The organism is Bacillus sp. SDLI1, assembly GCF_001553895.1.
GTDB classification, from domain to species: domain Bacteria; phylum Bacillota; class Bacilli; order Bacillales; family Bacillaceae; genus Bacillus; species Bacillus siamensis.
This window is the reverse complement of the sequence record NZ_CP013950.1, coordinates 284,849-400,191: the sequence shown is the minus strand read 5'-3', so window position 1 is coordinate 400,191 and position 115,343 is coordinate 284,849. Positions and strand designations below refer to the sequence as shown.

Sequence of the window (115,343 nt, the reverse complement as noted above, 5' to 3'; positions counted from 1 at the left end):
AAGATCTGCTGTTTGCAACACTTGATCCCATGACGAGAAAGATGGCGCTTCCAAGCGGTTACAGCGTCCTTTTGTCTGATACGGTCGGCTTTATTCAGGATTTGCCGACAACGCTGATTGCCGCTTTCCGTTCAACGCTTGAGGAAGTGAAGGAAGCTGACTTGATCATTCATGTCATTGATTCTTCCAATGAAGATTATGCCGGGCATGAACAGACTGTTCTCGGACTGTTAAAAGAGCTTGAAGCAGATGATATTCCGGTGTTAACCGCTTATAACAAAAGAGATGAAACACTTCCTGACTTCATTCCGACAGCAGGGGAAGGCCACATCATGATCAGCGCCAGAATTTTCGGGGATGAAGCGAAATTGAAAGCGGAAATCGAAGCTTATTTACGCCGTGAGCTGATGACGCCGTATGAAGTTCATGTACCCGCCGCTGAAGGCAAATTGATGTCACGCATTAAATCAGAGACTATGATCGACAGTCTTTATTTTAATGAAGAAAATGAACGCTACGAAGTCTCGGGTTATGTGCAAGAAGAACAAAGCATACTTGGAGAACTGAAGAAATTCATGTAAGGAAGGTATACACAACATGTTTGAGACACTGACACACGGCACTCTATTGCAAAAAACCGCCGAAGAAACAGAAGCGGAAATCGCCGCCGTTCATAAAAGAATAGAAGAAATCAGTGAACGGAATGAATGGAGAGTCCTGCAAAGCTACAGAAAGCATAAAGTAAGCGATACGCATTTTACACCTTCAACCGGATACGGTTATGATGACATCGGCCGGGATACTCTGGAAGAGATCTATGCTGATGTGTTCGGAGGAGAGGCGGGGCTCGTGAGACCGCAAATCATTTCGGGGACGCACGCGATCTCAATCGCGCTGTTCGGTGTGCTGAGACCCGGAGACGAATTGCTTTATATCACAGGCAAGCCTTACGACACACTCGAAGAAATCGTCGGGGTGAGAGGCGGGGAGAATTCAGGCTCGCTTAAAGAATTTCAAATCGGGTATCATGCTGTCGATTTAACCACAGAAGGCAAAGTGGACTTCGAAGCGGTCCGTGCTGCAATCCGTCCGAATACAAAAGTGATCGGTATTCAGCGTTCAAAAGGATATGCGAACCGCCCGTCTTTCAGGATAAATGAGATTGAAGAGATGATTCGTTTCGTAAAAGAAATCAAAGAAGATGTCATTGTTTTTGTGGACAATTGCTACGGAGAATTTGCGGAAGAGCGGGAACCCTGTCACGTCGGAGCGGATCTTATGGCCGGCTCCCTGATTAAAAACCCGGGCGGCGGCCTTGCCAAAACGGGGGGATACCTTGTGGGGAAAGCCAAGTGGATTGAAGCCTGCTCTTACCGGATGACCTCACCGGGAATCGGAAGTGAAGCCGGCGCATCGCTTTATTCACTGCAGGAAATGTATCAAGGTTTCTTTCTCGCTCCGCACGTAGTGGCGCAAAGCTTGAAGGGAGCGGTATTTACCGCCCGCTTTCTTGAAAAGCTGGGATTTTCGTCAAACCCTGCATGGAATGCGCCGAGAACGGATCTGATCCAATCTGTTGAGTTTCAGGACCCTGATAAGATGATTGCTTTTTGCCAGGCGATACAATACGCTTCTCCGATTAATGCGCATGTGACGCCTTATCCGAGCTACATGCCGGGATATGAAGACGATGTCATTATGGCAGCGGGCACTTTCGTACAGGGGGCGAGCATTGAATTATCGGCAGATGGCCCTATCAGACCGCCTTACGTCGCGTATGTCCAAGGAGGATTAACCTATGCGCACGTAAAAAATGCGATTTGCAGCGCAGTTAATGCTCTAATGGAAAAAGGGCTGATCTAAGCCGTTTGCAATTTTCAAAGAATTTGATGTTAAGATTCCTTACATTGTATTGACACAAAATATAACATCACCTATAATGAGACTAAGATAAGAAAAGGAGGAAATTGAGATGAGTGATAACATTCGCCGCTCAATGCCTTTATTTCCAATAGGAATTGTCATGCAGTTAACAGAACTTTCTGCCCGGCAAATTCGATATTATGAGGAAAATGGACTGATATTTCCAGCGAGAAGCGAAGGAAATAGACGATTATTTTCATTCCATGATGTAGATAAACTGTTAGAAATCAAAAATTTGATTGAACAAGGCGTCAATATGGCGGGGATCAAACAAATTCTGGATAAGGCATCTGCCGAACCGGAGGAAAAATCCGAAAAAACTGCCAAACCGATGAAGCACAATCTGTCTGACGACGAACTCAGAAAGCTTCTGAAAAACGAACTGATGCAGGCAGGCCGATTCCAGCGGGGGAATACCTTCCGCCAAGGTGATATGTCCCGATTCTTTCATTAATCCGTTAGCAACTGTTTTGCTATATACATTTACCTTTTAGAGGAGGAGTTTTACGAAATGGCAAAGTACACAAGAGAAGACATCGTAAAATTAGTAAATGAGGAAAACGTAAAGTACATCCGCCTTCAGTTTACAGATATTCTCGGAACGATTAAAAACGTGGAAATTCCTGTGAGCCAGCTTGAAAAAGCACTTGATAATAAATGCATGTTTGACGGTTCTTCCATCGAAGGTTTTGTCCGCATCGAAGAATCTGATATGTACTTATATCCTGATCTGAACACATTTGTTATCTTCCCGTGGACAGCTGAAAAAGGTAAAGTAGCACGCTTCATCTGTGATATCTACAATCCGGACGGCACCCCGTTCGAAGGTGACCCGCGTAACAACCTCAAACGGATTCTGAATGAAATGAAAGAACTCGGTTTCAGCGATTTCAATCTTGGACCTGAGCCTGAATTCTTCCTGTTTAAATTAGATGAAAAAGGCGAACCGACACTCGAATTGAACGATAAAGGCGGATACTTCGACCTGGCTCCGACTGACTTGGGAGAAAACTGCCGCCGCGATATCGTGCTTGAGCTGGAAGAAATGGGCTTTGAAATCGAAGCATCTCACCATGAAGTGGCTCCCGGCCAGCACGAAATCGATTTTAAATATGCCGGTGCCATCCGTTCTTGTGACGACATCCAAACTTTCAAACTTGTCGTCAAAACGATCGCCCGCAAACACGGTCTGCATGCGACATTTATGCCAAAACCGCTGTTCGGCGTAAACGGTTCCGGTATGCACTGTAATCTATCACTCTTCAAAGATGGCGTTAACGCATTCTTTGATAAAGACGCTGATCTTCAGCTGAGTGAAACAGCAAAACACTTCATTGCCGGTATCGTAAAACACGCGACAAGCTTTACAGCTGTCACAAACCCGACAGTGAACTCTTACAAACGCCTTGTTCCGGGCTATGAAGCACCTTGCTACGTGGCATGGAGCGCGCAAAACAGAAGTCCGCTGATCCGTATTCCGGCTTCCCGCGGCATCAGCACGCGTGTTGAAGTCCGCAGCGTAGACCCGGCGGCAAACCCGTATTTGGCATTAAGCGTATTGCTTGCAGCAGGCCTTGACGGAATCAAAAATAAACTTGAAGCGCCGGCTCCGATTGACCGCAACATCTACGTCATGAGCAAAGAAGAGCGCATGGAAAGCGGAATCGTGGACCTTCCGGCGACACTTGCGGAAGCTCTCGACGAATTCAAATCAAACGAAGTCATGGTTGCAGCTCTCGGTGAGCATCTGTTCGAACACTTCATCGAAGCAAAAGAAATCGAATGGGATATGTTCCGCACACAGGTTCATCCGTGGGAGCGCGAACAATACATGTCTCAGTATTAATCTCTCAATCCCTTGGCACTATTGGTGTCAGGGGATTTTTTGGTTTGTTAACAAATTTAATAATTTAATATAAATCATATACCACCCACAAAATACCCACAAAAAATCAATAAAAAATTACTCCATAATTGTGGAGATATAATCCTCGTACTTATTCATTGAATCTCTGTCAATTTTTATGTGGTGAGTTCGACAAGCTATCATTTTGGATCGAGTTATATAGAAATGATTCAGGGGATTCCGCTGAACCGGAATGCTTGGCATTCTGGCAACGGCACAAACGAAACCGGGGATCGTAAGTCTATCTCTGTAGAAATATGCTACCCAAGGCAGGCGGGAGCACTATACCGGGCAGAAGAGGCGTTGACAATCAAGCTTGTCGCTCAGTTGCTTAAAGAGCGGGGCCGGGGCGTCAACAGGATTAGAGAGCACCAGGATTGGATCGGAAAATATTGCTCGCACCGCATTTTATCTGAGGCTCGTTGTAATGGAGTGAAGGCGGACCAGTGCAAGAGAATTAAAACGTCTTGGGGGTAAAAAAGCACCCAAACCATCAAAAACAGAAACCAAGACAGTCGGGGCGACGTACACCGTGAAGAAAGGGGATGCCCTTTCTGTCATTGCACAGAAAACAGGAGTAAGCATGGCAACCCTGCAAAGCTTGAACGGTATCAAGGACCCGAACTTTATCAAAGCCGGTCAAGTATTAAAGTTGACTGGCTCGGCCAGCTCGCCGTTCAGCGGAAAGAAATCATCTTACACGCTGCCGTCAGGCGTTTTAAAAGTGACAAGCCCCTTAAGGCCGTAAAACAGATTCAAACAGCGTTGGCGGCTCTCTATTACTATCCAGACAAAAGAGCAAAGAACAACGGAATAGATGGCTATTACGGACCGAAAACAGCAAATGCTGTTAAACGAACAGCCCTTCGAGATACGAGATTGACAAGCACAATAATAATATTGGACCGTTTGAGAACAGAAAAGATCATGTAATCTTTAAGAATATCCTTACTTTTGAAGTAAATGAGTACTCAACGAATACAAGCAATAATCAAAGTGCTAAAACCACTTAACACGTATAGTCCCAAAACAGCAAATGCGGTCAAACGGTTCCAATCTATATACGGGTTAACTGCTGACGGAATTTACGGACCAAAAACGAAAGTAAAACTGGAAATATTAATGAAATAACAAAAAGCCCTTCTCAAAAGGCAAAAGGGAAGGGCTTTGTCTATATAGACTTTTTGTTTCTATTCTTCGTAGAGCTTATCTACCAATTCCGTAAACGAATTACATATATGACTCAGAGCACCCTCTGGATTTTCAAAAGCAATTTCATGATCCCAAAAAACAAGAGGGGGATTACTATGATTCTTTCTAAAATCGAAACAGATCTCATTACCAAACACATCATCCGCAATAGGAATTACTTTATCTGGCATTCTGCCGTCTCGATAACGATTAGAAACGTTAATTATGTATGACTCACTATCCTCATGGAAACTATGTAAGTATCCGAAAGCAATCCCTTTTCTTCCTTCAAAATCAAAAGTCTCAGGAGTTGGGGTAGCGCCAGAATAGCTTTTGACATATTCTAAATAATCTTTTGGAAACTTTACTTGTAGCGTATTTTCAACTTCTTGAATTTCTTCGTTACTGATAGGATGTTCACCGAAATCCCATTCAACCATGTTATAACTCTCCTTTATCTGTATTCGGAACCTCCGCCCCAGATATTTCTTCCACCAGTGTGCCCTGTCTTACCATGTATATCTGAATCAACTAGCTGCATTATACCTTCATTTTGATGATGATGCCACGTAAACCCTTTTGGTTTTTTCCCTTTTATAATTTGCTTCAACTGCATTTTTGTAAAGTGATTTCTCAACTGGGGATTTTTGTTGATTTCTTGCAACAGGAGTTCGGTTGCTTTTTTAAACTGTACAGTATCTTTTTCAAGATATAATGACTTATCAATTTTCACTTCTGCAACGGGATCAAATATTGGAAAACCATCTTTATCATAAGGTATACCTGTTATAGGATGCACATCATTTTTTAAATGACCATTTTTTAAGTTAGTTGTTACTGTATTTCCAAAGGCATCTTTATGTGTGAACGGCGCGGCCTGTGTCAGCATATCTTGCTTTTTTTGAATTTCTTTCTTTAAAAGCGGGGTGTTTTTTACATTATGGGTGTTTTCAATATCTTTCGCTATTCCAACAAGAGCAGGTTCGTTTTTATTTTTCAATAAAGAATTGATATAGTCTGTTCCGTTTTTTATTCCTGTGTGTACATGGCTTGCAGCGCCAGGCTCCAATACTTTTCCTACCTTGGAGATGCTTGTTTTTGCGAGTTTGCTTGACACGTTAACCGTCGAGCCCACACCTTTCAGGCCGACAAAGCTGCCCACCGCATAGGAGACGTAGTGCGCTCTAGAGTACGTATCACCATTCACCATTTGATCATTCCACGAATCGGCTAGGTTTGTCCATATGATTTTTGCGTAAGACGGAGTATTCAATACAGTAGAAATCGTTTTAACAACCTTTTGTTCATCAGAGAGCTGATAAAAGTCCCAAGCGCCGACAGCGAGATCTTTCAGCCCTAACACAGTATCTTTCCCAACATCATAAAGGCCGACTGCAACCCCTTTGAAACCGTCTGTGAGTTCTTGCGTGTTTTGAATTTGAGTAAAGTATCGCTGCTGTTCTTTTGTCAGGTTTTCATAACCAATCGTTTTGGCCATTGAGTAGAACTCAGCAGCATTCGCATAGTCGAAATTGTTCAGTCTTTCTTTCAGTTTTTCAATCTCTCGATCTTTCGCTTCTTCCTTTTTAATCGTCAAATAAGCATCCGAATGTCTTGCAATCTCGCCTTTTTTCTTATGGATGTCGCTTTCACGGTACGCCTTGGCGTTGTAGTGAAGGGGAGTGGCGTTTTTCCCTTTGCCTGTGGCGTTTTGAAGCTGTTGAAAGTCAGCTTGGATGAACTGTTCGTTTGCTTCGGTTTCTGCGTATTCTTTCGTTAGATCGTGATCAAGTCTGCCGAGTTTATGTATCGTTTCGTTTCTCTTTTTGTCGGCTGATTGGAGCTTGTGATCCACGCTTTCGGTGGAAAAGAGATCAAGCGAGATGATGTCTTCGATCTCTCCGAGGATGGAGCGCATGTCTTTTTTCTGTTCTTCCATAATCGCCTTTGATTTATTCAAGGCGTGTGTGAGCTCGTGCTCCAGAAAAGATTCCTCCACATGCGAATTGGAAAGTCCGGCATCTTCGACTTTGCCGGGAAGGCTTGTGAGAAATGCGATTTTCATATCGATCAGATCAAGCCAGCTGTCTGTGACGCCGGCGTGGTCATGGAAAAAGGCTTTGATGTTGTCGGCGCCCCGGCCTGAGAAATCATTGTCACCAAGATCAGCCATACCTTGAAACGCTTTTTTCAGGTTGACCATCTGATCGCGCAGTTTTTTGTATTCACCCGCGCGCTGTTTGGCAGCGGCCAGCAGGGTGGTTGCTTCAAAGATTTTCATAATCATATCCTTTCTATATTAAATTCCTGTATTGAAATGTCACCCTAGAAGAAAGAGAAAATTTTAAAACTATTACAGTTTTTTGTGAAGGTAACGCTTATGGATTACCTGCTAACCACTATAAAGTTATAAAAGCTGCGACTTAGGCTGACGGCACTATACCTTCCCATGGCAATCCACTTCCAGAATTTATCTCCTCAAAATCAAGCTTTAACTCTTTGAGTTTGTTAATCAAACGGTCGCTTGGAGATGGATCGCATATAATGACTTTTGTCCCTTTTTTAAGCATCTTTAAGATAGTGTCTATTTCTAACCGATCGACCTCACAATATGAACAACCTATTATTATAAAATGAGATACTTCTTTAGCTTTTTTTTCAGTCACTGCAAACCCTTCCCTTACCCAATCTAAATGAAGGTGATTGCTGATAGATGAAGGAGGGATCAAATCTGCCTGTATTCTTGGCTCCATCCATTCATCTTGCTTGACTATATGGAGTCTCCCACAATCGTTTAGCGAAATTGGCGTAGTCCAAATATTGGATCCTGAAATCTTTTGTGGGTTCACATCAAAGTCAATTGAGCCGTGAGGTTTAAAAATAGGTACGCGTTTTTTATTTTCAATAGTCCCAATACGGTAATATTTCACATTGGATTCATTGAGTACTCTTTCTAGTAACAAGTCATAATTAAATGATATTGCAAAAGATAAATCAAATTTATTTTTCTTGAACCAATTAAACCATTTCCATTCATTTAAACTTATAGAGTTAATACTTAACTGAAATTTAGAATATATTGTTGCAAGAAATCTTCTCAGCTGACACTCGGCACCAGTATCATTTTCATACTTAATTCTATAATCTTTAATAGCACCATAATGGTTTGCTGCTTGAAAATTATCAATCAGCTCACTTTTAACAGTTGGCAAATGTTCTATGAAGTCATTATAATTAATTTTTTCAGAATCGAAGCATGTTAGTGGGTTTGAAGAGTTCAATTTATTTGCCCTAGCGAAATCAACTGTAAAGCCATTCCCGATTAAAAGTCCAAATTTCCCCATAGTGATCCTCCGCATTTTTCCTACAGTATAACACAAGTTACATATTTTGGAGGGGTTTAAGGCGGTTTAAACCTTGATATCTGATGCTCATTCTTTTGAGTATATATTTATGTTTGTGATGGTAGTAACCATGTTATCCACAAACATGTTATTGACCAAAATCATGACCAAAATTTGACCAAAAAAAATTGATAATTATAGAGATTCTATTTCTGATGGGAAATAATAAAGCACTGAAAAATCCTTTGTTTTCAAGGATTTTCAGTGCTGTATATTATTTATTTAAATTGAGAATTATGTTCCGCACACAGGTTCATCCGTGGGAGCGCGAACAATACATGTCTCAGTATTAATCCCTCAATCCCTTGGCACTATTGGTGTCAGGGGATTTTTTGGTTTTGGTCATAAGGGATAGTTGAAGGGTTGGTGGTCAACTTGACCACGTTTTGATCACGCAAAATATTAAAAAAATTAAGACAAAAGAGAGTTCATATATTCTTCATAACCATCAACTGACGAATTTTCAAGTTTCTCTGAGATATGGGAGTCCACCTCGGAAGTGATGGTTATATTTTTATGTCTAAATATTTCCTGTGAAAATTTCATTGTTGTCCCAGATTCAAAAAGAAGAACAGCGTGACAAACTGTAAAATACAGACGGGTTACAGTGTTTTTCCCTTAATAAAAAGACCAGGGTGTTGGTATCACCCCGGCTCTGTAATAAAAGCAGCCCATCAAAGGGCTTGCTCGATGTGGTTTCATGATAGACCTAACCCTTCATGTTCTGAGGCTCAAGGGAGGTCTGTTTTTTCTTATATACGTCAACAGGGCGATTATAAACGGCTCGAATAATCATTTATATTTAATGAGGATATTAGATGATTTCTTTCATGTTTCATTTTCAATAGGAAGGAGCAGGTAATTCATCGATTTTTATACGAAGTAAACTATAAGGTTTCTGTCGTAAGTCTTTTCCATAATGAAATCTAGCCTGCCGATGTAATTGGTTCACGATGACGTATAAGTATTCATCCGGACCAATCGAAAAAGTATCCGGCCATAAAATTCTAGGATCATGTGCGATGGTTTGCATTGTGCCATTCGGCAGTATTTTTCGAATACTATTGTTCTCGTAATCTCCGGCATAAACGGCTCCTTTTGCATCTGTAATCATTCCATCAGACGCACCTTTTTCTCCCCAATACGCCACATGATAAAGTAAATCCATGTCTGGTATATTTCTATCTCTCAGGGCTTCTGTTGAGATCGAGAACAAATGGCGGCTGGTCAGTGGACAAAAAAATAATACCTTTCCGTCAGGAGAAATCGCAATACCGTCGGATGCCAGCCTAAATGGAGAAGTTGAACCATCCCTGTTACGGTTCATCAAAATTTTGCCTTCTACTTTCGGTATAAAATAGGAATCCGGTGAAGTTGGATTTGCTCCATTTAACCGTCTGCATGCATTTCCGGTTTCCAAATCAACGACGATAATCGCTCCTGGTCCTTTGGAAGAAGAATCCGTTATATAGGCATAACCTGCAGTTCCAACACGAAAATCAAATCGGACATCATTCAGATAAGTTGTTGGCAGGACAACATCTTCTGTAAAGGTATACACTCTTCTGATTGTATTGGTTTTTAAATCAACAGCGACTAATTTTGCCCCGCCTTTAATTGGTTCAGAAAAATTGGGCGCCGCTGTATCTAGTACCCAAAGCGTTCCCCTTCCATCAGCAACTACACTTTGGACACTGATGAAAGTGATTTTGATAGTCTCGGGGTTAACCAAATTGGTTTGTAAATCAGGATAAGGCTGCAATTTATCCCCAACTATTTCCGCCACCGTAAATTTAACATCGTCTCCCCATTTTGGAAAACAAATGAAAATACGACCAGTTTCCGAAACCGTAACACCGGTAGGCATAGCTCCATAAAATGCATAAACCAGTTCTAAATCACCGAAATACTTTTCAAAAGGCAGCATAGGTTTCATCATATCCTCCTCAGCCAATTAAACGGGATATCATTTATATATGATTCGCATTTTTTCTAGTGCATGTTTCTTAATACGTTTTTCTAAACGTAAAGGTGATGGAAGTGCTTATCATTTAATAAGTCAGTCAGGCACAAGGGATTTTTACTTATACGTCTGTCGAAGCAGTTGGCAATTACACTATGGTATGTCCTTGGCCGGTTGTAAATTTTCTGAAAAAGGAGTTGAAAAAGCAGATCAGATTTTATAGGATTAAATCAGGTTAGTTTGTTTGCTCAACAAACTAAGAAATCCGATTAAATTACCCGTAATTTAAATGCATGATGGAAGGGGGATAAGGGGCTCGAAAGAAGAATATAAAAAACGAAAGCACGGGGCTTTTATCCTTTCCGGGCATATAAGATGAAATTACAGCCATCTGATCACCATTTATCTGATGAAAATGCTCTGTGAAAGTCATCGGCTATTATTTTATGAAAGCGCTTTTATGAAGTGCGTACTGCCCAATAAATTTGAAGACATGTTATATCCTTTCATACTGGTTCCTTATGAAAGGATCGAAAAGGGGAGGAAATCATGCTCAGTGAAAATGTAAAGAAGATCAGCATGGCTGAAAAAGTTGGATATGCGTCTGGGGATTTTGCATGTAATTTAATTTATGCAACGGTGTCTACTTATCTTTTGTTCTTCTATACAGATGTATTTGGTTTATCGGCAGCAGCCGCCGGTACGATGTTTTTAGTGGTCAGAATCATCGACGCCCTCGCTGATCCTTTTATCGGAACAATAGTAGACAGAACAAATAGCAGGTTTGGGCGCTTCAGACCGTATCTTTTATTCGGAGCTTTTCCATTTGTCATACTGGCCATCCTCTGTTTTACAACCCCCGATTTTTCAGATATGGGGAAATTAATATATGCCTATATAACATATGTCGGCTTGTCGCTTACATACACAGCGATAAACGTTCCATATGGCGCGTTAACTTCTGCCATGACCAGAAATAATCAAGAAGTTGTTAGTATAACATCTGTCCGTATGTTATTTGCGAATCTTGGGGGACTTGTCGTTGCATTTTTTGTTCCCTTACTGGCTGCTTATTTAAGCGATACTTCAGCCAGCGAATCTCTTGGCTGGCAGCTAACCATGGCCATTATGGGATTCATAGGCGGGTGTCTTTTAATCTTTTGTTTTAAAAGCACAAAAGAGCGTGTCACTCTTCAAAAATCTGAAGAAAAAATTAAATTTTCGGATATATTTGAGCAATTTCGTGTTAATCGGCCGCTTGTTGTACTGAGTATTTTCTTTATTATTATTTTTGGAGTGAATTCAATAAGTAATTCGGTCGGCATCTATTACGTAACGTATAATTTAGAAAGAGCGGATTTAGTGAAGTGGTACGGTTTGTTAGGAAGTTTGCCCGCTCTTGTCATTTTACCTTTTATTCCAAAGCTTCATCAACTATTGGGGAAGAAGAAATTACTAAACTACGCATTATTACTGAATATGATCGGCCTCTTAGCTTTATTGTTTGTTCCGTCAAGTAATGTTTTCCTCATACTCTTCTTTCGATTAATTGCTGCTGCCGGAAGTCTCACTGCCGGGGGATATATGTGGGCGCTTATTCCTGAAACAATAGAATATGGAGAATACAGAACCGGGAAAAGAATGGGCGGGCTCATATATGCTATTATCGGATTTTTCTTTAAATTCGGCATGGCCTTGGGAGGGGTTATACCGGGGCTGGTTTTAGATCAGTTTGGATATGTGGCAAATCAGGTGCAAACGGCGGAGGCATTGACGGGAATTTTAATTACAACCACCATTATTCCCGTGTTCTTACTGGTTTTAGCCATGATTGATATTAATTTCTATAACTTAGATGAGAAAAAATATAAAAACATGGTTCGAGAACTAGAGAATAGAGACAAAGTTTATTTGGATCATATTGATGATTTCAAAGCTTAAAATATGATGAATCAACAGAAAATAGCTGAGGAGGCGTGCCGCATGAAGATTATCAATCCGGTACTTAAAGGATTTAATCCCGATCCGAGTATTTGCAGGGTCGGAGAGGATTATTATATCGCCGTATCTACATTTGAGTGGTTTCCGGGAGTCCAGATACACCACTCAAAAGATTTAGTGAATTGGCACTTAGCTGCACATCCATTACAGAGAGTTTCGCAATTAGACATGAAAGGAAACCCTAATTCAGGCGGGGTCTGGGCGCCATGTTTAAGTTACAGCGACGGGAAGTTTTGGCTGATCTATACGGATGTTAAAGTAGTAGATGGCGCCTGGAAAGATTGCCACAATTATTTAGTGACTTGTGACACGATTGATGGTGATTGGGGGGAGCCGATCACATTAAATAGCTCGGGATTTGATGCTTCTTTATTCCATGATACGGATGGAAAAAAATATTTATTAAATATGTTATGGGATCAGCGTATTGATCGGCACTCATTCGGAGGAATTGTCATGCAGGAATATTCTGATGAGGAGCAAAAATTAATTGGAAAACCGAAAGTGATATTTAAAGGAACTGAAAGAAAGCTGACGGAAGCGCCGCACCTTTATCATATCGGGAACTATTATTATTTATTAACCGCAGAAGGAGGAACGCGGTTCGAACATGCTGCTACAATTGCCCGTTCTGCAAATATTGAGGGGCCATATGAAGTTCATCCTGATAATCCTATTTTAACGTCATGGCATGATCCAGAAAATCCGCTGCAAAAATGCGGGCATGCATCCATCGTTCAAACACATACAGGTGAGTGGTATTTAGCTCATTTAACGGGGCGTCCTATTCATCCGGACGATGATTCAATTTTTCAGCAGCGAGGTTATTGTCCTTTGGGCAGAGAAACAGCTATTCAAAAACTCTATTGGAAAGATGAATGGCCTTATGTAGCTGGCGGAAAAGAGGGAAGTTTGGAGGTGGAAGCGCCTTCTATACCTGAAACCATATTTGAAGCAACGTACCCGGAAGTTGATGAATTCGAGAACTCAACATTAAATATTAATTTTCAAACGTTAAGGATTCCGTTCACGAAAGAATTAGGCTCATTGACTCAAGTGCCAAATCATTTGCGATTATACGGCCATGAATCATTAACCTCGGCATTTACTCAGGCATTTGTAGCCAGACGCTGGCAAAGTCTCCATTTTGAAGCGGAAACAGCTGTTATGTTTTATCCGGAGAATTTTCAGCAAGCCGCTGGTCTGGTGAATTATTACAATACAGAGAACTGGACGGCTCTTCAAGTCACGCATGATGAAGAACTCGGCCGTATTCTTGAATTAACAATATGTGATAACTTTTCTTTTTCACAGCCATTAAAAAATAAAATTGTGATTCCCCGTGAAGTAAAGTATGTCTATTTAAAAGTGAATATCGAAAAGGAAAAATATTATTATTTCTATTCGTTTAACAAAGAAGACTGGCATAAAATTGACATTACCTTAGAATCGAAAAAATTATCAGATGATTACATCCGCGGAGGAGGATTCTTTACAGGAGCTTTTGTAGGAATGCAGTGCCAAGATACCAGCGGTCACCACATTCCGGCTGACTTCAGATATTTTCGTTATAAAGAAAAATAATGTGCACAGGAAAAAGGAGCTTCTATTTTAGAACTCCTTTTTCATATCGTGTCCTATGTGAAAAAACAGCGTAAAACTTAATGATTAACCATATCAAGAAAATGATCAATTACAATAGAGGACATTCCCAATGCCGATGCATTTTTTCCTAAAACAGATGGTAATAATTCATAACTATTGCCTAATTGGGAATAAACCCGGGACGACACCTCGCTTCTGATTGAATTTAAAACCATAGGATGCGATTCAATGATGCTGTTTCTTAAAATGATGGCTTGCGGATTGAATGTATTCAAAATATTGGTCAGGCCTATCCCTAAATAGAAGCCAAAATTCTGTAATGCACGTAAAGTTTCAACATCATTCAGATGGGCGTGGTCTATGATATCTTGATTGGACACTTTTTTTTCTTTCGTCTGAAGAGATTTTAATAAAGCCTTCTCTGAAGCATACAATTCCCAGCAGCCTCGATTTCCGCAGCTGCATTTCGGACCATTAAAGTCTATTGTCATATGTCCCATTTCACCAGAGAATCCGCCAACCCCTCTATATAAATCATTGTTGATAATAACGCCGATTCCTATCCCGGTACCGATACTTGCATAAATCATGTTATCGTGATTTTTTGCAGCACCAAATACTTTTTCTCCATAAGCGCCGGCATTCGCCTCATTTTCAATAAAAACAGGCACATTGAACTTCTCTTTTATGAAAGATTTTAAGTCAATATCTCTCCAGTTGGAGTTCGGAGTGAAAACAATTTTTTGATTTTTATCAATTAATCCGGGAACGCATATGCCTATACCAATAAGCCCGTACGGAGATTGCGGCATATTCGCAATAAAGTGATGAATCATCTCAATTAAAATATCTTTCGTTATTTCAGGGGAATTACATTCCAAATGGTGATGTTGATCAAGAACAATTGTCCCCTCAAGGTCTGTTAAAATGCCGTTAATATAATCCACCCCGACATCTATTCCTACGGAGTATCCTGCTTTTTTATTAAAAACAAGCATGACAGGTCTTCTGCCGCCGCTTGATTGTCCCTGACCGATTTCAAATACAAGGTGTTCTTTCATTAATGTGTTTACCTGGGATGAAACGGTTGATTTATTTAATCCGGTCATTTCAGATAATTTTGCTCTTGAAATAGGTGAATTCTTAAGTATTTCTTTTAATAATAACTTTTGGTTTACTTTTTTGACAAAGGCTTGATCAGCGATATCCACTTCATCCACTCCATTTGTATAATCTTTAAATTAAGTTGAGTTTTCTGTGTTATCATGCGAAGCGTCACACATAGCGAATCCAACCTTATTATATCTAATGTATTCGTTAAAAACTAAAAAAAATATTGAAAATACTGATGAGGTTATATAAGATGAAAATAAGTTAGTTTGTTTAGGCAACAAACTAATATGCAATGTGACTTAAAATGCGCTTGAATTTATTTTTAAGGGGGAAATGTCATGGCTCAGTCTCATTCCGGTACAGCCGGCTATTTTGAAAGCGTAAACAAAGTGATTTATGAAGGGAAAGATTCCACGAATCCTTTAGCATTTAAATATTATAATCCTCAAGAAGTAATCGGCGGAAAGACAATGAAAGAGCACCTGCGGTTTTCTATTGCTTATTGGCATACATTTACCGCTGACGGTACAGACATGTTTGGAGCAGCTACGATGCAAAGACCGTGGGATCGTTATAAAGGCATGGATCTGGCGAGAGCGAGGGTAGAAGCAGCATTTGAGATGTTTGAAAAACTGGATGCGCCATTTTTTGCTTTCCATGACCGGGATATCGCACCGGAAGGAAGTACGTTAAAAGAGACAAATCAAAATTTAGATATTATCGTGAGCATGATGAAAGAGTACATGAGAACGAGCGGCGTGAAGCTATTATGGAATACTGCAAACATGTTCACGAATCCCCGTTTCGTCCATGGTGCCGCGACTTCTTGCAATGCAGATGTGTTTGCGTATGCAGCAGCACAAGTAAAAAAAGGGCTGGAGACAGCAAAAGAGCTTGGCGCCGAAAACTATGTGTTTTGGGGCGGACGTGAAGGATACGAAACATTGTTAAATACGGATTTAAAATTTGAGCTTGATAATTTGGCCAGATTCATGCATATGGCAGTGGATTATGCGAAGGAAATCGGGTATACGGGGCAATTTTTGATTGAACCAAAACCGAAAGAGCCGACCACTCATCAATACGATACAGATGCGTCAACAACCATTGCCTTTTTGAAGCAATATGGCTTAGACAGCCATTTTAAATTAAATCTCGAAGCCAATCATGCCACATTAGCCGGGCATACATTCGAACATGAATTACGTATGGCGAGAGTGCATGGCCTTCTTGGATCTGTTGATGCGAACCAAGGTGATCCGCTTTTAGGCTGGGACACAGATGAATTTCCGACAGATTTATATTCTGCGACATTAGCCATGTACGAAATCCTGCAAAATGGCGGCCTTGGAAGCGGCGGATTAAACTTTGACGCAAAGGTCAGAAGATCTTCTTTTGAGCCTGATGATTTACTTTATGCCCATGTTGCAGGGATGGATGCATTTGCAAGGGGATTGAAAGTCGCTCACAAATTAATCGAAGACCGTGTGTTTGAAGATGTGATTCAGCATCGTTATCGCAGCTTTACCGAAGGGATCGGTCTTGACATTGCAGAAGGAAGAGCTGATTTTAAGACACTTGAGCAATATGCGCTAAACAATCAGCCAATTAAAAATGAATCAGGGAGACAGGAGCGGTTAAGAGCGATATTGAACCAATACATTTTAGAGGTATAACAAAGAAGCTTGATCCGCTAAAAAGTTTTAGCAGGGAAATCCGAGTTGCCCCGGAACTTCCCGTTCTGGCGGGAAGTTTCAATGGGGATCTATTGAGAGGGAAAGGAGTGAAAAAATGAAGTATGTCATTGGAATAGATCTTGGAACGAGCGCCGTTAAAACCATTTTAGTCAATCAAAACGGCAAGGTTTGTGCAGAAACGTCTAAAAGATATCCGCTTATTCAAGAGAAGGCGGGGTATAGTGAGCAAAATCCCGAAGACTGGGTGCAGCAAACAATTGATGCATTGGCTGATTTGGTTTCTGAATCCGGCGTTCAAGCCGAAGATATAGACGGGATAAGCTATTCAGGACAAATGCATGGGTTAGTCCTGCTTGACCAAGATCAACAGGTGCTGCGTCATGCGATTCTTTGGAATGATACCCGAACGACTCCTCAATGTATGAGAATGACCGAGACATTTGGCGATCATCTGCTTGATATCACAAAAAACCGTGTCCTGGAAGGGTTTACATTGCCTAAAATGTTATGGGTGAAGGAACATGAGCCTGAACTTTTTAAAAAAACTGCTGTTTTTTTGCTTCCGAAAGACTATGTGAGATTCCGTATGACCGGTGCCATTCACACTGAATACTCCGATGCGGCGGGAACGTTACTTTTGCATATTATCCGCAAGGAGTGGAGCGATGAGATTTGCAATCAATTTGGTATTTCTGCAGATATTTGTCCTCCGCTTGTTGAATCACATGATTGTGTAGGATCGCTGCTTCCGAACGTCGCGGCGGAGACAGGGCTGATGGAAAAAACAAAAGTGTACGCCGGGGGAACGGATAATGCTTGCGGTGCAATTGGAGCCGGTATTCTTTCATCCGGAAAAACATTATGCAGTATTGGGACGTCAGGGGTCATACTTTCCTGTGAAGAAGACAAAGAAAGAGACTTTAAAGGGAAAGTGCACTTTTTTAATCATGGAAAAAAGGATTCTTTTTATACGATGGGAGTCACGCTCGCTGCTGGATACAGCTTAGACTGGTTCAAAAGAACGTTTGCGCCAAACGAATCGTTTGAACAATTATTGGATGGGGTGGAAGCTATTCCGATAGGAGCAAATGGACTGCTGTATACTCCTTATTTGGTTGGTGAAAGAACGCCGCATGCTGATTCATCTATTCGGGGAAGCTTGATCGGAATGGATGCGTCCCATAAAAGAGAGCATTTTATGAGGGCGGTAATGGAAGGCATCACATTCTCTTTGAATGAATCAATTGAGCTATTCCGCGAAGCGGGAAAATCAGTTGATTCTGTTGTCTCTATTGGCGGGGGAGCTAAAAATGAAACGTGGCTTCAAATGCAAGCTGATATTTTCAATACGCGGGTGATTAAGTTAGAAAACGAACAAGGTCCGGCCATGGGAGCTGCTATGTTAGCTGCTTTCGGGAGCGGGTGGTTTGAATCTCTTGAAGAGTGTGCAGAGCAATTTATACGTGAGACTGCTGTATTCTATCCGAAAGAACAAAATGTTCAAAAATATAAAACACTATTCGATTTGTATAAGAACATTTACACTCATACAAAGGATCTCAGTACAGCTTTGAAGAGTTTTCGGGAAAATGAATGATAAGTGCGGTTCGTCAAGAGAGTGTTTTTGCCGGGAGATCAATGACAGAACAATTAAATGCTAAAAAGCTTTGATGGCAAAGCTGCTTATAAATAATGTCATTTATCGGAGGAAACTGATAATCATTCTGACTCCGTGGGGATACCTTTTTGCAATGGATTCACAGATATCATTCAACTTCAGGAGTTCCTTAGAAAATTAAAAAAGAACCCCGCCAAATTTGGCCAGGTTCTTTTTATATTGCACAAAAACAGACACGGTGATATAATCAGATCATGTGTGCTTTTTGTGTGAAAAGTCATAGTTATCCATCTTATATTATGATTATATCATACTGAAAAGCTCTTGTCAATTTTTTTGAAGGGGAGATATAGAATGAGTTCTTTGGTTCTTGGTATTCGCGAAATTGAAAAAACACAGCCTTTGCTCGTTGGAGGAAAAGGGTTGCATTTAGGGGAATTATCAAAAATTCAAGAAATACAAGTACCGGAAGGATTTTGTGTCACAACAGCAGGATATCAAAAAGCCATTGAACAAAACGAAACGTTACAAGCGCTGTTGGATCAACTGACCATGCTGAAAGTGGAGAATCGGGATCAAATCGGTAAAATCAGCAGGGAAATTCGGCAAACCATTATGGAAGCAGAAATTCCTTCCGATGTAGTTAAAGCAGTTGCTTGCTATCTCTCCCGGTATGGCGAAGAACATGCCTATGCCGTGCGTTCTAGTGCGACTGCTGAAGATTTACCGCACGCCTCTTTTGCCGGTCAGCAAGACACCTATTTAAATATTACCGGTGTCGATGCAATCTTGCAGCATATCAGTAAATGTTGGGCGTCCCTATTTACTGATCGCGCGGTCATTTACCGTATGCAAAATGGATTTGATCACAGCCAAGTTTATTTATCCGTTATCATCCAAAGGATGGTTTTCCCTCAGGCTTCGGGGATCTTATTTACCGCTGATCCGGTGACCGGAAACCGAAAGCTGCTATCCATTGATGCCGGTTTTGGACTTGGTGAAGCACTGGTCTCTGGCTTAGTATCCGCCGATTGTTATAAAGTACAGGACGGGCAAATCGTCGATAAGAGAATAGAAACTAAAAAAAAGGCTGTCTATGGACGAAAAGAAGGCGGGACGGAAACACAAGAGATTGATCTTCATCAGCAAAAGATTCAAACACTGACTGATGAACAAATTTTACAGCTGGCACGTATCGGGAGGCAGATCGAAGCTCATTTCGGCCAGCCGCAAGATATCGAATGGTGTTTGGACCGCGATACTTTTTATATTGTCCAGAGTCGTCCGATCACAACGTTATACCCCGTTCCTGAAGCGAACGACCAAGAAAATCACGTCTATATCTCTGTTGGTCATCAACAAATGATGACGGATCCTATAAAACCCCTTGGATTGTCTTTTTTTCTGTTGACGACTTCTGCACCCATGTGTAAAGCCGGCGGTAGGCTATTTGTTGATGTCACACATCATCTGGCATCCCCTAAAGTCAGAGAAGTTTTCTTAAAAGGCATGGGGCAGCACGATCCGCTCTTAAAAGACGCACTTATGACCATAATAGAGCGACGTGATTTTATTAAGCCGATACCTGATAAAACGGCACCGATTCCCGGAAAAGGCAATGCCGATATGCCGGATCAAACTGAAAACGATCCGGCAATTGTTTCTGATTTGATTAAGAGCAGTGAAACATCGATAGAAGCTTTAAAACAAAACATCCAGACGAAATCAGGATCTGATTTATTTCGTTTTATTTTGGATGATATCCAGGAATTAAAGAAGATTTTATTTAACCCAAAAAGTTCGGTATTGATTCGAACTGCAATGGATGCTTCATCATGGATTAACGAAAAAATGAACGAGTGGTTAGGTGAAAAAAACGCAGCAGACACGCTTTCTCAATCTGTACCCCATAATATTACTTCAGAAATGGGGCTTGCGCTATTGGACGTCGCCGATGTGATCCGTCCTTATCCAGAAATAATTGCTTATTTAGAGGATGTAAAAGATGATTCCTTTTTGGATGAGCTGGTGAAATTTGAAGGCGGACAGGAAATCCATGACGCCATCTATGCTTTCCTCAACAAGTACGGAATGCGATGTGCCGGAGAAATTGATATGACAAGAACTCGATGGAGCGAAAAACCAACTGCACTTGTCCCTATGATTCTTAATAATCTCAAAAACTTTGAGCCAAATGCCAGCAAGCGGAAATTTGAGCAAGGGCGGCAGGAGGCGTTGAAGAAAGAACAAGAGTTATTAGATCGTTTGAAGCAATTACCGGATGGTGAACAAAAAGCCAAAGAAACCGAACGAATGATCCGCATCATCCGGAACTTCAGCGGGTTCAGGGAATATCCAAAATACGGCATGGTCAGTCGCTATTTCGTTTATAAGCAGGCTTTACTGAAAGAAGCCGAACAACTCGCCGAAGCGGGTATTATTCATGAAAAAGAAGACATATACTATCTCACTTTTGAAGAACTTCAAGAAGTCGTACGCACAAATATATTGGATTACCAAATCATCAGCACACGAAAAGACGAGTACAAAGTATATGAAAAACTATCTCCGCCGCGTGTTATCACGTCTGACGGCGAAATCGTTACAGGCGAGTACAAACGAGACAATCTCCCGGCCGGAGCGATTGCAGGGCTGCCTGTTTCCTCGGGAGTCATAGAGGGGCGGGCACGTGTTATTTTAAACATGAAAGATGCCAATTTGGAAGAAGGAGATATATTAGTTACTTCGTTTACCGATCCTAGCTGGACACCATTGTTTGTATCCATAAAAGGCTTGGTCACTGAAGTTGGCGGACTGATGACCCATGGAGCGGTTATAGCGCGTGAATACGGTTTACCTGCAGTTGTTGGAGTTGAAAATGCAACCCAATTGATAAAAGATGGGCAACGAATCCGCGTACACGGAACAGAAGGCTGTATTGAAATATTATAATAGCGGGTGTGTGCAGCGGGACATCAAGTATTTCCCGCATTTGTACCAATGATAATAATAAGGGTCGAACAATAAGAAAAGCCGGAACCTCTTAAAGGTGGAGTCCGGCTTTTTTTATGTGAAAATGAATTAATATGTGAAATCCGCATTCTATAAAAAACCTTTAGAGTAAAAATGAAATATTTACTTTATGGTCTTCTTTCCAAAAGTGAAAACGCCATAAAAAGATCTTATGGCGTCTGTCCGAACTGTGAGATGCAATTTTCTTGGGAGACGAATATGGTTCGTCAATGTGCTATTAAAGGAAAGCAGCACCTACAATGATTAACAAAATGAAAAGCACAACGATCAAGACGAAAGTGCTTCCGCCATAATTGCCACCGTAGTTTCTCATATTGCCACCTCCTCTTGTTAGGATAGTATATACTATGCCGAACGATAAATTTCGACATGGATTTTAGTCTAAAGGAGAAAAAATGAAGTTTTTGTCTAAATGAAGGGCTGATGAATGAAATATCATTTTCGGTTCTCCTTAGGCTTCACACGCATGTTTAGTTGAGAGTAAGAACCTTTAGGATATGCCGTTTTACTTCACGATGAAAGCAGAGTTAACCTCGCACGAAATGAATTAGATAAGGAGAAATAATCAAGAAAGAATGATTCATCATTTCCCGGGCAAGCGCAGTATACGACAAATAACAGGTATTTTCCTTTTTGGTTAACATTTCATTTTGGAAGAGAACGCATTAAAAAGTGAACGAACAAGATTGGACACAGGGTAAGGTGATGCTGGTAGCCAATCATGACTAACCTGTGGAGCGGGCACAGATCAAACGGAACGAAGTAACTTCCCCGGTCATGAGTAAAGCTTTATCCTGAAACTTTTATAAAGCAGTAACGTATTACTTTTATAAAGATAAATAAGGGGGCTTCTGAATGGGATTAAAAGATTTCTTTAATATAGAGTTAAAATGCTCCATCTGCGGGAAAACATTAAAATCCGGTGATGGGCTGACAGCTCATATTACCCTTCCGAGTGAGAAGATGATGCCTGTGGGGAGAATGGACAGAGTGTTAAGTAAATTCGCTGATAAGGTTTACTGTAAAAAGTGTAGTGAGTAGATCGTCAGTGTCATGAGGAAACTCTGGCAGGTTTCCTCATGATATATATCGTTCAATTCAAATTAGAAAAAAGCGAAATTGTAATGACTAAAGTAGACAAAGAACCCAAGGATACCAAAGAGATCATTTTTCGTTTACTTTGCTTTTTGGAAGGTTTGCTTAGTTCGTGGATCACTGCACCCCATAAAAGCATGGATGCTAGAATGATAAGACTCATATATAACAGTGCTCCTTTGCTTGTTTTAAGAAATTTTACCATCTATAAGGCGGAAATGTCGATGAAATGAACAAAACAAGATCTTAACAACGATTACCGCTGATCTTAATCAATGATGAGGAAAGGAATTGAGAGTTGAAATTAGAACGTTTATTATCAATCATATTCAAGCTCTTACATAATGAAATTTTATCTGCTTCCAGTTTAGCTGATGAATTTCAAGTATCATCGCGGACAATTTATAGAGATATCGAAGCGATTTGTGCTGCTGGAATACCGATCGTTTCATATCAAGGTGCTAACGGCGGTTTCGGGATGATGAAAGGATACAAATTTGATAAAAGTTTAATCGGATCTCACGATGTATTAAATCTAATCACTGTATTAAGCAGTTTATCGAGTCTTTTTGAAGATAAGGAAGTTGAACATACGATAGATAGATTAAAACCTCTGGATACAAGCGGCAACAACAGGACGTTGTATGTTGACTTGGAAAGCCTTAGAAGAGATCCGAATTCCTTAAGGCAGCTGCGAAAAGCTATACATGAAAAGGTAGTACGCTTTGATTATGTCAGCAATAAAAATGAATTGACCTCACGTGAAGCAGAACCAATCCATCTCCATTATAAGTTCCGTAATTGGTATGTTTATGGTTATTGCAGAGAACGTCAAGATGTCAGAGAATTTAAAGTGTCACGTATGATGAATATAACGCTGACTCAAGAAGAGTTTATGCACAGTCACAAAGTGAAAGATGATTCATCTTATTCAGACTCCAATGCAGAAGGGTTTGAGGATGTTGTCATTTGGGTTGATCCCAATTCTCTGGCAAAAGCTTTAGATCAATTTCAGAACGCGTCTAAAGTCATGAACAGTGATGGAAGTATGACGTTTACCATTTCTGTTTACCAGCCTCTGCATGCCGGATGGCTTATATCAATTCTCTTAAGCTTTGGCAGCGGAGCTAAAATGATAAAACCGGTGCAGCTGCAATCAAAATTAATCGCTGAAGCCAAAAAAATAATGAAAGTTTATCAAGATGTATGACAATCTGCTGTCATATATCTTTTTTTATAATCATAAGTATCAACTTTAAAGGAGAAGATGTTAAATGAACCATGCGAAAAATATGTATCAGTACCATGTTTGGGCGAATAAAGCGTTATTAGAAAGAATAAAGGAATTACCAAGTAACGTTCTTTATGAAGAGGTTCACAGTTCATATCCTACAATTGCTCAAACGTTCGGTCATATCTGCGGGGCGGATGCTATGTGGCTGCAAGTACTTAAAGGTATAGACATGCAGGAAGCAGTGGAAGGTTCTGCGGCTTATGCAGAAAGGACTCATTTATATTCAGCAGATGAATTTGCGGCGTCTTATGATGAACTGGCTTCACAGTTTGAAGAATGGATGAATAGCCAAACAGATTTAGAACAAAAAATGAACTTACATAATCCTTGGTTAGGTTCCAGAGAAACGGCTTACTCAGAAATTTTATTCCATATTGCCAATCATGGCACTTATCATCGGGGCAGCATAACAACTATGTTAAGACAGCAGGGTTACGCTTCAGCAATGAGTGACCTTGTATTATATTGGTATCAGGGTTAGTTCAGCACTTGTAAAATGAATAATCGCCGATTGGTCAGAACTAAAATGACAAAGGCCAGGGCGCTGCGCAAGAATAGAGATCAAAGGCTGCCGTATCATTCGGCAGCCTAAATCATTAGGAAGTAAAATCGATAACCATACGGCCGGTCACTTTCCCTTGCTCCATTTCTTCAAATATATCATTCACGTCTTCAATCGGGCGTTTTGTCACTTTAGGTACAACTTTACCGTCTGCAGCAAATTGAAAAGCTTCCCTCAGGTCTTCTCTGGTTCCTACTAATGAACCTACTACTTGAATACCATCTAACACAAGACGGGGAATATCTAATTCCATCTTGTCGACCGGTAAACCGACAGCCACTACACGCGCACCGGCTTTTACAACATCAATCGCTTGATTGAAAGGGATTTTTGAGACAGCAGTAATGACCGCGGCATCCAGACCTAAATCGCTGGTCACTTCTTTAGCCACCTTGACGGGGTCTTCGTTTAAACTGTTTACAACCGCGTCAGCTCCTAAGCTCTTAGCAAAGTTTAATTTTTCATCGCTAATGTCAAAAGCAATTACTTTAGCGTTAAAGACATTTTTTGCATATTGAACAGCCAAGTTGCCCAAACCGCCGACTCCAAATACACCGATCCACTGACCAGGTTTAATTTCACTGACTTTTACTGCTTTATAAGTTGTGACACCTGCGCAGGTAATGCTGCTTGCGGCTGCCGGATCTAAATGTTCAGGCACTTTCACTGCATAATCAACCGCCACGATTGCTTCTTCAGCCATTGCGCCATCAACTGTATAGCCGGCATTTTTCACATCTCGGCACAAGGTTTCACGGCCTGTTAAGCAATATTCACAGCGGCCGCAGCTTTCAAACATCCACGCAATGGAGACGCGGTCTCCTTTTTTCAGGTTTGTTACGCCTTCACCAATCTCGGTTACAATGCCTACTCCTTCATGACCTAAAGTGACGCCTGTCACATCCCCGAAATCAGCATTTTTAACATGCAAGTCAGTATGACATACACCGCAGTATTCCATCTTAACTTTGGCTTCACCGTGTCGCAAAGGACGCAATTCTTTTTGTACGATCGCTATATTCTTGTCCTTCGTTGCTACTACTGCTTTCACAACATACACCCCCTTTCGAATGTTTGCAGAAAATTGGTACTTATCTTACAATTTAGCACAATACCCTTCTTTTGAAAACCCTTACATAACTTTGCAGACAAGTATCTCTAAAAATTTATTGAGGGCGCACGCTATAAAGATACTAGGTATTATTTGTTATCCGAATAGTGTTTAAATAGGAGTTTGTCGTCTCTCTATGAACGGAATTTACATAGTTTATATAATAGTACGTTTTCAAAGGAGGTCTTTTTTTGAGTGATAGAAAGCTGACGGAAGAAAACCTTGATAATCACCAGCCCGCTAACTTTGCGCCATTTATCAGCCCTAATCCTGTTACGTCGTTTAATCCGGTTCGGAGATACCCTAAAATTGATAAAACATCATTCATCAGTCCGTTTTCGAGTGTGATAGGAGACGTGAGAATAAAGGACAATGTTTTTGTCGGGCCGAATGCTGCTGTTCGCGCAGATGAAGGGACGCCCTTTTACATTGGGTCAAATACAAATCTTCAAGATGGGGTCATTTTACATGGTTTGTTAAAACAATTTGTTTCAGTAAAAGATAGGGCATATTCCATTTATATCGGAAACAATGTAAGTGTCGGACATGATGCCCTTATTCATGGCCCTTGTTATCTTGGAAATTACACGTTCGTCGGTTTTAAAGCCATCGTGTTCAATGCGATTGTAGGCAAAGGATCATTTATTTCATACAATGCTGCCATAACAAATGGTGTACGCATTGCACCGAATCGGTTTGTTCCTCCCGGAGCCGACATAGACACACAAGAAAAAGCTGACAGACTCAGAAGAGTGACAGAAGAGGAACGTGAATTTGCACGGGAAGTGCAGCGCGTCAATCAAGAATTTCCCGCTTCTTATCAAGCGTTATTCAGTTGAAGAAAAACAGATAAATCCCCATCTCAGAAGGAGGGGATTTTTTTTATGAAGTGCGGTCATTGGGTGTGATGGGCTGATTGATAAGGAGAATTTACAGTCAAAGGTTATCCTTGAAAGCCTTAATACAAAGCGATTGTCTGAAGCTTCTTTTTAAGAAAATTCACCGAATAGCGTATGAATATGATTCCCATAGACACAATAAGAACAGTCTATATTCTATTGGAAAGGGAGTGGGAACCAGTGAGCAAAAAAAGAATCCAAAATTCAAGCATTGAACAATTAAAAAAAGACCATGAGACCGAAACCGCTTTTAAAGCAGATGATCCCAAAAAAGTTCAAAACAAAAACAAATGAAAACACTTAGTTACACCCGTCAAACAAAATTGATCAATATGGAGTGAATAACATGGCTGAACAACATGGCGCAGACAGACCGGACGATTACAAAAGATTTTCTTCTTTGGACAAGGACTATGATTCTCAGCAGCAATCTTTAGCCGGCGATACCAAAACAAACGAGGCAGACACGGAAACACAAACTCATCATAAAGAAACTGAAACAACAAATACGGCAGGGAAATATTTTGACACATCAGATTATGAGGGAAATACGCAACTGGAAAAAGGATTGGCTGAAACACATGAACAGGTCAGCGATGACTATTTTGAAGGAACGATTGATCAAAATTTGGATTAGTCATGTAACGGAACTTTCTTGCAGAAGTCAGTTCCGTTATATTGATACTTACCGGCCTTTGGATTTGAACATGATGAACCGGGTGAAGATTATAGTCAAGGTATCTCCTTGACCTTTTTTATGGGCAAAAAAAAGATTTCAAAAAATATAGATCTTTTAAAGTGATCAATATATACTGATTTAAATAACAGGAAGAAAATGAAAAATTAGAGAACTGAATTTTAAAAAAGCAGGTGAAATAAATGGAAGGGGCGGCGCGGAGCAGCTTAAAATGTTATGTTTTCACATTGGCTTTTTCAAGTTTATCATTTGGTCTGGTTTTTGGATTGTATATGTTTGTATACTCGGGCTTTGTGCCACTCGCATTAGTCACTGTGGTTATCATTGCTTTTTACGCTTTCGTCACTTACTTTTTATTTGCTGTTCCTGTGCAATTTTGGTTAAGAAAGAAGCCGAAAAAGTGTAATTTGATTCATCTTTTCATTTATACAGCAGTCGCTTTTTTAGCTGTGTTCTTGTTCTGGTGCATGGGGAGTCAGTCCATTAATGTTAGAGTTTTCGAGAATTTCATTTATTACATGATGAGCATTACTGCTGCGTTAATCTATTGGTTTTGGGACTCTATATTTCTGAGAAAGCAGTTTTATATAGAAAAATCATGAGCTTAACAATTTCGGGTTAAACGCTGATCTTGGAATGGGGAGATCATAATGGAATACATTGAATTGAATAAGGACAATATTGATAACAATCATATTTGCTGCGCACTAGGTGCGAAACAATATGAGAAGGCCGTAGCGGAAAAGAAAAGCTGGCTTAAAGATCGAATGGCTGATGGTTTGGTGTTCTATCGATTAAACGAGCGGGCAAAAGTTTTTATTGAATATTTACCTGCAGAAAAAGCGTGGGTTCCGATAAGCGCTCCTAATTTTATGTATATTAATTGTCTTTGGGTCTCGGGGAGATATAAGAACAGCGGACATGCGAAACACTTGTTAGATAAATGTGCGGAAGATGCCAAATCCCGCGGTATGGATGGAATTGTTCATATGGTTGGTAAGAAAAAACTTCCCTATTTAAGTGATAAGCATTTCTTCGAGCATATGGGATTTACTTCGCAAGATGAAGCAAAACCCTATTTTCAGTTAATGTCATTGACCTGGAATGAACATGCGGCTCCTCCTGTATTTAAAAAACAGGTTAAACGTTATTCCGTTAATGATGAGGGGATCACAATATTTTATACAGCTCAATGTCCATTCGCAGTCGGAGTGTTAGGGGATTTGAAGGAACTGACTGAAAAGAAAGGGCTTCACTTTCAGGCTCATCGATTATCCTCCAAAGATAAGGCACAAACATCACCGGCCATCTGGACAACTTTCAGCGTGTTTTATAATGGAGAATTTCTCACTCATGAAATTATGAGCGTGAATAAGTTTGAAAAGTTACTCAATAAGCTTTAATGAGGATCATTTAAAAAAACGTCAGCATTAAACATTATTGATGCGGACAAAAAAGATAACATATATAGTACAAATAGATTGAGATCGTTCTTTAACAAACGGGCGAGGCCTGTTGAAGAATCATTTCAAAAATAGGAGACTAACAAATGCAAAAAATTGAAACCCCTCGCTTAGTTTTAAGAAATTTTACCGAGGAAGATTCGCACGGTCTTTTGGAATATTCGGCACATCCGAGAGTGAACTGCTTTCTTGATGACAAAATTTCTACGATAGAAGAAGCTGTCTTAAACGTTCAAAAAAGAAGCAGAGATGATTCTTATATTGCTGTTTGTTTAAAAGACAGTAATGATCTGATCGGAGAACTATTTTATTTAAAAGAAGAGCCTGATACTTATTCCGTTTGTTGGAATTTTAATGCTCGATTTGAAGGGATGGGATACGCCAGTGAAAGTGCAAAGGCTTTCTTTGAGTATCTCTTTATGCAAAAAGACGCAAGAAGGCTTTTTGCATATGTTGAAGATGATAACGGCAAGTCACAAAAATTATGTGAAAGATTAGGCATGCGTAAAGAAGGTTATTTTCTTGAATTTATTTCGTTTACAAAATATGAGGATGGAACACCTAAATATGAAAACACTTTCCAATACGCACTGCTAAAGAAAGAATGGTTAAAACAAAAACATAGTTAACGGAAAAAACCTTGCCGGGGGCAGGTTTTTTTGTGTTTAAGTTAAATCCTTCAATAAAATTACCGATATTACCAATGGATTACGGAATTGAAAAAAATGCTTAGTTTAGTAACGATCAAATGAGATTCAGCAGTTTTTAGCGTTTTAAGGTGCAGGAAGTCGTTCGAATCAGCTTTTTCTCGATTTTCTAAATTGATCTGGATCGATAAAAGAGCTTCTTGCTGCTTATGTATAAGAAAGTAATACCATGGTGTGTAAAATCAATGAACAGCTTTGGAAATGGAACGATCAGTGGAGGTGAGCTTGTGAAAAAAGGATCAGGATGGATGTGACCAGCATCCACCCTGATCAATGGGGTTCACAGTGTTCTATTTCATTGTATTCCAATCGGAATAATATTACAAGACAGAAAAATAAAAAGTGGGTCGATCATTAACAGAAAGTGAGAATGTTTTGAATGAAAATAAAGGATTATCTGAAGGAAAGGTTTCCGGCTTTAAAATTATTGCCGAGCATTTATCATCAATGGGACGTTGGAATTCACTTTTCTCTTGGCCGTCATATATATCAACTTAATGAAAACGGTGAGCTGAATCTTGAGTATTTTCAGTGTGTCCATCATCAAATGACCGAAATTTTTAATGAGCTGTTTGAACAAAACGATGACTTATTCCTTGTTGCAAACATATATAAGCACAAAACTCAAGGTAATAACGCCAGAAAATTAAAAATTTATCAGCCGTTTCTGAAGTGCAAGGATGATTTATATCGGATTCAGGTGGAGACCTGTCCGTATCCGTTCGAAGAAGATGATGCAGAAGAATACGAGATGCAGCAGTTTTCTTTATTATGTAAACGGAAGGATTTGCGTATTACCCCATTACTTAAGGCAGCTGCTCACGAAGATTTTCCGCTGAAGCCAAGATTCGGGGGTTGCACCGTTGATGATCCCGATGTTTTCTTTGTGAATATTGCAAAAGACATTATTTTCTTTATATATGATGACAGAGGGTGTGAAGTTATCGCCCTTGATGCCGAAAGAATACGTGCGCTTTATGACCAATATCACGATTGGATTGAAAGTGAACGCATGCATTCGAATTAGCTTTTTCGAGGTGGGTTCTTACTTATGCGGTTTTGCATTTGTACGTGAGGAATGTAACGGAACTTCTGGATGCTAAGATGCTGTATTTATTTGGATGAATTCCATTTTGTAAAACGGCTGAATAGAATAACAGCATAAAAGTTTTTTTACACAGTGCAGGAGGAGAGAAACGTGAGGGCTGAACATCATGATGGTATGGAAATTGGAATTTATTCATTTGCAGAATTATACCCCGATCCTCTGACAGGGAAAACAGTCAGCGCAAAGCAGCGGGTAGAGGAATTGATAAAGCTGGCGAAATTGGCTGACGACGCAGGGCTTGATGTATTCGGCGTAGGCGAGCATCATCGTCTTGATTATGCAGTGTCGTCGCCGCCGGTCATCTTATCAGCGATTTCACAGCTCACCGAAAACATTAAGCTTACGAGTGCCACGACTGTATTATCCACCGCAGATCCCGTCCGTTTATTTGAGGATTTTGCAACGCTTGATCTGATATCAAACGGAAGGGCGGAGATCATTGCGGGACGCGGTGCATTTTTAGACTCGTTTCCTCTTTTCGGTTATGATGTGGGTTATTATAAAGAACTGTTTGAAGAACACGTTGAGCTTTTTTTGAAATTAAATTCGGGGGAAGAATCGGTCACCTGGAAAGGACGTTACCGGCCGCCGCTGAATGACGCAGAAATTTCCCCTCAGCCTTTTCACGGAAGCATTCCGCTGTGGTTAGGTGTTTCAGGAACTCCGGAAAGTGCGGAGCGGGCCGGAAGAGCAGGTGCCGGTCTGGCATTAGCTGTATTGAGCGGTGATCCGAAATCATCTAAACCGCTTGTTGACAAATACCGAGAAGCGGCTTCTAAAGCCGGTCATCCGCCGGAACATGTGAAAGTTGCCGTAACCGGGCATACGTTCATTTCAAAAACGAATGAACAGGCAATACAAGAATTTTACCCGTATCATTCTAATTATTGGTCTCATGTTCATTCATACCACGGGATTCATGAACCTTTAACGAGGGAAGATTTTGAGCGGGCGTCCGGTAAAGAAACAGCCTTATTTGTCGGAAGCTCACAGCAGATCATTGAAAAAATCATGCGCCAATATGAGCTCTTTGGCCATCAGCGGTTTCTCGCGCAAATCGATATAGGCGGTATGCCGTTTAAAAAAGCTGCGGAAAACATCGAACGATTAGCATCAGAAGTAGCACCGGTGATCCGAAGAGAAACCGGCAAAGATTAAATGGAGTCAGGCGGAGCGGGCCGGTTTTTGAACATCGCGGACTCGACATCAGAAACGGTCCGGCTTTTTTTATGATTATAAAAAACAAAGGGAAGAGCGCGAACCTCATTGCTTTTTCCTATCAAGAAAAGGAAGGTCATTTCATCCTCCATCGTGAAGTGTATATACTGAAAGGTTTTTATTTACAAAAGAGGGAGGATGATGTAGAGATGAAGGGTTTAGTCAAAGCTGCAGTTTTAACTGTTACTCTCGGTATTGGAGGCGCTTTCTATTCAAGTGATGCATCTGCACACGGGTATATAAAAGATCCCGTCAGCAGAGCGTACATGGGAGCATTAGAGAAACAAACAATGGGCTGGACGGCGGCTGCTCAGAAATATGGCTCCGTCATTGATAATCCTCAGTCTGTTGAAGGGCTGAAAGGATTTCCGGCTGCAGGTCCGCCGGATGGAAGAATTGCATCTGCAAACGGAGGATCGGGACAAATTGATTTCGGTCTGGACAAGCAGACTGCAGATTATTGGGTAAAACAGAATATACGCGGCGGCTTTAATTCTTTTACTTGGCACTACACTGCACCCCATGCGACATCAAAGTGGCACTATTATATCACCAAGAAAAATTGGAATCCGAATAAACCTTTGTCGAGGGATGAATTCGAATTAATCGGAACGGTAAACCACGATGGCTCCAAGGCAGATACGAATCTGACTCATAGGATTTTTGTGCCGACTGATCGAAGCGGTTATCATATCATTTTAGGGGTATGGGATGTCGCGGATACTTCCAATGCCTTCTATAACGTTATTGACGTAAACCTTACACAGTAATCTATGAAATGACTGATCGGCTGCATTCATGCATCGCCGATCTTTTTCGTTTGAAAGAGTTAGTTAAATGAGGAAACAGCAAAGCGCCATAATGAATTCATTATGGCGCCTTACGATCATAGAGGTAATGCTGACATGGATGCGGAGGTAAGGAGGACTCTTAATAACCGCCGAGGAAAGAAGCACCGACGATGACTAATAAAATGAATAGCACCACGATTAATGCAAAGGAGCTACCATAATCGCCCATATGATCTCACCTCCCTTAAGAGGATTAATACATATTATGCTGAATGTAAAAGTTTGATAGGGATGCTAGTTTATTTTTGAAAAAAAGTTCGTCTACATATATTTTCTTCTCACATTTCCATCTTCTAAAGGGGGAATCATAAATGCTTCCTGTAATAGAAACGGACAGACTTATTCTTAGAGAAGTTGAAAAGAAAGATGCAAAGCAAATATTTTCTTGTTTTTCAGGATGCAATCGTAACACGCTATTATGGTTTGGAACCTTTTGATTCAATGGAACAGGTAGGCGCTGTTGTTTTCATTGAGAATGCAGCGTTTCAATCAGAAGGAATTTTGAGAGGGTATATGTATCAAAACGGACAGCCCCATGATACACGTGTATATTCTATACTGAATGAGGACATTGATGAGACGCTATAAAGCAATCTTTCAGCTGCGTCTCCTGCAGAAGGAGTTTGATTGTAAGAAACGATTCCAATAATCACTAACAAGATAATCAACACAAATATGCTCCACAGAGTTATTTTTAAACATTTTGACATGACATACCCTCACTTTGAAAGACTTTACCGGATCTGTGATCGAAGACCATTTCAAGTATATTCCTTATAAAGGAGAAAAATGAGCAGTATCTCGGTGCAAAAATAAAAAAACTTGCGGTGCGCTGCCGCAAGTTTTTTCGCATTAAGGTCTGTGGCATTCAATATACTGATTATTACGATCAAAATCTTATTTAGAAATACAAATTAACAAAAACACCCGGAGTTCACCGGGTGTAAAAAGCTTTAATATATCATGTCAGCAATGTTTTTTGCATTTTCTTTTATAGACAACGATGTAATCATAATCAAGATGCTTTTTGTCTTGTTTCTTTTTCTTTTTTTGTTTAGGCTGCTTTTCTTCCTTTTCACCGTGATCATAATGTCCGTCCATGTCCATGTCCATTTCCATATTCATTTCCATATTCATATCCATGTCCATATCCATATCCATACTCATCTTCCTCCTTTTTTCATCTGACGGTAGTATTCTATGACAGAAGGAACAGATGGCTTGGACAAATGAAACGATATGCTGCAAAAGAGGCGTCTCATCTGCTATAAAAAAACAGGATCATACCCGTCCGATAGATAGGAGAGGAAATGATCCTGATATGAAAACACTATTTGATAACCGCTATTGCAATGCCGTACCCTTTTTCCGGATTGTATAAGGCCGTCAGTTTCAATACCTTCCAGCCTTCTGCGGCTTTTGTACCGATTCCGTTATGGGCCGTGATATAATCTCCCGGGTTTACCGTACTGTCGACCCGTACGTAGTGCCGGCCGCTGAGTCCGACAATATGCCATTCGTCTCTGGCGGCGCGCGCTTCATAGTCAGCTTCAAGAGCCGGACTGCAGTCTGGGTTTTGTTTCGGCACGCGTATCGTTTCTCCTGTTTCTTCGTCAGTCACATTTTCATATATGAAACCGCCGAACTCGTTTGTCAAAAAACTGCTTTGCCATCCGAAGCTTGCGGCTCCTGATATAAAAGCGGCTGTTTCTGAAATGACGCCGAGCATATAATCACCAACGTGAGCCGGCTCGATTTTTTCTCCCCTCACTGTGACGATTGTCCCGGCGGGAATCGTCTGGCCGTTTACACTTTCAAAATATTCTCCGTACCCTGACAGGGAAGAGGTGACGGCTCCGGCGAAAGTTCCGTGGCCGCCCGCTGAGTCCAGTTTCCACTTAATGGACTGATGCCCTCCGGCAACGGTGTACGGTTCTTCCAATGTAATGCTTTCTGATGACAGAATGGTTCTGGAGACTTTGCTGCCCGTAACATGGACATTGTTTGAAGCAGCGATAAATGCCCTTGAACCTTCAGAACTTGAACCTCCGGAAGAGCTGATGATCGCATTTCTGTCACCTCTTGCCGTAATATCGCCTGTGCCCGCAATAACGGCGCTTGTCGGGTTAAATGCAAAACCCGAGCTTGTCGCAAGCTGTGCGCCGCCTTTTAAATTGACGGGGATCTGCTCGTAAGTCTGTCCTTTTATAGAAGCGGCAGCGCTGTAGCCTTCCGCCTGTACGCCGAGAATGACAGCCTGGCTGTTAGGGGACGTAATGCCGACAGCACCGCCATCTCCGATCATCGTTCCATTCATAATATTTACGTTATATTGGCCTCCGCCAATTGAGATGCCTTTGGGAGAAGACTTGTAAATATCAAAATTTGAAATTTTAACATAATCGGTTTTATTTGATCCGCCGGATATATTGATGTCAACACCGGCTTGTGTAAAACCGCGTATTTTAATGCCGCTGATCGTAATATTTTGACTGCGGTATTGAAGGGCTACGACAGGATTCCCGCCATAGTCATATGAAGGATCACCAATAGCTGTGAATCCGTTTACATTTACGTTTTTATAGGCAGAGATAACCAGCGCCCTTGGAGTCACGCTGTCATAGAGAGCGTTGAAGACCGGTTCAATCGCGGTGCAGTCGGTTAAAGTAACATCATAAGCCGTCGTGCTTTCGGGGTCTGAGGCCTGATGGTGTCCGATATGACGAATATCAAACGAACGTACATCACGATACGAAACATGGCCGATAATATGAACATTTTGGGAAGCCGGCCACAGGCTGTGCGCCTTTACTTCAATTCCGCGGATATTTCCACTCGTATAGTTATTCAAAAGCCACACATGTTTAGAGCCGTCATCAATTTCAATGCCATTCGAATTTGCGCTGCCCTCGGCATGCTCTGTTCCGCGCGGGTTCCCTGAATGACAGTTGGAAATGAAAATATATTCGCTGTAATGGGTGGTAATGCCGTCGTCTCCGGCGCCGTACGCCACACAGTTATCTATCCATATATAACGGCAGCCGTCTTTCGTCCATTCTGTTTCAGGCAAATGATCATAAGCCGGGGATGTGATATCGATACCATGCAGACCTGCGTTAACCGCTTCAACATTCTTGATCCAGCCGTATTGCACATTGGCAAACGTTAAACAGCTGGAAAATTGTCCCCCGGGGTTTCGGACTCCGCATTGACGATCCGGATTCCAGTCTAGAGTCATGCCCTGGACAAAAATATTACGGTTTCCATTTTCGTAATCATCATTGGTAATAACCCATTCATATGCGGGAGTGTCCTCATGGAGTTTAATCACGGTAATCCCTTGTCCCTCACCGGAGATGGTAGTCCACGACGGAAGTTTTATTCCTTGAACCAAAAATTCTCCTGCGGGAACATTTACTTTGACGCGGCCGTTCCCGATCGCTTTCCGAAAGGCTTCCGTATTGTCCCGGCCGTCAGGGACCGCTCCGTAATCCTCCACATTCACTTCCCGGGTGATTTTATTCATAAGCATTTCGTATTCTGTATCAAGCCGTTCTTTTAAAAGTGAGGTGACCATTCCTTCCGCCGTCACCCGGGCATCTGCGATCTCAAGATTATCATCTGTTGCGGAATGCTTAATAAAATTCTGCATCCTTGCTTTGAGATGTTCCAATTCAGAGGAATGCGAAGGGTGAGACTGCAATGCGGCGTTTAAAGACGGATCAGGAAAGTTTTTAAATTGAACCATTCTAAAGACACCTCTTTCTTTTGATATGAGCGCTTGACGCAGGGGAGAACAAAAAAGCCGCGCGCCTTATGCGCTTATTCATCAAATTCTTTGTTGAGAACGAAATCCCTTTTAAAATCAGATTGAATTTCAAAAAAACGCCAATATTTCAGGTGAAAGATCAAAACTAAGAAAGTTTTTGAAAACGAGTATAAAATTCACCTTTATAAGAGTGTGTATTATAAGCGGAGCTGTCCTGTGAAAACGATAGAAAAAGATTGTTGGGAGGACGTTATGATAAGGCTGCAATATTAGCATTTTTTCTAGGCGGTTTCTGCATTCATAAGTTTTATTGAGGAAGAGTCGTACAAGGGGTTCTCTATCTTTTGTTTTGCTGGACTTCAATTCCCTCATATTTATCTCTGCTGAAGCGAAGAAGCATTTGATCAAAAGTATAATGATTATTACGACCAACAGTAATTAAAAGCCTGAGTGGGATATCCTGCTTATCGGTTTCTTCTCAATTCAGCATTTTCTTTTCTTCGCATTAAATCCTTTCCTCAGCTGCTCAGTTAAAATGGTATAATGGTGCACGGATTGGTCATTAATACGACTAAAATAGGAATCAAAAGGAGCGGCGAACATGACTTTACAAATTAAAATTAAATATTCAGATGATATACAAACGAGAATCAGTAAAATTGAACAGGGCGATTGGATCGATCTGCGGGCTGCAGAGGATATAACAATCAAAAAAGGTGAATTCAAACTTATCCCGCTCGGAGTTGCGATGGAACTGCCGGAAGGATATGAGGCCCATGTCGTTCCGCGTTCAAGTACATATAAGCATTTCGGTATTATTCAGACAAATTCAATGGGTGTCATCGATGAATCTTATAAAGGTGACAATGATTTCTGGTTTTTCCCGGCATATGCACTTCGGGATACCGATATTTCCAAGGGGGAGCGGATCTGCCAATTCAGAATCATGAAGAAAATGCCTCAAGTGGAATTGATCGAAGTGGACAAGCTCGGAAACAATGACCGCGGCGGTCTGGGATCAACAGGCACAAAATAAAACGATTAAAGACTGCTGTTAAGCAGTCTTTTTATTGATTTCGAAGCGCCAGCCGCGCTAGCATATTGATGAAGGATTTCCCGATATTCCTTCTTCAGCATTCCGTTTTTCTAGAAGATGCTCTGATGTTTTTATTCTTTAAGATGAACGGAGGTCTTGTCCAACGTATATAATATTGTGACAAAAGTGTAAACAAAAGAAAGGATGATGTTATGAAAAAAAGGGTTAGAAGAGAAGACCGTAAAGCTGCTGGCAAAGAGGCAGAGCAGAAGAAACCGTCCAAAGTCACCCTGTTCTGCCGTTCGCTTCAAAGGCTGAAGCATTTGTATTGTAACATAAACATACAATTGCCATCAATAACCAAAAAAGGAATTTTAGTTTTAATTTTATCGTTTTTGCTTCTGCCGTTTTTACGGGCTGATGCCGCTTCAGATACTTACGGCAGTTTCGAGGAATTAAAACTGCATGAGGCCCCCTCCGTTTTTTCTATTTCATCGAAAGAACATGACCCTTCTGTTCTCATATTAGCTATACACGGCGGAGGCATAGAGCCGGGGACCAGTGAGTTGGCCAGAAAAATTGCCGAAAACCGGAGCCTGTATTTATTTGAAGGGTTAAAATCAGCCGGCAATGCTGAGCTGCATTTGACCAGTTCGCATTTCGACGAACCTAAAGCCGTTCAAATGGTGAAAGAGCACTCAAATGTCATTTCATTGCACGGTTACGGCAGCGACGATAAAAAGATAAAAATCGGCGGTACAGACAGAGAACGGGCCGAACTTTTGACAGATGTGCTGAAACGGAACGGGTATCCTGCCGTTCTTCTTGGCATAAATGATAAATACGCAGGTGTCAGTCCGAACAATCTTGCCAATCACTCTTCATCCGGATTAAGTATTCAAATCGAAATGAGCACCGGTTTTAGAAAATCACTGTTTGATACTTTTACGCTTAAAAGCAGAGCGTCCACACAAAACGATACCTTTCTCCAATTCACAAAAACGATTTCTGATTTTATCAATGACAATTATAAATAAGCACGCCGCTTTTTGCCGGCGGAGCTTTTTCTTTTGAAATTTATGAAACTTTAAGTTCTTAAGATCGTATACATAACTGACAGGATGAAAGAAAAGAGGTGGGCAAATGAAAGTGATGATCGGGTCTATCATTCTTCTTGTCATCATCGGATTCGGTTTATGGCTGATGCTTAGTCCAATCTTTAAACAAGTGGGAAGCGGAGCCAAAAAATTTAAAAAGTCATGGGAGGAAAAAGATCAGCATGAGCGAAAATAAGCGGAGAAACACAAAAAAAATACTCGGCGGTGTGATTATAGGCGCAGCCCTTTTAATTGCGGGCGTTACGGCGTCATTATTTATTGAAAAAATACCGAATGGTTATGTCGGAGTTGTATATTCACCGAACGGCGGGGTAAAATCAGAAACTTTGGATCAAGGCTGGCACTTAGTCGGTTTGTTTAATAAAGTAACGGAATATCCGGTGCGTATGCAGACCGTAAATAATGAAAATATAAAAGTGGCAACCTCAGACGGTAAAAATATTGAAATGGATATCGCTTACAACTATGTTGTTCAGCCTGATAAAGTAGTCGATCTGTTTAACAAATTCGGGGCGGTAGACGTTGAAACGATTGAAAATACATATTTAAAAACAAGACTGTGGGACGCGGCGCGAAAATCAATCAGCAAATACTCGGTTATTGACACATACGGGCAAAAATCTGCAGAAGCCGCTGCCGATGTTCAAAAAAGGTTTGCTGAGGATATGAAGAACCTTGGATTTTTAATTGATGATCTGACGCTTGGCGTCCCGAAGCCGGATAAAGCCACACAGGAAGCTATTGATGCAAGAGTGAAGTCTTCACAGGAGCTTGAACGGACGCAGACTGAAATTAAAATAGCTGAAGCTGAAGCGAAAAAGAAAAAAATTGAAGCGGAAGGGATCGCTGATTATAACCAAATCATAAAAAAATCAATGTCTGATGAAATGATCAAATATAAATGGATTGAAAAATGGGACGGAAAAACACCGAAAGCGACAGGCACAGACTCACTGCTCCAGCTGCCGCTGGACGATCAGAAGCAAAAATAAAAAGAAAGGAGGCGGATGCCTCCTTTTTATGTTTTTTCTTCAGAATCTTTTTCCGGCACCAATTCTTCAGACGCCTCGGTTTGATAGCTCCATAGCGTGCTATCTGTCTCTGTTGTGTCCTGATAATCTTCGGGAAGCACATATTGCTGCAAATATCGGTGAAAAAATGCCTCAAAAACAGAAATGCAAAGTGCAGAGATAACCGATGCCGCGGCAGGAGAGACATTAAACCCGCCAATGTTCATTAGAAATATCCATAATATAATGAATGAAATTCCGAAATCAGCTGCAACGGCTGTAAAATTGCTTGTTCGCGGCAGAATCATGCAATCACCCAAAAAGTAAGTGACCAAACTTAAGATCAAGGTAATAAACAGAACGTTTAAAAAAGTTACTTGGTACATCAGATCCAGAACAATGTACAGCAAAGCAAGTGTGAGCGCCGTTTTAGAAGCGAAAGCAATTACATGTTTCATTTGAACCACCTTCGTTATTTCGTTTAGTCTTCATTGTAGGCAATCAGCAAATTTTTAAACTGGTATATAGTGGTTATGAAGTGTGCGTTTTAATAAAATGTAAATAGACATCACTATATTCACAAGTTAAAATATGTAAAAAAGGGGGGTGCAAAATTGAAAAAATGGTGGATATGTATTGCTGTTTTTTTATTATGTTTTTGCGGAGTACACTCAGCTGAAGCGGCTACCACTGGATTCGGATCAAAAACAAGCTTCATTATGGAGGGAGATGTAAAAGAGTTTTTTATTGAAAATCCGGGGGCTGTATCAGCTGATGATTACCTATTAGGATACAAGTTCACCATTGTGAACAATTCTTCATGCAATTTAAACGTGAAACTCCAGCGGATGGCGCTGAACGGAAACTTTTATACATTAAGTTCTAAAAGCTACAGCGGCAGCTGGTTAAACCTAAGTGCCCAGGACAAAAAATCAATTGATTCGTATCACAAATATAGGATTCTGATTGAAAGCTCTTCAAACGTCTGTGCATCTGTTCATATTAAAGGATTATACGGCGTGGAATATTATCATTTTGATTGAAAATAGATACCCGCAAAGGCAGCGGGTTTTTTTATGCCTCATCAAAACTTATTGTACTATGTACTAAATTTTCACAAATACAATGTAATCCGCCCGCTCCAGGTGAAGATAAATATATATCAAAATCAGCCCGCACAAATGTAAAAATTGAAAAACGGATAAAAAGTTTCCCTATAGAAACATTATTCGCTGACTTCAAAAGTGAGATTCCGGATAATAAAGATGTAAGTTTTTCCTCCTTAGCAGGTTCGTTTCTTAAGCCAGGGCGAATCTGCTCTTTTTTATGCAAAAGAAAAACCCCTTTCAGAGGGGTTTTACGATAAATAAAGTTTAATAGAATTAATGAACGGCTCTGAATACGCCGATCACTTTCCCTAAAATACTTACGTTTTGCAGGATAATCGGTTCCATCGTCGGATTTTCCGGCTGCAGCCGCACATAATTGTCTTCTTTATAGAAGCGCTTGACCGTGGCTTCATCATCTTCGGTCATAGCCACCACGATTTCCCCGTTATTGGCCGTGTTCTGCTGTTTGACAATGACGTAATCTTTGTCAAAAATGCCGGCGTCAATCATACTTTCTCCCATGATTTCTAACATGAATACGTGTTCTCCCGGAGGAACCATCCGGTCAGGAAGCGGAAAATACTCGTCGATATTTTCAACAGCTGTAATCGGAATACCCGCCGTCACTTTTCCGATGACCGGAACATTGACAACCTGGCTTTTCGGAATTTGGACTTCTTCTTCATCCAATACCTCAATCGCTCTCGGTTTAGTAGGGTCCCGTCTGATCAGGCCTTTTGTCTCCAGCCGCGCCAAATGTCCGTGCACGGTTGAACTGGAAGCCAGTCCTACTGCTTCTCCTATCTCTCTTACAGAAGGCGGATATCCTTTCGTTTTTACCTCTTCTTTAATAAAACGCAGGATATCAAGCTGCCTTTTTGATAGCTTCGTCATATTTCGCACCTCAAAACGTCGATTTTAAGTAGATTATAGCATGATTTTCCTGACAGTACAAACATAGGTTCGAAAAAAACGATTGACAGAAACGTTTGTTCGTATATACTGAAAGGCATAAAAAGCGAACAAACATTCTGGAGGTTGTTTAAATGGCGAAGGAATCTATCATATTTGTCGGACTGTTTACTGCGATTTTAAGTGCCGTTATTTTACTTGTTTCATGTGCGGGAAATGATCAGGCGCTCAGCCAATATGTTAAAATAAAGGTTCAGGACGGAGATACTCTGTGGTCACTTGCGGATCAAGTAGCAGAGAAGAAAAATATTAACAAAGAAGATTTCATTGAGTGGGTGACGGAGAATAATCATCTCCAAACTGCTGATATAAAACCCGGAGATGAACTTATTCTTCCGGTTAAGAAGGAGCATCCGGCCGTATATCAGCTGGCCATTGTCAATTAGAGAGGAAAGAGAGAAATGAAGGCGCTCATTTATGCCCGGGTAAGCACAAACAAAGAACAGCAGCAGACGTCTTTAAAAAGACAGGAAGAGGAGCTCAGTGAGATCGCTGCGGCAAACGGTATGGAAGTCGTAAAAGTCATTTCAGAGAAAGCCAGCGGTTACGAAATGGACCGCGACGGAGTATTTGAAATGCTTGATGAAATTAAAAAGTCACATATTGACGCGATATTGGTGCAGGATGAAACAAGACTGGGAAGAGGAAACGCCAAGATCGCGCTTTTGCATTGTATTTACAGGGAGAACGTAAAGATATATACGACGGCTCATAAAGGGGAGCTGGAGCTTTCCGAAGCTGATACGATGGTACTCGAAATCGTCAGTATTGTGGAGGAATATCAAAGGAAAATTCACAATATGAAAATCCGGCGGGGAATGAAAAGAGCCGTAAAAAACGGCTATAAGCCTGAACGGAATCTGAAAAACAGACATGAAAACAGCGGAAAAGAAAAAAAAGAGGTTCCTGTTTCGGAAATTATCAGGCTGAGAGCCAACAAGCTTACCTTTGCAGAAATCGCGGCCACCTTAAGAGGATTCGGCTATGATGTATCCAAAGCCACGGTTCACCGGCGTTTTCAGGAATATATCGCAGACAGCGAAGGCAGCTGACATGCTTCAGTTGTAAAAAAAACTATGTTTTAGTAGTATATAATCAACACGCACCAAAGGAGCTTATTATGATTTCTAAAGAAAAAATCGCAAGAATTAACGAATTGGCTCAAAAAGCTAAATCAAACACGATAACCGATGAGGAGAAAGCCGAACAGCAAAAGCTTCGCCAGGAGTATTTGAAAGGGTTCCGCTCCTCAATGAAAAATACGTTAAAGAGCGTAAAAGTTATTGATCCGGAGGGTAATGATGTCACTCCTGAAAAATTAAAAAGGGAACAACAGAAAAATAATCTTCATTAAACAGAAAGAATACGGCAATACGTATTCTTTTTTCGGTGTATACTAATATCAGGCTGTGATTTGCGACAATTTTCAACAAGTTTATCTCAAATTTAAGCTGAAAGAGTTGAGAAAATGTCAGCATCGCTTTATGATGAAAAGGTACAACAATAAGGAAGGGGATTATAATGGATACAATTGAAAAGAAATCAGTTGCCACCATACGTACACTATCTATAGACGCAATTGAAAAAGCTAATTCCGGACACCCAGGCATGCCGATGGGAGCTGCTCCGATGGCTTACACGCTGTGGACGAAGTTTATGAATGTAAATCCGCAAAATCCGGGATGGTTTAACCGCGACCGCTTTGTTTTATCAGCAGGACACGGTTCAATGCTTTTGTACAGCATGCTGCATTTAAGCGGGTATGACCTCAGCATTGAAGATCTGAAACAGTTCCGTCAATGGGGAAGCAAAACACCGGGACATCCGGAGTTCGGGCATACAGCCGGAGTCGACGCAACGACCGGGCCTTTGGGACAGGGTATCGCTATGGCAGTGGGAATGGCAATTGCAGAACGCCATCTGGCTGAAACATATAACCGTGATTCATTCAACGTAGTTGATCATTATACATATAGTATTTGCGGAGACGGCGATTTGATGGAAGGCATTTCTTCTGAAGCCGCTTCTCTAGCAGGCCATCTGGAATTAGGCCGCCTGATCGTATTATACGATTCTAATGATATTTCTTTAGACGGCGATTTAAACCGCTCTTTCTCTGAAAATGTAAAACAGCGTTTTGAAGCCATGAACTGGGAAGTCCTTTATGTTGAGGACGGAAATAACATCGCTGAATTGACGGCTGCAATTGAAAAAGCGCGCCAGAATGATAAAAAACCGACATTAATTGAAGTGAAAACGACAATCGGTTTCGGTTCTCCAAACCGCGCGGGCACATCCGGTGTTCACGGCGCTCCGCTAGGACTAGAAGAGAGCAAGCTGACTAAAGAAGCGTACGCTTGGACGTTTGAAGAAGATTTTTATGTTCCAGAAGAAGTATACGCGCATTTCAACGAAGCTGTAAAAGAAGCCGGCGCGAAAAAAGAACAGGAATGGAATGAACAGTTTGCGGCTTATAAGGAAAAATATCCTGAGCTTGCTGAACAGCTGTCACTCGGAATGAAAGGCGAACTGCCGAAAGACTGGGATCAGGAAGTTCCTGTCTATGAAAAAGGCAGCAGCCTTGCTTCCCGCGCATCTTCAGGTGAGGTGCTGAACGGCATCGCCAAGAAAATTCCTTTCTTTGTCGGGGGATCTGCTGACCTTGCGGGTTCAAACAAAACGACAATCAAAAACGCAGGGGACTTCACGGCCAAAGACTACGCCGGGAAAAACTTCTGGTTCGGTGTCCGTGAATTTGCGATGGGCGCTGCTTTAAACGGAATGGCGCTTCACGGCGGCCTCCGCGTATTCGGCGGCACATTCTTTGTGTTCTCAGATTATTTAAGACCTGCTATTCGTCTGGCGTCATTAATGGGGCTTCCTGTCACTTATGTATTTACGCATGACAGTATTGCCGTAGGAGAAGACGGACCGACTCACGAACCGATTGAGCAGCTTGCATCTTTACGCGCGCTTCCTAATCTTTCTGTGATCAGACCTGCTGACGGCAATGAAACCGCAGCTGCGTGGAAGCTAGCCGTTCAAAGCCAGGATCATCCGACAGCTCTTGTGTTGACACGCCAAAACCTTCCGACAATTGATCAGCAGGCTGAAGAAGCGTATGCCGGAGTAGAAAAAGGGGCTTATACCGTTTCCAAAGCAAAAACCGATTCACCGGACGCCCTTCTTTTAGCGACAGGTTCTGAAGTCGGACTTGCGATTGAAGCACAGGCGAAGCTGGCTGACGAAAACATTCATGTATCTGTAGTCAGCATGCCGAGCTGGGACCGTTTCGAAAAACAATCGGCCGAGTACAAAAACAGCGTACTTCCTCCGAATGTGACGAAACGTCTTGCGATTGAAATGGGATCAAGCTTCGGATGGGGCAAATTTACCGGTCTTGAAGGAGACGTTCTCGCAATTGACCGTTTCGGTGCTTCAGCTCCGGGAGAAACAATTATGAAAGAATACGGGTTTACTGCAGAAAACGTGGCTGACCGCGTGAAGAAACTGCTAAACAAATAAAGAAACAAAAGAGGATGAGTCAAATCATCCTCTTTTTCCTGTATATACGACAAAAATAGAAGGGGCGCCGTAACAGTAATAGACAATTCTTTCTTTTCTCCTTTTGTATAATAGAAAGCAATACGCAGCGCTGTAAAAGGGGATGAGGAAATGGAACGTCATTACTATACGCACCTGATTAAGGATGAGTTTGCGAACCACTACTTCGGGCGGGAAACCGCTATGTTTGAATTGTTTCGAGACTATCATTGGACAAATCTGACACCCCAAGAATATCAACTGACAAAAAAGCAAGTTCACTATATAACAGAACCGATTCCGGTAATACATATGCATCAGCGTCTCCAGCTTCATTTAAACCGAATGAGTTACAGCCGTTTAGATTCAATTTATCAGCTTACACTGCCCGGAGAAAAGGGCCGCGCCACCTTCATGATGAAAGACAGCTTGATTGAGATTGCAGCTTCGGGAGATTATGAGGCGGAAACGATTTTCTTTGAGATTCTCCGTAAAATCAGCCCCTGTTTTCTTGCGATGGATTTTAAGACAAGGCGTTATGGGTGGTTAAATCCGGTCAGAGAAAGAAATTTTGTCTAAAAACGAGCAAAAAGAGATGTAAATGTTGTATAATAGCCTTTGGTTTAGTACACTTTAAACTAGACAACATGAAGGAGGAAATAAAATGACTTTATGGGTTGGCATCCTAGTGGGCGTTGTCGCATTGCTCATAGGTGTTGCACTCGGGTTTTTTATTGCTCGTAAATATATGATGAGCTATTTGAAAAAGAATCCGCCTATTAATGAACAAATGTTACGCATGATGATGATGCAAATGGGAATGAAACCTTCTCAAAAGAAAATTAATCAAATGATGAAAGCCATGAATAATCAAGCGAAATAATACGTAAAGATTATGATATAGAGATACATGGTTATAAAAATAAAAAACCCGGTGAGGGTTTTTTATTTTTGCGTCATGTTTCACCCCAACTGCCGGTGTGCAGTTCCTTTTGATATTGTATGAGAAGGTGGTCAAGCTCCTGGCTGAGTTCTATCGTAATGTTTGATGTCATTCCGTTTGTCATGACGATTTTAAGCAGCTCTGCCCGTTTTTTTTCAATTTCATTTAATAGATGCTCTCTAATCACAGGGATATATCCTTTCATACATAAATCTTTCACTGAATCGCTATTATTATATCCACATTTATACTGTTTTTCAAATAAGAAGGAGTATAATATCTTGATGTCAAATTAAATTATATAAGCTTTTTCTATAAAAAGTAATCCTTCATGGGAAAGTGTTAAAAAAATGAAATGATTTTGTCATAACTCGAAAGGAGTGTGTCATGGTGAGTTTTAATTACTTTCTGACGTTCGGGGCCGGGTTTCTGTCTTTCATTTCTCCCTGCTGTCTGCCGCTGTACCCCGCTTTTTTGTCATACATAACCGGTGTCAGCATGGACGAGGTGAAAACGGAAAAGGTGATGCTGCAAAAACGGGGGCTCGTGCATACACTTTGTTTTTTGCTTGGTTTCTCCGTGATTTTTATTGCACTTGGATACGGAACCTCGTTCATCGGCAGTTTTTTTACCCGTTATCATGAAGCGATCCGCCAGTTTGGCGCTATCATGCTGGTGCTTTTCGGGCTCATTACGGCGGGTGTGTTTCAGCCGAAAATCATGATGAAAGAGCGGCGCATTCATTTTAAGCACCGGCCTGAGGGGTTTATCGGCTCCGTTCTGATCGGTCTGGCGTTTGCAGCCGGCTGGTCGCCGTGCAGCGGGCCTATTTTAGGCGCCGTGTTTTCACTGGCCGGTACAAATCCTTCTTCAGCGGTGCCGTATATGTTTTTATATGTTTTGGGATTCGCCATTCCTTTTTTAGTTCTTTCATTTTTTATTACCAGAATGAGTTGGATTCGAAAGCACCAGCTGCTTATCATGAGAACCGGCGGCATTGTTATGATTGTCATCGGAATTATGCTGTTTTTTAACTGGATGAGTTATATTCTGATCGTTCTGTCAAATCTTTTCGGAGGGTTCAAGGGGCTGTAAGAGATTGATAACTTTTGAACTATTATATACCCTTTCTTTTTTGGTACAATAAGACTAGTTAATGTTAAATATGTGGAGGGGAATATGACACGAGTTTTAGTTGTAGATGACGCCAAGTTCATGAGAGTGAAAATCAGAGAGATTCTGGAATCGGCGAACTATACAGTGGCCGGAGAAGCGGCTGACGGCGAGGAAGCTCTGGCCGTTTATCAAAAAATCCGTCCCGATCTGGTGACAATGGATATTACCATGCCGGTTAAAAACGGAATACAGGCGCTGCAGGAGATTTTAGCTTTTGACCCGAAAGCCCATGTCATTATGTGCACCGCCATGCGGCAGCAGCGGATCGTTCTGGAAGCGATTGAACTGGGCGCTAAAGATTTTATCGTTAAACCGTTTGAAGGGTCTAAAGTGCTGGAGGCCGTAGGCAGGGTAACGGGAACATAAACGTATTTTCTTTTCACATTGGTTTTTTTATGTTTTTGGAGTATAGTATATAGTATCAAACTCCGTGCAAGCAAAGGAATGATAAAGATGATGATTATAATTTCATCCGTTATTGCAGCGGCCATGGCAATCTCTGTAATGATCGTGAGGATTAAATCCTCCGATAAGCCCGCTTCACCAAAAAAAATAATTCTCCCGCCGATTTTCATGAGTACGGGAGCGCTGATGTTTCTTTTTCCGATTTTCAGAGTGACGGGCGAAGAATTTTTGGAGGCCATTACGCTGGGCGTGATCTTCTCTATTTTTCTGATAAAAACATCTAAATTTGAGATTAAAAATAATGAAATCTATTTAAAACGGTCAAAAGCATTTGTGTTTATCCTAATTGGTTTGCTGGTTATCAGAATCGCTATGAAATCCATTTTGAGCACGACGATTGATTACGGAGCTTTAAGCGGAATGTTTTGGATTCTGGCTTTCGGAATGATTGTCCCGTGGCGCATCGCGATGTTTATGTCGTACCGCAAACTTGCCAATGAACTGAAGACCGCTGATATTCAGATGAATTAAAACCTTTCCGTCCGCCGGAAAGGTTTTTTATTTGAGCAGGGTTTGATAAGGAGTAAGGTCAATCTGTTTTTCGCGGAGATGTTTTTTCAAAAACTGGTGATCCCGCTTAGGGGTGGCCAGTATGTAACCCCTGATGATTAAATCCCGGTTTATTTGTTCTGCTTCCTCTTGTAAAGAGATTTCACCGATTTTTCCGGCGATTTTAGCTTTGGCTACATCCCGAAAGAGCTCTGGCACGGGGGCGACCAGTTCATCCAAAAACGCCTTGTCGACTTCATTCCATAGGTGTCTGCTTTTTTCAATATAATAATCCTGCCAATCCAGTTCTGACCGGCCGTCTTCTTTCGGTAAGCGTTTTAAAAATTTTCGGAACATAAAAAACCCCCCGATGGACAGCAATCCGATCATTACGATGACCCAAAATAAAATAAACCACATAAACCAGCCTTCAAGCATTGTTTTATCTCCTCCTTACTTTAACCATATTGTAAACGAAGACAGAATAGAAGAACACATGAAAAAAGAATAGAAAAAATGATAGATGTCCAGTCAATCCGATTGCTAGAACATATTCTATCGTATAGTGATTCTGCTATTTGGCCATGGGAGATTCACTTCGAGGGTATATGACTGATATGACCGGACAAAAAAGCCGCTTTCATTGAGGGATGAAAACGGCTTTTTTATGTTATAGAGGAAATTGAAAGGAAAAAGAGGCAGGGGTCTCATTTGGCTCCTTGTTCATGGAGACGGTCAGAATATGGTTTGTGAAATCAGTGAAAATATGTTTGTCGTTCAGATAAAAAGGCAGCATCATTTGTTTGTTTAACGTCTGTTCAAGCGTTTTAACAGAGAGCATGAACTCATTTCCCGAAAGAGTGACGGTCATCGCCTGCACCGGCTTCAGCGCCGTCAGGTCAGCTTCAATGATGTATTGACGGCTTGTTTCATATAGATCGATCGGAAGCGCCTCGTCATACCAAGCATACGGGTCCTCGTAAAACTGCCGCAGCCATTCTTCGATATCATCAAATTCTTCAGCGTGATTTGAATGATTCATGGAAGCATCCCTCCATATTAAAAAAGCCTTGCTATAACGTATGCAGAAGCTTTAAATGGGTGAAAGGCACAAAAAAACAGACACCGAGGTCTGTTTTACATATCGTGGCTTGTATTATGTTTTTGTCTTGTATGGTTGCGGTTTTTCACTTTTTTGCTTCCGCTTAACGGTTCCGGCTGGCCGGGATTATGGCCCTTCGGAGCATTTTTATGCATATCTTTGCTCGTATTTTTATTTGTCATGTTAAAGCCTCCTTTTTTAAGGGGTGACGGCTATTGGTTTGTTTTTCTTTTTTTATTGTTCTGCCGTTCTGCTTCGGTCAGGACAAGCTGGTCATTTTCAATATAACCCGCGCCTTTGCCTTGGCTTTTCGCATCATTCATGCCGTTTATAACATGATTGGCTTTTCGTTTTACCATGATCATCACCTCACCTTTAATATGGCTCTTTACAGCCCGTTGTATGAGACATAAAACAGGACAAAATTTACCGGAAATTATTCTGATAAGACGATCTTATTGTATTTAATAAAAACATTGATATTTACTTATGTATGATTTTATACTAAGATGAAATTGTGAGAAAATTGTGATGGAATGTGAACATTCATCTAAAGAACGATCTTGATCTTTGAAGGGGGATTTTGGAGAATGACAAATCAGCAAAAAGTCGCAACACAAGACGTTTTCCAAGCAAGAAAAACATTTTCTTCAAACGGGAAAACATACCACTACTATTCATTAAAAGCATTGGAAGACGCAGGGGTCGGCAATGTTTCAAAACTTCCTTATTCTATTAAGGTTCTTTTGGAATCCGTTTTGCGTCAGGTAGACGGACGCGTCATTACGAAAGAACATGTTGAAAATTTAGCAAGATGGGGTACTGCTGAATTAAAAGATATCGATGTGCCGTTTAAACCGTCACGGGTTATCCTTCAGGACTTTACCGGCGTTCCGGCCGTAGTTGACCTGGCATCTTTAAGAAAAGCCATGGCTTCTGTCGGCGGTGACCCTGATAAAATCAATCCTGAAATTCCGGTTGACCTGGTCATTGACCACTCCGTACAAGTCGACAAAGCGGGTACGGAAGACGCGTTAGCCATTAATATGGACTTAGAATTCAAAAGAAATGCAGAACGTTATAAATTTTTAAGCTGGGCAAAGAAAGCGTTTAACAACTATCAGGCCGTTCCGCCTGCAACAGGTATCGTCCATCAGGTAAACCTTGAGTTTTTGGCAAGTGTCGTTCATACGAAAGATGAAGACGGAGAGCTTGTGACATATCCTGATACTTTGGTGGGAACAGATTCCCATACCACGATGATTAACGGAATCGGCGTTCTCGGCTGGGGTGTCGGCGGTATTGAGGCGGAAGCGGGAATGCTCGGCCAGCCTTCATATTTCCCTGTTCCTGAGGTCATCGGCGCGAAACTTGTCGGAAAATTGCCTAACGGAACGACCGCAACTGACTTAGCGCTGAAAGTCACTCAAGTGCTGCGAGAAAAAGGCGTAGTCAATAAATTTGTTGAATTCTTCGGCCCTGGTGTTGCTGAGCTTCCGCTTGCGGATCGGGCGACTATTGCCAATATGGCGCCGGAATACGGAGCGACTTGCGGATTCTTCCCGGTTGACGAGGAAGCACTTTCTTACATGCGTCTGACCGGCCGTGAAGAAGAGCAGATCGATGTCGTGGAAGCATACTGCCGCAACAACGGTTTATTCTATACGCCTGACGCAGAAGAGCCGATTTTTACAGACATTGTAGAAATTGACCTGTCAAAAATTGAAGCGAACCTTTCAGGCCCGAAACGTCCGCAGGATTTAATCCCGCTTTCTGTCATGCAGGAAACGTTTAAAAAACATCTCGTCAGCCCGGCCGGCAACCAAGGATTCGGAATGGATGCTGCTGAAGAGAACAAAGAAATCTCATTTAAACTTAACAGCGGCGAAGATGCGGTCATGAAAACAGGGGCAATTGCAATTGCCGCCATTACAAGCTGCACAAACACATCTAATCCTTATGTATTAATCGGTGCCGGATTGGTAGCTAAAAAAGCGGTAGAATTAGGATTGAAAGTGCCGAATTATGTGAAAACATCACTTGCACCGGGATCTAAGGTTGTTACTGGATACTTAGTCAATTCAGGCCTTCTTCCATATATGAAGGAGCTCGGCTTTAATCTTGTCGGTTACGGCTGTACGACATGTATCGGAAACTCCGGACCGCTTTCTCCAGAGATTGAAGAAGCGGTTGCTAAAAATGATCTCCTGATCACTTCTGTCCTGTCAGGCAACAGAAACTTTGAAGGCCGGATCCATCCGCTTGTCAAAGGAAACTACCTTGCTTCGCCGCCGCTTGTCGTCGCGTACGCATTGGCAGGCACTGTGAATATTAACTTGAAATCTGACCCGATCGGTGTCGGAAAAGACGGACAAAACGTTTACTTCGATGACATCTGGCCGTCAATGGATGAAATCAACTCCCTCGTCAAACAGACTGTGACGCCGGAATTATTCCGTAAAGAATATGAAACGGTATTTGACGACAACCAGCGCTGGAATGCAATCGAAACGACGGATGAAGCACTGTACAAGTGGGATAAGGATTCTACTTACATCCAAAACCCGCCGTTCTTTGAAGAAATGTCTGTAGAACCGGGAAAAGTTGAGCCACTAAGAGGGCTTCGCGTTGTCGGCAAATTCGGAGATTCCGTGACGACTGACCATATTTCTCCGGCCGGAGCGATCGGAAAAGACACGCCGGCGGGCAAATACCTGCAGGAAAAAGGCGTTTCTCCTCGGGACTTTAACTCTTACGGCTCACGCCGCGGAAACCATGAAGTCATGATGAGAGGAACATTCGCCAATATCCGCATTAAAAACCAAATCGCGCCTGGCACAGAAGGCGGATACACTACACACTGGCCTACCGGTGACGTGACATCTATTTATGATGCATGCATGCGGTATAAAGAAGATAAAACGGGTCTTGTCGTCCTGGCGGGCAAAGATTACGGAATGGGCTCTTCACGTGACTGGGCTGCAAAAGGAACAAACCTGCTAGGCATCAGAACAGTTATTGCGGAAAGCTTTGAAAGAATTCACAGAAGTAACCTCGTCTTCATGGGTGTGCTGCCGCTCCAGTTCAAACAGGGTGAAAACGCGGATACACTCGGTTTAACCGGTAAGGAAGTTATCGAGGTGGATGTTGATGAAACTGTACGTCCACGCGACTTGCTGACTGTCAGAGCCATCAGTGAAGACGGTACGGTAAAAACATTTGAAGTCGTTGTCCGTTTCGACAGTGAAGTGGAAATTGATTACTATCGTCACGGCGGCATTTTACAAATGGTGCTTCGCGATAAAATGAAACAGTAGCAGAAAGACAAAAGAGAGAAAGCGGACTGCTTTCTCTCTTTTTATACGGGAGGCCTTGAGATGCTTGCTAAATGGCTGGGCGTATTGTTACTTATCGGGTTGTTAGTGTATGCGGGCTGGAACATTTATTCTTCACAAACAAGTCCGAAAGAAGGGACAGAAGAAGGGATGAAGGCTCCTGACTTTACACTCGACACACTGTCAGGAAAAAGCAGCTCCCTTTCTGATTATAAAGGTAAAAAAGTACTCCTTAATTTTTGGGCGACGTGGTGCAAGCCATGCCGGATGGAAATGCCCGATATGCAGGAGCTGCAGAAGGAATATCCGGATATTGCGGTAGTAGCCGTTAATTTTACGTCCTCTGAAAAAAATATACAGGCTGTGAAATCATTCGCTGATACTTATCAGCTGACATTTCCAATTTTGATTGACAAAAGCGGGATTAACGGAGATTTCAACGTGCTTTCTTATCCGACATCATACATATTAGACGAAAAAGGAACCATTCAGTACATCCGAGTAGGCACGATGACAAAAAAAGAAATGAAAGAAAAACTGGATCTCAAGTAGAGGTTCAGTTTTTTTTATGCGAAAGGCTTATCTTTTAAAAAATTGGAAAAGATGAATGAAAACATGGAGGTGAGAAGATTGAAAAAAATGAGAAAACGTTCTTTTCATGAATTGGTTATGGAGAATAAACGTGAGCTGATGACCAATACGGAATATTTGAATCAGCTTGAAGAAAAGCTGGAGCAGCGGTTTAAACAAAAATAACCTTTAATTTGCAGTCATGTTTGCGCCTCCTTTTGCGAAATATACTCTTAAGGAGGGATGAACATGGGCACAAACAAGAAAGACGGCCAGCCGCAGTACGCTCCGAGCCACTTAGGGACAAAACCCGTTAAATATAAACGAAACAAAGGGGAAAAGTTTCATGACAAGTCAAACGGACATCCGATTGTCATGCAGACGAAAGGCGAATAATATCATTAAAGGAGAGCTGACATGATGACAAACAATTATCAAAAACCGAATCCGGACGACCGTTCTGATAACGTTGAAAAGCTTCAGGATATGGTGCAGAATACAATCGAAAATATAGAAGAAGCGAAAGAATCAATGGAGTTTGCCACAGATGAGGAAAAACAGCACATTCAAGAGAAGAATGCCAGACGCAATGAAAGCATTGAATCATTCCGAAGTGAAATTCAGGATGAATCGGCTGCGAGAGAAAACGGCTATCAATCGTAATAAAAACCAGGGAAACCTGGTTTTTTCTCTTTCCGCCACGTTGTGATAAAATAGGGCTAATCTGATAATAAGGGAGCAGAGAACGTTGCATGTGTCAAAAAAAGAAATAGAAGTGCGTTATGCGGAAACAGATCAAATGGGTATCGTCTACCATGCCAATTACTTAGTCTGGATGGAGGTCGGGAGAACGGCGCTCATTAAGGACCTCGGATTTCTGTACAAGGACATGGAAGAAAGAGGGGTGCTGTCACCTGTAGTGGATATCAGCATTTCTTATAAAAAGCCGCTCCGCTACGGAGAAACAGCCGAAGTACATACGTGGATTGAAGAATATAACGGATTTAAAACCATTTACGGCTACCGCATCTATAATCCGGATCAAGAACTTGCGATCGAAGCGTCATCCACTCACATATGCGTCGATAAACAGAGCTTCAAACCGATTCAGTTCCGCAAGGCCTTTCCTGATTGGCATGCCGCTTACGAAAAGGCAAAAAAATAAGGAGCGGCTCAAGTTATGGCATTTGGAATTACACGCAGAGAACTGGAAAGATGGAAGCGGGATGTATCGGAAGGAAAAATCGCTTTTTTAACGCATTTTTGGCTGGACGACCGCTTTCCGGAGGCTAAGACCGTGACGAAGGCCGGTTCAAGTGATCTCAATAAGCTGATTCGATGGGGATCGGAATACGGGCTGAAGCCTGAGTGGATTCATCATAAAAATCAATTTCCCCACTTTGACCTGCTCGGTGAAACGCAGAAACGCATTTTAGAAAAAGAACATCTGACTGATCATATCAGAAGGTTCAAACTGTAAAAAAAGAACGCATCTGCTGCGTTCTTTTTTCTTACACGTAATCAAATACCGGCTCTTCTGACTGATCTGAATATGTGACGGACAGATCATGATTATCAAAGTACCATAAGTCGCTTTCTTCAATAAAAAAGGTAATGCCTTCAACTTCCGTGCTGATTCCGACGTTCATCGGCTGGTCTTTTGAAATACCGAGAGAAAAGCCTTTCTGGACGCTGCTGCATCCTCCGTAACGGACAAAGAAACGGACCTGATCGCCTGTTTCCAGTTCAAGCTCTTCTTTGTACCAATCCAGCGCGCCTTTCGTTACTTTCATGTTCATCCGGAACACTCCCTTTTTGTTTCTCATAAAGAAATTATCTCTATTATAAACGCATATGGCATTTTGATGTCAAAATTGAAGTTTCATCAAAACCATTTGATTTTCGGTTCTGTTTTGTTCATAATCCGTTTGATGTTTGCCCTGTGTCTGTAGATAACAAACGCGGTCAAGAGCGTCACTACGATTAATAAATAAGGATCTTTTACAAACAGACAGTAAATAATCGTATAAATCCCTGTTAACATTGAAGACAGAGAAACAAATTTCGTAAGGAATAAAAATACGAAAAACACTGCAACCATCGTTACGAATAACAGCGGAGCATAAAACAGCAGGACGCCTCCTGAAGTGGCTACGGCTTTTCCGCCCTTGAATTTTGCGAACACAGGGAATACATGACCGATCACTGCTGCCACTCCTGCGAGAAGAGGATGAATGGGAACGTGCAATAAATACGGCAGCGCCGCGGCCAAGGTGCCTTTTAAAATATCGGCTGCAACGACGACAGATCCCGCTTTCACGCCAAGCGTGCGAAAAGCATTTGTGGCACCCAAATTACCGCTTCCATGTTCTCTAATATCAATCCCTTTCGCAAGTTTGCCTACGACTAAACCTGACGGGATGCTGCCTATTACATAGGCCAAAATAATCAATAAAGCAATCAACATCTACATTTCTCCTTTTCAATGTCCCTTCACTTTATTTTAACACGAGTTGTTATCGTCTGATGACAAGTTTTTTGAGAATTAAGCTGACAAACCGCTTTTTTTGAATCCGGTGAAGCTGTCGTGTACAATAATACAAAAGGAGATGGTAAAGATGCAAAATCCTTCAAAGTCAGAGATTAAAGACATTCTTGACCGAAGCAAACGGATCGCCGTCGTCGGGCTGTCAGACCGTCCCGACCGGACTTCTTACATGGTTTCCAAAGCGATGCAGGATGAAGGGTACGAGATTATTCCTGTTAATCCGACGATTGATGAAGCGCTTGGCGTTAAAGCCGTCGCTTCATTAAAAGACGTTGAGGGACCGATTGATATCGTCAATGTGTTCAGACGCTCTGAGCAGCTTCCCGGCGTCGCTGAAGAGTTTTTACAGACGGATGCTCCCGTTTTTTGGGCGCAGCAGGGCCTGGCAAATGAAGAAGCGTACCGCATGATTACAGAGAAAGGGCGGACGGCCATTATGGATTTATGTATAAAAGTCGCCCGCGCTGTTATAAAATAGGAACAAAAAAGGCAAAAATCCTTGGCAAATCAGGGGTTTTTGTTTTTTTATTGAAAGAATACTCTTTGCGTATGATGTTGAAACAGATACAATAAAGCATGAACAGCTTTTTTAGAAACCCCTGCATGAAAGGGGGCTGCAGTCTGTTTGCGATGGACGGCATAAATCTATATAATAGAAAGCGAACATAAGTTCTCGTCTCCAGAAAAGAGCACCAAAAAGATGAAAAGCCGTTCGAATGTATGTCTTGCGGCCTAAAAAACGAGCCATTCGCTTAAATATGTTGCGAAATCAAGCATATTGGTTATAATTGTGAGTCCGAGGAGAATTGGACCGAAGCTTGCGCATACTGAAAAACAAAGACATGAAAACATTTAAAAAGAGAATGATTAAGAGCAGGTTTTTTGAAAGGGGTTTGTACGTTTGGCTAGAAAACAGCAATTTGATTACAACGAAGATGCCATACAGGTGCTTGAAGGCCTGGAAGCCGTCAGAAAAAGACCGGGAATGTATATCGGTTCGACGGACGCACGCGGCCTGCACCATCTGGTATATGAGATCGTCGACAATTCCGTCGATGAAGTCCTTGCCGGCTACGGAGATCATATTATCGTAACGATACATAAGGACAACAGCATCTCCGTGCAGGACAGAGGGCGCGGAATGCCGACCGGAATGCATAAGCTCGGAAAGCCGACACCGGAAGTTATTTTCACCGTGCTGCATGCGGGAGGGAAATTCGGCCAGGGCGGCTATAAAACAAGCGGCGGTCTGCACGGTGTCGGCGCATCTGTCGTAAACGCTTTATCAGAGTGGCTGACAGTTACCATTGAGCGTGACGGCTATGTTTATAAACAGCGGTTTGAAAACGGCGGCAAGCCTGTGACTTCACTTGAAAAAATCGGTACGACCAAGAAAACGGGAACGCTTACCCATTTTAAACCTGATCCGTCAATGTTCAGCGCAACGGTTTATAATTTTGACACGCTGTCGGAACGCCTGCGCGAATCCGCCTTCTTATTAAAAGGCTTAAAAATAGAATTAATTGATGAGCGGAACAACGTAAAAGAAGTATTTTATTATGAGAACGGAATTGAAGCATTTGTCGCCTATTTAAACGAAGAAAAAGACGCTTTATGCGAAGTGGTTTCCTTTGAAGGCGAGCACCACGACATTGAAGTCGATTTTGCTTTCCAATTTAATGACGGATACTCAGAAAATATGCTGTCATTCGTTAATAACGTCAGAACAAAGGACGGCGGCACCCACGAATCAGGAGCCAAAACGGCAATGACACGAGCGTTTAATGAATATGCGCGAAAGGTCGCGCTTCTGAAAGAGAAAGACAAAAACCTTGAAGGCGCCGATATCAGAGAAGGGTTGTCCGCGATCATTTCCGTGCGTATCCCGGAGGAACTGCTGCAATTTGAAGGCCAGACAAAAGGGAAACTTGGCACAAGTGAGGCGAGATCCGCCACGGACGCAGTCATTTCTGAGAATCTTGCTTATTTCTTGGAAGAAAACCGCGATACAGCGACCTTGCTCGTCAAAAAAGCGATTAAAGCAAGCCAGGCCCGTGAAGCTGCCCGTAAAGCGAGAGAAGAAGCGAGAAGCGGTAAAAAACGCAAAAAATCAGAAGCGACGCTGAGCGGAAAACTCACACCGGCCGGTTCCAGAAATCCGGCGAAGAATGAATTGTATCTCGTGGAGGGAGACTCTGCCGGAGGTTCTGCAAAACAGGGAAGAGACCGGAAATTCCAAGCCGTGCTGCCCCTTCGCGGAAAGGTCATCAACACAGAGAAAGCAAAGCTTGCAGACATTTTCAAAAATGAAGAGATCAATACAATTATTCATGCGATCGGCGGGGGAGTCGGCGCAGATTTTGAGATAGACGACATTAACTATGACAAGATTGTTATCATGACCGATGCGGATACCGACGGCGCACATATTCAAGTCTTGCTGTTAACGTTTTTCTACCGCTATATGAAACCTTTAATTGAGCACGGAAAAGTCTTCATCGCGCTTCCGCCTCTTTACAAAGTCAGCAAAGGAAGCGGCAAGAAAGAGATTATTGAATATGCTTGGTCCGACGAAGAAATGGACGGCGTTTTAAAGAAAGTCGGCAAAGGCTATACCATTCAGCGTTATAAAGGTCTGGGAGAAATGAACGCAGACCAGCTCTGGGAAACGACGATGAATCCCGAGTCGCGAACGCTCGTCAGAGTCAAGATTGACGATGCGGCACGCGTAGAGCGCCGCGTAACGACATTAATGGGAGACAAAGTAGAACCGAGAAGAAAATGGATTGAAAAGAATGTTGCCTTCGGATTAGACGAGGAGAGCAATATTTTGGAAAATGAAAACTTGTCGGTCGCTGAGGAGGTTTAATAGTGGCACAGCCAGAGTTATTTCATGATTTACCGTTAGAAGAAGTAATCGGCGACCGTTTCGGACGCTACAGTAAATATATTATCCAGGACAGGGCGCTGCCCGATGCACGTGACGGGTTAAAGCCGGTGCAGCGGAGAATTTTATACGCCATGCACGCAGACGGAAATACATTCGATAAAAATTTCCGGAAAGCGGCAAAAACGGTCGGGAACGTTATCGGTAATTATCATCCGCACGGAGACAGCTCCGTTTATGAAGCGATGGTGCGGATGAGCCAGGATTGGAAAGTGCGGAATGTGCTGATTGAGATGCACGGCAACAACGGAAGCATTGACGGTGATCCGCCTGCTGCCATGCGTTATACGGAAGCGAGATTATCTTCTATCGCATCAGAGCTTTTGCGGGACATCGATAAAAATACGGTTGAATTCGTTCCGAACTTTGATGACACAAGTAAAGAACCGGTTGTTTTGCCCGCTATGTTTCCTAACTTGCTGGTCAATGGATCTACCGGGATTTCCGCGGGCTATGCGACTGATATTCCCCCTCATCATCTGGGTGAGGTCATTGATGCTGTCATTAAGCGGATTGAATCGCCCGATTGCACCGTCGATGACTTGATGCAGGTGATTAAAGGGCCTGATTTTCCGACAGGAGGCATCATCCAAGGTGTCGACGGCATTCGGAAGGCCTATGAAACCGGTAAAGGCAAAATTATTATCCGCGGCAAGGCTGAAGTGGAAGCCGTAAGAGGCGGACGGGAGCAGATCGTCATTACAGAAATCCCGTTTGAAGTAAACAAAGCCAATCTCGTGAAGAAAATGGACGAATACCGCATAGACAAAAAAGTTGAAGGTATTTCTGAAGTCCGGGATGAAACGGACCGCACGGGATTGCGGGTGGTCGTTGAGTTAAAGAAAGAAGCCGATGCAAAAGGCATCTTGAATTTCTTATATAAAAACACTGACCTGCAGACAACGTATAACTTTAATATGGTCGCCATACATAACCGCCGGCCGATGCTGATGAGTCTTACGGCCATCCTGGATGCGTATATTTCCCACCAGAAGGAAGTTGTGACAAACCGCTCCGTCTTTGAATTACAAAAAGCAAAAGAGCGGCACCATATCGTTGAAGGACTGATGAAGGCACTGTCTGTGCTGGATGAGGTCATTGCCGTCATCAGGGCAAGCAGCGACAAGAAAGATGCGAAACAAAACTTAATGTCTAAATTCGCATTTACGGAGCCTCAGGCGGAAGCGATCGTATCTTTGCAGCTGTATCGTCTGACAAATACGGATATTACGGCATTAAAAGAGGAAGCGGAAGAGCTCAGCAAGAAAATTCAGGAGCTTGAAGCCATTTTAAGTCATGATAAAAAGCTGTTAAAAGTCATTACCAGCAGCCTGAAAAAAGTGAAAAAGACTTATGCTGACAGCAGACGGTCGGTCATTGAAGAGAAGATTGAAGAAATTAAAATCAATCTCGAAGTTATGGTTGCCTCGGAGGACGTCTATGTGACAGTCACGAAGGACGGCTATGTAAAACGAACAAGCCAGCGGTCATTTGCTGCTTCCAACGGCCAGGATTTCGGGATGAAGGACACGGACAGGCTGATTCACCAATTTGAAATGAATACAACGGATGTGCTCCTGCTCTTTACCAATAAGGGAAGCTATATATATTGTCCGGTTCACCAGCTTCCTGATATCAGGTGGAAAGACATGGGGCAGCACGTCACGAACATCACCACGATGGACCGTGACGAAACCATCGTGAAAGCTATACCGGTAAAAGAATTTGATCCATCTTCATATTTATTGTTTATGACGAAAAACGGTATGGTGAAAAGAACTGAAATGACGCATTACAAAGCGCAGCGTTACTCAAAAGCGCTTGTTGCTCTTAACCTTAAAGGGGACGATGAGCTGATTGATGTTCATGTCACAGACGGCGGCTGCCAGCTGTTTATCGCCACCCGCCTCGGGTACGGCTTATGGTTCGGTGAAGATGAAGTAAATGTAGTCGGAGCCCGTGCGGCCGGCGTAAAGGGTATTAATTTAAAAGACGGCGATACCGTCGTATCAGGACAAATCCTGCATGAAACAGATTCGCTTGTCCTCGTCACGCAGCGGGGAGCCATCAAACGGATGAATCTCTCTGAATTCGAAAGAACATCCAGGGCCAAGCGCGGTGTCATCATGCTGCGTGAGCTTAAAAAGAACCCGCATCGTGTTGTCGGAGTATTCGCGTGCGCTTTAGCCGACATGATCGCTGCGGAAACCGAAAAAGGCGAGAGAATTGAAACCTCGGTGAAATTATTGCGGGCTAATGACCGATACAGCAACGGCTCCTTCTTTACAGATGAAGATGAGACAGGGCCGGTCACAGATGTATGGCGTATCCCCGCGTCAGATGTTTAAGAGTAAAAATAAAATAAAGTGAAAAAAACCTCCGCTCAATTGGTTCTAAAGCGGAGGTTTTGCTATTTATTAGCTCTCGTGGCTGCCGAATAAGTCCGTGATAGCGTGAACGACTTCAATTCCCTGCCATACAAATAAATTTAATGCAGTGAATGAAAATAAGCCTAAAATCACCATTCGTAAGATAAACAACATGTTGAACAACCTCCTCATTTTATGTTACATAGATAGGCGATGTTGAACATGAAGCTCATCGAAATACGAGGACTGATAAAATTTAGCGATTAAAAAGCTTTTCTTTCGCTGTCTTCTCCGGGAAGCGGGGCGTTTTCTGTCTGATATCACGATCAGTGAAACAGAAGCGGCAAAAAGCGCCGTCAAAATAAATGAGCCCGTCAGCGACTTTTTCTCATCGTCAGCATTTTGGCCGGCCTTCATTTCGTGCATTTCCTGCTGATCGGCTACGGCTTTAAAATGATGAGCAGTATCAAACGCATGGGGAATGGAGAGCAAATGAAAGCTTGCAATCGCTAAAAATAAAATAGAAGCTTTTAAAACCAAGATTTTTTTCAAATGTTCTCCCCCCTTCATAAGTCTGAATATTTTTATTATAATACCCTAATTCAAATTGAAAGTAAACACATTTATTAAATTTAAAAAATTATTATGCTGGTTAAGTATATACCATTCCGTCCGTCTTTTCATCTCTTTTATTCTTAAAGGCCTATTTGTTATGATATGCACGCAACCCTTCTGATGTGACAACATTTTTCAGGTTACAGGATAAAGAAACGGGGCATACCAGCAATAAGCATGATGAAGAAACCGAAACATTTTCTTAAAAAAACTTCTCAACATCTGTTGTTGTGATATAATAATACCCGTTGTGTTAAAAGATCTAACATATGCAGCAAAAATGACAGTAAAAGATATGTAAAAGGGAGGTTAAACATGGAGGCTTTCATCAGTGAAATCATAAATGTTCCAAATGATTTTATTTGGAAGTATCTTGTTTATATTTTAGTAGGAATCGGATTGTATTTTACATTCCGTTTTCGCTTCATTCAATTCGAATACTTTATTGAAATGTTTAGAATCGTCGGGGAGAAGCCGCAAGGAAATAAAGGAGTGTCTTCAATGCAGGCATTCTTTATCTCGGCCGCTTCGCGTGTCGGTACCGGAAACTTGACCGGTGTCGCGCTGGCGATTGCAACAGGCGGTCCCGGCGCAGTATTTTGGATGTGGATCGTAGCGATTGTCGGTATGGCTTCAAGCTTTGTGGAAAGTACCTTGGCGCAGCTGTATAAAGTGCGCTCCGGCGATGAATTCCGCGGCGGTCCGGCATATTACATGGCGAAAGGTCTCGGCGCCCGGTGGCTCGGTATTTTATTTGCCGTATTGATTACCGTTTCTTTCGGACTTATCTTTAATGCCGTGCAGTCAAATACGATTTCTGTCGCGTTTGATGAGGCTTTCCATGTGAATAAAACAGTTATCGCCATCATCTTAGCTGTATTAACGGCTTTCATTATATTCGGCGGGCTGAAACGTGTTGTATCCGTTTCGCAATTTATCGTTCCGGTCATGGCGGGTATGTATATTCTGATCGCGTTGTATGTTGTAATTGTGAATATTACCGCGGTACCTGAATTGCTTATGACGATTGTGAAAAATGCGTTTGGTCTTGAGCAGATCGTCGGCGGAAGCTTAGGAAGCATCATTATTATCGGTGCGCAGCGCGGCCTGTTTTCAAACGAAGCGGGTATGGGGAGCGCGCCGAATGCCGCAGCAGCTGCACACGTATCGCATCCGGCTAAGCAGGGATTAATCCAGACGTTAGGCGTGTTTTTTGATACATTTATCGTTTGTACATCGACTGCTTTTATCATTTTATTGTACAGCTTTACGCCTAAAGGCGACGGCATCCAAGTGACACAAGCCGCACTGCAGCACCATCTCGGAGGCTGGGCCCCGACGTTTATTGCAATTGCGATGTTCTTATTCGCATTCAGCTCAGTCGTCGGCAACTACTACTATGGTGAAACGAATATCGAATTTATTAAAACAAGCAAAACATGGCTTAATATTTACCGCGTATTCGTCGTAGTGATGGTGGTATACGGATGTTTGGCTGACTTCAAGATTGTCTGGGACATGGCAAACTTGTTCATGGGTCTCTTAGCTCTCATTAACTTAGTGGCAATCTTGCTGCTGAGTAATGTAGCCTATAAGATCTATAAAGATTATGCCGCTCAGCGCAAAAAAGGACTTGATCCCGTATTTAAAGCTGAGAATACTCCGGAACTCAAGCATATTGAAACATGGGCGGAAGAAGAAAGTACAAGCCCTGAACACAAGGCTGCCAACTGAGGAATATGCATATCATTTACGAAACCCTTCACGTTTAATGTGAAGGGTTTTTTTATGTCAAAAACCGGCTTCATATTCCTGAAATCTTATTGCGGAATTTCTTACATCCCTACGATAATATAGGAATTGTTTACAAAAGAGGGGAAGAGGAGGGAGTATGAAACAGAAGCCGATATATGTCGAAATCAATATGGCGTCTGATATAGAAACGCTTTGGGAATATACGCAAAACCCGGTTCTTCATAAGGAATGGGACCTGCGCTTTTCTCACATTACATATCTTCATAAGTTACCGGATGAACCGCAGAGATTCCTATATGAAACGCGAATCGGTTTTGGGCTGAAGGTGTCCGGAACGGGTGAATCAATGGGTGATATAAGGCCTCAATCGTCAGAAAGGGTGTCGGCGCTTGCTTTTGCATCTGATCATCCGCTGTCTCTGATAAAAGACGGCCGGGGCTACTGGAGGTATATAGAGCGGGATAACGGGGACATCACTTTTTTGACTCAATATCAATATGAAACGGCCTGGGGTCTGCCGGGAAGATGGATAGATAAGTTTTTATTTCGTCCGCTGCTCGGCTGGGCTACGGCATGGAGCTTTGATGCGTTGCGGCTTTGGATAGAACAAAACCGACATCCGAGGATATCAGTCCGTTTCGGGTTTGTCTATGTCCTGATGTGTCTCGTATTCAGTTTGTATTGGTTTTTTCAAGGTTTTCATGATGGCTGTGCCGATGCAGAGATCGTGAAGGGAGCGCTGAAGACAGGATTAGGGATATTATGGCTGCTGCCTATGCGAAGAAAGCGGCTGATCCACGCCGGACAGTCAGCCTTCTTTTGTATAACGGCAATGCTGTATTCCGGCGGCGGATTCGCCATTCCATTAGGATTACTTACGGTAGCGGGTATGATTCTTACATTCCTGCTGCCGAGCGCCGCGCATACAAAACGAAAGAGAGAGAAGTGAAATGACGGATTCAATGTATGAAAAAGCGATTATTCATTATCAATTCCTGCATCCGATGCTGCAGAAACGGTACAAGCTTGCCGGATCACACACGTTTTGCGGAGAAGGGGTTATGTCAGAAATTAAGGGAGGCTCGTTGTTTGTCAGAATGCTTTTAAAGACAGGCGTTTTTTTCAGATGTTTTTTCTCAGAGAGGGGAACAGATATCCCTTTCACCATTGAGAACAAAAACAGGCAAAATGGTGTGGAGTGGAACCGCATCTTTTTCTTTAAAGGCAAAACACGTTTTTTTGATGCGGTCATGGAATATGACGAGCGGGAAAACAGAATTCTTGATTACTTCGGCAAACCTCACATTCTGCTGTCTGAACTGCATTTAGAAGCGTCTTCAGACGGAGGGCTTGTTATTACATCCGGAAAGCAGTGGCTCCTGATAGGCGGAAAGAAAATCCTGCTTCCGGCTTGGCTGTGCAGCAGTTCAACCGTTTATGAGGCTTATGATGAGGAAATGAATCGCTTCAGCATAAAGGTTCATGTGGAAAATCGGATACTCGGCACAATTTTCTCTTACCGGGGGACTTTCCGGGAAACAGAGGGAGAAACATGCTGAAGCGTCATCTCATGGTAGGCGCATTTTGCTTTTTGGGTTTTGCGGCGGCTGAAGCACCGCATATATCAGCTGCTGAGACGTTTGTTTTATTATCCGTACTATTTTTCGTTCCTGCTGTATTCCGCTTTGCGTTTCGGCCGTCAAAGACCTTAGAGAATGTGCTATTACGGTGTTATCCCATTGCCGCTTTATGTGCAGTGCTTGCGCTGATTACAGACTTCAGCTTTTTTGCCTTTGTCTGGCTCATTTATACGCTTGGACTTGCACTGTATGCTGTATGGCGGCTGATGAAAACAAATATCCACAGAACGGAAGAGATGTCTGTTATGATGGGTTTCATTTATTTGGCCGGCGGCGGATTTTGGTTTTTTGCATATATCCTTAAGATTCCTATCATGGATTTCGGTCCGCTTATCGTGCTGCTGACGGCGGTGCACTTTCACTATTCGGCTTTTCTCATTCCGATCTTTAACGGATTGCTCGGCAGAATCCTGCGGGAGAACCGCGTTCTTTACAGGCTGAGCACGGTCATCCTCCTGATTTCGCCGATCCTTATCGCCCTGGGGATTACATTTTCAAAGACACTTGATGTGATTGCTGTCGCTCTGTATCTGACGGGTCTGTATGTTAATGTGTATCTCATCTTTAAGGCGCCGTTTGCTGTGAAAACAGGCAGGTTCTTGATCAGGAGTTCTTCGGCTGTGTTAATGATTACAATTGCTTTTTCTTTAATATATTCGTTCGGTGTCTGCCGCGAGGAGGCAACGCTCACGATCAGTCAGATGATTTGGATTCACGGAGCAGTCAATGCATTCGGTGTTATTCTGCCGGCTTTGGCGGGGTGGAGGTTGGAAAATCCGAGACCGTTCGATGAGAACAGTGAAAGAACGTTCAGCCGAATTTACGGGAAGGGAACGATAGGCAAAGATTTTTTGACTGACATTCATGCAGCAAATGAAATCCATTATACCGGCATTCAGGATCAGATGAGAGAACTGCATTCTGAAGACTTTTCAACTGAAAACCTGGCTCCGGCCGTTATTTCCTTTTATGAAGAGACAATCGATTATGACATCAAGGCAAAAGTGACGTGGAGCGGATGGTTTCGTCCGTTCGCGCGCATGTACGAGCCGTTCAGCAGAAGAGCGGGGCAGATCCACCTGTCAATGAATCCGGATTGGTATACCATGCACTCTAGTATGAAAGGAGTCGATTCTGACAGAGACGGCAGAAAAAATGTCCGGGCGTGGATCAGAACAAATGACAAGCAGGAAACCGTTTTTACTGCGCTGTATTCAGCGTACAGGTCAAAAGGGGAGGGGGATACATGAATATTTCTCTCCCGCTGCCGTATGGCCAAATGACGGGCATTTTAAAACCTTATACACATAAGCAGAATCTTGTTTTGACGAGCAGACGCCGAAAAAGCGGAGCGGGTGATGAAGGGATTTATCTGCAGACGAAATGGGGGGCATGCCATCTTCCTCTGGCAGAGACATTTCTTATTGCAGCCCGGAGCGAAACAAGCTTGAAGGCCGTTCATCATATGTGGCTGTTCGGCCTGAAGTTTTTAACTGTGCAGTATCGGATCACTCACACATCCGCAGGTAAGCAAAGCAAATAACAAGCTGTAAAGCCGTCTGTTCAAGACGGCTTATTTATCATGTAAATATAGAAATATCGTGAAATTATGAAATGGAAGCGCTGTCGTAATTGTGTTGTACTCAACATTCGTCATTTGCCGACTTATTTGAAACTGCTTGGGGTTCAATATATTTGGAGCTGGAGCTCAGAGCCGGATTTTATTTCGCGCAGCAATCGGGTGACAACTATTATACTTTCACTGTGTGGAGAGCCAGTGCAAAAAATCTTCGGAAATGAGCAAGGAAAGTGCAGAAAAGTATTACCAGACATGAATTTTTTATTTGTGTGTTGATTGGATAATAAAAATTACTTTTGCAGCGTTAAGTTTGATTCAGCTGTATCAACCAGAATTAAATTTGTGCGTGACAGATGAATAATAATAAGCGCAAACGGTATATACGGTTATTTTGCTATACATTTCTTTTCTGTCTCATTGACTAAAGTATACTTAGTTTATGAGACAGGAAATTCATCTCTTTATTTAACTTCCTAGAATATATATTATGTAAACTAGAAATTATGAAGAGAATATAATCGATCCATTCTAACAGCACTCCCTTTTTGCAGTGTACTATTAAAAAACCTCTACGTCCTTAATAAATTAAATTGGTCATAAAGGTTTTTCGGTTTGAGTATTTTAATCGGTTATGTCACTTGATGCCGGTCTTCTTGATCAATTCCACGCCATCGTATGCCAGACTTTCCACACTTGCAGCCTTCTGCAGTATGTAATGATCAAAAAAGTTCTTCGTATAGCCTGTAACAAGATTCCGCATCTCCATAGCATCCCGTTCGCCTCTGAGTTCCGCATTCACACTGGTAAACACGTTGTCGCAGTAATCTAAATGCGCAGCACGATCAACTGAGAAATAATAGGTTTCCATGCTATTGTTAGCGCCAATTATCGCATTCATGTTATAGTTCGGTTCACAAAACAGCAGCAAAAAGGGTTTTTTAAGGTCGCTGTCGAGAAGGCCGAATGCACCGCTATCCAGGCCAATCCCGCAGGTGAACCGGTCGTCGTCCCGGCAAACAATCGCCGTCGCAGGCCCTCCATAAGAATGTCCGACTATGCCCATGCCGATGTCAAGCAGCAATCTGTCCTTAAAGATGGAATTCAGCTCTCCAGAGTCCAGTTTGTAAAGATAATCGGCTGCATACCTTACATCTTCCGCCTGTAATTCACTATACACTGTTAACTTGTCAAGTATCGGCAGTGAAAGCACGTTATGGCACATTTCAATGGCTGTTTCATCGTCTGGCCGCATCTCCATCTTACCAGCCAACGCCAGCATTTCCGGATCTTCAGAAAACGCCAAAATGACATCCGAAAAATCCTTTGATACATTAAACAGGCACCCATCTTTACGCTTATACATTGTGCTATTCTGATGGCCGATGCTTACCGCCACATATCCCATGCTTGCCAAGTCTGTACAGATCACTGTGCCCCATTCCGGAGAACCGCCTCCGCCGCAAACATAGAATAACACCGGATAACGCTTTTCTTTCCCGGAGAGAGCAAGGTCGTCATAACATTGGGTCTTGATATCTATCGAAAAAACATCCTTCAACGCAGTGAGAAGTGGCTGCTCATCAAGCATTTCGCAGACTTCAGGAAACATGTACGTTGATGTAGTCTTTCCTTCGCTGCTGTCGGACGGATAGTACACAAACGCCGTCAGTTCTCTTTTTGAGTGATCTGATGCCGTGTACTCAAAATCCATCTGGGTTCGGCCGACAGTATAGCCGCCAATTGGTTTTGGAAATGCGTCATAAGTTTTCATTCTCTTGTTCCCCCTTAATGAATAAAAGTGGCGAATGTGAAATACATACTTTGAATACTACATCCTATGTTCAGTGAGTCATATCTACTCCTTTGCTTTCTTGAGATTGCTAAAAATTCAGAATATTTATGATATTCAAGCAGCCCATGATACATAAAGTCAGCAAAGTACTTGCTAATCTTATGGTATAGCCTAGGCGTCAATATCAGGCCGGAGATATCCATCAGCCCTCATTTCGGCACACATGCAGATATATGCAAACTGTTTCAGTGAGTTTGATTTCCAAATCATTCGGCGGTTCGGTCACAATGCCATTAACGTTGCCAAATAAGCCAGTAAGGGAAAATTGTATATCCAACAATAAAAAAATCCCTATAAAATAAGGATTTTCAGAACATATAATTGTGTCGTTACACACGGGCCTTATACATGTACAAGGGCTTTTCAATTCAGCCGCAACGACCTTTTTCGTCATATCTCCATATGTGCATTTGTACAGGCCTATAGACTGTTTCAGAGTTTCATCCGCCACGTAAACTTCTTTGTATTGCTGTTTTTAAGATCATAAAAGCGGACATCGTGTTGCTGATGTCCGCCTAAAGCTAACTAATTGGGTTCTGTTCCCCAAATCAGTTTTCCTTGATGATATAATGTGATTTTTTTCGTTGTTTTAAACGTATTTGATTGGAAAAAGGAATAATCGCCGCTTTGTGCATAATTGCTCCAGTCATCGTTGTGAAGACGAAGCTGAATATTCCCTGTGCTTGCTCCCGGTGACAGCGTTCCTTTTTTAAACCCCAGTTCCAGATAGGTATCTGCACCTTGCTTAGGTTTATGCAGCGTCACAAACTTGTGGGTCAGATTGCCGCATCCAATCTGCGCGTAGTCACAGTCAAAGTTTTGGCCTTTGTTTTTCGCGTTATACCAGTAACGGGCAGTGACATCTTTTAAATCAACCTTGGTATTGCCGTTATTTTTTATGTGAAGCTGCGGGCGGATTTGGTTGCTGTTCACACCCCCATCCCCTGCTTTGTATTGTACAGAAATGCCGTTTTCCTGTGCGGGGTTATCTTGTGCCGGCGTTTCAGGGCGTTCTTTCGTTGAATCTTTGTTGCCGCGAATGTTTTCTCTTACGAATGTTCCTGAAGGAGTTAAATCTGCAAGCGGCCAGCCGCCTGTTTTAGATGCTCCCGGCTTTAACGCTGAGGATGATTCCTGCTTATCAGAAAGATTCCAGTTCACCCAGCTGATGTTCTTGCTGTCGAGATAATTCAGCCATTCCCGCGACTGGTCAAGGAATACACCGCCATTTCCAGACGCGTCGCTTGTTCCCCATTCCGTCACGAAAATAGGCGCTCCTTTACTGAGTGCATAGTTTGCTTTATCCCGTAAAGATTGGCCGTGTGTGCCGGCATAAAAATGAAGCGCGTACATGACGTTTGCATCTTTTAGCTGATCATCGGCTGCATCATTCACATCCTGGCTCCATGTACCGGTACCTACAATGATGGGATTGTCTGGGTCATTTTTGCGGATAACGGAAATCACTTCTTCCGCATACGGTTTAATATCCCGCTTCCAGTTCACATCGCCGTTTGGTTCATTTGCAATTTCATAAATGACGTTTGGCGTGTTTCCGTAAAGACTTGACATTTCCTTGAAAAATTCTTTCGCCTTCTCTTTATTTTGGTTTGGATTGCCGTCATTTAAGATATGCCAGTCAATGATGACATATATCCCAAGCTCTTTTGCCGCTTCAACCGCTTCTTTCACTTTATTTTTCACGGACGGGTTGTCAATATAACCGCCATCTGCCGTATACATCGCCGCGCGGAAAACGGTGATGCCCCAATCGTCTCTCAGCCATTTTAAGCTGTCTTTATTGACGAAATCGCCATACCATTGCAATCCGTGTGAACTGATCCCTTTCAGCTGTACCGCTTTGCCGTCTCGGTTTACGAGCTGTGTCCCTTTTATGCTAAGCTGACCATTCTTGGCTGCTGGCGTTTTTGTCCCTGCTGCAGATGCCGGCGAAGCCAGCATGCCGCTCATTGTCAATACCGCAATCAATAAACACGAAATAAAAATAGAGATTGACCGTTTCATATCTGATCTTTTCCTCCTTCACATCATTTTGGCTCTCACTTCTTATGAGCACGAACTCATTGTAAAAATCTTTCTCATGATTGTCTATCAACCTAATTTCTTGTTTTTGGGAGGTTTAAAAGCCTGTCAATTTGCTCTATCCCTATTGAATAAGATACACCTGACATATATAGAACAAAGAAAACTGGACGGAATCGGGACTTTACACGTCATTTTTCAATCGAATCGAAAAATTAAATTTATTTCCAACGTAGATACGCTAAATGTGATGAGTCTCAATATGGCATTGAATCTTATGATTTTCGTGAATAGTAAAAAAATCAACATTTCTCCCTCTCTCCACAGAAAATAAGCCAATTTTCTTTTTGGAGTCAGAAAATTGGCTTATTGCTATGGTCTATCAGATGCTTTTAACGCTTAACAACAAATGTTGTCACGCTTTGAGCCGGCAGATGAGCCCAAAAGTGATTGTCCGTTACTTTGAGATCCGTTCCAGGCTGAAGATTGCTGCTGCTGCTCGTGATCCATCTGGACACCCCAGAAGCAGATCCGTTCTGCAACACAAAGTTTTGGTTGACCCCTGTATTGGTTTTGTTAATGGCGACAATCACGACTTTGTTGTCACCTTTATAGGCTGACACGTAAACATTCGGATTAGGGTTTTTCGTTGCATCAATCCTTACATATCCAGGGCGCACAAACTTTGAGAAATGAGCCATATTGTAGCCTCGTTTGCTGATCGTGCCATCTTCTTTCATAGGACCATATGATCTTCGGATGTACCACCAAACATAAGCTTGAAAATCCCCTTCTACCATCGAACTGTGAATATGTTGCGAAACATCCAAGGCCTCGGGCCATCGATCCGCCGAGTTGTTATCACTGTTCGGATAGTATACTTCCGTCATCCAAAGGTCTTTCCCCGCTCCTTTTTGTTTAAAAAGAGGATAAGGGAATTGACTGACCTGAGTCCCGTACAGGTGGGTTCCGAGAATATCCATATTGGCAAGAGCCTGAGGATCGTTCAAGATCGGGTCCGACAAATTCTTTAAGTATTGAAATGATTCAGGCGCAACGACGCGGGCATTGATCGAGCCGGCGTTTTCTCTCATAAAGCGAAGTATTTCTTGCGGCGTCCACCACGTCCACTCGTGAGCGTAATCAGGCTCGTTTTGGATGGAAATCGCATACAGATTCACACCATTACTCTTCATGAAGGTAACGAAATCGTTAAGATGCTGCGCGTATGCGGCATACTTATCGTATCTCAGCCGCTTAGCTGATGTGTCACCATTATGATTGAAAGTCTCGACCATATCGTTTGGCGGATTCCAAGGGGAAGCGAAAACGATTGCTCCATGTTTGATCGCACTCTTTGCAGTCTCTACTTCTTTGTACCAGTTATTTCTATTTTCATCTACATGAATTCTTAAGATCGAAAAGCCTAACTGGTTCTGTCCATTGCCAAAAGCAGTTTCTCTTTGAGCAGCTGTTAAATCTCCAACCCAAGCCGGGTGGTTCATCCCTCCAAAACCGCGAATCACTTGTCTTTCTGCGGAAATGTTAACTGTTACATCATTTGCCGCCAACACCTCAGCAGCGCCTGGGCCCATTAACATTACTGACAGCGTAGTGAAACATACTAATAATAGACAAATTGTTTTTTTTACGCTCGACATCATTTTTTCCTCTCCTTTATCTGTCTTTTACCGTATTAGAAAAATGTGTTCTGTCCTGCTTTTATATCACAAAACTGATGTTATCTTTGCGTAAATTGCCAATAATCAAAATTAAACAAGTTTCCTGAACCTGTTCCGGTAAATACAAAGAATACGTTGTGCACACCTGCTGCGCCGCTTACCGCAGTTTCTATTTCTCTCCAATTTTGTGTTCCGCCTGTGGAAGGGACATTCAGTGTTCCCGCAAGCTTACCGGTTGGACTATCGAGACGCACTTCTATTTTCCCGCCAAGAGCGGATGCTACATTTGCTTTAAACGTTCTGGCACCGCCTGACCCGAAGTCTGCATTTCCTACAGCAATCCAGTCTCCGTTATGAATGTTTGTGACATGTTGATTATTGAACGGCCCGCCGGGTGCAGAGGAATTCTCGGTCAAAATCCGTCCATTCCAGGCAAACGTTTCAGCTTCTACCCGGTTGTATGGATTCAAGTTAGAAAGCTGTTTTACGCCTGTATAATTTGCCGCCACCTCTTGAATCGATCCGTCTGGATTATGCACAAGCTTATTAATATGGGGAGAACGGTATCCTTTGCCGGCCCCAAACAGAGCGGAGCTGACAGTTTGAGTATGATACACCGTGTACCACTCGTTTTTAAAATTGAAAACGGCATGATGGTTGTTTCCGCCGCCTCCGAAAAATGCACCCGGATTTTTCAGGAAGTGCCCTCTATATGTAAAGGGACCCATGGGACTTGAGCTGGTCATGTAGCCGATCTCACCTGGGGGTTTATCGGCCGGGTGCGCGCCGCTGAAATTGATGCAATAGGAATAGTAATATGTCCCGTTATATTTGTGCATTCCCGAATCTTCAAACATGAAAGGCGCATCGATCGTAGATGCACTTCCCACAACACTGGTCATATCAGGCCCTAATTTCATGACTCTTGCTGTTTTAGGGTTTGCCCATTGCTCCTGCGTCGGATTTGAACCTCCAGGGATGCCTCCGCCGGCATACAGGTAACCGGTACCGTCGTCATCTACGAATACTGCCGGATCAAAAAGCCATACAACGCCGGACATTCCTGGTGTACTTGGCGTCACCAGCGGTTTTCCGATCGGATCTGTCCACGGACCGGTCGGGCTGTCTGCGGTGAGAACCCCGATACCTCCCCCGCTGTTTGCGAAATAAAGGAAGAATTTGTCCTTGCCATTTATCTTTTTAACGGCGGCTGACGGAGCCCAGGACGCACCTGCCCACTTTGCGATTCCCCGGCCGCCATTAGCGCCATAGGCACCTGCTACCGGAATGGCTCCGTGGTCTGTCCAGTTCACCATATCCGCTGAAGATATGACGAATACTCTATTCAAATTGGCAAATGAATTATCCTTAATCGTTCCGTTGCTGTTATATTCATAATCATCACTTGACATATAGATGTAGACTCTTCCGTTATAAGTCAGTGCAAACGGATCTGCGCCCAGATGATGGTCTATAAGCGGATTTGAATTCCCTGCATGTTTTGCAATTGGAGTGCTTACAGCATTCGCATATTCCCCAGGTAAACAACTCAATAATAAAGCAAGAATCAATAAACATACGCTGCACTTTTTCATCAGCTTAACACCCTCCTGTTTCCGCATATTAGGCTTTTAAAAAATATGATAACAACAGGTCATGAAGAATGCGTAAAATGAATGATTTTTTTAGAGTGAAAACGTTGCAAATATCTGACCCTCTTTTATGAAAAATGCCGCCGATTGCAGTCAGCGGCATTTTGCCCTGGATCATTTACATGTTGTCAAACTTCGTGTCGCCAGCAAACGATCCCATTGACAGTTGTTCTTCAAGAACAAGTCCGTGATGATGCCGTTCTTCAATCCTTTTGATAATAGATCGAATTGTATCTGTATTTTCTTCAATATTGTGAGGGTCAAAGATCGTCACATGGTCTCCTTTTAATTTGTACTCAAGGTAATGCTGTGCGGTTGATTGCGTCCATCCTCTATCGGTCAACTCGCCACACAACAAATGATGTATGTTGGCGTTCACCGCGCCGGAATTGATCAGTTTATTGTGATACGTAAGGAAGCTTCTGATTTTATCCTTAATGGAAGGAATGGTTAATAATTCTCTATAATAATCCGGAATGATATCCAGATTCCGATGAATGATCTCTTCGGTTTCCTCTTCCGAAAAATCATTCACCGAAACGGCTCTTTTTGAATCAAGCATCATAATGTCCGATACGATGCGCCCGCGCTTCTCTAAGGCTTTGGCAACCTCAAAAGCCAAATTCGACCCCGAGGAGTAACCAAGTAAAACAAAAGGCCCTTGTTCCTGAATGTCTATCATGCTTTCTGCATACCGGTCAACGATCTCTTTCTCGTAAGACGTCTCTTCTAAGAAATCAGCGGCATAGACGGTGCAGCGGCCGTCAAGTCTTTTCGCCATTTCATTATAGACCAGCCCGTACCCGATTAAAGGCGGGAAACAGAACACAGGGGTTGAACCGTTCTGATTCATCTTGACGAATACGTTATCCGTCTTGGACTCGAAAACTGCCGCTTGAATGGCGCGTGCCATTGTTTCGATGGTAGGAAAATCGTAGACGGCTTGATAATGCATTTTTATTCCCATACGGTCGTTGATTTGATGAATCACTTGCAACACTTTGAGCGAATGGCCGCCAACGTCAAAAAAGTTATCTTTAATTCCCGGATCACTGTGAGCTAAAATGTTCACCCATATCTCGGCCAGCTGCTTTTCAATTAACGTTCCGGGCGCTTCGTATTCGGTTCCGGTGAGCCTATTTCCCTCAGGAGCCGGCAAAGCTTTTCGATCGATTTTCCCGTTAGCGGTTATCGGCATCTTCTCTATTTGTACAAAATAAGCCGGTATCATATAAGCGGGCAGTTTGTTCAGCATATGACGCTTCAGCTCCGCCGTATTTAATGGCTCGTCTCCGGACAAGTAGGCGCACAGCTGCTTTGAGCCCTCTTCTTCAATCGCGATGACGACCGCTTCTTTGACAGATTCCAGTTGCAATAAAGCCGCTTCGACTTCGCCAATTTCAATCCGGTAGCCCCGGATTTTCACCTGATGATCAATTCTTCCCAAATACTCGATATTGCCGTCGGGAAGCCATCGGGCGACATCTCCCGTTTTGTACATTTTTTCGCCTGCGGCAAACGGGTGTTCAACAAATTTCTCGGCCGTTAATTCCGGGCGGTTCAAATATCCTCTGGCCAGTCCCTCTCCTGCAACATAAAGCTCGCCCGGTATGCCCATTACCTGAATGCGTTGATATTCGTCCAAAATATACGCTTGCAGAGTAGGAATAGGTTGTCCGATGTTGCTTTTGCCCTCGTTGATTTCCCGTTCCGTGATTTCTTTATATGTGACATGAACGGTGGTTTCGGTGATGCCGTACATATTGATTAGTTGCGTGAAAGGATATTTAAGCTTCCAGTCTTTCAAGAAGGATGGATTTAACGCCTCTCCGCCAAATATGATTTTTCGGATGTTTAAATTGGACTTGGGATCTGCTCTCTCCTCCTGCATCAGTTGATAGAAATAACTTGGCGTTTGATTTAAAATGGTCACAGCTTCCGATTTTAACAATTGCAAATACCTTTCCGGGTTTTTTGCTATTTGTTTCGGAACAATCACTAATTTGCCTCCATACAGCAGCGCTCCGTAGATTTCCCACACTGAAAAATCAAAGCAGAAGGAATGAAACAAAGCCCATGTGTCCGATGCGTTGAAATCAAAAACGTTTTTGTTATTAAATAACAGACGAACCACATTTTTATGTTCAATGAGCGTGCCTTTCGGATTCCCGGTTGTTCCTGATGTATAAATGACGTAGGCTAATTGATTTGGCATCACTTTCAGATTGAGATTAGATGCTTCGGCGCCGTATGATGAAGGATCGTCAAGGAAGATAGTATGACTTTGATAATCGGTACCTTTCAGAAGATGATTTTGCAATAATAAGATAGAGACATTAGAATCCTCCAGCATATAATGGATGCGTTCCTTCGGATAATCCGGATCGATCGGTACGTAAACGCCTCCCGCTTTCAAAATAGCGAGGATGCCTATCACCATCTCCGGTGAACGTTCCGCCATAATGCCGACAAGTTCCTCAGCCTGAAGTCCTTTGGCAACCAAGGTTCGGGCCAGCTGATTGGCGCGTTCATTCAATAGCCGATACGTCAGCTCCTTATCTTCAAAAACAATCGCCGTGTGCTCCGGCGTCCGCTCCGCTTGTTCTTCAAATAATTGATGAATCGTCTTATCCCTTGGATACTCAGCCGCCGTATCGTTGAACTTGTCTATCAGAAGTGATCGCTCATCCGCTGTTACTATATCAAGGTCTTGAACGCGAATTTCCTGATCGTCCGCCATTTGCTTCATGATTTGCATGAAATGCATCTGCATCCGTTCGACACTTGGTTGATCGTAAACATCGCGATTGTATACAAAACGAATTTCAATTTCTCCATCCGGCATCACGATGAAAGTAAAATCATAATGAGTATGTTCTTCCATATGAAAATCGAGAATGTCTAATGCATTATCATCCTGCTTCATATGTTCTATTTGTTTATCGACCGGGTAATTCTCAAATACCATAATATGATTGATCAACTGCTGCTTTTGCTCAGTTTGAGCCTGAATGTCATACAACGGAAATGTATCATATGCTTGAGAAGCCAGTGCCCGCTCCTGGTTCATTTTCAATACTTGTGCAGCTGTCATTTCAGGATGCGTATGAATACGTACGGGAATGGTATTGATAAATAAACCGACCATGGCTTCAATTCCCGGAATTTCTGCCGGCCTGCCGGATACGACCGTGCCGAAGACGACATCCTGACTCCCGTTATATCTTTGCAGCAATAAGCCCCATGCGGTTTGTATCCATGTATTGACGGTGACTTGCTGGCGGCTTGCGGCCCGTTTGATTTCGTCTGTGAGCCGCTTTCCTAAACGAAACGCAAGCTCTCCTTTTTCGTATCCTTTCGCCTGGCTGGAAGATTGTTCTTGTAGCAAAACAGTTTGCCCTTCATAACCTTCCAAGTAATTACGCCAATAAGCTGATGCCTCGTTGTGATCTTGTTGATCCAGCCATTCGATATATCGGCTGTATGGAGTGACGGCTCCCCGCTTCGGCTGCCTTTGCTCGAGTATCGCATAATAGGTTTCAAACACTTCTTTCGTAACAAGAGGCAAACACCAGCCATCCATCAAAATATGATGAAAGCTCCATATCAATCGCGCTTGGTCTTCCTCTGTCCGCAGGATCGATACGCGCATTAAAGCATCCCGGGTGAGATTGAATCCCCGCTCCTTATCTCTTCTTGCAAAATCGGCAATAAACTCGCTGCGTTGATGACTGTTCATGCTGCGAATATCTTCAACGGCCGTTTCAATCGGCTTTTGCCGGAATACGATCTGTAAAGGCTGATCTTTCCATTCTGTATAAAAAAGAGTCCGAAGAATATCATATTTTTCGGCCAGATGCGCCAAACTCATCCTGAATGCATCGATATCCAAGAAACCTTTCAGATCAAAAGCGGCTTGTTCAAAGTAAGCTTCGGAAGCCGAATCGATCAAGCTGTGGAACAACATTCCTTTCTGCATCGGGGTTAATGGGTATATATTTTCAATGTTACCGAGATGCCGCGTTTCTTGCACAAATTGATCCAGTTCACCGATCGTTATACCTTTTAACGAAATATCGCTTGGCGTCAGGTGAATTTGATCTTGAGCATCGCAATGTGCGATGACTTGCTGCAGGCTGCTTTTTAAGAGATCGGCACAGGCTTCCATTGTTTCTCTTTGATATTGTTTACCGCAATAGCTGATGGCCAGCGACAATCGGCCGTCTGAAATCATCCCGTTGATATCAAGTGTATAGGTCAAGGGGCGATTGTCACTGGCTGTTTTCCCGCTTGAGTAAGGGGATACCTCCATCTTGCCGTTCCGGACATCTTGATCAAATTGCCCCAAATAATTGAAACGTATTTCCGGATGTCTGATCCATTCATGAGCCTTCGGATGATCGGTCAAATATTTGATCAGGCCATAACCTATTCCTTTTTGGGGGATCTGACGCAAATTTTCTTTTACTGTTTTAATCCGCTGCGAGATATCCTGATCAGCTTTGATTTGAAGCGAAACCGGATATAGGCTTGTGAACCATCCCACCGTACGCGAAATATCGATTTCCGGAATGACAGACTCTCTGCCGTGTCCTTCGAGATGAATGAGAATGTCTTCATATCCGGTCCAACGATGAATAGCAATTCCCAGACCGGTCAGTAATAAATCGTTCATTTCGGTCGAATAAGCCCGGTGAGCGTTTTTTAATAACCGTTCGGTTTCCTCAACGGTCCATTGAACGATGACCGTTTCCCGGTCTTTGGCCAGACCGGTCTCCCGTTCATTGTCCTTTGGCAATGTATGCTGCGGATTATGTTTCTGCCTGAACCAGTATTGATTTTCCGCTTCGAATTCCTGACTTTCTGCATAACGATTCAACTGTTCAGCCCATAACAGGTAAGAGTCCGTTTTCTTCGGAAGCCGGATCGCTTCGCCGTTTTGAAGCTGCTCATAAGCTGCCGCTATATCCTCAAGTAAAATCCTCCACGATACGCCGTCGATGACCAGATGATGAACCGCAATCAGCAAATGATCTCCCTCTTGACACTGAAACAATCCCAGTTTCATGAGCGGTCCTTCAGCTAAATGAATGGATTGCTGAATCTCATTGGAGATGGTTTCTATCGTCTGGGACACATTTTTTTCTTCGCGTAATGAGATCACTTCAAGGCTGAACAGATCACCTTCATCGATCCCCCGATTTCGGGCTTCGTATCCATCTTCTTCCGGAACATAGACCATGCGCAAAGCATCGTGATGCTCTGTGATCTTCTTCATGACGTCCCGAAGCTTCGATTCATCCAGTCCCTCTTTCCAATAAAGCATAACGGCTTGATTATAATGGTGTAATTCCGGGTATTTCTGGGCAAAAAACCAATGCTGAATCGGTGTCAGCAGCGACCGTCCTTTGATTTCTCCTTGTTCTGCGATTCGGGTGACCGGCTCTACGTATGGAACAAGCTCGGAGATCGTTGGATATTTAAACAAGTGTTTGATTTCAAACGTATATCCGGCTTGGTATAATTTTGAGGACACTTGAATCGACTTAATGGAATCGCCCCCCAATTCGAAGAAATGATCTGAGATTCCGACCCGTTCTAAGCCTAAGACCGACTCCCATACCGCGGCCAGTATTTTTTCCAGTTCTGTGCGCGGAGGTTCATAGTTCATACCTGTAAGATTCTCTCTTGGAGAAGGAAGGGCTTTTCGGTCTATTTTACCGTTGAAAGTAAGCGGCATCTCTTCCAGCTGAACGAAATAAGCAGGTATCATATAGGATGGAAGCTGCCGGGACAGCTCTTCACGGAGCTCGCCTGCAGTTAAAGCATGTTGTGCGGTATAATAGGCGCATAAGGATGTTTCCCCATCGATTTCCCGGGCGATAACGATGGCTTCTTTGATCGCCGGCAGCTGAAAAAAAGCGCCCTCAACTTCGCCGATTTCAATGCGGTAACCGCGGATTTTCACCTGGTGATCAATCCGGCCCAAATACTCGATATTGCCGTCCGGCAGCCACCTTGCCAAGTCTCCCGTCCGGTATATCCGTTCTCCTCCCGCAAACGGGTGGTTTACAAACTTCTCTGCCGTCAGTTCGGGACGATTCAAGTAGCCCCTTGCAAGCCCAACGCCAGCTATGCACAGTTCTCCCGCCACACCGGTCGGCTGCATATGTTCCAAATCGGCGTGTAATATATACAATTGAATGTTGGAAATCGGTTTGCCTATCGGAATCGACGCATACGTTTCTTCCGCCTGGCATTCAAAGTATGATACATCAATTGTTGCCTCAGTCGGTCCGTACAAGTTGATGATTTGAGCCTGGCTCACCGAGGTGATGATGCGTTTGAAGCCTGCGACATGTACAGGCTTCAGAGCTTCGCCGCTTGCAAACACATGTCTTAATGACGCTAATTTTTGTTTCAACATCCCGCTTGGCTTCTGATCCATGGATTCCAGGAAGGCATGCAGCATTGCCGGTACAAAATGCATTGTGCTGACACCTTTTTGTGCAATTGTATCTAAAATAAGTTCGGGATTCTTTTCTCCTCCGCTTGGCAGCAGCACCAGTTTAGAACCCGACATCGTCCACCAGAACAGTTCCCACACTGATACATCAAAGGTGATCGCAGTTTTTTGCATAATCGCATCCCGCTCATCCAGAGGGTATTTTTCCTGCATCCACACCAGCCGATTGATGACTGATCGATGCTCAACCATAACCCCTTTCGGCTTGCCTGTTGAGCCTGATGTATAAATAACATAGGCCAGATGATCCGGACCAGCAGCAGGCTCTATATTCGACCCGTCTTCACAAAAGTTTTGCGGATCTTTCATATCCAGCACTTTCCCCGTAAAAGGTACTCTCTCTCGCAAATGATTCTGCACGAGTAACAACTTCGTATCCGAATCCTCCAATATGTATCGAACCCGTTCCTCCGGATAGCCCGGGTCAATCGGTACATACGCCCCGCCGGCTTTCAAGATCCCAAAGATCCCTACAATCATATCCAGGGAGCGTTCGGCCATAATCCCAACAGGCTGATCCGGCTGCACGCCTTCAGATCGCAGCGTCCGAGCGAGTTGATTCGCCTTTTCATTCAATTCCCGGTACGTCAGCCGGCTATCCTCGTATACAACAGCTGTTTGATCAGGAGTACGTTCCGCTTGTTCCTCCAAAAACTGATGAATCGTTTTTTCTCTTGGATACTCGGCAGCCGTTTGATTATAGGCGATGAGTTTATTTGTCTCTGAGTCTGACAAAATATGAAGCTGGCGGATCATAAGGTCGGGTTGGAATAACAAGCTCGAAAAAATCCGGTTTACATGTTCGATCACTTGCATCATATACTGGCGATCATAAGCTTGTTCATTAAAAGTTAACTTTAAATGAATCGAATTATTTTCTATGGAAAACTGAAATAACGTATCAGCAGCAGCCGTTTCTATAAAACGAATGGGGTGAAGCTGATCTAGTGATACGATCGTATGGATCATTGGCAAATGATTTGAATCGTAGTTCAGATTTAATGGACCGGCCATTTTATCGAAAGGAACGTGCTGATTTAAGATGGCTCCGTTCAGCGTATGCTTGAATTCATTAAATATGGATTTAAATGTGCTGTCCGCATTTATGTTTTGTTTGATTAACATGACTTGATCTAAACGAAGGTCTTCATCGGCTTCGTCTTCAAAGGTAGGAACACCTACTATAACGTCCTCTTCCCCCGTATATTTGTACAAAAGACATTCGATTCCGATCAGGAGAACCATATAAACGGCCATTGGCGATTTATTCGTCATCTTCATGATGCGCAGGGATACATCTGAGCTCAATGAACTGTGAATACAGTTGGGTGCACTCGGCGCATCTTGCTCTATTGTTGAGTCCGACATTTGAAACGAAGGGATTGCACTGGGACGATCTTCCGCATCGAACATGCTGCTCCAGAACAACTCCTGTTGCTTAAATTCTGACATTAATATCCCTCCAGTAAGTTTTAGCCGGCTGATGGCTGTCCCCGTAAAAACATCATGCCGGGGACAGCCGGTACCGGCCGCTTTTAGAAATTCAATTCGATTTCGCTTGCAAAGTGTTCATTTTTGTTTACTTTCTCACTTAATTGAATTTCTTTTAAAGGAATCGATGGGTCTTTTATGATCGCCGATAGAATCATGGCGTAATCCTTGCTCAGCGTAGCGATGGTTTTCTGTTTAAACAGCTTCGTGCAGTATTCAAAGCTTCCTTGAATCTCGTACGGATTCATCACGAAGGTCAGCTGCAAATCAAATTTGGCCGCCGTATTCGTTTGTTCATATGGTCTGACCGCGAGAGAGTCCAATTCAATATCCGTTTGTTCCGTATTTTGCAGAACAAACATCGTATCGAATAACGGATTACGGCTTAAGTCCCGTTTCACTCCAAGCTTCTCAACTAATTCTTCAAAAGGATATTCTTGATTTTCATAAGCTTTCAGCATCGTTTCTTTCGTTTCTGTTACATAGTCCATAAAGGTCTTTTCTCCAACCGGGGCCGTACGGATGGCCAGCGTATTCACAAACATCCCGATAATATGCTGTAAATCTTCATGTATTCTTCCCGCAATAGGCGTACCGACGACGATATCTTCCTGCCCGCTGTATTTGGCCAGCAGTATGTTATAGGCTGACAGCAAGATCATGTAAGCGGTCGATCCGGTCAATTCTTCCATCTGTTTTATACCCTGGACCACTGTCTCATCGAGAGTGAAATTGTATCGCTTGCCTTCAAAGCTTCGAATTCGCGGTCTGGCAAAATCTTTCGGCAGCTCAAATGGCGGGAGATCCTCATGAAATACATTCAGCCAATAGCTCTCCTGCCTTTTGATGCGGTCCCTCTGCTCCGCCTGCTGCTGCCATACAGTGTAATCTTTGTATTGAATCCGGAGCGGGGCTAATTCTTTGCCGTCATACAATTGAATCAGTTCTTCAACAAAAATATTCATAGAAGCGCCGTCTGAAACGATATGATGCATGTCAAACATGAAAACATGTCTGTCCTGTTCTAATTCGATGAGTCCGGCCCGAAGCAATGGAGCCTGACTGATATCGAAAGGCCGCACGAAATTGCGGAACAGCTCCTCGACCTCTTCATCAGCTGCCTTGTACCTTTCTATAGAGAAATCCGCCTGCGGCTTGATCACCTGCATCAGCTCTCCGCGGACCATTTCAAATCCGGTTCGGAGCGATTCATGGCGCTGGATCAGACTTTGGAATGCAGATTGTAAACGGTTCATGTCGATCCTGCCTTCCAATGACAAAATCCCAGGCATGTTGTAACTTAGTTCTCCGCCTTCAATTTGTGTAGACAGGTAAACCATCTTTTGTACAGAAGATACAGGATAAGCATCTTTGGCTTCTGCAACAGGGATTTCATCCGGTCCGCTAGTTTCCGCGCCTGTAATGACCCTCGCCATTTCTTCAATCGTCGGGTATTGAAACACTTCTCTCAATGAAATGCTTTTGTTGAATTGCTTATGGATCTTGGTAACGAGCGTCATCCCCCGTAACGAATGCCCGCCGAGATCGAAAAAGTTATCTTTGACGCCAACTTGTTCTAACTTCAATACTTCTTTCCAGATGTGAACCAGCTGCTCTTCCGGTTTTGTCCTTGGAGCAACATAGTCAATGCCGGTCTGCAAGCCTGCTTCAGGCAGCGGTAACGCACTGCGATTCACTTTTCCATTGGAGGTTAACGGCATTTGCTCCAGTTGCATCAGGTATGAAGGAACCATGTAGCCTGGTATTTGATCGGAGAGTTTTTCTTTAAGCAGATTGATCGGCAGTGATTTCTCCCCTGTAAAATAGGCATACAAATCGCTTTGCCCCTCTGCATTTTCTCTGGCCAGGATTACCGCTTCTTGTACATGCTCGATGTTGAGAAGAGCGGCTTCCACCTCGCCAAGTTCGATCCGGTAACCGCGAATCTTGACCTGATGATCCTTTCTTCCGGCATATTCAATGTTTCCATCCGGCAGGTAACGGGCAAGATCGCCTGTTTTATACATCCGCTCTCCGATTACAAACGGATCGGCCACAAACTTTTCACCCGTTAATTCAGGCAAGTTCAGATACCCTCGTCCTACTCCGTCTCCGGCGATGCACAGCTCACCCTTTACACCTATAGGCAGCATTCGATCACTGGAATCCACAATATACACACGGTTGTTGCCCAGCGGCTTGCCGATCGGCACGTAACCGCCGTCGTCAGCAGATGCCAATGTCTCCGGTACGATATGAAAGACCGATGCATCCACGCAGGTTTCCGTCGGACCGTATACATTGGTTATGAGCGGCATTGATGACCCGTTCGAAGCGAACAATTCCAGCAATTGCGCCACCGCCGCCTGCGGGAGCGCCTCTCCTCCAATAAGCATGTGCCGGATCGTTACCCCGTGAAGGGCATCTGCAGCGATAAGCAATTGCAAATGTGACGGTGTTCCGTCTGTTACGTCAATGCGGTGGGTGCGATAATAGTTTGACAGGGCATAACCGTCTGATACCGATGCTTTAGGGACGATATACAGTGCGTGTCCCCCTAACAGTGCCGCGAAAATTTGCTTGACCGATGCGTCGAAATAGTACGGTGCCAACAGAGACACACGCAATCCCGAATCATAAGCACCGTACACTTGTCCGCGGAGCCCCTCCATCAAATGAAGTACCTGGCGATGCTCAATCAGCGTGCCTTTTGGCTTGCCGGTTGTGCCTGATGTGTAGATCACATACGCCAAGTGATCCGGTCCGGCTGCCGTCACCAGATTCGAGCCATCCCCGTTGTTCATTTGTTCGTCATCAAGCAGTAAAATCTCTCCGGCAAACGATACACGATCTTGTAAATGAGGCTGTGCCAGCAGAACCTGTGCTCCTGAATCCTCCAGAATATAGCGGATGCGTTCCTGCGGGCTGTCCGGATCCATCGGCACATACGCGCCCCCGGCTTTCAGGATCGCCAGAATACCCACGATCATTTCCAGAGAACGTTCTGCCAGAATACCCACAGGCTGGTCCGGCTGCACGCCTTCGCTTCTTAAAATCCGCGCCAGGCGGTTGGCGCGCTCATTCAGCTCACGGTATGTGAATCGGCTTTTCTCGTAAACTGCGGCTGTATGTTCCGGCGTGCGCTCCGACTGCTCCTCGAACAATTGGTGAATTGTTTTGGACCTCGGGCAGTCTATCGCCGGTTGGCCCCATCTCTCCACAATCTGCTCTTTCTCCTTCGCGGTGATCATCTCCAGCGATGAAAGCGGCGCCTGCGGATCATTCGCAATCGCCTCGATCAATTGGATAAAGTGCTTGGCCATGCGTTCCGCAGTTTCCTGCTTGTACAGCGCCGCCGAGTAACTGATCATACCCGTAATTCCGTCTTCATTCTCTGCCGCTTGGAACGTCAGGTCGAACTTCGCCATAGCATGGTTGTCCGGATAAGGGGTAAAACGCACATCATCGAGGCTTAATTCTCCCCGTTCTGTGTTTTGCCATATGAACATCGTGTCAAACAGCGGATGGCGGCTGAAATCCCGGGACACATTCAGCTTGTCCACCAGTTCGTCGAATGGATACTCCTGGTTTTCGTACGCTTTTAATGTATGCTCTTTGACTTCCTGTACGTACTCCCAGAATGTTTTTTCCCCAAGCGGATTCGTTCGTATCGCCAGCGTGCCCACGAACATACCGATTAAACTTTCCAAATCCGAATGGGTCCTTCCGGCAATCGGGCTGCCTACTACGATGTCTTCTTGCCCGCTGTATTTGGCAAGCATGGTCGTATAAGCAGCCAGCAGCACCATGTACAGCGTGCTTTCACTCTTTACCGCCAAGCCTTTCAGCTGTTCCGTCAACGCCGGTCCGATGACAAACTCGATTTGTCCTCCTTCAAAGCTCCGCGCAGCCGGTCTTCCATAGTCGGTCGGCATATCCAGCACCGGAACCTCTCCGCTGAACACATCCAGCCAGTACGCTTCCTGTTTCTTCATCCGTTCGCTTTGCATATCCGACAGCTGCCACGCCGCATAATCTTTATACTGAATCCGCAATGGCGGCAATTCTTTTCCTTCATATAATGAAACGAACTCTTCAATCAAATTCTTGATAGATACGCCGTCTGAAATGATATGATGCATGTCAAACAGCAGCAAATGGCGGTCTTTTGCAAGCTCAATCAGTCCTACCCGCAGCAGAGGCGCTTTCTCCAAGTCAAATGCCCTCACAAATTCATGAACGAGGTCTTCCGCCTGTTCTTCTTTCGCCTGGGTGAATTCCACTGCAAATTGGACGTCGGCATAAATTCGCTGTACCGGTTCTCCGTCTATCAGTTCAAAGCCGGTTCGCAGCGTTTCATGGCGCTGAATCAGCTTGTCGATCGCATTCTCGACAAGTTCCCGATCCAGAGCTCCTTCGACTCTCATGACACTCGGCATGTTGTAGCTCAGCTCTCCGCCTTTCAGCTGATTCAAAATGTACAGCCGTTTTTGCGCCGAGGAGACGGCATAGTATTCTTTTGCTTCAATGGTCGGGATAGATGTATATGCTGTGTGTTTCATTCCGGTAATCGTTTCTGCCATTTCTTCAATTGTCGGCGACCGGAACACTTCCCGCAGCGGCAGGCTGACCCCCATCTCTTTGTGCAGCTTGGCTGTCAGGGTCGTTGCCCGCAGCGAGTGACCGCCGATGTCGAAGAAGTTGTCTTTCACGCCGATACGCGGAAGTCCGAGCACCTCTTGCCAGATATGTGCCACCTGTGCTTCCGCCGCTGTACGGGGAGCCACGTATTCGACTCCCGTTTGCACGCCTCCTTCTGGCGCTGGCAAGGCTTTGCGGTCTACTTTTCCGTTTACTGTGAGCGGAATCGATTCAACAAAAGCCCATTTTACGGGAATCATATAGTCAGGAAGGTCTTTGGCCAGATCTGTCCGTAACGCTGAAGGATCAGTCGCTTTTGAGACGCTGCAGTAAGCGCACAATTCATTTTCACCCAAAGCGTTTTTTTGAATAAGGACGGCTGCTTCTTTCACCGCCGGGTGATTGGCCAATATGACCTCGACTTCCTTCGGTTCGATCCGGTAGCCCCTTATTTTCGCCTGATCATCAATGCGGCCGATGTATTCGATTTGCCCGTCCTCACGCAGCCTTGCCAAATCTCCTGTGCGGTACATGACGGCTCCCTTTCTGAACGGATCAGGCAAAAATTTCTCTTCCGTTAAAGCATGGTTATTCGCATAGCCTCTCCCGGTATTTGCTCCGGAAATATACAGTTCTCCCGCAATGCCCAAGGGCTGAAGCTGTTTGTTCTTGCTGATGATATACATATTGTTATGGCATATAGGTTTGCCGATCGGCGGATACTCAGGAATATCATCTCCCGGTTGAATTGTATACGTCGACACTACATGAGTTTCTGACGGACCGTAATGATTGTGCAAATGCAAGCCGTGTGTGCGGAGCACTTGCTGAAATAAACGGGATACGGTCAATTGTTCTCCTGCTGTAATCAAATGCTTCACACAGCGCGGAAATGAATATGCATAGCTCTCCTCGTTAAAAAGCATTTTGACAAAAGCAGTCGGGAAAAAGACAACGTCAGTCTGATGTTTATTTATAAACGAAAACAGCTGAGCCGCGTCCCGCTTTATTGATTCAGGCACGATGTGGAGTGTGCCGCCGCTGAGCAGGGCTGAAAACAGCTCTTGATAGCAGACGTCAAATGCCGGAGATGCGTATTGAAGAACATTGGTTTTGAAATCGATGCCAGAGTTTGTAAATTGGTCATACAGCAAATTGGCCATATTTCTATGTTCTAGCAGCACACCCTTTGGTTTCCCCGTCGTTCCTGATGTATAAATGACGTAAAGCAGATCCTCCGCCGTGTTTATCGTCTGCACATTGCTCCCGTCCGGTTCTGTCTGAGCTTCTTCTATGAATGTGACAAGCTGCGTTTCTGCCTCAGGGACTGACCGGTCTTTCTCTGTTACAACATGAGCGCAGCCGCTGTTTTCAATGATATAGCGGATTCGTTCGGCAGGATGGCTTGGATCAATCGGAACAATGGCACCGCCCGCTTTTAAAATACCTAGAACAGCAACCGCTAATGATGGTGAACGCCCGGCGATTACAGCTACCGGCTCTTGATGCTTCACACCCCGCTTTCTGAGAATCCGCGCCAGTTTATTGGCCGTTTCGTTCAGGTCTTTGTAAGAAATCTCCGCCTCTTCGTATTGAATTGCGATTTTTTGCGGCGTTTGTGCTGCTTGGCGTTCAAACATAGTATGAATCGTTTCGTATTCAGGTTTCTCTGTTTCCCCGGAAAGCGGAGTGAGCAGCTGTTCTTTTTCTTTCTGCGTCAGAAGTTCCATTTCTTCTATTTTGACAGACGGCTGCTGCAAAATTTGGTGAATGAGCTGTTCGAAATGTCCGCGAATCCGCTCTGCTTCTGATTGTCCATATTCATTTTGATTAAAATCAAAATGAATGGTAAGTTGTTCGCCAGGGATGACAACTACATTAAAATCGTAATGGGTATGTTCTTCTATATGGAAATTCACGATATTTAAATCTGCAGCATCATGGCCTACCTCTTCGACCTGCTGCCCGATCGGATAGTTTTCAAAGATCATGATATGGTCAATCAGGTTCTGCTTTTGTTCCGTTTGTGCCTGAATTTCGTATAAAGGATAGGTATCGTACGATTGGGAAGACAGAGCGTTTTGTTGAACCATTTGCATCGCATCGGCAAAAGTGCTGTCCTCATCGCAGCGGATGCGAACCGGAATGGTATTGATGAACAGTCCGATCATCTGTTCCACATCAGGAATTTCCGCCGGCCTTCCTGACACGACACTGCCGAAGACAACGTCTGCGGACCCGCTGTATTTCTGTAATAAAATTCCCCACACCGTTTGGATCAAGGAATTTAAAGTCACTTGATGCTGGTTTGCGATCTGCTGTAATTGTTTTGTCTGTTCGTGCTCAAATTGGCAGATCACATTGGCATAAGCGTATTCTTTTTGTTCATGCTGCGGTGTTTTATGAAGAAGCGCGGTTTCACCTTTATATCCTTCAAGATACTCGCTCCAGTACCGCTTTGCTGCTCCCTGATCTTGGCGGTCAAGCCACTCGATATAGTCGCTGTAAGGAGCTGCAGATGACGGTTCTGTTCCCCTTCCTTTTTGTAAGGCGCTATAATGATCAAACACTTCCTTCGTGATAAGAGACAGGCACCAGCCGTCCATGACAATATGATGGAAGCTCCAAATCAAATGATAGTTGCTGTCTTCCGTACGGAAAATCGCTATGCGCATCAGCGGATCGCGAGTCAGGTCAAATCCTTTAGCCCTGTCTTCTCTTTGATAGGCTGCGATTGCATTCTCACGACGGTGCTCCTCTATGTCGCGCAAATCTGTAAAATGAATTTGCGGTTTTTGTGTTTTATAGACAATTTGCAAAGGAATATCGTTCCAGCCGCTGTAAAAACGGGTTCTGAGCACGGCGTATCTTTCAAATAATCGCTCCAAGCTTTGTTTAAACCAATCAATCTTTAACTCTCCCTGCAAATCGAACGATGCTTGTTCAAAATAAGAATGTGAGTCCTCGTCCAGCAAGCTGTGGAAGAGCATTCCTTTCTGCATCGGAGTGAGCGGATACACGTTTTCAATCTCACCTGCATGCGGCAGTTGAACGAGGAGCTGATCCAATTCGTCAATGGACATGCCTTTTAACAAAATATCGCTTGGCGTCAGTTCTGATTGTTTTTTATGAACGCAATGCGTAATGATTGTCCGCAGGCGGCTTTGAATCGTTTCCGATAACCGCATGATCGTTTCTTTTGCGTACTGTTTACTGCTGTAGCTGATCGTAAGCTTCAGCCGGCCCTCGGTTATCATTCCGTTTATATTCAATACACACGGTCTTTCTTGATTTCCGCTTGAGTCTGAACCGCAAGAATAAGAAGATAATTGAACTCCATGCTGCTGTAAATCTTGGTCAAACTGTCCCAAGTAGTTAAAGCTGATCTCAGGATCGAGTTTCGATGGCAGTCCGCCGCTTAAGTACCTTGCTATGCCATATCCGATCCCTTTATGCGGAATTTGGCGCAGTTCTTCTTTGGTCGTTTTAATATAATCAGAGATTTCTTTGCCCGGCTGCGCGTGCAGCACAACCGGATACAGACTAGTAAACCAGCCGACCGTGCGGGAGATATCCATATCTTGAATGATCTGTTCTCTTCCGTGTCCCTCTAAATGAATCGGAATCCGGTCAAGCCCCGACCAATGGGATATGGAAAGACCAAGAGAAGTTAAAAGCAAATCGTTTATTTCCGTGTGATAAGCGCGATTCGCTTGTTTTAATAAGAGCTCCGTTTCCTCTTTCGTCCATTCCACAGTTGCTGTTTCACTGTCTTTTGCAGTTGTATGGGTTTCCTGAAAATCTGTAGGCAGCGGTTTTACTTCGGTTTGTTCGATCTTTGTCCAATATTCCTGTTCTTGTTTTATCGTTTCACTTTGCGCATATTCTGAAAGTCTCTTAGCCCATAATTGGAAAGAGTCTGTTTTTTGCGGCAGTTGAATCACTTGCCCGTTCTCGGCTTGCCTGTAGCCGGTCACGAGATCCTCCAGTAAAATGCGCCATGACACCCCGTCTACAATCAAATGATGGATGGCGATGAGCAAATGATCCCCGTCTGCGCATTGAAACAATCCGGCTTTCATTAACGGGCCATCACTTAAATGCATACTGCTTTGTATCTCATCAGCCTTGGCTTCAATGGTCTGCCCCGGGTCGGATTCTGCTTTCAGATTCAGGACTTCAAGGTTGTACAGTCCGCTTTGGGCGATCTCTGCATTCTGTGCCTCGTAACCCTTTTCCGCAGTCTGGAACGTCATCCGGAGCGCATCGTGATGTTCTGCAAGCTTTTGCAGGGTTTGACGCAGCGGCGTTTCCTGAAAACCTTCCGATGCATGCAGCATGACGGCTTGATTATAATAATGCGGATCTATTGTTGTTTGTTCAAAAAACCAATGCTGTATAGGAGTCAGGCTGACTTTTCCTTTGACCTCACCTTGATCGGCTGTACGCAGATTCTGCTTGATATGCTGACTCAATTCGGCAATCGTAGCATATTGAAACAAGTCTTTGATTTCCATTTTGTATCCGCTCTGTTTTAATCTGGATGACACTTGGATTGACTTAATGGAATCCCCGCCAAGTTCAAAGAAATTATCAAGAATACTGACATTCTCTGCGCCTAATACCGATTCCCAGGCAGAAACTAATATTTCTTCCGCTTTTGTTCGAGGAGCTTTATACTCTGCTCTGTCCTGCAGCTCGAAATCCGGAGCCGGCAGTCCTTTTCTGTTTATTTTTCCGTTAGACGTTAAAGGCATTTCATCAAGCTCGATAAAATAAGCCGGAACCATATAACCCGCCAGGCTGTGAGACAATTGTTTGCGGAGCCGGGCTGCCGTTGTTTGCCCGCCGCTTACGTAATATGCACACAATTGTTTAAACCCGTGGACGTCCTCTCTGGCTGTAACGACCGCTTCCTTGACCGTTTCTTCTTGAAGCAGCGCTGCCTCAATTTCGCCTAATTCGATACGATAGCCTCTGATTTTCACTTGTTCATCTATTCTGCCCGCATATTCAATGTTTCCGTCAGCCAGCCACTTCGCCAAATCTCCGGTCTTATACATCTTAGCTCCGGGTTCAAACGGGTCATCGACGAATTTCTCTGCCGTTAATTTGGGACGGTTCAAATATCCTCTTGCCACACCGGCGCCGCTGATATAGATCTCTCCCGGCACTCCGATCGGCGCGGGTTTCATATTCTCATCAAGAACGTAAATGCTCGTGTTAGCCGCAGCAGTTCCGATCGGTACCGATTCCCGTCTGTCCTTTGCGGCATCGTAACGGTAAATCATGCAGCCGACAACGGTTTCCGTCGGTCCGTACTCATTGCATATTTCAATCCGGCCTTCGAACTGTTCATGAATACTTTGGGCTAACCGGGTGCTTAAGTTTTCTCCGCCCACAATCATTCTTCGGACAGCCGTTTGATCGGCGATGTTCATTTCCTTCAAGACCTGCAAATGGGCCGGGGTTAATTTAATGATATCCACCCTCGGGTCCCGCACAATCGATTCAAGCAGAGCTGTTTTATCCTCTCCGTTATAGACGATGATCGTATTGCCTGTGATAAGCGGTGTGAAAATAGAAGTCACCGTCAGATCAAAAGAGATGGACGAGTACAACGGGAAGTTGGCTTTCTCGCCTTTTACATAAACTTCTTTCGCCCACCAAATATAATTGGTCAAGCTGCGGTGCTCGATTAATACGCCTTTTGGCTTCCCTGTGGAGCCTGACGTATAAATGACATACGCCAAATGGCTTGCATCACTTATCGGTGCAAGGTCAGAGTCATCTTGGTGATACGACTCTTCATCATCCAGTAAAATCGTGACGCCTTCATAGGAAAGCTGTTCCCTGACATCTCGCTGCGTCAAAACGATTCCCGCTTGGGAGTCATCCAGCATATACCGGATGCGGTCTTGCGGATATTCCGGATCTATAGGGACATAGGCGCCGCCTGATTTTAAAACGGCAAGTATCCCGACCACCGATTCAATGCTGTTTCTGCTGATGATGGCCACAGGATGATCCGCCTGCACGCCCTTTGCTCTTAACGTTCGCGCCAGCCGGTTTGCCCGCTTATTGAGCTCTCCGTACGTGAGCTGCCTGTCCTTATCAATGACGGCCGCTTGATCGGGCGTACGCTGCGATTGCTCTTCAAATAATTGATAAACCGGCGTCTGCGGAAACGGTGTATCCGTGTCGTTAAGCGTCTGCAGAAGGGTTCTTTTTTCGCCTTCCGTCAACAAATCTACTTGATCCACCCGGATATCTGCATCTGTCACGACTTGATGCAGGATTTGCATGAAATGTTCCCGAATCCGCTCTATGCTTGCCCGCTCATACACATTGGCATTGAATTCAAAAGAGATGTTCATCTCGTCGCCCGGTATGACGGTCAAATTAAAATCATAGTTGGTCTGCTCTTCCATTTGTACGTTGGAAATGGTGATGGATGATCCGTTTTGCCGGCCTATGCTCTCCATATACTGATCAACCGGATAATTTTCGAAGATCATTAAATGTGTAATTAAATCTTGCTTTTGCGTTGTACGCGCTTGAATATCGTACAACGGGTGCGTCTCAAATTGTTGAGACGCTACAGCCCTATCCTGCGCCTCTTTCATAAGCCCGGCAAACGTTGTCCCCGCTTCACACCGGAACCGGACGGGAATGGTGTTAATGAATAAGCCGATCATCGTTTCCACGTTTGGAATTCCAGCCGGTCTTCCGGATACGACACTCCCAAACACAACGTCCTTGCTTCGGTTATATTTCTGCAGCAAAACCGCCCATGCCGTCTGCAGCAGCGTGTTCAGCGTGACATGATGCTTGCCTGCCGTCCGCTTCATTTTCGAAGTGAGATCGGAGCTTATGTCACACGTCACTTTTTCAGGAACGTATCGTCCGTCTTCCGCTGCATGGTGATCCTTAGGAAGGCCGGTTTGCTCCTCATATCCCTCCAAGTACTGATCCCAATAAGCCGTGGCCTCTTTCGCATCTTGCCGGCCGAGCCATTCAATATATTGACTGTACGGAGTAATTGATGATTGTTCAGGCTGCTTTTGCTGAAGCAAGGCAAAGTAATTCTCGAATATTTCTTTTGTAATCAGCGGCAGGCACCAGCCGTCCATCAAAATATGGTGGAAGCTCCAGATAAAACGGTATGTCTTTTCATCCGTACGGAGAATGAATAACCGCATTAACGCGCCTTTTTCTAAGTCGAACCCCCGCATCTTATCTTCTCTGGCATACTGCTGAATCATCGCTTCTTTTTGTGATTCCTTCATCTCGCGTAAGTCAATGAATTCAAAACCGATCTTTTTCGTTTTGAATATGATTTGCAGCGGCTGGTCTTTCCAGCCTCTGTAAAAATTCGTCCGGAGTATATCATATTTTTGCGATAAGACATCCAAGCTTTTTGAAAATGAATCAATCTCCAGATCTCCGTGCAGATCAAACATCGTTTGCTGAAAATAAGCACCTGAATTCGGATCAAATAAGCTGTGAAACAGCATGCCCTTCTGCATCGGTGTTAATGGATAAATATTTTCCGCCTCGCCTAATTCAAGTGTCTGCTTCAAAAGCTGTTCCAGTTCGTCGATTGAGATATCTTTTAACAGGATGTCACTTGGTGTGAGGGAAGTCTGCTGCCGGCTTACGCAATGCGCAATGACTTCTTGCAGACTTTCTTTTAAACCTTTGGCAAATTGCGTCATAGTCGATCTTTCGTATTGTTTGCTGCTATAGCTCAGTGTCAGTGATAATGTCCCTTCAGAAATCATGCCGTTTAAATCAAGCACGGCTGTTCTCTCTTGGTTTTCGTTCATCGATAACCCTGTGGAAAAAGGCGATATGCGCAAAGCCTGATGATTCAGGTTTTGATCAAACTGACCCAAATAATTAAACGATATTTCCGGATTCAGCTGCAGGCTGTCGGCTTCGGGATGTCCGGATATATATTTGATGATGCTGTAATTCATGCCTTTATCCGGGATACGGCGCAGCCCTTCTTTCACGGTCTTAATCCGCCATGACAAGTCTTTTCCGGCTTCCATTCTCAGGACGACAGGGTACTGGCTTGTAAACCATCCGATCGTGCGGGAGATATCCGCATCCGGAATAATCGGTTCTCTCCCGTGGCCTTCCAAATTTACGACAATGTCTTCCATGCCAGTCCACCTGTGAACGGCGAGACCTAACGAAGTCAGCAGCAGATCATTGATATCCGTGTTGTAGGCGCGGTTCGCTTGTTTTAACAATTGCTCCGTTTCCTCTTTTGTCCATTGAATCGTCACTTCTTCGCTGTCTCTTAATAATGAGCCTTCGCTTATTTTGTCTTTAGGCAATGGCTGCGGCTCCGTGTTTGAAAGCTCGGCCCAATAAGCAATCTCCTCTTCCATGTCAGTTTCTTTCGCATATTTGGACAATTGATCGGCCCAGTATGGAAACGAATCTGTTTTTTGTGGGAGGCGGATCGTTTGTCCGCGCTCTGCCTGCTCATAACCGCTTGCAAAATCTTCGAGTAAAATGCGCCACGATACTCCGTCAATCACCAAATGATGAATTGCAATCAGCAAATGATCCCCGTCGGTGCATTGGAACAAACCAAGCTTCATCAAAGGCCCTTTGTCTAATATCATGCTGCTTTGAATCTCATTCGCTTTATCGGAAATTGCCTGAGCCGGATCGGTTTCGCCTTTATAATTCATCACTTCCAGATGATATAATTCACTTTCATCCGTTCCTGTAATTCGCGGAGCGTACCCGTTCGGTGTTTTTTCAAAAATCATCCTCAAGGCATCGTGATGTGATGCGATCAGTTCCATCGTCCGGCGAAGCGGAGCCTCTTTCAAGCCTTCCGCCGAATATAACATGACGGCCTGATTGTAATGGTGAGCTTGCGGCATTTTTTGTTCAAAAAACCAATGCTGTATCGGGGTCAGGTTTGTGCCGCCGGTCACTTCCTCTTGATCAGCCATCCTGCCGATCGGCACGACAAATTGACTTAGTTCTGCAATCGCGGGATATTTAAACAGATGTTTCATATCAACCTTGTATCCGGCTTGATACAATCTGGATGACACCTGAATTGATTTAATCGAATCTCCGCCATAATCAAAGAAATTATCCATAATTCCGATACGTTCTGCCCCTAATACTTCTTGCCAGATGGACGTCAGCAGTTCTTCTGTTGTGTTCCGCGGGGCTATGTATTCGTTATCTGTCCGCGTATTTTCTTCATCAGCAGGCAAAGCTTTCAAATCAATTTTTCCATTGGAAGTGAGCGGTATGCGTTCCAAATGGATAAAGTAGGAGGGAATCATATAATCCGGCAGTTTACGGGATAATTCGGCTCTGAACTGCGCAGCCACAGAAGGCTCGCCGACATAATAGGCATACAATTGCTTGGCTCCGTCTGCGCCTTCCCGCGCAATGACTGCAGCTTCACGAACGTTTTCCAGATTGAACATGGCCGCCTCTACCTCGCCGATCTCGATTCGGTAGCCGCGGATTTTCACTTGGTGATCGAGCCGCCCTGCATATTCGATTCTTCCATCTGGCAGCCATCTGGCGAGATCCCCCGTTTTATACATCTTTTGACCGGAGAGATGCAAATGCTGAACAAATTTTTCCTCCGTCAGCTCAGGCCGATTGAGGTAGCCGCGGGCCACTCCCGCTCCTCCGACATACAGCTCTCCCGGTACGCCGATCGGCTGGATTTGCTGGTGCGCTCCTAAAATATAAGCTTGATGGTTGGCCACCGGTTTGCCGATTGTGATCTGTTCATCAGCAGACTGAACAGGGTGAAAGGTCGATACCACGCTGTTTTCTGTCGGTCCGTATTCATTATTGATCCGAATGTGAGGCTGCAGGGAATACAGCTTCTCAACTGTATCTGTTTCCAGCTGCTCTCCGCCTACAACAACATGCTGAACATGAATGAAGTCGTCAGCGTTCATCTCTTCGATCATCGTTTTCAAAAGACGGGGAGAAGTTGAAAAATGTGTAATCCGCTCTTGTTTCAAGACATTTTGAATGGCGAAAAGGTCTTTATTTTCTTCATTCGGCAAAAGGTGCAAAGTCGCTCCCGAAATAAGCGGGCCGAAGAAATTTAAAATGAACGCATCAAAAACATACGGGTATAAGACAAGCACGCGATCCGCTGAAGAATGCTTGAAAAACGCCTTCTTCCACTGGAGCGAATTCACAATGCCGCCGTGTTCAACCATGACTCCTTTCGGCTTTCCTGTTGTGCCCGAGGTATAAATGACATAGGCTAAATGGCTGTGTTCCGCTATTGGTGATAACAATGAGCCATCTGCATGGTATGATGTTTTGTCATTTAAATCAATCACCGGTCCGTCAAAGGTGAGACTGTTTTTTAAATGATGCTGAACAAGGAGAACGTCTGCATTCGCATCATGAAGCAAATATTGAAGCCGCTCGTTTGGATATTCAGGGTCCAGGGGCACATAAGCGCCCCCCGCCTTCCAAACGGCTATGATTGACACGATCATCTCTAACGAACGATCAGCCAAAATGGCGACCAATGTATCGGCTTGAACCCCGCAATTACGCAATGTTCTTGCCAAACGGTTCGCCTTTTCGTTCAATTCCCTGTACGTCAAATGGGCGTTTTTAAACTTGACCGCCACGTGCTCAGGCGTTCTTTCTGCCTGTTCTTCAAATAATTGATAGACGGTTCTGCTCCCGGAGTAATCTCTGCCGGTATCGTTAAAATCAAACAATAGTTTCTGCTTTTCCGCTTCGGGTATCATTTCTGCCGTATGGATCTCCGCTTCAGGCTGAAACAGGATCACAGACAGCAGCTGATCCAAATGGGCTGTCATTTGATCCATATAGCGCTCATCGTACAGATTGCCGTTATAAAAAAGCTTTAAATGAACTCCGTTGTTTTCCAAATCAAAGTGAAACAGCGTATCGGATGCAATGTCTTCTTTAAATTGCAAAGAATGAATTTCGTTAAGCGAAACGACGGTATGAATCAGCGGCAGACGCTCATCATTGTATTGCACGTTTAGATGCTGAACCATTTTTCTAAACGGCAGGTTTTGATTTTTCAGTGAATCATTAACGGCTTCTTTCAGCTGTTCAAACACGGTTTTAAATGTACTCTCGTTTGAAAGCGTATTTTTCAAAAGAACAACGGAGTTAACAGCTGACTGATTGCTTTTTTGCTTCGATACCGTTGGAATGCCGAGAATCAGGCTCGTTCGATCGGTATATTTATACAGCAAGCATTCAATACCTGCCAATAAAATCAAATAGGCCGCCATATCGGAATGATTCGCCATTGTCATGATTCTTTGAGATACTTCCGGAGATAAGGAATGGCAGATGCATTTTTCTTGATAGCCGGTACGGGCCAATGACGCTTTATCCGCTGCTTTAAAGTAAGGGAATGCGCTTAGTCCGTCTTCTTCATCAAACAGGTTGTCCCAGTACGTTTCTTGGTTTTTAAATACCGACATTGGAGCACCTCATTTTATATAATTTAAAGAAATAATGCTTTTCCCTAAAAGTTCAATTGAATAGAATCAAGCGCGTTCTCTTCTTCCTCAATACTTCCGCTCAATCCGATTTGATCGATCAGAATGTCCGGCTGTTCCAGAATCGCTGATAGGATGTGTAAATAGTCGTTTGATAGAATCTCGATTCTGCTTTTCTTAAACAGTTTTTTCGAATATTCAAACAGCCCGTGATAGTTGTCGTGATCCGTTTGAATCGACAAGGTCAAATCGAACTTGGCAACCGGATGATGAAACTGATATGGCTTGAGCTGCAGGGAATCAAATGTCAATTCAGCCTGGTCGAGATTTTGCAGCACAAACATCGTATCGAATAAAGGGTTGCGGCTTGCATCCTTCGGAAGATGTAAATGCTGTATCAATTCTTCCAACGGATAGTCTTGATTTTTATAGGCGTTCAGCATGTTTTCCTTTACTTCGTTTAAGTAGGCATCAAATGTTTTACGGCCCGCTGGGTGATTGCGAATGACTAACGTATTGACGAACATTCCCACAACTGACTCCACATCCAAATGAGTCCGCCCGGCAGACGGCGTTCCTACGATAATATCTTCTTGTCCGCTGTATTTAGATAAAAGAATCGTATAGGCTGCCAATAAAATCATATACAGTGTTGCGCCTGTTTCTTCTTCCATTTGTCTTAAACGCTGTTTCAAGTGTTCCGGTATAAGAAATTCAAATGATTCGCCTTCGTAATCGCGTATGGCAGGTCTCTCATAATCCGCAGGCATATCCAGTACGGGAATGTCATCGTGAAACTGATCCAGCCAATACGCTTCCTGGCTCTTGATGTTCCGTCTCTGAATGTCCGATTGCTGCCAAACCGCATAATCTTTATATTGAACTGAAAGCGGGTCCGGTTGGTTCCCTGCGTAGAGCCGGCTCAGATCGTTCATCATAATATTGACGGACACGCCGTCAGAAATGATATGATGCATATCAACCACAAGCACATGCCGCAAAGGTTCAATTTCAATTAATCCCGCTCGCATCAGAGGCGGTTTGGCTAAATCAAACGCTTGGATGAATTCAAGCACACGGTCTTCCGCTTCTTCTTCGCTTGCTTGAATTTGTTCTATTGTAAATTCGACGCTCTGATGAATTCGCTGTGCCGGCTCACCTTCATATAATTCAAAGCTGGTCCGCAACGCTTCATGACGCTCGATTAATTTTTGGAAAGCGTCGTTTAACCGGTCGGGATCAACTCCTCCTTCCACGCTCATGGCACCCGTCATATTGTAAGTCAGCTCGCCGCCTTCTGCGTGACTTAACAAATACATCCGTCTCTGAGCTGAAGAAACGGGATAATAGGACATTTCTTTTGCGGCCGGGATCGGTATATATTGATTTTTGTCCATGTGTAACGTTTTTTCAGCCAATTGTTCAATGGTAGGAAACTTGAATATATCTTTTAGAGACAGATTCACATCCAGCTCTTTTTGAATTCTGGCGGCTAAGGCCGCTGCGCGAATGGAGTTCCCTCCGAGATCAAAGAAATGATGTTTAATCCCCGCACGGCTTATTCCGAGCACTTCCTGCCATAAATCTGCGAGTTTGGACTCCGTCTCATTGCCCGGCGGAACATATTCAGCTGTCTGCTGCAGACTCGCTTCTGGCGCGGGCAGTGCCTTACGGTTTATTTTCCCGTTAGACGTTAACGGCATATCGTCCAGACGGACAAAATAGGCCGGAACCATGTAGTCCGGAAGTTCGGATGACAGTTGTTCCCTAAGCTGCGCAGCCGCTATAGGCTTGTCGCTTACGTAATACGCGCATAATTGGTTTAAGCCGTCTTCTTCTTCTTTCACTGTAACCGCGGCTTTTTGCACCGCTTCCGCGTTATGCATCGCCGCTTCGATTTCACCAAGCTCGATTCGGTGGCCCCTGATTTTGACTTGTTCATCAACGCGCCCAATATATACAAGATTTCCATCCTTCAATCGTTTAGCCAAATCCCCTGTTTTGTACATCTTCGCTCCCGGGACATACGGGTTTTCAACAAATTTCTCTGCCGTTAAATCCGGGCGGTTCCAATACCCTCTGGCCACACCCGGTCCGCTGATATATATTTCGCCGATTACCCCGATCGGAACCAGATTTCTGCTTGCATCGGCCACATAAATATCCGTATTGGCTGCCGGTGTGCCGATCGGTACAAATTCCCGCTTGTCCCGTTTTGCGTTGAAGTGATAAATCATACATCCGACGACAGCTTCCGTCGGTCCGTATTCATTGAAAATGTCCAGCCGGCCTTTAAACTGCTCGCTGACACTTTTGGCCAGACGGGTGCTTAAATTTTCTCCGCCCACAATCATTTTCCGTATGGCGGTGCCGCCTGCTATATTCATCTCCTTGATGACATGCAAATGTGCCGGTGTCAATTTGATCATGTCTATTCTTGTGTCCCTTATAATTTCAGAAAGCACGGCGCTTTTGTCCTCTCCATCGAAGACAATGATGGTATTTCCAGTAGCCAGCGGTGTAAATATCGAGGTCACCGTCAGGTCGAAAGAGATGGAAGAGTATAATGGGAAGTTGGTTTTCTCACCTTTTACATAAACCTTTTTCGCCCACCAAATATAATTACTCAATCCCTGATGCTCAATGAGTACACCTTTCGGATTTCCCGTAGAACCCGACGTATAGATCATGTAGGCCAAATCATGTGTATTGCTTTCCAATTCAAGATTCGAGCGGTCCTCATGATATGAACTTTCCTCATCTAAAAGCACAACATCACCATCATACGGTAATTGATCTTGCAGGCTCTGCAGTGTTAACACAACCTCCGCCCTTGAATCGCTCAGCATATATTGAATCCGATCTTCCGGATATTCAGGGTCAATAGGCACGTATGCGCCGCCGGATTTCAGAACTGCCAAAATTCCAACAATCAGCTCAAAGCAATGCGGAGAAAGGATGGCAACGAATTGATCCGCTTGTACGCCTTTTGTCCGTAACGTCCGCGCCAATTGGTTCGCCCGTTCATTGAGCTGTCTGTACGTATACTGCTCATTGCCAAAAATAACGGCTGGATGATCTGGCCGCTGTGCCGCCTGCATTTCAAACCATCGGGTTACTGTTTCGTTATGCGGATACGGCGTCTTTGTGTCATTACACTCGGTCAGCAATTGATGCTGTTCGGTTTCAGACAGCATAGGAACGGAAGACAGCGTCATCTCCGGCTGCTCCACAAGGCTGTTTAATATGCTGATATAGTGTCTGGTGATCTGTTCAATGGTGTCTTTTTCAAACTGTCCCGGTTTAAAATCAAAATGCATCTCGATCTGTTGTCCGGCATCTTCGACCGTCAGCATCAAATCATATAAAGAGACTCCGGGATTTCGCTCTTTCACCTTAAACGTACATTCATCGTGCCGGATTTCATGAAACTCAATATTTTGAAACACAAACATCGTGTTAAACAGCGATTTTCGCGTTGTTTCCCGCTGCACATTTAATTTCTCCACAAGCTTGTCGAATGGATAGTCTTGGTTTTCGAAAGCGTCAAGCGTCTGTCGCTTTACTTCTTCCAGGTAATCCGAGAACTTTCGATTGGCGTGCGGCTTCGTTCGGATTCCGAGGGTTTGTATGAAAATACCGATGATCTTTTCAATATCCGGATGATTTCTTCCTGAAGCAGGCGTGCCTACGACAATATCTTCTTGGCCCGTATATTTATGAAGCAGCACTTTGTAGGCGGCCAGCATCACCGTATAGAGAGTCGTTCCCGCTGTTTGCGCCAGATCTTGCAGCGAACGGATGACATCCGGCTGTAAAGAGCACGTCACGCGCTGTCCCTCAGAAGACTGCTCCGCCGCTTTTGAACCGTCTGTCGGCAATTGAAGGACCGGGATTTCGTCTGAAAATTGTTCCAGCCAATATGCCTCCTGCTGCTTCATGGCATCCTCATTCAGCCATTGGTTTTGCCATTCGGCGAAATCTTTATATTCAAATTCAATATCCGGTAGCGGTTTTTGATGATATAAAGCCAGCAATTCATTTGTAAGGATGTTGACGGAATAACCGTCCGAAATGATATGGTGCATATCGATGAGCAGTTCGGCCTGCCCGTTTTCAATCTTGATCAGCTCCGCACGAACCAAAGGAGCTTCTTCCAAGCGGAACGGTTTTACAAATCGGTCTGAATAGGCGTCAAATTCGTCCCGGCTCATCGTCCGGACATGAACGTTAAAATCAACTTCGTTATCAAGTTTTTGGACGATTTCACCATCTATAATGTCAAAATATGTGCGAAACGCTTCATGCCGCTCTATGACTTGTTGAAGGGAAGAAATCAGAGCCTGCTCATCGTACTTCCCTGTTATTGATATTTGCCCGAACATATTTTGAGCCAGCTGATCGGGCTCCATTTGGTGGAGGAAATAGACTCTTTGCTGCGCCGGCGATGTCGGGTAATACGCTTTTTTCTCAGCAGCTTTGATCGGGAGGTGCATGACTTTCGTTTCGTTCTGAATGAAACGTGCTAATTCCTTAACAGTCTGATGATTGAAAAATTGTCCGATGGAAACCTTTTGATGAAATGTCTTCTGAACTTTGGATAGCATAAGGGTCGCTTGGAGTGAGTTTCCTCCCAGATCCAGGAAGCGATCTGATCTGCCAATCCGTTCAAGGCCGAAAAGCTCCTCCCAAATACGCGCCAGCTGCCGCTCCGTTTCATTTGCCGGCGCCTCGTAGGCATCAGCAAGGTTTTCCGTATTGCTTACGATTGAGGAGACCCGCTTTTGGTGTTCGGCGTAAAGTTCTTGTAAATCATGCTGTTCTTCATCGGAAAACATGACCAGGGCGTTAAGAGGGACTGAATCCCCTTCAACCATCTTTTGCAGCAATGTCGTAAAGCCCGCTCCCCACTTTTTCATGATCTCCGGACTGACGACATTCGTATTAAAATCAAAATCAAGAACGTATTCTTGATCGACATCCGTTACGTTAAGAAACAGATCGTATGAAATGCATTTCATAGGGTAAGCAACGAGCTCAGCTTCCGCCTTTCCGAAGTGAAGCTTTCGAAAAGGCCTGTCCAAATTAAAAATAATACGCATATCCGGCACATGATTGTGCGGAAGTTCTCTGGCCGCCAGTGTCATCGGAACGGCTTGATGGCGCATTGCTTGATTCACGTTTTCTCTCATCTGGTCCAGATAGCCGGATAAAGTGGTTTCTGAAGAAGCCGTGTTTTTTACCGGAATCATATTGACGCAATTTCCAATCAGATCATGCTGTTTCATATGGGATTGACCGGCTGTCGGCATCCCGATTACAAGGCCCGTCTGTTTGGTAAGCTGGTGCAGAAAAAGGTGAAATGCACCAAGCATCGTTACAAATACGCTATTTTTCATCCGAATGCTCAAAGACTTTAAGGCCTTGCTTAAAGGCCGCCCAAGCCGGACGGTACACCGGTCTCCCTCGTATCCGTTCTGATGGCGGGCAGAAGCGGCGCCCGGCAGGACTGCCTGCTGTATCGGTTCAGAAAAATGATGCCGCCAATACCGGACTCCTTCTTCATAATGGCCGCTGTCAATTTGCGCCTGCTGCCAGTCTAAATATTGGCGAAATGAAGCAGCGGCCTCTTTTAGCGGAAACGGTTTTCCTTGTACGATTGCCGCGTAGCTGCTCTCCAGTTCTTGAACAAAAACGGCGATTGACCATCCATCGGCAATGATATGATGGAACGTGAGCACAATCAGGTGTTCATTGTGGGCCGATGTAAGCACATGGATTCTAAACAAGGGCTTTTGTTCTTGGAAGTGAAACGGCCGTTTGGCATCTTCTGTCAGCCATTTCTGAATTTCTGTTTCCCGCTGCTCTTCCGGGTGACCAGTAAAATCAATGACAGGTATTTCTATAGTCATCCGTTCCTGCACCTGCTGTACCTCGTCATCGGGATGAATCACTGTACGTAAAGCTTCATGACGGTCGACGATATGCCGGACGGCTTGTTTTAATGGTGTATGCTGCAGTTCGCCCTTTACTTTCAGCATAATGGACTGGTTTAAAGCTGCAGAAGCTTCATTCCCATAATGGGATGCCATGACCAATTGTTTTTGTTCATCTGAAAGCTCGTACGCCCCGGATTTGTTATGGCCGCCGTCATCAGGAGAATCCGGGCCTTCCGGAATAAATCCGCCTCGGCGAAGATCCTTCACCGTGTCTTTAACAGCTTGAATGATATGTTCAATATCATCCGCGGTATGCGCCGTGGATAGGAAGCAGTTGCGTCCTTCCCACACATAGACCCCTTTATAATTGAGATGGTAAAAGAACAAGTCGTTATCAAGCGATGAGACAAACCGGAATAAAGAACCGAATTGAACCATGCGGATAGGCACTTGCGATTGTTCAAAGAAGCGATTTAGCCGATCAACCAAGGAGGCTGTTTTTTGATTCAGCTGTTCATACAGGTGTTCTCCCTCGGTTTGTAAATGGCGAAGCACGGCTAACGACATTCTCATGGTAAGCGGGTGAGTATTGAAGGTGCCGGCCACAAACGTACGTTTCGCCTCATCTTGCGGATAGGAATCGTCCCCATACTGCCAGGTTCCCCCGTCGATCGCATTCATGAATTCAGCTTTTCCGGCAACAATCCCTAACGGCTGTCCCCCGCCGATGATTTTTCCGTAGGTCACTAAATCAGCCTGAATACCGAACCATTCCTGAGCGCCGCCGAGACCGATCCGAAATCCTGTAATAATTTCATCGATAATCAAAGCTGTTCCGGATTGCTGCGTGATCGCCCGCAATTCTTTCAAAAATGCCCGCGGCTGCAAATCCGGCCTGCGGCTTTGTACAGGTTCCACAAGTACGGCTGCCAATTCATCACCAAGACTGCGGATCACGTCCAGCGAATCGGGATTGTTGTAATGTAAAATAATCAAATCATCCATATAGCTCTGCAGTATGCCCGGAGCCAGCGGATTCGCAGACGAGGCTCCGCCTTTTGTGCCGGCAAGCCCTAATACCCCGTCAAACGTACCGTGATAAGACCCCGAGAAGGCCACAACTTTCTTTCTTCCTGTTGCCGCCCGCGCTAAACGAAGGGCAACCATGACAGCCTCTGTTCCGGAATTATAGAAAGCGACCCTTTCCACCCCGGTGCATGTGCGGATCCGATCGGCAACTTCTCCTGCGACATCCGACATCGGGCCGAGCGGAGGCAATGATGAACGGACTGAATCATCGATAACCTGTGTAATAAAGGATGGATGGTGCCCGAAAAGGTTAACCCCGAATCCCATGGTGACATCAATGTATTCGTTGCCGTCAACATCCCACATCTTGGAACCGTCAGAACGTTCGGCAATAATCGGGTACACGATTTCCTTCCAATATGAACGGAAGCTGGACAAGTTGCGGTTATTTGCATGAGCAAATCGGGTTTTGTCCGTATACTGTTTGGAACCTTTCGTTTTATCTGCATATTTCACGATGAAATCTTCTAAATATTGTTTTTGCCGTGCGGTATAGTGTCCCTGTTCATGCAGGTTCTGAGGCTGGAAAGGAACATAGGGTTTCGCTTCTTGGGCCGTTTTCTTTTCTGCAGTGACGGCCGGAGGCCCCTGCTTGACAGAAGGAATTGATTTCTCTTGCGCTTTATCGTGTTCTTTCACATCGGAATGATGACCGCCGTTTCTCAGCAAATTAAAGCTATTTAACTGAGCTTGTAAGGTGTCCTGGATTAATTGATTTTGTGAAGCGATTATTTTTTCGAGCATATGTCCTTGATGATCTTCTCTGTGACCAGATTCGGGCTGTGCTTCTGGAATGACCAGTGTTTCCTGCGCCGGAACATTCTCTTGAGCCGGAGCGGGTGCATGAGACGATGGAGCGGTCTCAGCCAAGTAATCGATGACACTTTGAAGGTTGTTCATCGTATCAAAAAAACGATCCATCGGGATGTCTACCCCAAATTCGTCCGCGATAGCTTTTTTGACCTGTGACAGCATGATGGAATCCATTCCGAGCCCGATAAAATGAGCGTTCAGATCAAGCTCATCCGCTATAATTCCCGAAGCATTGCTGATGACAGTTTTCAGGAAGGATTCAATGTGCGCCTTCGTTTGATCCATATTCAATGCCGCTTCTCCTTTCTCTTGGCCCTCGTTTAGGCGCAATTGGTCAGCTTCAGCCCAGCAGCGGTTCCGTTCAAACGGATACAGAGGCAATGGCGTTTTTTGTACGGTTTCACCGGCGTAAATGGCGCTCCAGTCTATAACGGCTCCCTGCACAAATAATTCGGCCGCGCGATTCAGCCATGCGATCCGTTCATCATGTGTACGTATACGCTGCATTATCAGAGCGGCTGCTTGTTTATTCAGCTCCTCTTTATGGCCAGGCAGCATTTCCTTCAAGTTCTGATAACCAACGTATACTCCGGGAAGATCTCTGTCTCCCTGGATTACGGAAGTCAGCTTGTCACATAATTCCTGCTTACTGAATACAATCATGGCAATACCATGATCCAAATGAGCCCTGCCCGTGCCGGCTGTATAGCAAATGGACTTCAATGAAGGGCTGTCATCTGCTACATATTGGCGGTACTGCTGTGCGAGTTCATAGAGTGCATTCTCTGTATGAGCGGATAAAACAAATAGGTGCGGCTCATTTTCATTTGCGGGTGCATCCTCATTTTGAGAAGTGTATTCTTCCAATACCACATGAGCGTTCGTTCCGCTAAAACCGAACGAGCTGATTCCGCCTCGCAGCGGCTCATCACCCGATGTGAACTCCGCAGCTTCCTGATTTACATAAAACGGTGAAGAGTGAAAATGAATGAGCGGATTAGGTTCATTAAAGTGCGCTAAAGGCGGGTTTTTCTTATGATTCAGCATGAGGACAGATTTGATCAGTCCGACGATGCCTGCTGCTTCAAACAAATGACCGATGTTCGATTTAACAGAACCAATCGCGCAAAATTGTTTTTTTGCCGTATACTTTTCAAACGCTTTACAAAGCCCGTTAAATTCAACCGGATCGCCGAGCTTTGTTCCGGTGCCATGTGCTTCGATGAAAGACAGCGTTTCAGGATCAATGCCCGCGTCTTTCCAGGCCGTCTCAATGACCTCAGTCTGAGCTGCCGGATTCGGTGCGGTAATCCCGGCGGTTGTTCCGTCTTGATTTATCGCGCTTCCTTTAATCACGCCGTAAATATGGTCTCCGTCGCGAACCGCATCCTGCAAAGGTTTTAACAGGACAGCCGCCGCGCCTTCACCTGTGCCAGTACCGTCTGAATCTTTGCTGAACGTTTTCGTGTACCCGTCCGAAGATTCCATATCAAGCCCGATACGGATCGGCAAGAGCGATGTCCGGATACCGCCGGCAAGAGCCATGTCACAATCGCCGGAAATTAAAGATTTACATGCCATATGAACGGCGGCAAGCGATGAGGAGCATGCCGTATCCACTGTGACCGCCGGCCCTTTTAAATTTAAGAAATAAGCGATTCGGCTGGCTAACACGGAAGGAAGATTGCCTACAATATATTGATGAAGCTCCTCCGGATAATTCGCAGAAAGGAGACGTTCATAATCGTAGCCCACCTTCGAGTACCCCGCATATACCCCGACACGGCTCCCGTTCATGCTGCCGCCGGCATAGCCCGCATCTTCAATCGCATGCCATGCAGACTGCAAAAACAGTCTTTGATTGGGGTCCATAAACTGAGCCGTTTTAGGAGCTAAACCGAAGAACGAGTAATCAAAGCGGTCGATTTCATCTAAATAGCCGCCCTTCACAAACTGATTCTCATTGAATTCGCTTTGGATGGACTTTAAATAATCCGCCGCATCTTTCAGCCGGGATGCAGGGTATTCCCGAATGCTGTGCTCACCTTTTTCAAGCAGATTCCAAAAATCACTTTTAGTTGATGCTCCCGGGACATTGAGCGACATCCCGATAATGGCGATATCTTTCGGTGTCACATGGCTTGGTTTCGCTGTCACGTCCTGCTTGATTTCAGCACGGCTTTCAGACAGATGTGCCGCTAAATCAGTAATAGAAGGATACGTAAAGAGGTCGGAAACGGCAAGCTCGCGTCCAAATCTCTGTTCTATGTGCTCGGCAATCTGCGATAACTGTAATGAATTTGCGCCCATATCAAAATAACTGTCAGTGAGGTGAACCTTTTTCCCATCGAGCACATCGGAAAAGATAGACAGTAATTCCGTTTCGATTTCATGAATGGGAGTCTGTCCGGAAGTTTTCGGGCTGCTCTCCAAACATTCATTGATGGCGGCAGACTCTGCTGAAAATTTCCCTGCTTCATACTGTCTGGCAAGTTCATAGCGCTTAACCTTCCCGCTCGTCGTTTTTGGCAGCTTTTTGATCGGAAGGACTTCTTTTATGCTCCAGCCGCCCCGCTGGTATAAATGCTTTTTGATCTCTTTGACAAGCGGCGCGAATTTTTCAGGTGATTTTTTGTAAACAACAAAGAGCACGATCTCTCCGCTTCGCGTCTTTTGGTCATATACACCGCAGGCGGCAACCCTTCCTAAGTCAACCTCTTCCATTTCAATCGCGACCCGCTCAATATCGTGAGGATAGACATTTTTTCCGTTCACGAAAATAATGTCCTTTTCTCTTCCGGTTACGACTAAGTTGCCACTTTCACTAATGAATCCGAGGTCTCCCGTTTTTACCCAGCCGTCAGAAGTCAGCGCTTTTTCCGTACTCTCGGGGTTGTTATAATACCCTTGCGTCACATTGTCTCCTTTGATCTGGATATGGCCGATGATTCCGTCTTCTAATCTTTCATTTGCTCCATCGGAGATCCGAAGCTGACAATAGTCAATGGGTTGTCCCACTTCGACGAATGAAGCGCAATGTTGATCCTCTTTGCTGACGTTTACAGCTCTTTCACCAAGATTTAAATAGTCACGATGCAAATAAACGGGAACGAATTCTTTACCTGTTTTAGAAAACGCTGCGCCAACCGAAGCTTCCGCTAAACCGTAAACATTCAAAATGGCGGATCTTTTCAGATTGAATGCTGCGCATCTAGTCAAAAATTCGTCACAGAGCTCCGGCAATATCGGTTCTGCACCGTTTGCGATGACCTTGATATGGGATAAATCCCAGTCTGGTTCGTTTTTCAGAAATTTAAGGAAGTAGTTGTACCCGAAATTAGGAGAGGATAGAATACTGGCTTTATGTTCATGAGCTTTTTTCATCCAAAGAATAGGTCTGCGAATAAATAATTCTGTAGGCATTAGATTTTGATTGATTCCGGTTATGAAGGGAACAAGGTGGCAGGCGATGAGCCCCATATCATGCGTTAAAGGCATCCATGATAACAAAGAGTCTTTCGAATGAATGGCTAGGGCAGTCCCAATGGCGCACGTGTTATGTATTAAGTTGTGATGCGTTAACATGACTCCTTTTGGATCTCCTGTCGATCCTGAAGAAAATTGGATAAAAGCCAGTTCATCCGCATCAGGTTCATAAAACGAAGCGGGGTAATCGTAGGTGTGGTCTTGAATGATGTCAGATTTTTCATTTAATTGATGATGGAAATCTTGTAAATCGTGTTCTGCAGCGTATTTCTTTATTTTGTCCAATACTTTTTCAGAGGCAATCAGAAACGGATGATTTAATATATTCCAAATGCGCCACACCTTCAGCTTATGGTCATCATCTTCTCCGATACTGACCGGTACCGGGATCATTCCTCCTAATATACAAGCCCAAAAAGCAACGACAAATGATTTGTTTTCTTGGATTTGAAATACAATTTCCTGCTTCGGCTGAATGCCGATATGCTGTAAATAGCCAAGATATCCTTGTGCTTCCTCAAACAATTGGCGATAAGAGACAACCGTCTCGTTTTTATCGGATTCGATAAAACGGATCCCGCGATCAGAGATATTGCTTCTTTCCCGAATGACATCGACTAAGGTTTGGAATTGACTGGTATACATAGGTCCCCTCCTGGGCGCTTTATTTTAAAATCCGCAATTCTTCCCAAGCCGGAAGCTGTTTAGCTTCACAAATTAATTTGCATAAATGGATTGAATGTTCGAGTTCTTGTTCTGAAAGCACGTCTTCATGCCTTTTCATTCTCTCCTTCAGCTCTTGGATTTGCATAAATAATGGCGTCGTCATATTGGAATAAGCCGCTGAATCCTCGTTGTAATTTCGCGCAATGACGGATTGAATCATCAATTTATTCAGTTGTTTTTTGCGTAAACGGACAATATGTTTATTTCTTTCCGCTGAATTGGAAAGCTGGTGAATATCAGATGTCTGTCCTAAAGGATAAGGTGCAATGTGGTTCGTTATTTTTTTCAGCAGACCGGATAAGACATTGTTCGGCCCCATTTCGATGGCTTCTGTCACTCCGTGTAAAAGCAAATAATGCATCGATTCTGCCCATCTTACCGGCATCGCCATGTGCTGCTTGAGATGTTCGCTGATCGAATTTTTGCTGCTGTAAGGGCGCGCGGTGACATTTGAAATGATCGGCCATGCGGCATCCCGGAAGGAATACTGCTGTAATGCACTCTGGAATTGTTCGGATGCCGATCTTATCATTGAACTGTGAAAAGGTGCACTTACATTTAAATAAGTGTATGCCGCCCCCTTTTCCTCCGCCATCCTGATGACACGCTCCACAGCTTGCCGATGTCCGGAAATGACATGCTGCCGGTCTGAATTCATGCAGGCTACATCTGCCGGAAAGTCTTCTGTCGACACTTTCGCACACATTTCTTGCAATGTTTGAAGAGAGAGCCGGGTCACAGCAGCCATTGTCCCCTGCTGCTGGGGATCCGCATTTTGCATAAGAATTCCCCGCTGCCTTACAAGTGTAACGGCATCATGAAAAGAAAGGGCGCCGGCACAGACAAGCGCCGAGTATTCTCCTAAGCTGTGACCTGCAAGAAAGCGGGGCTTCACCCCTATTTCCTGCATATACACTTGAAAAGCAATGACACTGACTGTTAAAATAGCGGGCTGCGCGTTCATAGTCTTTGTCAATTCATTTATATCTCCGTTAAAACACAGTTTTTTTACATCCAGGGAGATCGCGTCGCCCGCTTCTTCAAACAATCTCTTTGCGAGCACAAAATCATTCCAAAAATGTTTGCCCATTCCTACAAATTGAGACCCTTGTCCAGGAAATAAAAAGGCAAGATTGTTCATGAGATTCCTCCGATCATATTGAACAAAAATACAATATCCTACAAATTATCCCTTTATCTAACATCCTAGCATGATTACAATAAATGTGTATAGAATACTTTCGGAGGAGTTATTGTTCGATTTTACAAACGAATTAGATATATTTATTCATAAAATAAAACATGGGGGTTTCACTGAAAATCAGTCTTAAGGAGAGAGGATGAAAGCCGGGGTAAAGCCTGTTACCAGCTTTTCTTCACTTAGGGTGCGCCCAAGATATTTCATATTTTTTGGGTATATCGGCATAATTGTGTCAGAATTTACATCTTTTCTGTTTATTGTAAAAGTTCATTTGTATATCTGTGAAGGATTGTAAACTGGTTGTGCAGGAATGAAATTGGAAGAGGAAAATCCGTAAGTGAAATGCGGCGCAGCACATATGGATGATCCTGCTCCGATACCGATTGATGCATTCTCAATCGATTGAATTCCGGCTTTTTTTGTTTACATTGTTTTGTAAGACCTTCCGTCAGCATTCACCATTTTGCTTATCAAGAACCCCTTTTTATTTTGCACTCCTTATTTGGACAGAAAAAAACAGCCGCTTTAGAACGGCTGTTTTTTCATGGGTATCAGAACTATTGAGCGGTATACCCGCCGTCCATAACGACGGCCTGACCGGTGACGCCTTTTGCTTTGTCGCTGGCCAAAAATACGGCGTAATCCGCAATTTCCTTCACTGACAGCAGCCGTTTTTGGGGAACGAGCGGAAAGATGACGTCCTCCAGCACCCGTTCGTACGGTACATTCCTTGTTGCGGAAATATCCTTTAACTGATTGCGGACAAGCTGAGTGTCCACATATCCTGGGCAAAGCGCATTGACGGTAATGCCGTCAGCCGCGCCTTCAAGTGCGCCGACTTTCGTTAAGCCGATGACGCCATGCTTGGCGCTGTTATATGCCGCTTTTCCGTAAAAACCGATCAGTCCGTTGACAGACGCCATATTAATGATTCGCCCGAATTGCTGTTTTTTCATAATGGGGAATGCATGTTTCATGGTGAGAAACGGTCCAGTCAGCATGACACGGATGAGCCTTTCAAACTGTTCCGCGGGAAATTCCTCGATGGGCGCGATATGCTGAATGCCCGCGTTATTTACGAGAATATCGAGCCGGCCGAATTCTGTCAGAGCTGTTTGAATCATATCGGCCGTTTGTTTTTCATCTGTTACATCACACGTGATGCTGATGGCATGGGCGCCTTCTCCGCTGAGTTTTGCAGCAGCTTCTTTTCCCGCCTGTTCATTAACATCCGCTATGAGAACGGAGGCTCCTTCACGGGTGAATTCTTGAGCGATTTCAAATCCGATTCCTCTGGCTGCCCCTGTCACTACAGCTGTTTTGTGTTTCTGCATTGAATGCATGATGATACCTCCTTATTTCCGCCGGGACGTTAATGCTTCACTGACAGTGAACCGGCCTTCGGTTTTCTCGATGACTTCCTCTAATGCCGCGCCTTCCTGCAATTCGGTCAGCGTCATACGGCCTTGGCGGAAATCGAATACCGCCAAATCTGTGATCAGCCGATCGACGACCTGCCTGCCGGTTAAAGGCAGCGTACATTCCGATTTCACTTTGGACTCTCCATATTTATTCACATGCTCCATGATGACAACGATCCGTTTTGCTCCGTGAACCAAGTCCATGGCGCCGCCCATTCCTTTAATCATTTTTCCGGGGATCATCCAGTTCGCCAAATCTCCCCGTTCGGACACTTCCATGCCGCCGAGGATGGCGACATCAATGTGACCCCCGCGAATCATAGCAAACGATTCGGCACTGTCAAAATACGAGGCTCCTTTGACTTCGGTAATGGTTTCTTTCCCGGCGTTAATAAGATCTGGGTCCTCCGTTCCGGCAAAGGGATAAGGGCCGATTCCCAGCAAGCCGTTTTCCGACTGAAGCATCACATTGTAATGATCCGGGATTTCATTGGCGACAAGCGTCGGCATGCCTATCCCCAAATTCACATTCATTCCGTCCTTAATTTCCTTTACTGCCCGTGCGATCATTCGTTTTCTGCCATCTTTCATGAGATCAGCTCCCTTCTTCATGCTTCCCGGACGGTGCGGCGTTCGATCCGTTTTTCATGTGTGGTGCTTTTGAGCACATGCTGGACAAAGATACCCGGTGTATGAATGTGATCCGGATCAAGCTCTCCGATATCGACGATTTCTTCAGCCTCTGCAATTGTCACTTTGCCTGCCATGGCAGCGAGCGGATTGAAGTTTCTCGCCGTCTTTCTGAACACCAGGTTGCCCAGAGGATCAGCTTTCCAGGCCTTTACGATGGCGGCGTTCCCTGTAATCCCTTTCTCCAGAAGATAGGTGCGTCCTTCAAATATCTTCTGTTCTTTTCCTTCGGCTACTGATGTCCCGACGCCCGCAGATGTATAAAAACCCGGGATGCCCGCCCCTCCCGCGCGAATTCGTTCTGCGAGCGTTCCTTGGGGAACCAATTCGACTTCCAGCTCCCCGCTTAAAAACTGCCGTTCAAATGTTTTGTTTTCTCCCACATAGGATGCGACCATTTTTTTGATCTGCCGATTTGCAAGCAAGAGGCCCAGTCCCCAGTCATCAACACCGCAGTTATTACTGACAACGGTGAGGTTTTTCACGCCGCTGTCCCTGATCGCGAGAATTAATTGTTCCGGAATGCCGCACAGGCCGAATCCTCCAGCGATGAGGGTGTCTCCGTCTTTGATCAGTTCAGCAGCTTCTTTAAACGAATCCATGATTTTCCCTTTTCCCATATTCGGTTCCCCTTTCTGTTTTGGCTACACAAGGCCCGTCAGACTGTAAATACCGATGATGACAAACACAGCGGCTGTTTTAATGACGGTAATGGCAAAGATATCTCTGTAGGATTGGCGGTGAGTCAACCCTGTGACCGCGAGCAGCGTAATGACGGCGCCATTATGCGGAAGAGTGTCCATCCCGCCGGAGGCCATCGAGATCACCCGGTGCATGACTTCCGGCGGGATGTGAAATGTATGGATTGCTTCTGTATACGCTGCGGACATCGTACTTAAAGCGATGCCCATTCCTCCTGAGGCCGACCCTGTAATCCCGGCAAGCGCAGTGGTCGTCACCGCTCCATTGACAAGCGGATCAGTAAACGTCTGCGATATGCCGCTGCTGACTGCTTTGAAGCCGGGAAGCGCTGCAATGATGCCGCCAAATCCGTATTCGGCTCCTGTATTCATTGACGCCAGCAAGGCGCCCCCGATGCCCTCATTCAGTCCTTCCTTCAAATTGAAGAGCACTTTTTTCCAATCGAACAAAATCGTTGTCATGATACCGATGAACAGTGCGAGCTCTACTGACCAGATCGCAGTGACGGAGGAAAGATCAATCTTTCCGAACGCTTCTAAGCCGAGCGGCGCAAAATCAAATCCGTCGGGATACCAATCCGGGAGCCACATCGTGAAGCATTTGTTCAATACCCCGACAAGGATAAGCGGAATAAAGGCGAGTACTTGCCGCGCGGTACGGGGTTCTGCCTCCTGCGGTAAATCAGGCGTGTTTTTTTCATAAGCCAGACCTGAGGATTCCTTTGCAGCGGAAACTTCAGACGGAAACCCAGCATAGCCTTCTCCTGCATCGGCCGCTTTCTTGCGCCGGAATTCTAAATAAAGCATCCCGGCCGTAAGCACAAACGCTGCACCAATCATTCCGAGCCAGGGAGCGGCATAAATGTTTGTTTTAAAAAATGCCGCCGGAATGACATTTTGAATTTGCGGTGTGCCGGGAAGCGCATCCATTGTAAATGTAAAAGCGCCCAATGCAATCGTTCCGGGTATCAGACGTTTGGGAATATCAGCTTTCATAAATAGGTTTTTAGCAAACGGATAGACGGCAAACACCGCTACGAAGAGACTGACGCCGCTGTATGTTAAAATCGCACCCATTAAGACGATGGCGAGAATGGCTCTTTTTGCTCCCACAAGCCTGACGATTGTTTTTGCGATCGACTCGGCGAGCCCGGATATTTCAACAACCTTGCCAAAAACAGCCCCCAAAAGAAATACGGGAAAATACAGCTTAATAAAGCCAGCCATCTTCTCCATAAATATATTCGAGAAGAAAGGAAGTACGAAGCTCGGATCTGTCAGAAGCACAGCAAACAGCGCGCAAATCGGGGCAAATAAAATGACTGAAA

At 43.8% G+C, this 115,343-nt stretch carries 82 protein-coding genes and 6 pseudogenes (2 of these 88 running past the window's edge); 54 read left to right on the top strand and 34 right to left on the bottom strand.

All coding sequences use genetic code 11. From position 1 onward, the window contains the following. From hflX to AUL54_RS20385, 7 genes and pseudogenes are all read left to right on the top strand, one after another. Nucleotides 1-581, top strand: the 3' portion of a protein-coding gene (gene hflX / locus AUL54_RS01875; protein WP_060962720.1) for a GTPase HflX. Its footprint begins 682 nt before the window's first position; 581 of the gene's 1,263 nt are visible here — the last part of the coding sequence; the start codon falls outside the window, past its left edge; its stop codon occupies nt 579-581. 16 nt (nt 582-597) lie between these two features. Beyond that, a complete protein-coding gene (locus AUL54_RS01870) occupies nt 598-1,863 on the top strand; it encodes a methionine gamma-lyase family protein (RefSeq protein WP_060962719.1) in 1,266 nt (421 codons plus the stop codon). A gap of 109 nt (nt 1,864-1,972) precedes the next feature. Then, a complete protein-coding gene (locus tag AUL54_RS01865) occupies nt 1,973-2,377 on the top strand; it encodes a MerR family transcriptional regulator (RefSeq protein ID WP_007410366.1) in 405 nt (134 codons plus the stop codon). A gap of 57 nt (nt 2,378-2,434) precedes the next feature. Beyond that, nucleotides 2,435-3,769, top strand: coding sequence for a type I glutamate--ammonia ligase (gene glnA, locus AUL54_RS01860; protein ID WP_060962718.1), 1,335 nt, complete (start codon nt 2,435-2,437; stop codon nt 3,767-3,769). A gap of 225 nt (nt 3,770-3,994) precedes the next feature. Further along, a pseudogene (locus AUL54_RS21050) lies at nt 3,995-4,696 on the top strand (LysM peptidoglycan-binding domain-containing protein); the annotation flags it as partial. Continuing rightward, a pseudogene (locus AUL54_RS21900) lies at nt 4,696-4,842 on the top strand (Kelch repeat-containing protein); the annotation flags it as partial. The pseudogenes AUL54_RS21050 and AUL54_RS21900, both read left to right, overlap by 1 nt. A 4-nt stretch (nt 4,843-4,846) precedes the next feature. Beyond that, nucleotides 4,847-4,960: pseudogene (locus AUL54_RS20385) on the top strand (peptidoglycan-binding domain-containing protein); the annotation flags it as partial. 59 nt (nt 4,961-5,019) lie between these two features. On the opposite strand, the gene AUL54_RS01850 reads toward AUL54_RS20385, so the two are convergent. From AUL54_RS01850 to AUL54_RS01835, 4 genes are all read right to left on the bottom strand, one after another. Continuing rightward, entirely contained in the window at nt 5,020-5,460 is a 441-nt protein-coding gene (locus tag AUL54_RS01850; RefSeq protein ID WP_024085400.1) for an SMI1/KNR4 family protein, read from the bottom strand. Nucleotides 5,461-5,474: 14 nt separating this feature from the next. Continuing rightward, the gene (locus tag AUL54_RS01845; protein WP_060962717.1) at nt 5,475-7,301 is read right to left on the bottom strand and encodes a T7SS effector LXG polymorphic toxin; all 1,827 of its coding nucleotides are present in this window, start codon (nt 7,299-7,301) and stop codon (nt 5,475-5,477) included. A 142-nt stretch (nt 7,302-7,443) separates the two neighbouring features. Beyond that, on the bottom strand, nt 7,444-8,364 hold the full coding sequence (locus tag AUL54_RS01840; protein ID WP_060962716.1) for an SIR2 family protein: 921 nt from the start codon (nt 8,362-8,364) through the stop codon (nt 7,444-7,446). A gap of 901 nt (nt 8,365-9,265) precedes the next feature. After that, nucleotides 9,266-10,360 carry an L-dopachrome tautomerase-related protein gene (locus AUL54_RS01835; RefSeq protein ID WP_060962715.1) on the bottom strand — a complete coding sequence of 365 codons (1,095 nt, stop codon included), beginning with the start codon at nt 10,358-10,360 and terminating at the stop codon, nt 9,266-9,268. Nucleotides 10,361-10,936: 576 nt separating this feature from the next. Between AUL54_RS01835 and AUL54_RS01830 the strand changes: the two genes are divergently transcribed. Together AUL54_RS01830 and xynB are read left to right on the top strand one after the other, a co-directional pair. Continuing rightward, a complete protein-coding gene (locus tag AUL54_RS01830) occupies nt 10,937-12,328 on the top strand; it encodes an MFS transporter (RefSeq protein WP_060962714.1) in 1,392 nt (463 codons plus the stop codon). Nucleotides 12,329-12,370: 42 nt separating this feature from the next. After that, nucleotides 12,371-13,972 carry a xylan 1,4-beta-xylosidase gene (gene xynB, locus AUL54_RS01825; RefSeq protein ID WP_060962713.1) on the top strand — a complete coding sequence of 534 codons (1,602 nt, stop codon included), beginning with the start codon at nt 12,371-12,373 and terminating at the stop codon, nt 13,970-13,972. A gap of 77 nt (nt 13,973-14,049) precedes the next feature. Here xynB and xylR read toward each other — a convergent pair whose 3' ends face one another. Beyond that, nucleotides 14,050-15,204, bottom strand: a complete 1,155-nt coding sequence (gene xylR, locus AUL54_RS01820) for a transcriptional repressor XylR (RefSeq protein ID WP_060962712.1) — start codon at nt 15,202-15,204, stop codon at nt 14,050-14,052. Between the two features lie 240 nt (nt 15,205-15,444). Between xylR and xylA the strand changes: the two genes are divergently transcribed. From xylA to ppsA, 3 genes are all read left to right on the top strand, one after another. Beyond that, entirely contained in the window at nt 15,445-16,782 is a 1,338-nt protein-coding gene (gene xylA / locus AUL54_RS01815) for a xylose isomerase (protein WP_060962711.1), read from the top strand. Between the two features lie 115 nt (nt 16,783-16,897). Beyond that, nucleotides 16,898-18,400: a xylulokinase gene (xylB, locus tag AUL54_RS01810; RefSeq protein WP_060962710.1), complete on the top strand. Its 1,503-nt coding sequence runs from the start codon at nt 16,898-16,900 to the stop codon at nt 18,398-18,400. Nucleotides 18,401-18,775: 375 nt separating this feature from the next. Continuing rightward, nucleotides 18,776-21,373 (top strand): phosphoenolpyruvate synthase, encoded by a 2,598-nt coding sequence (gene ppsA / locus AUL54_RS01805; RefSeq protein ID WP_060962709.1) that lies wholly within the window; start codon nt 18,776-18,778, stop codon nt 21,371-21,373. Nucleotides 21,374-21,671: 298 nt separating this feature from the next. Here ppsA and AUL54_RS20375 read toward each other — a convergent pair whose 3' ends face one another. Further along, a complete protein-coding gene (locus tag AUL54_RS20375) occupies nt 21,672-21,767 on the bottom strand; it encodes a YjcZ family sporulation protein (protein ID WP_082761592.1) in 96 nt (31 codons plus the stop codon). A 542-nt stretch (nt 21,768-22,309) separates the two neighbouring features. Here AUL54_RS20375 and AUL54_RS01800 point away from each other — a divergent pair. The 3 genes from AUL54_RS01800 to AUL54_RS01785 all read left to right on the top strand — a co-directional run bounded on the left by AUL54_RS01800 (nt 22,310) and on the right by AUL54_RS01785 (nt 24,324). Next, nucleotides 22,310-22,495 (top strand): hypothetical protein, encoded by a 186-nt coding sequence (locus AUL54_RS01800; protein WP_060962708.1) that lies wholly within the window; start codon nt 22,310-22,312, stop codon nt 22,493-22,495. 352 nt (nt 22,496-22,847) lie between these two features. Next, nucleotides 22,848-23,759 carry a helix-turn-helix transcriptional regulator gene (locus tag AUL54_RS01790; protein ID WP_060962706.1) on the top strand — a complete coding sequence of 304 codons (912 nt, stop codon included), beginning with the start codon at nt 22,848-22,850 and terminating at the stop codon, nt 23,757-23,759. A gap of 64 nt (nt 23,760-23,823) precedes the next feature. Then, nucleotides 23,824-24,324, top strand: a complete 501-nt coding sequence (locus AUL54_RS01785; RefSeq protein ID WP_060962705.1) for a DinB family protein — start codon at nt 23,824-23,826, stop codon at nt 24,322-24,324. 115 nt (nt 24,325-24,439) lie between these two features. Here the strand turns inward: AUL54_RS01785 and adhP are convergent, their stop codons facing one another. Next, nucleotides 24,440-25,456 (bottom strand): alcohol dehydrogenase AdhP, encoded by a 1,017-nt coding sequence (gene adhP, locus AUL54_RS01780; protein ID WP_060962704.1) that lies wholly within the window; start codon nt 25,454-25,456, stop codon nt 24,440-24,442. A gap of 251 nt (nt 25,457-25,707) precedes the next feature. On the opposite strand from adhP, the gene AUL54_RS01775 reads away from it, so the two are divergent. From AUL54_RS01775 to AUL54_RS01735, 9 genes are all read left to right on the top strand, one after another. After that, entirely contained in the window at nt 25,708-26,355 is a 648-nt protein-coding gene (locus AUL54_RS01775; RefSeq protein WP_420913144.1) for an LbetaH domain-containing protein, read from the top strand. A 240-nt stretch (nt 26,356-26,595) separates the two neighbouring features. Continuing rightward, entirely contained in the window at nt 26,596-26,709 is a 114-nt protein-coding gene (locus tag AUL54_RS01770; RefSeq protein ID WP_060962703.1) for a hypothetical protein, read from the top strand. A gap of 52 nt (nt 26,710-26,761) precedes the next feature. Continuing rightward, on the top strand, nt 26,762-27,052 hold the full coding sequence (locus AUL54_RS01765; protein ID WP_060962702.1) for a YozQ family protein: 291 nt from the start codon (nt 26,762-26,764) through the stop codon (nt 27,050-27,052). A gap of 242 nt (nt 27,053-27,294) precedes the next feature. Next, nucleotides 27,295-27,714 carry a UPF0715 family protein gene (locus AUL54_RS01760; protein WP_060962701.1) on the top strand — a complete coding sequence of 140 codons (420 nt, stop codon included), beginning with the start codon at nt 27,295-27,297 and terminating at the stop codon, nt 27,712-27,714. A 48-nt stretch (nt 27,715-27,762) separates the two neighbouring features. Continuing rightward, the gene (locus AUL54_RS01755; protein ID WP_060962700.1) at nt 27,763-28,515 is read left to right on the top strand and encodes a GNAT family N-acetyltransferase; all 753 of its coding nucleotides are present in this window, start codon (nt 27,763-27,765) and stop codon (nt 28,513-28,515) included. Between the two features lie 146 nt (nt 28,516-28,661). Continuing rightward, a complete protein-coding gene (locus AUL54_RS01750) occupies nt 28,662-29,204 on the top strand; it encodes a GNAT family N-acetyltransferase (RefSeq protein WP_060962699.1) in 543 nt (180 codons plus the stop codon). A 457-nt stretch (nt 29,205-29,661) separates the two neighbouring features. After that, nucleotides 29,662-30,309 carry a DUF3885 domain-containing protein gene (locus tag AUL54_RS01745; RefSeq protein ID WP_060962698.1) on the top strand — a complete coding sequence of 216 codons (648 nt, stop codon included), beginning with the start codon at nt 29,662-29,664 and terminating at the stop codon, nt 30,307-30,309. Nucleotides 30,310-30,480: 171 nt separating this feature from the next. Continuing rightward, the gene (locus tag AUL54_RS01740; RefSeq protein ID WP_060962697.1) at nt 30,481-31,548 is read left to right on the top strand and encodes an LLM class flavin-dependent oxidoreductase; all 1,068 of its coding nucleotides are present in this window, start codon (nt 30,481-30,483) and stop codon (nt 31,546-31,548) included. 209 nt (nt 31,549-31,757) lie between these two features. Continuing rightward, nucleotides 31,758-32,378, top strand: coding sequence for a lytic polysaccharide monooxygenase auxiliary activity family 9 protein (locus AUL54_RS01735; RefSeq protein ID WP_060962696.1), 621 nt, complete (start codon nt 31,758-31,760; stop codon nt 32,376-32,378). Between the two features lie 160 nt (nt 32,379-32,538). On the opposite strand, the gene AUL54_RS20370 is transcribed toward AUL54_RS01735, so the two are convergent. Beyond that, a complete protein-coding gene (locus tag AUL54_RS20370) occupies nt 32,539-32,628 on the bottom strand; it encodes a YjcZ family sporulation protein (protein ID WP_082761591.1) in 90 nt (29 codons plus the stop codon). 142 nt (nt 32,629-32,770) lie between these two features. On the opposite strand from AUL54_RS20370, the pseudogene AUL54_RS21610 reads away from it, so the two are divergent. Then, nucleotides 32,771-33,047 (top strand): annotated as a pseudogene (locus tag AUL54_RS21610) (GNAT family N-acetyltransferase). A gap of 378 nt (nt 33,048-33,425) precedes the next feature. Here the strand turns inward: AUL54_RS21610 and AUL54_RS01725 are convergent. Together AUL54_RS01725 and AUL54_RS01720 are read right to left on the bottom strand one after the other, a co-directional pair. Then, a complete protein-coding gene (locus AUL54_RS01725) occupies nt 33,426-33,620 on the bottom strand; it encodes a hypothetical protein (protein WP_060962694.1) in 195 nt (64 codons plus the stop codon). A gap of 169 nt (nt 33,621-33,789) precedes the next feature. Then, on the bottom strand, nt 33,790-36,207 hold the full coding sequence (locus AUL54_RS01720) for a peptidase G2 autoproteolytic cleavage domain-containing protein (protein ID WP_060962693.1): 2,418 nt from the start codon (nt 36,205-36,207) through the stop codon (nt 33,790-33,792). 257 nt (nt 36,208-36,464) lie between these two features. On the opposite strand from AUL54_RS01720, the pseudogene AUL54_RS21440 reads away from it, so the two are divergent. The 5 genes and pseudogenes from AUL54_RS21440 to AUL54_RS01705 all read left to right on the top strand — a co-directional run bounded on the left by AUL54_RS21440 (nt 36,465) and on the right by AUL54_RS01705 (nt 39,374). Next, nucleotides 36,465-36,666: pseudogene (locus AUL54_RS21440) on the top strand (TM2 domain-containing protein). Between the two features lie 163 nt (nt 36,667-36,829). Further along, on the top strand, nt 36,830-37,264 hold the full coding sequence (locus AUL54_RS01715) for a dUTP diphosphatase (RefSeq protein WP_060962692.1): 435 nt from the start codon (nt 36,830-36,832) through the stop codon (nt 37,262-37,264). Between the two features lie 212 nt (nt 37,265-37,476). Continuing rightward, a complete protein-coding gene (locus AUL54_RS01710) occupies nt 37,477-38,301 on the top strand; it encodes a poly-gamma-glutamate hydrolase family protein (RefSeq protein WP_060962691.1) in 825 nt (274 codons plus the stop codon). Nucleotides 38,302-38,407: 106 nt separating this feature from the next. After that, a complete protein-coding gene (locus tag AUL54_RS21435) occupies nt 38,408-38,557 on the top strand; it encodes a hypothetical protein (protein ID WP_167388673.1) in 150 nt (49 codons plus the stop codon). Then, entirely contained in the window at nt 38,544-39,374 is an 831-nt protein-coding gene (locus tag AUL54_RS01705) for a prohibitin family protein (protein WP_016935983.1), read from the top strand. Before AUL54_RS21435 ends, AUL54_RS01705 begins: the two co-directional genes overlap by 14 nt. Before the next feature lie 26 nt (nt 39,375-39,400). On the opposite strand, the gene AUL54_RS01700 is transcribed toward AUL54_RS01705, so the two are convergent. Next, entirely contained in the window at nt 39,401-39,850 is a 450-nt protein-coding gene (locus AUL54_RS01700; protein WP_060962690.1) for a YndM family protein, read from the bottom strand. 156 nt (nt 39,851-40,006) lie between these two features. Between AUL54_RS01700 and AUL54_RS01695 the strand changes: the two genes are divergently transcribed. After that, a complete protein-coding gene (locus AUL54_RS01695; RefSeq protein WP_060962689.1) occupies nt 40,007-40,435 on the top strand; it encodes a hypothetical protein in 429 nt (142 codons plus the stop codon). Nucleotides 40,436-40,466: 31 nt separating this feature from the next. Here AUL54_RS01695 and AUL54_RS01690 read toward each other — a convergent pair whose 3' ends face one another. Beyond that, on the bottom strand, nt 40,467-40,724 hold the full coding sequence (locus tag AUL54_RS01690) for a hypothetical protein (protein ID WP_060962688.1): 258 nt from the start codon (nt 40,722-40,724) through the stop codon (nt 40,467-40,469). A gap of 50 nt (nt 40,725-40,774) precedes the next feature. Beyond that, on the bottom strand, nt 40,775-41,395 hold the full coding sequence (gene lexA / locus AUL54_RS01685; protein WP_007611720.1) for a transcriptional repressor LexA: 621 nt from the start codon (nt 41,393-41,395) through the stop codon (nt 40,775-40,777). A 152-nt stretch (nt 41,396-41,547) separates the two neighbouring features. Here lexA and yneA point away from each other — a divergent pair, with 152 nt between their 5' ends. From yneA to AUL54_RS01655, 6 genes are all read left to right on the top strand, one after another. Next, complete coding sequence (yneA, locus tag AUL54_RS01680; protein WP_016935980.1) at nt 41,548-41,859, top strand: cell division suppressor protein YneA; 312 nt, start codon at nt 41,548-41,550, stop codon at nt 41,857-41,859. Nucleotides 41,860-41,874: 15 nt separating this feature from the next. After that, nucleotides 41,875-42,525, top strand: a complete 651-nt coding sequence (locus AUL54_RS01675) for a YneB family resolvase-like protein (RefSeq protein ID WP_016935979.1) — start codon at nt 41,875-41,877, stop codon at nt 42,523-42,525. 68 nt (nt 42,526-42,593) lie between these two features. Then, nucleotides 42,594-42,827 (top strand): DUF896 domain-containing protein, encoded by a 234-nt coding sequence (locus tag AUL54_RS01670; RefSeq protein ID WP_003153997.1) that lies wholly within the window; start codon nt 42,594-42,596, stop codon nt 42,825-42,827. 167 nt (nt 42,828-42,994) lie between these two features. Next, nucleotides 42,995-44,998, top strand: a complete 2,004-nt coding sequence (gene tkt / locus AUL54_RS01665; RefSeq protein ID WP_060962687.1) for a transketolase — start codon at nt 42,995-42,997, stop codon at nt 44,996-44,998. Between the two features lie 150 nt (nt 44,999-45,148). Next, nucleotides 45,149-45,595, top strand: coding sequence for a sporulation inhibitor of replication protein SirA (gene sirA, locus AUL54_RS01660; RefSeq protein ID WP_047474793.1), 447 nt, complete (start codon nt 45,149-45,151; stop codon nt 45,593-45,595). Between the two features lie 85 nt (nt 45,596-45,680). Next, nucleotides 45,681-45,899: a YneF family protein gene (locus tag AUL54_RS01655; protein WP_003153994.1), complete on the top strand. Its 219-nt coding sequence runs from the start codon at nt 45,681-45,683 to the stop codon at nt 45,897-45,899. Nucleotides 45,900-45,972: 73 nt separating this feature from the next. On the opposite strand, the gene AUL54_RS01650 is transcribed toward AUL54_RS01655, so the two are convergent. After that, a complete protein-coding gene (locus tag AUL54_RS01650; RefSeq protein WP_012117647.1) occupies nt 45,973-46,146 on the bottom strand; it encodes an aspartyl-phosphate phosphatase Spo0E family protein in 174 nt (57 codons plus the stop codon). 200 nt (nt 46,147-46,346) lie between these two features. Here AUL54_RS01650 and AUL54_RS01645 point away from each other — a divergent pair, with 200 nt between their 5' ends. The 3 genes from AUL54_RS01645 (at nt 46,347) to AUL54_RS01635 (ending at nt 48,071) form a co-directional block, all read left to right on the top strand. Next, complete coding sequence (locus AUL54_RS01645) at nt 46,347-47,054, top strand: cytochrome c biogenesis protein CcdA (RefSeq protein ID WP_060962686.1); 708 nt, start codon at nt 46,347-46,349, stop codon at nt 47,052-47,054. An 84-nt stretch (nt 47,055-47,138) separates the two neighbouring features. Continuing rightward, on the top strand, nt 47,139-47,501 hold the full coding sequence (locus AUL54_RS01640) for a response regulator (protein ID WP_016935975.1): 363 nt from the start codon (nt 47,139-47,141) through the stop codon (nt 47,499-47,501). A 78-nt stretch (nt 47,502-47,579) separates the two neighbouring features. Further along, nucleotides 47,580-48,071, top strand: coding sequence for a CcdC family protein (locus tag AUL54_RS01635; RefSeq protein WP_095240656.1), 492 nt, complete (start codon nt 47,580-47,582; stop codon nt 48,069-48,071). A gap of 27 nt (nt 48,072-48,098) precedes the next feature. On the opposite strand, the gene AUL54_RS01630 is transcribed toward AUL54_RS01635, so the two are convergent. The 4 genes from AUL54_RS01630 to sspO form a co-directional block, all read right to left on the bottom strand. Further along, nucleotides 48,099-48,527 carry a DUF2621 domain-containing protein gene (locus AUL54_RS01630; protein ID WP_060962685.1) on the bottom strand — a complete coding sequence of 143 codons (429 nt, stop codon included), beginning with the start codon at nt 48,525-48,527 and terminating at the stop codon, nt 48,099-48,101. A 232-nt stretch (nt 48,528-48,759) separates the two neighbouring features. After that, nucleotides 48,760-49,131, bottom strand: coding sequence for an Hsp20/alpha crystallin family protein (locus AUL54_RS01625; protein WP_060962684.1), 372 nt, complete (start codon nt 49,129-49,131; stop codon nt 48,760-48,762). A gap of 95 nt (nt 49,132-49,226) precedes the next feature. Further along, a complete protein-coding gene (locus AUL54_RS01620; protein ID WP_003153984.1) occupies nt 49,227-49,373 on the bottom strand; it encodes a small acid-soluble spore protein P in 147 nt (48 codons plus the stop codon). A gap of 30 nt (nt 49,374-49,403) precedes the next feature. After that, nucleotides 49,404-49,550 carry a small acid-soluble spore protein SspO gene (sspO, locus tag AUL54_RS01615; protein WP_003244839.1) on the bottom strand — a complete coding sequence of 49 codons (147 nt, stop codon included), beginning with the start codon at nt 49,548-49,550 and terminating at the stop codon, nt 49,404-49,406. A 231-nt stretch (nt 49,551-49,781) separates the two neighbouring features. On the opposite strand from sspO, the gene acnA reads away from it, so the two are divergent. The 7 genes from acnA (at nt 49,782) to AUL54_RS01585 (ending at nt 54,576) form a co-directional block, all read left to right on the top strand. Then, entirely contained in the window at nt 49,782-52,508 is a 2,727-nt protein-coding gene (gene acnA / locus AUL54_RS01610; RefSeq protein ID WP_060962683.1) for an aconitate hydratase AcnA, read from the top strand. Nucleotides 52,509-52,568: 60 nt separating this feature from the next. Beyond that, nucleotides 52,569-53,078, top strand: a complete 510-nt coding sequence (locus tag AUL54_RS01605) for a TlpA family protein disulfide reductase (protein WP_060962682.1) — start codon at nt 52,569-52,571, stop codon at nt 53,076-53,078. Between the two features lie 78 nt (nt 53,079-53,156). Then, nucleotides 53,157-53,282: an FbpB family small basic protein gene (locus AUL54_RS20360; protein WP_012117651.1), complete on the top strand. Its 126-nt coding sequence runs from the start codon at nt 53,157-53,159 to the stop codon at nt 53,280-53,282. A gap of 63 nt (nt 53,283-53,345) precedes the next feature. After that, nucleotides 53,346-53,492, top strand: coding sequence for an acid-soluble spore protein N (locus AUL54_RS01600; protein ID WP_013352427.1), 147 nt, complete (start codon nt 53,346-53,348; stop codon nt 53,490-53,492). A gap of 24 nt (nt 53,493-53,516) precedes the next feature. Next, on the top strand, nt 53,517-53,759 hold the full coding sequence (gene tlp / locus AUL54_RS01595; RefSeq protein ID WP_060965037.1) for a small acid-soluble spore protein Tlp: 243 nt from the start codon (nt 53,517-53,519) through the stop codon (nt 53,757-53,759). A gap of 85 nt (nt 53,760-53,844) precedes the next feature. Next, the gene (locus AUL54_RS01590) at nt 53,845-54,261 is read left to right on the top strand and encodes a YbgC/FadM family acyl-CoA thioesterase (protein WP_060962681.1); all 417 of its coding nucleotides are present in this window, start codon (nt 53,845-53,847) and stop codon (nt 54,259-54,261) included. Nucleotides 54,262-54,276: 15 nt separating this feature from the next. Beyond that, complete coding sequence (locus AUL54_RS01585; protein ID WP_060962680.1) at nt 54,277-54,576, top strand: hypothetical protein; 300 nt, start codon at nt 54,277-54,279, stop codon at nt 54,574-54,576. A 31-nt stretch (nt 54,577-54,607) separates the two neighbouring features. Here the strand turns inward: AUL54_RS01585 and AUL54_RS01580 are convergent, their stop codons facing one another. Both AUL54_RS01580 and plsY read right to left on the bottom strand, forming a co-directional pair. Continuing rightward, nucleotides 54,608-54,895, bottom strand: a complete 288-nt coding sequence (locus AUL54_RS01580; protein ID WP_060962679.1) for a HesB/YadR/YfhF family protein — start codon at nt 54,893-54,895, stop codon at nt 54,608-54,610. An 86-nt stretch (nt 54,896-54,981) separates the two neighbouring features. Then, complete coding sequence (gene plsY / locus AUL54_RS01575) at nt 54,982-55,563, bottom strand: glycerol-3-phosphate 1-O-acyltransferase PlsY (protein WP_016935965.1); 582 nt, start codon at nt 55,561-55,563, stop codon at nt 54,982-54,984. Between the two features lie 151 nt (nt 55,564-55,714). Between plsY and AUL54_RS01570 the strand changes: the two genes are divergently transcribed. From AUL54_RS01570 to parC, 3 genes are all read left to right on the top strand, one after another. After that, complete coding sequence (locus AUL54_RS01570; RefSeq protein ID WP_060962678.1) at nt 55,715-56,122, top strand: CoA-binding protein; 408 nt, start codon at nt 55,715-55,717, stop codon at nt 56,120-56,122. 423 nt (nt 56,123-56,545) lie between these two features. Continuing rightward, nucleotides 56,546-58,513, top strand: coding sequence for a DNA topoisomerase IV subunit B (parE, locus tag AUL54_RS01565; RefSeq protein WP_060962677.1), 1,968 nt, complete (start codon nt 56,546-56,548; stop codon nt 58,511-58,513). Between the two features lie 2 nt (nt 58,514-58,515). Then, nucleotides 58,516-60,939 carry a DNA topoisomerase IV subunit A gene (gene parC / locus AUL54_RS01560; protein ID WP_060962676.1) on the top strand — a complete coding sequence of 808 codons (2,424 nt, stop codon included), beginning with the start codon at nt 58,516-58,518 and terminating at the stop codon, nt 60,937-60,939. A 69-nt stretch (nt 60,940-61,008) separates the two neighbouring features. Here parC and AUL54_RS21795 read toward each other — a convergent pair whose 3' ends face one another. Further along, a complete protein-coding gene (locus tag AUL54_RS21795) occupies nt 61,009-61,134 on the bottom strand; it encodes a hypothetical protein (protein WP_013352436.1) in 126 nt (41 codons plus the stop codon). 24 nt (nt 61,135-61,158) lie between these two features. Then, nucleotides 61,159-61,512, bottom strand: coding sequence for a hypothetical protein (locus AUL54_RS01555; RefSeq protein WP_060962675.1), 354 nt, complete (start codon nt 61,510-61,512; stop codon nt 61,159-61,161). Nucleotides 61,513-61,890: 378 nt separating this feature from the next. Here AUL54_RS01555 and AUL54_RS01550 point away from each other — a divergent pair, with 378 nt between their 5' ends. The 4 genes and pseudogenes from AUL54_RS01550 to AUL54_RS01535 all read left to right on the top strand — a co-directional run bounded on the left by AUL54_RS01550 (nt 61,891) and on the right by AUL54_RS01535 (nt 66,513). Beyond that, complete coding sequence (locus AUL54_RS01550; RefSeq protein ID WP_060962674.1) at nt 61,891-63,309, top strand: alanine/glycine:cation symporter family protein; 1,419 nt, start codon at nt 61,891-61,893, stop codon at nt 63,307-63,309. Between the two features lie 157 nt (nt 63,310-63,466). Then, nucleotides 63,467-64,279, top strand: coding sequence for a hypothetical protein (locus AUL54_RS01545; protein WP_060962673.1), 813 nt, complete (start codon nt 63,467-63,469; stop codon nt 64,277-64,279). 1 nt (nt 64,280) lies between these two features. Next, on the top strand, nt 64,281-64,889 hold the full coding sequence (locus tag AUL54_RS01540) for a DUF4166 domain-containing protein (RefSeq protein WP_060962672.1): 609 nt from the start codon (nt 64,281-64,283) through the stop codon (nt 64,887-64,889). Next, nucleotides 64,883-66,513 (top strand): annotated as a pseudogene (locus AUL54_RS01535) (YndJ family transporter). The gene AUL54_RS01540 and the pseudogene AUL54_RS01535 overlap by 7 nt, the downstream one beginning before the upstream one ends. 670 nt (nt 66,514-67,183) lie before the next feature. On the opposite strand, the gene AUL54_RS01530 reads toward AUL54_RS01535, so the two are convergent. From AUL54_RS01530 to AUL54_RS01470, 12 genes are all read right to left on the bottom strand, one after another. After that, nucleotides 67,184-68,320: an alpha/beta hydrolase gene (locus AUL54_RS01530; RefSeq protein ID WP_060962671.1), complete on the bottom strand. Its 1,137-nt coding sequence runs from the start codon at nt 68,318-68,320 to the stop codon at nt 67,184-67,186. A gap of 606 nt (nt 68,321-68,926) precedes the next feature. After that, on the bottom strand, nt 68,927-70,426 hold the full coding sequence (locus tag AUL54_RS01525; RefSeq protein ID WP_060962670.1) for a cellulase family glycosylhydrolase: 1,500 nt from the start codon (nt 70,424-70,426) through the stop codon (nt 68,927-68,929). A 410-nt stretch (nt 70,427-70,836) separates the two neighbouring features. Continuing rightward, entirely contained in the window at nt 70,837-72,108 is a 1,272-nt protein-coding gene (locus AUL54_RS01515; RefSeq protein ID WP_060962668.1) for a glucuronoarabinoxylan endo-1,4-beta-xylanase XynC, read from the bottom strand. A gap of 77 nt (nt 72,109-72,185) precedes the next feature. Beyond that, a complete protein-coding gene (locus AUL54_RS01510; protein WP_060965036.1) occupies nt 72,186-73,724 on the bottom strand; it encodes a glycoside hydrolase family 43 protein in 1,539 nt (512 codons plus the stop codon). A gap of 172 nt (nt 73,725-73,896) precedes the next feature. Continuing rightward, on the bottom strand, nt 73,897-81,756 hold the full coding sequence (bamC, locus tag AUL54_RS01505; RefSeq protein ID WP_060962667.1) for a bacillomycin D non-ribosomal peptide synthetase BamC: 7,860 nt from the start codon (nt 81,754-81,756) through the stop codon (nt 73,897-73,899). Between the two features lie 83 nt (nt 81,757-81,839). Beyond that, nucleotides 81,840-97,931: a non-ribosomal peptide synthetase gene (locus AUL54_RS01500; RefSeq protein WP_060962666.1), complete on the bottom strand. Its 16,092-nt coding sequence runs from the start codon at nt 97,929-97,931 to the stop codon at nt 81,840-81,842. A gap of 44 nt (nt 97,932-97,975) precedes the next feature. Then, complete coding sequence (locus AUL54_RS01495) at nt 97,976-109,921, bottom strand: non-ribosomal peptide synthetase/type I polyketide synthase (RefSeq protein ID WP_060962665.1); 11,946 nt, start codon at nt 109,919-109,921, stop codon at nt 97,976-97,978. A 19-nt stretch (nt 109,922-109,940) separates the two neighbouring features. After that, nucleotides 109,941-111,143, bottom strand: coding sequence for an ACP S-malonyltransferase (fabD, locus tag AUL54_RS01490; protein WP_060962664.1), 1,203 nt, complete (start codon nt 111,141-111,143; stop codon nt 109,941-109,943). A 617-nt stretch (nt 111,144-111,760) separates the two neighbouring features. Then, nucleotides 111,761-112,546 (bottom strand): 3-hydroxybutyrate dehydrogenase, encoded by a 786-nt coding sequence (locus AUL54_RS01485; protein ID WP_060962663.1) that lies wholly within the window; start codon nt 112,544-112,546, stop codon nt 111,761-111,763. A 12-nt stretch (nt 112,547-112,558) separates the two neighbouring features. Then, nucleotides 112,559-113,215 carry a 3-oxoacid CoA-transferase subunit B gene (locus AUL54_RS01480; RefSeq protein WP_060962662.1) on the bottom strand — a complete coding sequence of 219 codons (657 nt, stop codon included), beginning with the start codon at nt 113,213-113,215 and terminating at the stop codon, nt 112,559-112,561. Between the two features lie 17 nt (nt 113,216-113,232). Then, nucleotides 113,233-113,934: a CoA transferase subunit A gene (locus AUL54_RS01475; protein ID WP_060962661.1), complete on the bottom strand. Its 702-nt coding sequence runs from the start codon at nt 113,932-113,934 to the stop codon at nt 113,233-113,235. Between the two features lie 24 nt (nt 113,935-113,958). Then, nucleotides 113,959-115,343: the 3' portion of a GntP family permease gene (locus tag AUL54_RS01470; RefSeq protein ID WP_060962660.1), read on the bottom strand. It continues 61 nt past the right edge of the window; only the last 1,385 of its 1,446 coding nucleotides appear in the window; its start codon lies off the right edge, out of view — the gene reads right to left on this strand; its stop codon occupies nt 113,959-113,961.

Bases quoted from the DNA above. Each gene is read 5' to 3' on its own strand.
- AUL54_RS01870 (WP_060962719.1), top strand. From the start codon at position 598: ATGTTTGAGACACTGACACACGGCACTCTATTGCAAAAAACCGCCGAA.
- AUL54_RS01865 (WP_007410366.1), top strand. From the start codon at position 1,973: ATGAGTGATAACATTCGCCGCTCAATGCCTTTATTTCCAATAGGAATT.
- glnA (WP_060962718.1), top strand. From the start codon at position 2,435: ATGGCAAAGTACACAAGAGAAGACATCGTAAAATTAGTAAATGAGGAA.
- AUL54_RS01850 (WP_024085400.1), bottom strand. From the start codon at position 5,460: ATGGTTGAATGGGATTTCGGTGAACATCCTATCAGTAACGAAGAAATT.
- AUL54_RS01845 (WP_060962717.1), bottom strand. From the start codon at position 7,301: ATGAAAATCTTTGAAGCAACCACCCTGCTGGCCGCTGCCAAACAGCGC.
- AUL54_RS01840 (WP_060962716.1), bottom strand. From the start codon at position 8,364: ATGGGGAAATTTGGACTTTTAATCGGGAATGGCTTTACAGTTGATTTC.
- AUL54_RS01835 (WP_060962715.1), bottom strand. From the start codon at position 10,360: ATGAAACCTATGCTGCCTTTTGAAAAGTATTTCGGTGATTTAGAACTG.
- AUL54_RS01830 (WP_060962714.1), top strand. From the start codon at position 10,937: ATGCTCAGTGAAAATGTAAAGAAGATCAGCATGGCTGAAAAAGTTGGA.
- xynB (WP_060962713.1), top strand. From the start codon at position 12,371: ATGAAGATTATCAATCCGGTACTTAAAGGATTTAATCCCGATCCGAGT.
- xylA (WP_060962711.1), top strand. From the start codon at position 15,445: ATGGCTCAGTCTCATTCCGGTACAGCCGGCTATTTTGAAAGCGTAAAC.
- xylB (WP_060962710.1), top strand. From the start codon at position 16,898: ATGAAGTATGTCATTGGAATAGATCTTGGAACGAGCGCCGTTAAAACC.
- ppsA (WP_060962709.1), top strand. From the start codon at position 18,776: ATGAGTTCTTTGGTTCTTGGTATTCGCGAAATTGAAAAAACACAGCCT.
- AUL54_RS20375 (WP_082761592.1), bottom strand. From the start codon at position 21,767: ATGAGAAACTACGGTGGCAATTATGGCGGAAGCACTTTCGTCTTGATC.
- AUL54_RS01800 (WP_060962708.1), top strand. From the start codon at position 22,310: ATGGGATTAAAAGATTTCTTTAATATAGAGTTAAAATGCTCCATCTGC.
- AUL54_RS01785 (WP_060962705.1), top strand. From the start codon at position 23,824: ATGAACCATGCGAAAAATATGTATCAGTACCATGTTTGGGCGAATAAA.
- AUL54_RS01765 (WP_060962702.1), top strand. From the start codon at position 26,762: ATGGCTGAACAACATGGCGCAGACAGACCGGACGATTACAAAAGATTT.
- AUL54_RS01760 (WP_060962701.1), top strand. From the start codon at position 27,295: ATGGAAGGGGCGGCGCGGAGCAGCTTAAAATGTTATGTTTTCACATTG.
- AUL54_RS01755 (WP_060962700.1), top strand. From the start codon at position 27,763: ATGGAATACATTGAATTGAATAAGGACAATATTGATAACAATCATATT.
- AUL54_RS01750 (WP_060962699.1), top strand. From the start codon at position 28,662: ATGCAAAAAATTGAAACCCCTCGCTTAGTTTTAAGAAATTTTACCGAG.
- AUL54_RS01745 (WP_060962698.1), top strand. From the start codon at position 29,662: ATGAAAATAAAGGATTATCTGAAGGAAAGGTTTCCGGCTTTAAAATTA.
- AUL54_RS01735 (WP_060962696.1), top strand. From the start codon at position 31,758: ATGAAGGGTTTAGTCAAAGCTGCAGTTTTAACTGTTACTCTCGGTATT.
- AUL54_RS20370 (WP_082761591.1), bottom strand. From the start codon at position 32,628: ATGGGCGATTATGGTAGCTCCTTTGCATTAATCGTGGTGCTATTCATT.
- AUL54_RS01725 (WP_060962694.1), bottom strand. From the start codon at position 33,620: ATGGATATGGATATGGACATGGATATGAATATGGAAATGAATATGGAA.
- AUL54_RS01720 (WP_060962693.1), bottom strand. From the start codon at position 36,207: ATGGTTCAATTTAAAAACTTTCCTGATCCGTCTTTAAACGCCGCATTG.
- AUL54_RS01715 (WP_060962692.1), top strand. From the start codon at position 36,830: ATGACTTTACAAATTAAAATTAAATATTCAGATGATATACAAACGAGA.
- AUL54_RS01710 (WP_060962691.1), top strand. From the start codon at position 37,477: ATGAAAAAAAGGGTTAGAAGAGAAGACCGTAAAGCTGCTGGCAAAGAG.
- AUL54_RS21435 (WP_167388673.1), top strand. From the start codon at position 38,408: ATGAAAGTGATGATCGGGTCTATCATTCTTCTTGTCATCATCGGATTC.
- AUL54_RS01705 (WP_016935983.1), top strand. From the start codon at position 38,544: ATGAGCGAAAATAAGCGGAGAAACACAAAAAAAATACTCGGCGGTGTG.
- AUL54_RS01700 (WP_060962690.1), bottom strand. From the start codon at position 39,850: ATGAAACATGTAATTGCTTTCGCTTCTAAAACGGCGCTCACACTTGCT.
- lexA (WP_007611720.1), bottom strand. From the start codon at position 41,395: ATGACGAAGCTATCAAAAAGGCAGCTTGATATCCTGCGTTTTATTAAA.
- yneA (WP_016935980.1), top strand. From the start codon at position 41,548: ATGGCGAAGGAATCTATCATATTTGTCGGACTGTTTACTGCGATTTTA.
- AUL54_RS01675 (WP_016935979.1), top strand. From the start codon at position 41,875: ATGAAGGCGCTCATTTATGCCCGGGTAAGCACAAACAAAGAACAGCAG.
- AUL54_RS01670 (WP_003153997.1), top strand. From the start codon at position 42,594: ATGATTTCTAAAGAAAAAATCGCAAGAATTAACGAATTGGCTCAAAAA.
- tkt (WP_060962687.1), top strand. From the start codon at position 42,995: ATGGATACAATTGAAAAGAAATCAGTTGCCACCATACGTACACTATCT.
- sirA (WP_047474793.1), top strand. From the start codon at position 45,149: ATGGAACGTCATTACTATACGCACCTGATTAAGGATGAGTTTGCGAAC.
- AUL54_RS01655 (WP_003153994.1), top strand. From the start codon at position 45,681: ATGACTTTATGGGTTGGCATCCTAGTGGGCGTTGTCGCATTGCTCATA.
- AUL54_RS01645 (WP_060962686.1), top strand. From the start codon at position 46,347: ATGGTGAGTTTTAATTACTTTCTGACGTTCGGGGCCGGGTTTCTGTCT.
- AUL54_RS01640 (WP_016935975.1), top strand. From the start codon at position 47,139: ATGACACGAGTTTTAGTTGTAGATGACGCCAAGTTCATGAGAGTGAAA.
- AUL54_RS01635 (WP_095240656.1), top strand. From the start codon at position 47,580: ATGATAAAGATGATGATTATAATTTCATCCGTTATTGCAGCGGCCATG.
- AUL54_RS01630 (WP_060962685.1), bottom strand. From the start codon at position 48,527: ATGCTTGAAGGCTGGTTTATGTGGTTTATTTTATTTTGGGTCATCGTA.
- AUL54_RS01625 (WP_060962684.1), bottom strand. From the start codon at position 49,131: ATGAATCATTCAAATCACGCTGAAGAATTTGATGATATCGAAGAATGG.
- AUL54_RS01620 (WP_003153984.1), bottom strand. From the start codon at position 49,373: ATGACAAATAAAAATACGAGCAAAGATATGCATAAAAATGCTCCGAAG.
- sspO (WP_003244839.1), bottom strand. From the start codon at position 49,550: ATGGTAAAACGAAAAGCCAATCATGTTATAAACGGCATGAATGATGCG.
- acnA (WP_060962683.1), top strand. From the start codon at position 49,782: ATGACAAATCAGCAAAAAGTCGCAACACAAGACGTTTTCCAAGCAAGA.
- AUL54_RS01605 (WP_060962682.1), top strand. From the start codon at position 52,569: ATGCTTGCTAAATGGCTGGGCGTATTGTTACTTATCGGGTTGTTAGTG.
- AUL54_RS01600 (WP_013352427.1), top strand. From the start codon at position 53,346: ATGGGCACAAACAAGAAAGACGGCCAGCCGCAGTACGCTCCGAGCCAC.
- tlp (WP_060965037.1), top strand. From the start codon at position 53,517: ATGACAAACAATTATCAAAAACCGAATCCGGACGACCGTTCTGATAAC.
- AUL54_RS01585 (WP_060962680.1), top strand. From the start codon at position 54,277: ATGGCATTTGGAATTACACGCAGAGAACTGGAAAGATGGAAGCGGGAT.
- AUL54_RS01580 (WP_060962679.1), bottom strand. From the start codon at position 54,895: ATGAACATGAAAGTAACGAAAGGCGCGCTGGATTGGTACAAAGAAGAG.
- plsY (WP_016935965.1), bottom strand. From the start codon at position 55,563: ATGTTGATTGCTTTATTGATTATTTTGGCCTATGTAATAGGCAGCATC.
- AUL54_RS01570 (WP_060962678.1), top strand. From the start codon at position 55,715: ATGCAAAATCCTTCAAAGTCAGAGATTAAAGACATTCTTGACCGAAGC.
- AUL54_RS21795 (WP_013352436.1), bottom strand. From the start codon at position 61,134: ATGTTGTTTATCTTACGAATGGTGATTTTAGGCTTATTTTCATTCACT.
- AUL54_RS01550 (WP_060962674.1), top strand. From the start codon at position 61,891: ATGGAGGCTTTCATCAGTGAAATCATAAATGTTCCAAATGATTTTATT.
- AUL54_RS01545 (WP_060962673.1), top strand. From the start codon at position 63,467: ATGAAACAGAAGCCGATATATGTCGAAATCAATATGGCGTCTGATATA.
- AUL54_RS01540 (WP_060962672.1), top strand. From the start codon at position 64,281: ATGACGGATTCAATGTATGAAAAAGCGATTATTCATTATCAATTCCTG.
- AUL54_RS01530 (WP_060962671.1), bottom strand. From the start codon at position 68,320: ATGAAAACTTATGACGCATTTCCAAAACCAATTGGCGGCTATACTGTC.
- AUL54_RS01525 (WP_060962670.1), bottom strand. From the start codon at position 70,426: ATGAAACGGTCAATCTCTATTTTTATTTCGTGTTTATTGATTGCGGTA.
- AUL54_RS01515 (WP_060962668.1), bottom strand. From the start codon at position 72,108: ATGATGTCGAGCGTAAAAAAAACAATTTGTCTATTATTAGTATGTTTC.
- bamC (WP_060962667.1), bottom strand. From the start codon at position 81,756: ATGTCAGAATTTAAGCAACAGGAGTTGTTCTGGAGCAGCATGTTCGAT.
- AUL54_RS01500 (WP_060962666.1), bottom strand. From the start codon at position 97,931: ATGTCGGTATTTAAAAACCAAGAAACGTACTGGGACAACCTGTTTGAT.
- AUL54_RS01495 (WP_060962665.1), bottom strand. From the start codon at position 109,921: ATGTATACCAGTCAATTCCAAACCTTAGTCGATGTCATTCGGGAAAGA.
- fabD (WP_060962664.1), bottom strand. From the start codon at position 111,143: ATGAACAATCTTGCCTTTTTATTTCCTGGACAAGGGTCTCAATTTGTA.
- AUL54_RS01485 (WP_060962663.1), bottom strand. From the start codon at position 112,546: ATGCATTCAATGCAGAAACACAAAACAGCTGTAGTGACAGGGGCAGCC.
- AUL54_RS01480 (WP_060962662.1), bottom strand. From the start codon at position 113,215: ATGAAAGATGGCAGAAAACGAATGATCGCACGGGCAGTAAAGGAAATT.
- AUL54_RS01475 (WP_060962661.1), bottom strand. From the start codon at position 113,934: ATGGGAAAAGGGAAAATCATGGATTCGTTTAAAGAAGCTGCTGAACTG.